100 protein-coding genes (1 of these 100 running past the window's edge) are annotated in these 115343 nt (G+C 69.7%); 38 read left to right on the top strand and 62 right to left on the bottom strand.

The window, feature by feature from the left end; genetic code table 11:
* A protein-coding gene (locus tag JNB62_RS11100) for a sodium/solute symporter (protein WP_220300939.1) crosses the window boundary here: on the top strand, positions 1–789 show its 3' portion. Its footprint begins 681 nt before the window's first position; 789 of the gene's 1470 nt are visible here — the last part of the coding sequence; its start codon lies beyond the left edge, outside the window; it ends in the stop codon at positions 787–789.
* Positions 790–796: 7 nt separating this feature from the next.
* On the opposite strand, the gene JNB62_RS11095 is transcribed toward JNB62_RS11100, so the two are convergent.
* Positions 797–1807: a glycerophosphodiester phosphodiesterase family protein gene (locus tag JNB62_RS11095; RefSeq protein ID WP_220300938.1), complete on the bottom strand. Its 1011-nt coding sequence runs from the start codon at positions 1805–1807 to the stop codon at positions 797–799.
* 256 nt (positions 1808–2063) lie between these two features.
* On the opposite strand from JNB62_RS11095, the gene JNB62_RS11090 reads away from it, so the two are divergent.
* The 8 genes from JNB62_RS11090 to ligD all read left to right on the top strand — a co-directional run bounded on the left by JNB62_RS11090 (position 2064) and on the right by ligD (position 12592).
* Entirely contained in the window at positions 2064–2984 is a 921-nt protein-coding gene (locus JNB62_RS11090) for a Bax inhibitor-1/YccA family protein (RefSeq protein ID WP_220301026.1), read from the top strand.
* A 120-nt stretch (positions 2985–3104) separates the two neighbouring features.
* Positions 3105–4322 (top strand): ROK family transcriptional regulator, encoded by a 1218-nt coding sequence (locus JNB62_RS11085; protein ID WP_374450801.1) that lies wholly within the window; start codon positions 3105–3107, stop codon positions 4320–4322.
* Positions 4323–4429: 107 nt separating this feature from the next.
* On the top strand, positions 4430–5785 hold the full coding sequence (locus JNB62_RS11080) for an extracellular solute-binding protein (protein WP_220300936.1): 1356 nt from the start codon (positions 4430–4432) through the stop codon (positions 5783–5785).
* A 7-nt stretch (positions 5786–5792) separates the two neighbouring features.
* Positions 5793–6728 carry a carbohydrate ABC transporter permease gene (locus JNB62_RS11075; protein ID WP_220300935.1) on the top strand — a complete coding sequence of 312 codons (936 nt, stop codon included), beginning with the start codon at positions 5793–5795 and terminating at the stop codon, positions 6726–6728.
* 1 nt (position 6729) lies between these two features.
* The gene (locus JNB62_RS11070; RefSeq protein WP_220300934.1) at positions 6730–7620 is read left to right on the top strand and encodes a carbohydrate ABC transporter permease; all 891 of its coding nucleotides are present in this window, start codon (positions 6730–6732) and stop codon (positions 7618–7620) included.
* A gap of 25 nt (positions 7621–7645) precedes the next feature.
* Positions 7646–10675: an alpha-mannosidase gene (locus tag JNB62_RS11065; protein WP_220300933.1), complete on the top strand. Its 3030-nt coding sequence runs from the start codon at positions 7646–7648 to the stop codon at positions 10673–10675.
* Between the two features lie 233 nt (positions 10676–10908).
* Positions 10909–11247 carry a helix-turn-helix domain-containing protein gene (locus JNB62_RS11060; RefSeq protein WP_220300932.1) on the top strand — a complete coding sequence of 113 codons (339 nt, stop codon included), beginning with the start codon at positions 10909–10911 and terminating at the stop codon, positions 11245–11247.
* Between the two features lie 100 nt (positions 11248–11347).
* Positions 11348–12592 (top strand): non-homologous end-joining DNA ligase, encoded by a 1245-nt coding sequence (ligD, locus tag JNB62_RS11055; RefSeq protein WP_220300931.1) that lies wholly within the window; start codon positions 11348–11350, stop codon positions 12590–12592.
* Positions 12593–12854: 262 nt separating this feature from the next.
* Here ligD and JNB62_RS11050 read toward each other — a convergent pair whose 3' ends face one another.
* From JNB62_RS11050 to JNB62_RS11005, 10 genes are all read right to left on the bottom strand, one after another.
* Positions 12855–13454, bottom strand: a complete 600-nt coding sequence (locus JNB62_RS11050; RefSeq protein ID WP_220300930.1) for a ClpP family protease — start codon at positions 13452–13454, stop codon at positions 12855–12857.
* The gene (locus tag JNB62_RS11045; protein WP_220300929.1) at positions 13451–14077 is read right to left on the bottom strand and encodes a ClpP family protease; all 627 of its coding nucleotides are present in this window, start codon (positions 14075–14077) and stop codon (positions 13451–13453) included. Before JNB62_RS11045 ends, JNB62_RS11050 begins: the two co-directional genes overlap by 4 nt.
* Before the next feature lie 170 nt (positions 14078–14247).
* Positions 14248–15636 (bottom strand): glycosyltransferase, encoded by a 1389-nt coding sequence (locus tag JNB62_RS11040; RefSeq protein WP_220300928.1) that lies wholly within the window; start codon positions 15634–15636, stop codon positions 14248–14250.
* Positions 15637–15709: 73 nt separating this feature from the next.
* Positions 15710–17293 (bottom strand): glutamine-hydrolyzing GMP synthase, encoded by a 1584-nt coding sequence (gene guaA, locus JNB62_RS11035; RefSeq protein ID WP_220300927.1) that lies wholly within the window; start codon positions 17291–17293, stop codon positions 15710–15712.
* Positions 17290–17790, bottom strand: a complete 501-nt coding sequence (locus JNB62_RS11030) for a DUF3817 domain-containing protein (protein WP_220300926.1) — start codon at positions 17788–17790, stop codon at positions 17290–17292. The genes guaA and JNB62_RS11030 overlap by 4 nt, the downstream gene beginning before the upstream one ends.
* A 9-nt stretch (positions 17791–17799) precedes the next feature.
* Entirely contained in the window at positions 17800–18612 is an 813-nt protein-coding gene (locus JNB62_RS11025) for an SURF1 family protein (RefSeq protein ID WP_220301025.1), read from the bottom strand.
* Positions 18613–18794: 182 nt separating this feature from the next.
* A complete protein-coding gene (locus JNB62_RS11020; RefSeq protein ID WP_220301024.1) occupies positions 18795–19913 on the bottom strand; it encodes a GuaB3 family IMP dehydrogenase-related protein in 1119 nt (372 codons plus the stop codon).
* Positions 19914–20040: 127 nt separating this feature from the next.
* On the bottom strand, positions 20041–21729 hold the full coding sequence (locus JNB62_RS11015) for an ABC-F family ATP-binding cassette domain-containing protein (RefSeq protein ID WP_220300925.1): 1689 nt from the start codon (positions 21727–21729) through the stop codon (positions 20041–20043).
* A 130-nt stretch (positions 21730–21859) separates the two neighbouring features.
* Positions 21860–22144 (bottom strand): DUF2277 domain-containing protein, encoded by a 285-nt coding sequence (locus tag JNB62_RS11010; RefSeq protein ID WP_220300924.1) that lies wholly within the window; start codon positions 22142–22144, stop codon positions 21860–21862.
* 159 nt (positions 22145–22303) lie between these two features.
* Complete coding sequence (locus JNB62_RS11005; protein WP_220300923.1) at positions 22304–22981, bottom strand: TetR/AcrR family transcriptional regulator; 678 nt, start codon at positions 22979–22981, stop codon at positions 22304–22306.
* Between the two features lie 95 nt (positions 22982–23076).
* Between JNB62_RS11005 and JNB62_RS11000 the strand changes: the two genes are divergently transcribed.
* A complete protein-coding gene (locus JNB62_RS11000) occupies positions 23077–24543 on the top strand; it encodes an MFS transporter (protein ID WP_223231081.1) in 1467 nt (488 codons plus the stop codon).
* Between the two features lie 63 nt (positions 24544–24606).
* Here the strand turns inward: JNB62_RS11000 and JNB62_RS10995 are convergent, their stop codons facing one another.
* Positions 24607–25230 carry a TMEM175 family protein gene (locus JNB62_RS10995; protein WP_220300922.1) on the bottom strand — a complete coding sequence of 208 codons (624 nt, stop codon included), beginning with the start codon at positions 25228–25230 and terminating at the stop codon, positions 24607–24609.
* Positions 25231–25365: 135 nt separating this feature from the next.
* On the opposite strand from JNB62_RS10995, the gene JNB62_RS10990 reads away from it, so the two are divergent.
* On the top strand, positions 25366–26550 hold the full coding sequence (locus JNB62_RS10990; protein WP_220300921.1) for an FAD-dependent oxidoreductase: 1185 nt from the start codon (positions 25366–25368) through the stop codon (positions 26548–26550).
* 3 nt (positions 26551–26553) lie between these two features.
* Here the strand turns inward: JNB62_RS10990 and guaB are convergent, their stop codons facing one another.
* Positions 26554–28056, bottom strand: a complete 1503-nt coding sequence (gene guaB, locus JNB62_RS10985) for an IMP dehydrogenase (protein WP_220300920.1) — start codon at positions 28054–28056, stop codon at positions 26554–26556.
* A gap of 368 nt (positions 28057–28424) precedes the next feature.
* On the opposite strand from guaB, the gene JNB62_RS10980 reads away from it, so the two are divergent.
* The 4 genes from JNB62_RS10980 to JNB62_RS10965 are packed head-to-tail and all read left to right on the top strand — an operon-like array spanning position 28425 to position 32406.
* Entirely contained in the window at positions 28425–29669 is a 1245-nt protein-coding gene (locus JNB62_RS10980) for a branched-chain amino acid ABC transporter permease (protein WP_374450794.1), read from the top strand.
* A 7-nt stretch (positions 29670–29676) separates the two neighbouring features.
* Positions 29677–30657 carry a branched-chain amino acid ABC transporter permease gene (locus JNB62_RS10975; RefSeq protein ID WP_220300918.1) on the top strand — a complete coding sequence of 327 codons (981 nt, stop codon included), beginning with the start codon at positions 29677–29679 and terminating at the stop codon, positions 30655–30657.
* A complete protein-coding gene (locus JNB62_RS10970; protein WP_220300917.1) occupies positions 30647–31645 on the top strand; it encodes an ABC transporter ATP-binding protein in 999 nt (332 codons plus the stop codon). The genes JNB62_RS10975 and JNB62_RS10970 overlap by 11 nt, the downstream gene beginning before the upstream one ends.
* Positions 31642–32406, top strand: coding sequence for an ABC transporter ATP-binding protein (locus tag JNB62_RS10965; RefSeq protein ID WP_220300916.1), 765 nt, complete (start codon positions 31642–31644; stop codon positions 32404–32406). The genes JNB62_RS10970 and JNB62_RS10965 overlap by 4 nt, the downstream gene beginning before the upstream one ends.
* 145 nt (positions 32407–32551) lie before the next feature.
* On the opposite strand, the gene JNB62_RS10960 is transcribed toward JNB62_RS10965, so the two are convergent.
* Positions 32552–33904, bottom strand: coding sequence for an ABC transporter substrate-binding protein (locus JNB62_RS10960; RefSeq protein WP_220300915.1), 1353 nt, complete (start codon positions 33902–33904; stop codon positions 32552–32554).
* Between the two features lie 241 nt (positions 33905–34145).
* On the opposite strand from JNB62_RS10960, the gene JNB62_RS10955 reads away from it, so the two are divergent.
* Genes JNB62_RS10955 through JNB62_RS10945 form a run of 3 tightly spaced genes read left to right on the top strand, consistent with a single transcriptional unit; the run spans position 34146 to position 37068 of the window.
* Positions 34146–34355, top strand: coding sequence for a heavy-metal-associated domain-containing protein (locus JNB62_RS10955; protein ID WP_220300914.1), 210 nt, complete (start codon positions 34146–34148; stop codon positions 34353–34355).
* Entirely contained in the window at positions 34352–36730 is a 2379-nt protein-coding gene (locus tag JNB62_RS10950; protein ID WP_220300913.1) for a heavy metal translocating P-type ATPase, read from the top strand. The genes JNB62_RS10955 and JNB62_RS10950 overlap by 4 nt, the downstream gene beginning before the upstream one ends.
* 11 nt (positions 36731–36741) lie before the next feature.
* Positions 36742–37068: a metal-sensitive transcriptional regulator gene (locus JNB62_RS10945; RefSeq protein ID WP_018171561.1), complete on the top strand. Its 327-nt coding sequence runs from the start codon at positions 36742–36744 to the stop codon at positions 37066–37068.
* A gap of 300 nt (positions 37069–37368) precedes the next feature.
* Here JNB62_RS10945 and rarD read toward each other — a convergent pair whose 3' ends face one another.
* Together rarD and groES are read right to left on the bottom strand one after the other, a co-directional pair.
* Complete coding sequence (gene rarD, locus JNB62_RS10940) at positions 37369–38289, bottom strand: EamA family transporter RarD (protein WP_374450824.1); 921 nt, start codon at positions 38287–38289, stop codon at positions 37369–37371.
* A 240-nt stretch (positions 38290–38529) separates the two neighbouring features.
* Entirely contained in the window at positions 38530–38826 is a 297-nt protein-coding gene (gene groES, locus JNB62_RS10935) for a co-chaperone GroES (RefSeq protein ID WP_045275440.1), read from the bottom strand.
* A 154-nt stretch (positions 38827–38980) separates the two neighbouring features.
* Between groES and JNB62_RS10930 the strand changes: the two genes are divergently transcribed.
* Positions 38981–40168, top strand: coding sequence for a class I SAM-dependent methyltransferase (locus JNB62_RS10930; RefSeq protein ID WP_220300911.1), 1188 nt, complete (start codon positions 38981–38983; stop codon positions 40166–40168).
* 10 nt (positions 40169–40178) lie between these two features.
* Here JNB62_RS10930 and JNB62_RS10925 read toward each other — a convergent pair whose 3' ends face one another.
* From JNB62_RS10925 to JNB62_RS10880, 10 genes are all read right to left on the bottom strand, one after another.
* A complete protein-coding gene (locus JNB62_RS10925; RefSeq protein WP_220300910.1) occupies positions 40179–41114 on the bottom strand; it encodes a hypothetical protein in 936 nt (311 codons plus the stop codon).
* On the bottom strand, positions 41111–42178 hold the full coding sequence (gene tsaD / locus JNB62_RS10920; protein WP_220300909.1) for a tRNA (adenosine(37)-N6)-threonylcarbamoyltransferase complex transferase subunit TsaD: 1068 nt from the start codon (positions 42176–42178) through the stop codon (positions 41111–41113). Before tsaD ends, JNB62_RS10925 begins: the two co-directional genes overlap by 4 nt.
* Positions 42175–42660 (bottom strand): ribosomal protein S18-alanine N-acetyltransferase, encoded by a 486-nt coding sequence (gene rimI / locus JNB62_RS10915; protein WP_220300908.1) that lies wholly within the window; start codon positions 42658–42660, stop codon positions 42175–42177. The genes tsaD and rimI overlap by 4 nt, the downstream gene beginning before the upstream one ends.
* Positions 42657–43316 carry a tRNA (adenosine(37)-N6)-threonylcarbamoyltransferase complex dimerization subunit type 1 TsaB gene (gene tsaB, locus JNB62_RS10910; protein WP_220300907.1) on the bottom strand — a complete coding sequence of 220 codons (660 nt, stop codon included), beginning with the start codon at positions 43314–43316 and terminating at the stop codon, positions 42657–42659. The genes rimI and tsaB overlap by 4 nt, the downstream gene beginning before the upstream one ends.
* Positions 43313–43834, bottom strand: a complete 522-nt coding sequence (tsaE, locus tag JNB62_RS10905; RefSeq protein ID WP_220300906.1) for a tRNA (adenosine(37)-N6)-threonylcarbamoyltransferase complex ATPase subunit type 1 TsaE — start codon at positions 43832–43834, stop codon at positions 43313–43315. The genes tsaB and tsaE overlap by 4 nt, the downstream gene beginning before the upstream one ends.
* Entirely contained in the window at positions 43831–44955 is a 1125-nt protein-coding gene (gene alr, locus JNB62_RS10900) for an alanine racemase (protein WP_220300905.1), read from the bottom strand. Before alr ends, tsaE begins: the two co-directional genes overlap by 4 nt.
* The gene (locus tag JNB62_RS10895) at positions 44952–45326 is read right to left on the bottom strand and encodes a holo-ACP synthase (protein ID WP_220300904.1); all 375 of its coding nucleotides are present in this window, start codon (positions 45324–45326) and stop codon (positions 44952–44954) included. Before JNB62_RS10895 ends, alr begins: the two co-directional genes overlap by 4 nt.
* A gap of 235 nt (positions 45327–45561) precedes the next feature.
* Positions 45562–47412: a glutamine--fructose-6-phosphate transaminase (isomerizing) gene (gene glmS, locus JNB62_RS10890; RefSeq protein WP_220300903.1), complete on the bottom strand. Its 1851-nt coding sequence runs from the start codon at positions 47410–47412 to the stop codon at positions 45562–45564.
* Positions 47413–47589: 177 nt separating this feature from the next.
* Entirely contained in the window at positions 47590–48558 is a 969-nt protein-coding gene (gene coaA, locus JNB62_RS10885; RefSeq protein ID WP_220300902.1) for a type I pantothenate kinase, read from the bottom strand.
* A 72-nt stretch (positions 48559–48630) separates the two neighbouring features.
* Positions 48631–50244 (bottom strand): M28 family metallopeptidase, encoded by a 1614-nt coding sequence (locus tag JNB62_RS10880; RefSeq protein ID WP_220300901.1) that lies wholly within the window; start codon positions 50242–50244, stop codon positions 48631–48633.
* Positions 50245–50510: 266 nt separating this feature from the next.
* On the opposite strand from JNB62_RS10880, the gene JNB62_RS10875 reads away from it, so the two are divergent.
* The gene (locus JNB62_RS10875) at positions 50511–51458 is read left to right on the top strand and encodes a Ppx/GppA phosphatase family protein (RefSeq protein ID WP_220300900.1); all 948 of its coding nucleotides are present in this window, start codon (positions 50511–50513) and stop codon (positions 51456–51458) included.
* Here JNB62_RS10875 and JNB62_RS10870 read toward each other — a convergent pair.
* The 10 genes from JNB62_RS10870 to JNB62_RS10825 form a co-directional block, all read right to left on the bottom strand.
* The gene (locus JNB62_RS10870) at positions 51430–52071 is read right to left on the bottom strand and encodes a hypothetical protein (protein ID WP_220300899.1); all 642 of its coding nucleotides are present in this window, start codon (positions 52069–52071) and stop codon (positions 51430–51432) included. The genes JNB62_RS10875 and JNB62_RS10870 overlap by 29 nt on opposite strands.
* 61 nt (positions 52072–52132) lie before the next feature.
* Entirely contained in the window at positions 52133–53818 is a 1686-nt protein-coding gene (locus JNB62_RS10865; RefSeq protein WP_220300898.1) for an alpha/beta hydrolase, read from the bottom strand.
* Complete coding sequence (locus JNB62_RS10860; protein WP_220300897.1) at positions 53815–54096, bottom strand: hypothetical protein; 282 nt, start codon at positions 54094–54096, stop codon at positions 53815–53817. The genes JNB62_RS10865 and JNB62_RS10860 overlap by 4 nt, the downstream gene beginning before the upstream one ends.
* Positions 54097–54218: 122 nt before the next feature.
* The gene (locus JNB62_RS10855) at positions 54219–56207 is read right to left on the bottom strand and encodes a glycoside hydrolase family 32 protein (protein ID WP_220300896.1); all 1989 of its coding nucleotides are present in this window, start codon (positions 56205–56207) and stop codon (positions 54219–54221) included.
* A 102-nt stretch (positions 56208–56309) separates the two neighbouring features.
* Positions 56310–57278: a family 43 glycosylhydrolase gene (locus JNB62_RS10850; protein ID WP_220300895.1), complete on the bottom strand. Its 969-nt coding sequence runs from the start codon at positions 57276–57278 to the stop codon at positions 56310–56312.
* Positions 57279–57364: 86 nt separating this feature from the next.
* Complete coding sequence (locus JNB62_RS10845) at positions 57365–58312, bottom strand: carbohydrate kinase family protein (RefSeq protein ID WP_308291784.1); 948 nt, start codon at positions 58310–58312, stop codon at positions 57365–57367.
* Positions 58309–59262 carry a carbohydrate ABC transporter permease gene (locus JNB62_RS10840; RefSeq protein WP_220300894.1) on the bottom strand — a complete coding sequence of 318 codons (954 nt, stop codon included), beginning with the start codon at positions 59260–59262 and terminating at the stop codon, positions 58309–58311. Before JNB62_RS10840 ends, JNB62_RS10845 begins: the two co-directional genes overlap by 4 nt.
* Positions 59263–59264: 2 nt before the next feature.
* A complete protein-coding gene (locus JNB62_RS10835; protein WP_223231080.1) occupies positions 59265–60206 on the bottom strand; it encodes a carbohydrate ABC transporter permease in 942 nt (313 codons plus the stop codon).
* A 63-nt stretch (positions 60207–60269) separates the two neighbouring features.
* Positions 60270–61559: a sugar ABC transporter substrate-binding protein gene (locus JNB62_RS10830; protein WP_220300893.1), complete on the bottom strand. Its 1290-nt coding sequence runs from the start codon at positions 61557–61559 to the stop codon at positions 60270–60272.
* Positions 61560–61639: 80 nt separating this feature from the next.
* Positions 61640–62698 carry a LacI family DNA-binding transcriptional regulator gene (locus tag JNB62_RS10825; RefSeq protein ID WP_220300892.1) on the bottom strand — a complete coding sequence of 353 codons (1059 nt, stop codon included), beginning with the start codon at positions 62696–62698 and terminating at the stop codon, positions 61640–61642.
* Positions 62699–62892: 194 nt separating this feature from the next.
* Here JNB62_RS10825 and JNB62_RS10820 point away from each other — a divergent pair, with 194 nt between their 5' ends.
* Positions 62893–64509, top strand: coding sequence for a glycoside hydrolase family 68 protein (locus tag JNB62_RS10820; protein WP_220300891.1), 1617 nt, complete (start codon positions 62893–62895; stop codon positions 64507–64509).
* Between the two features lie 80 nt (positions 64510–64589).
* Entirely contained in the window at positions 64590–66221 is a 1632-nt protein-coding gene (locus JNB62_RS10815; RefSeq protein WP_220300890.1) for a glycoside hydrolase family 32 protein, read from the top strand.
* On the opposite strand, the gene JNB62_RS10810 is transcribed toward JNB62_RS10815, so the two are convergent.
* The 19 genes from JNB62_RS10810 to JNB62_RS10720 form a co-directional block, all read right to left on the bottom strand.
* Positions 66215–67258, bottom strand: a complete 1044-nt coding sequence (locus JNB62_RS10810) for a LacI family DNA-binding transcriptional regulator (protein ID WP_220300889.1) — start codon at positions 67256–67258, stop codon at positions 66215–66217. The two genes, JNB62_RS10815 and JNB62_RS10810, sit on opposite strands and share 7 nt — an antisense overlap.
* Before the next feature lie 72 nt (positions 67259–67330).
* Positions 67331–70828, bottom strand: a complete 3498-nt coding sequence (locus JNB62_RS10805) for an alginate lyase family protein (RefSeq protein ID WP_220300888.1) — start codon at positions 70826–70828, stop codon at positions 67331–67333.
* Positions 70829–70942: 114 nt separating this feature from the next.
* Positions 70943–72529, bottom strand: coding sequence for a glycoside hydrolase family 43 protein (locus JNB62_RS19595; RefSeq protein WP_220300887.1), 1587 nt, complete (start codon positions 72527–72529; stop codon positions 70943–70945).
* Between the two features lie 18 nt (positions 72530–72547).
* A complete protein-coding gene (locus JNB62_RS10795; protein WP_220300886.1) occupies positions 72548–73510 on the bottom strand; it encodes a hydroxyacid dehydrogenase in 963 nt (320 codons plus the stop codon).
* Positions 73507–74409 (bottom strand): family 43 glycosylhydrolase, encoded by a 903-nt coding sequence (locus JNB62_RS10790; RefSeq protein WP_308291783.1) that lies wholly within the window; start codon positions 74407–74409, stop codon positions 73507–73509. The genes JNB62_RS10795 and JNB62_RS10790 overlap by 4 nt, the downstream gene beginning before the upstream one ends.
* Positions 74402–76495, bottom strand: coding sequence for a glycoside hydrolase family 36 protein (locus tag JNB62_RS10785; protein ID WP_220300885.1), 2094 nt, complete (start codon positions 76493–76495; stop codon positions 74402–74404). Before JNB62_RS10785 ends, JNB62_RS10790 begins: the two co-directional genes overlap by 8 nt.
* On the bottom strand, positions 76492–77334 hold the full coding sequence (locus tag JNB62_RS10780; protein ID WP_220300884.1) for a hypothetical protein: 843 nt from the start codon (positions 77332–77334) through the stop codon (positions 76492–76494). The genes JNB62_RS10785 and JNB62_RS10780 overlap by 4 nt, the downstream gene beginning before the upstream one ends.
* Entirely contained in the window at positions 77331–78233 is a 903-nt protein-coding gene (locus JNB62_RS10775) for a carbohydrate ABC transporter permease (protein WP_223231079.1), read from the bottom strand. The genes JNB62_RS10780 and JNB62_RS10775 overlap by 4 nt, the downstream gene beginning before the upstream one ends.
* The gene (locus JNB62_RS10770) at positions 78230–79264 is read right to left on the bottom strand and encodes a carbohydrate ABC transporter permease (RefSeq protein WP_220300883.1); all 1035 of its coding nucleotides are present in this window, start codon (positions 79262–79264) and stop codon (positions 78230–78232) included. Before JNB62_RS10770 ends, JNB62_RS10775 begins: the two co-directional genes overlap by 4 nt.
* Positions 79265–79327: 63 nt before the next feature.
* Entirely contained in the window at positions 79328–80707 is a 1380-nt protein-coding gene (locus JNB62_RS10765; RefSeq protein WP_220300882.1) for an ABC transporter substrate-binding protein, read from the bottom strand.
* Between the two features lie 150 nt (positions 80708–80857).
* The gene (locus tag JNB62_RS10760; protein ID WP_308291782.1) at positions 80858–81862 is read right to left on the bottom strand and encodes a LacI family DNA-binding transcriptional regulator; all 1005 of its coding nucleotides are present in this window, start codon (positions 81860–81862) and stop codon (positions 80858–80860) included.
* Positions 81863–82025: 163 nt separating this feature from the next.
* Positions 82026–82787 carry a TetR/AcrR family transcriptional regulator gene (locus JNB62_RS10755; protein WP_223231078.1) on the bottom strand — a complete coding sequence of 254 codons (762 nt, stop codon included), beginning with the start codon at positions 82785–82787 and terminating at the stop codon, positions 82026–82028.
* Between the two features lie 279 nt (positions 82788–83066).
* Positions 83067–83906 (bottom strand): universal stress protein, encoded by an 840-nt coding sequence (locus JNB62_RS10750; protein WP_220300880.1) that lies wholly within the window; start codon positions 83904–83906, stop codon positions 83067–83069.
* A 156-nt stretch (positions 83907–84062) separates the two neighbouring features.
* Positions 84063–85421 carry a phosphoglucosamine mutase gene (glmM, locus tag JNB62_RS10745; protein ID WP_220300879.1) on the bottom strand — a complete coding sequence of 453 codons (1359 nt, stop codon included), beginning with the start codon at positions 85419–85421 and terminating at the stop codon, positions 84063–84065.
* A 16-nt stretch (positions 85422–85437) separates the two neighbouring features.
* The gene (gene rpsI / locus JNB62_RS10740; protein WP_220300878.1) at positions 85438–85914 is read right to left on the bottom strand and encodes a 30S ribosomal protein S9; all 477 of its coding nucleotides are present in this window, start codon (positions 85912–85914) and stop codon (positions 85438–85440) included.
* A gap of 25 nt (positions 85915–85939) precedes the next feature.
* Positions 85940–86386, bottom strand: coding sequence for a 50S ribosomal protein L13 (rplM, locus tag JNB62_RS10735; RefSeq protein WP_220300877.1), 447 nt, complete (start codon positions 86384–86386; stop codon positions 85940–85942).
* A gap of 196 nt (positions 86387–86582) precedes the next feature.
* On the bottom strand, positions 86583–87290 hold the full coding sequence (locus JNB62_RS10730; RefSeq protein ID WP_220300876.1) for a CPBP family intramembrane glutamic endopeptidase: 708 nt from the start codon (positions 87288–87290) through the stop codon (positions 86583–86585).
* Positions 87291–87301: 11 nt separating this feature from the next.
* Positions 87302–87832: an LPXTG cell wall anchor domain-containing protein gene (locus JNB62_RS10725; RefSeq protein WP_220300875.1), complete on the bottom strand. Its 531-nt coding sequence runs from the start codon at positions 87830–87832 to the stop codon at positions 87302–87304.
* Between the two features lie 282 nt (positions 87833–88114).
* Complete coding sequence (locus tag JNB62_RS10720) at positions 88115–88915, bottom strand: CPBP family glutamic-type intramembrane protease (protein WP_220300874.1); 801 nt, start codon at positions 88913–88915, stop codon at positions 88115–88117.
* Positions 88916–88981: 66 nt separating this feature from the next.
* Here JNB62_RS10720 and JNB62_RS10715 point away from each other — a divergent pair, with 66 nt between their 5' ends.
* From JNB62_RS10715 to JNB62_RS10685, 7 genes are all read left to right on the top strand, one after another.
* Positions 88982–89575 (top strand): arsenate reductase/protein-tyrosine-phosphatase family protein, encoded by a 594-nt coding sequence (locus JNB62_RS10715; RefSeq protein ID WP_220300873.1) that lies wholly within the window; start codon positions 88982–88984, stop codon positions 89573–89575.
* A 92-nt stretch (positions 89576–89667) separates the two neighbouring features.
* On the top strand, positions 89668–91251 hold the full coding sequence (locus JNB62_RS10710; protein WP_220300872.1) for a polysaccharide biosynthesis tyrosine autokinase: 1584 nt from the start codon (positions 89668–89670) through the stop codon (positions 91249–91251).
* A 221-nt stretch (positions 91252–91472) separates the two neighbouring features.
* On the top strand, positions 91473–93089 hold the full coding sequence (locus JNB62_RS10705; RefSeq protein ID WP_308291781.1) for a sugar transferase: 1617 nt from the start codon (positions 91473–91475) through the stop codon (positions 93087–93089).
* A 30-nt stretch (positions 93090–93119) separates the two neighbouring features.
* Positions 93120–94226: a glycosyltransferase gene (locus tag JNB62_RS10700; protein ID WP_223231077.1), complete on the top strand. Its 1107-nt coding sequence runs from the start codon at positions 93120–93122 to the stop codon at positions 94224–94226.
* Positions 94223–95986: a glycosyltransferase gene (locus tag JNB62_RS10695; protein WP_220300871.1), complete on the top strand. Its 1764-nt coding sequence runs from the start codon at positions 94223–94225 to the stop codon at positions 95984–95986. Before JNB62_RS10700 ends, JNB62_RS10695 begins: the two co-directional genes overlap by 4 nt.
* Before the next feature lie 11 nt (positions 95987–95997).
* The gene (locus JNB62_RS19590; protein WP_220300870.1) at positions 95998–97053 is read left to right on the top strand and encodes a glycosyltransferase family 4 protein; all 1056 of its coding nucleotides are present in this window, start codon (positions 95998–96000) and stop codon (positions 97051–97053) included.
* Positions 97034–98335, top strand: coding sequence for a hypothetical protein (locus JNB62_RS10685; protein WP_220300869.1), 1302 nt, complete (start codon positions 97034–97036; stop codon positions 98333–98335). The genes JNB62_RS19590 and JNB62_RS10685 overlap by 20 nt, the downstream gene beginning before the upstream one ends.
* Positions 98336–98411: 76 nt before the next feature.
* On the opposite strand, the gene JNB62_RS10680 is transcribed toward JNB62_RS10685, so the two are convergent.
* The 4 genes from JNB62_RS10680 to JNB62_RS10665 form a co-directional block, all read right to left on the bottom strand.
* Positions 98412–99893, bottom strand: a complete 1482-nt coding sequence (locus JNB62_RS10680) for a lipopolysaccharide biosynthesis protein (RefSeq protein WP_220300868.1) — start codon at positions 99891–99893, stop codon at positions 98412–98414.
* 33 nt (positions 99894–99926) lie between these two features.
* Positions 99927–100748, bottom strand: a complete 822-nt coding sequence (locus tag JNB62_RS10675) for a hypothetical protein (RefSeq protein WP_220300867.1) — start codon at positions 100746–100748, stop codon at positions 99927–99929.
* Positions 100749–100804: 56 nt separating this feature from the next.
* Positions 100805–101854: a polysaccharide pyruvyl transferase family protein gene (locus tag JNB62_RS10670; protein WP_220300866.1), complete on the bottom strand. Its 1050-nt coding sequence runs from the start codon at positions 101852–101854 to the stop codon at positions 100805–100807.
* A gap of 259 nt (positions 101855–102113) precedes the next feature.
* Positions 102114–102902 carry a polysaccharide pyruvyl transferase family protein gene (locus JNB62_RS10665; protein ID WP_220300865.1) on the bottom strand — a complete coding sequence of 263 codons (789 nt, stop codon included), beginning with the start codon at positions 102900–102902 and terminating at the stop codon, positions 102114–102116.
* 19 nt (positions 102903–102921) lie between these two features.
* Between JNB62_RS10665 and JNB62_RS10660 the strand changes: the two genes are divergently transcribed.
* The gene (locus JNB62_RS10660) at positions 102922–104061 is read left to right on the top strand and encodes a hypothetical protein (RefSeq protein WP_220300864.1); all 1140 of its coding nucleotides are present in this window, start codon (positions 102922–102924) and stop codon (positions 104059–104061) included.
* A 169-nt stretch (positions 104062–104230) separates the two neighbouring features.
* On the top strand, positions 104231–105541 hold the full coding sequence (locus JNB62_RS10655) for a UDP-glucose dehydrogenase family protein (RefSeq protein WP_220300863.1): 1311 nt from the start codon (positions 104231–104233) through the stop codon (positions 105539–105541).
* Here JNB62_RS10655 and JNB62_RS10650 read toward each other — a convergent pair.
* Positions 105538–106041 carry a VanZ family protein gene (locus JNB62_RS10650; RefSeq protein ID WP_220300862.1) on the bottom strand — a complete coding sequence of 168 codons (504 nt, stop codon included), beginning with the start codon at positions 106039–106041 and terminating at the stop codon, positions 105538–105540. The genes JNB62_RS10655 and JNB62_RS10650 overlap by 4 nt on opposite strands.
* Positions 106042–106181: 140 nt before the next feature.
* Between JNB62_RS10650 and JNB62_RS10645 the strand changes: the two genes are divergently transcribed.
* Genes JNB62_RS10645 through JNB62_RS10635 form a run of 3 tightly spaced genes read left to right on the top strand, consistent with a single transcriptional unit; the run spans position 106182 to position 109422 of the window.
* Complete coding sequence (locus tag JNB62_RS10645; RefSeq protein WP_308291780.1) at positions 106182–107972, top strand: DUF4012 domain-containing protein; 1791 nt, start codon at positions 106182–106184, stop codon at positions 107970–107972.
* A gap of 10 nt (positions 107973–107982) precedes the next feature.
* The gene (locus JNB62_RS10640) at positions 107983–108546 is read left to right on the top strand and encodes an LPXTG cell wall anchor domain-containing protein (protein ID WP_220300861.1); all 564 of its coding nucleotides are present in this window, start codon (positions 107983–107985) and stop codon (positions 108544–108546) included.
* A 24-nt stretch (positions 108547–108570) separates the two neighbouring features.
* Positions 108571–109422, top strand: a complete 852-nt coding sequence (locus tag JNB62_RS10635) for a hypothetical protein (protein WP_220300860.1) — start codon at positions 108571–108573, stop codon at positions 109420–109422.
* An 18-nt stretch (positions 109423–109440) separates the two neighbouring features.
* Here the strand turns inward: JNB62_RS10635 and JNB62_RS10630 are convergent, their stop codons facing one another.
* Positions 109441–110160, bottom strand: coding sequence for an endonuclease/exonuclease/phosphatase family protein (locus tag JNB62_RS10630; protein WP_220300859.1), 720 nt, complete (start codon positions 110158–110160; stop codon positions 109441–109443).
* 89 nt (positions 110161–110249) lie between these two features.
* Between JNB62_RS10630 and JNB62_RS10625 the strand changes: the two genes are divergently transcribed.
* From JNB62_RS10625 to JNB62_RS10615, 3 genes are all read left to right on the top strand, one after another.
* The gene (locus JNB62_RS10625) at positions 110250–110762 is read left to right on the top strand and encodes a hypothetical protein (protein ID WP_220300858.1); all 513 of its coding nucleotides are present in this window, start codon (positions 110250–110252) and stop codon (positions 110760–110762) included.
* 29 nt (positions 110763–110791) lie between these two features.
* Complete coding sequence (locus tag JNB62_RS10620; RefSeq protein ID WP_220300857.1) at positions 110792–111793, top strand: glycoside hydrolase family 6 protein; 1002 nt, start codon at positions 110792–110794, stop codon at positions 111791–111793.
* Between the two features lie 117 nt (positions 111794–111910).
* Positions 111911–112786 (top strand): response regulator transcription factor, encoded by an 876-nt coding sequence (locus JNB62_RS10615; protein ID WP_220300856.1) that lies wholly within the window; start codon positions 111911–111913, stop codon positions 112784–112786.
* 176 nt (positions 112787–112962) lie between these two features.
* Here JNB62_RS10615 and JNB62_RS10610 read toward each other — a convergent pair whose 3' ends face one another.
* Entirely contained in the window at positions 112963–114444 is a 1482-nt protein-coding gene (locus JNB62_RS10610; protein ID WP_220300855.1) for a glycosyltransferase family 2 protein, read from the bottom strand.
* Positions 114445–114631: 187 nt separating this feature from the next.
* Between JNB62_RS10610 and JNB62_RS10605 the strand changes: the two genes are divergently transcribed.
* A partial coding sequence (locus tag JNB62_RS10605; RefSeq protein WP_220300854.1) for a PAS domain-containing protein occupies positions 114632–115343 on the top strand: 712 nt, incomplete at its 3' end.

Raw genomic sequence — 115343 nt, 5'->3', positions numbered from 1 at the left:
GACGTCTACCGCACGGTGTCGCTCATGGTCGCCCTGCTGCTGGGCACGCTCGGGCTGCCGCACGTCCTCGTGCGCTTCTACACGAGTCCCGACGGCGTCGCCGCCAGGCGGACGACGGTGATCGTGCTGGCGCTTTTGACGGCGTTCTACTGCTTCCCGACCGTGATCGGCCTGCTCGGACGCGTGTTCGCCCCCGATCTCGCCGCGAGCGGCCAGGCCGACGCGCTCGTGCTCATGCTGCCCGGCCGGCTGGTCCCCGGGCCGGCGGGCGTGCTGCTGACCGCGCTCGTGATCGCCGGTGCCTTCGCGGCGTTCCTGTCGACCACGTCGGGCCTCGTCGTGTCGCTCGCGGGCGTCATCAGCCAGGACATGCTCGGCGGCAGCGTGCGCGGCTTCCGCATCGCGGCCGTCCTCGCCACGATCGTGCCGCTCGTGGTCGCGCTCGGCACCGAGTCGTCGGGCCTCGCGGGCAGCGTCGGCCTGGTCTTCGCGTTCACCGCGTCGACGCTGTGCCCGGTGCTCATCCTCGGCATCTGGTGGCGCGGCCTGACCGCGCGCGGCGCGATCGCCGGCATGCTCGCGGGCGGCACGCTCTCGGCGCTCGCGATCTTCGGCGGAGGGATGCTGGCGGCCTGGGCGCCCGGCATCCGCCCGTTCCTCGAGCAGCCGGCGGCCTGGACCGTCCCCGTCGCGATCGCGGTGATGATCGTGGTCTCACGTACCGACCGGCGTGGGGTGCCGCGCGGCACCGACACGTTCCTCGCGCGGCTGCACACGCCCGAGGCATGAGCGAGGGTCAGGGGCGGAAGAACGCGACCCCGAGGTCGGGGTGGTCGACGAAGACGCCGTCGACGCCGGCATCCCGGATCACCGACCACTCCCCCTCCCAGTCGCCGAACTCGGACGGGCCCCCGCGCGTGCGGAACTGGCCGATCAAGAAGCGGTTCTCGGGCCGGCACGTCCATGTGAACACCCGCAGGCCGCGCTCGTGCGCGTCGGCCACGATGGGCGACGGCCCGCTCGTGCGGCCGAGGCGATCGGGGGCGAGGATCATGCGCTTGTCGACGCTGATCCCGTCGACCTGACCGACCAGCGCGTCGAGCCCGGCGGGCGACGCGGTGTGCGCGTAGGTGGGCGCCGCCTTGCCGTGCGCGCTCACGAGGTCGAACGGGCGGCCCGCGGCCTCCAGCAGATAGACGTAGACGGCCGGGATGCCTCGTTCCTTGAGCGCCAGCAGCACCGTCGACTCGAACGACTCGACGGTGAGCGGCCACTGCCCCGCGTCCCATCCGGCCTCGCGCAGCTCGGCCTCGACGAGGGACGCGACGTCCCAGCCGAGCGAGGCGAAGTACGTGGCGTGCTTGATCTCGAGCACGACGCCGATCTCGCGCCCCTGCTCCAGCGACGCCGTGCTCGCCGCGTCGAGGACGTCGCGCAGCCGCAGCACCGTCTGCTCGCCGTCGAAGGTCGCGCTCGACGGACGCACGTCGGCGATGCGCTCGCGGCAGTGCAGCGTCGAGAGCTCCTCCCACGTGAAGTCCTCGGTGAACCACCCCGTGAGCGCGTTGCCGTCGACCGTCTTGGTCGTGCGCCGGTCCGCGAACTCCGGGCGCTCTGCGACGTCCGTGGTGCCCGAGATCTCGTTCTCGTGCCGCACGACCAGCACCCCGTCGCGCGAGACCACGACATCCGGCTCGACGGCATCCACCCCCAGCTCGAACGCGAGGGCGTAGGACGAACGGGAATGCTCGGGTCGATACCCGGGCGCTCCACGATGACCGATGACGAGCGGAGTCCGGCGCGGCATCGATCCAGGCTAGCCCGGTCTGTCGTCCACGCGTTTCGTCTCGCTCCGCTCGCTCGACGACCGGGGGTCCCGGTACCGGTCGTTGAGCGAGCGAGGAACGAGCGAGACGAAACGCCTCGACCGCGCGAGAAGCCCCGGCCGCCGGCATCCGCTCATAGTCCACTCACAGGCGGATCCCGACCGCGCGAGCCGCCGTTCGGTTAGTGTGGATCAACAGCACCGTGCTGGGATTCCTTGACATTGGAGTGTGAGAGCAGTGGCCCTCAACAACCCCGCGTTCAACAACCCGGCCTTCCAGGACCCGAAGGCCGTTCAGACCTATCCGGGGGGTGCGCAGGCAGCGAACCTGGGTGCGCAGACCCAGTACTCGACCGCGCAGCACACGGCGACCGACGCCGCCGCGCAGGCTCAGCTCGAGGGCATGTACGCGGCTCCCGCCGCCGGCGCCGTCGAGACCGGCCGGATGTCGTACGAAGACACCATCTGGAAGACGGTCGGCCTGTTCGCGATCCTGCTGGTCGGCGCCGTCGCCGGCTGGATCTGGACGATGGCCGGCGTCACCGCCGCCAACCCCAACCCGAACCTCCTGCCGTGGATGATCGGCGCGCTCGGCGCCTTCGTCCTGTCGATGGTCGTCATCTTCACGTCGCGCAAGAAGATCCGTCCGGGGCTCATCTTCGCGTACGCCGCGCTCGAGGGCCTCTTCATCGGCGGCATCTCGGCGTTCTTCGAGTTCATCTGGCCGGGCATCGTCGTGCAGGCGACGCTCGCGACGCTCGCCGTCGTCGGTGTGACCCTCGCCCTGTTCGCCAGCGGCAAGATCCGTGCGTCCAAGCGCGCCACCAAGGTCTTCCTGATCGCGATGCTGGGCTACCTGCTGTTCTCGCTCGTGAACATCGGGCTCATGATCTTCAACGTGCCGATCGCCGGCGGCCCCTTCGGCATGCTGAGCCAGGAGGGCCCCCTCGGCATCCCATGGGGCGTGCTCATCGGCGTCCTCGTGGTGATCATGGCCGCGTACTCGCTGGTGCTCGACTTCGACAACATCCAGCAGGGCGTGCGCAACGGCGCCCCGCGCCAGTTCGGCTGGCTCGCCGGCTTCGGCCTCATGGTCACGGTCGTCTGGCTGTACGTCGAGATCCTGCGCATCCTCGCGATCGCACGCGGCAACAACTGACGCCGTCGTCACGAAGAGGCCGCCCGGTTCGCCGGGCGGCCTCTTCGCGTTCCGGGCAGCACTGCGGGTAGCCTGCGCAGAGAGACGGCTGCGCAGGCTGACGGCTGTATGGAGGGGACCATGAAGCGCGGATCGAACATGCCCGCGGTCGGCACGTACAACCAGACCCTGGTGCTCGACATGATCCGCCGCTCACCGGTGGGACTCAGCCGCACGGAGCTGGCGGAGCGCACCGGCCTGTCGGCGCAGACGCTCGGCAACGTCGCCCGGCGCCTCGCCGCAGAAGGGTTCGTGGTCGAGGGCGACCGGGTCGTCGCGGGCCCCGGCAAGCCGCGCACGCCGCTGCAGCTCAACCGCACCGCGCGGTACGCCGTCGGCATCCATCTGGATCCCGTCGTCGACACGTTCGTCGTCGTCGATCTGTCGGGCAGCGTCATCGCGCACGCGGAACGTCCGCCCGCCGAGGGCGCGGACGCGCCCGAGCTCATCTCCGCGCTCGCCCGCGACGCCCACGCGCTGCTGCGGTCGGCCGACGTGCCGCTGGACCGGGTGCTGGGGATCGGGGTGGCCGTGCCGGGGCCGATCGACCACGACACCGGCACGCTGCTGACTCCCCCTCTGCTGCCGAGCTGGCACCACACGCGTCTGCGAGAGCGGCTGGCGGAGGCTGCCGGACACCCGGTCGTCGTCGAGAAGGATGTCGTCGCCGCCATGGTCGGCGAGCTGTGGGCCGAGGCCGAGCACGCGCTCGACGACGCTGCGCTCGTGTACTACGGCGCCGGCGTCGGGCTGGGCATGGCCGTCGACGGCGAGGCGGTGCGCGGCCGCACCGGCAACGCCGGCGACATCGGGCACCTGATGGTCGACCCGGGCGGGCAGCAGTGCTCGTGCGGGTCGCGCGGATGCCTCGGAGTCTCGATCGCGCCCGAGCGCCTGCTGTTCGACGCCGGCGTCACACCCTCGCCGATGATCGCGCCGGGGGCCGTGTGGGACGCGATCGACGAGCTGCACCTGCGCATCTCCACCGGCGACCCTCGCGCCGTCGAGGTGCGCGACCGCGCCGCCGGCACGTTCGCCCTCGCGCTCGTGCTGCTGAACAACCTGCTGGATGCCGACACGTTCGTCATCGGCGGTCCGGTGTGGAACCGGCTCGGCCGCGCGCTCAAGCCGGCGCTGGACGCCGCGCTCCCCACCGTGCGGCAGAGCACCGCGACGCGCCCCCTGCTGCTGCGTGAGGCGCGACTCGGAACGGACCTGGCCGCGGCGGGTGCGGCATCCCTCGTCCTGGACGAGGCGTTCACGGCGCGGCCCTCGGATCTCATGATCGGGCTTTCCTGAGGAGGGATGCCTCGCTTCGATGCCGACCCTTGACAGAATTACTCACTATGTTTGAATAAACCGTGCGCGAGGTCTGCGCATCCCCAAGAGTGAGCAAAGGAGCTTTCATGAAGAGATCGGTCATCGGGCTCGGCGTCCTCGCCGTCGGCGGCCTGACCATCGGGCTGACCGGCTGTGCGGGCGGCGGCGGTTCGAGCGCAGACGACGGCACCCTGCGCATCGCGTATCAGAAGACGGCGTCGTTCACCGCGATGGACGACCTGATGAAGAAGGTCAAGGGCGAGTACGAGAAGGAGTACCCCGACCGCAAGGTCGAGCTGGTGCCGATCGAGGCCGAGCAGGACCAGTACTTCACCAAGCTCGCCCTCATGAACGGCTCCGCCGACACCGCTCCGGACGTCATCTACGAAGACACGTTCCAGATCCGCTCCGACGCCGCGGCCGGGTACCTGCAGCCCATCGACGAGTACCTCGACGAGTGGGACGACTGGAGCCTGTACGACGACGGTGCGAAGCAGGCGGGGCTCGGCGACGACGGCAAGACGTACGGCGTCTCACTCGGCACCGACACCCGCGGCATCTACTTCAACAAGGAGCTGCTGCAGGCGGCGGGCCTGCCCGCCGACTGGCAGCCCGAGTCGTGGGACGACATCCTCGACGCCGCGCGCGCCGTCAAGGAGACGAGCCCGGACGTCACGCCGCTGAACATCTACGCGGCGAAGGCCGCCGGCGAGGCGACGTCGATGCAGGGCTTCGAGATGCTGCTGTACGGCACCGAAGACGAGCTGATGGACACCGACTCGAACAAGTGGATCACCGGCTCGCAGGGCTTCCTCGACGCGCTGACGTTCTACCAGACGGCCTTCGACGAGGGCCTCGGACCGGACCCGGCCGACGCCCTCGACGCGGCCTGGGGATCGAAGGTGCAGAACGAGCTGCTCCCCCAGGGCAAGCTCGCCATCGCGATCGACGGCTCGTGGCTGCCGAGCGGCTGGATCTCGGGCGACAACGAGTGGCCGGGGTGGAACGACACCCTGGGCCTGGCCGCCATGCCCACGCAGGACGGCGGCGGTGACGGCTTCACGTCGATGTCGGGCGGCTGGACGCTCGCGGTCGGCGCGCACGCGTCCGACCCGCAGGCCGCCTTCGACTTCATCGCACAGGCGATGACGCCCGAGAACGCCCTCACCTACCACGAGGAGGCCGGGCAGATCGCGGTGCGGTCGGATGTGGCATCCAATCAGGAGTACCTCGACTACAACCCGTCGTTCGAGTTCTTCTCGTCGCTGGTGGAGTACACCCACTTCCGCCCGGCCACGCCGGACTACTCGCAGATCTCGTCCAACATCCCCGTTGCGACCGAGTCGGTGATCACGGGTCAGGCGACGCCGGAGGAGGCGCAGAAGGCGTACGACGAAGCGCTCGTCGGCATCGTCGGCGAAGAGAACACGCAGGCCGGCTGATCCGCACATGACCGCCGTCACCGCCGACGGCCTGGCGGGCCGCGACCGGGGAACAGCTCCCCGGTCGCGGCGCCGCCCCGGCCGCTCGCTCTCACGACTCCTGCCGCTCGTCCCGGCCGTGCTCATGCTGGCCGCGTTCATGCTCGGCCCGATCGTGTACTCGCTGTACGGGTCGCTCACCGACCGCGCCCTGACGGGGCCGCGCGCGGCGAACCCCCAGTTCATCGGGCTGCAGAACTACGCGGAGCTGTTCGGATCGGCCGAGTTCTGGAACTCGCTCGTGCTGACCGTCGTCTTCGTGCTGGCCTCGGCCGTCATCGGCCAGAACGTGCTCGGGATGCTGCTCGCCGTGCTCGTGCGCAGCTCGGTCAAGCCGCTCAAGTCGCTGGTCAGCGGCGTCGTGGTGCTGGCGTGGGTGCTGCCCGAGATCGTGGCCGCCTTCGCGATGTACGCGTTCTTCGCCAAGGACGGCACGCTCAACGCGTTCCTCGGCTGGTTCGGGCTGGAGCACACGACGTGGCTCTTCACCTTCCCGATGCTGTCGGTGATCCTCGCCAACATCTGGCGCGGCACCGCCTTCTCGATGATGGTCTACAACGCCGCGCTGTCGGAGGTGCCGCCCGACCTCATGGAGGCCGCCACGATCGACGGCGCGACCGCGTGGCAGCGCTTCACGCGCGTGACCCTGCCGGTGATCCGCCGCTCGATCTCGACCAACCTGCTGCTGACCACGCTGCAGACGCTCGGCGTGTTCACGCTCATCTGGGTGATGACCGGCGGCGGTCCCGGCTCCTCCTCGGCGACGCTGCCGGTGCTCGCCTACCAGGAGGCGTTCAAGTTCGCGCAGGTCGGCTACGGCACCGCGATCGCGACCGTGACGCTGCTGATCGGCGCGGTGTTCTCCATCATCTACATCCGCGCCCTCAAGCCGGAGGTCGACTGACATGGCCACCCAGACCGCGACCGAGACCCGCACGATCGTCACCGGGCGACGCTCCCTGAGCGTCTCGGCCCCGCGCAAGCGGACGCACACGCTGACGGCATCCCTTCTTCTCGGCCTGATCGGGCTCCTGTTCCTGGTGCCGCTGCTGTGGGTCGTGTTCGCGTCGTTCGACGGCGACGCGACGGTGTCGATGCGGCTGCCCGAGACGTGGACGCTCACCAACTACACCGACGTCATGACGTGGGAGCTCGCGTGGCAGCCGCTGCTGAACTCCATCGTCATCTCGCTCGGCACGGCGCTCATCACCGTCGTGGTGGCGCTGCTGGCGGCCTATCCGCTCTCGCGCTACACCGCCCGCTACCAGAAGCCGTTCATGTACGGCATCCTGTTCGGCACCGGCCTGCCGCTGACCGCGATGATGGTGCCGGTCTACGCGTTGTTCGTGTCGTTCGGGCTGCTCGACTCGACGTGGGGCGTCATCCTCTTCATGGCGGCGACGTCGCTGCCCATGGCGATCTGGATGCTCAAGAACTTCATGGACTCCGTGCCCATCTCGCTCGAAGAGGCGGCGTGGGTCGACGGCGCCAACTCCATGCAGGCGCTCGCCCGCATCGTGGTGCCGCTCATGCGGCCGGGCATCGGCGTGGTGTTCATCTTCGTGTTCACGGGGGCGTGGGGCAACTTCTTCGTGCCGTTCGTACTGCTGTTCACGTCGAGCAAGTTCCCCGCCGCCGTCTCGATCTTCAACTTCTTCGGACAGTACGGCACCATCGCGTACGGGCAGCTCGCCGCGTACTCGGTGCTCTACGCGGCGCCCATGGTGGTGCTGTACGTCATCGTCCAGAAGCTCTCCGGCGCGTCGTTCGCGCTCGCCGGTTCCGTCAAGGGCTGACGCCCCCTCACCTGAAAGCACAGGCATGCACGACCGTTCCTCCCTCGCCCGACTTCGCGTCGACCGCTTCGTCCTCGAGCGGCTCGTGCCGCATGTCTACCGGGCGTCGGCTCCCCTGCAGGCGACCCGATGGGATGCCGCCGACGAGCCCGTCCCGTTCGACACCGCCGCGGCGGGCTCGTACTCGCCCATCGAGCCGGGTGATGCGTGGGGCCGGCCGTGGGGCACGACCTGGTTCCGCGTGCGGGGCGCGGTGCCGGCGGAGTGGCGCGACGCGGACGGGGCCCTCCCGGCGCGGACGCGGCCCGAGGTGGTCGTCGACCTCGGGTTCACGGCCGGCCAGCCCGGCTTCCAGTGCGAGGCCATGGTGTGGAGCACCGACGGCCGCCCCGTGCGCGGCATCGCACCGCTCAACAACGCCGTCGTCGAGGCCGTGGATGCCGCAGGCGAGGTCGACGTCTACATCGAGGCCGCGTCGAACCCCGACGTCGGCAGCCTCTTCGTCTTCGCCCCGACACCCGTGGGCGATCCCGCGACAGCCGGCGACGACCCGATCTACACGCTGCGGCACCTCGATGTGCGGCTGCGCGACCTGGAGGTCGCCGACCTGCTCGCCGACACGCTGGCACTGCGCGGACTCGTCGACGAGCTCGACGAAGGGTCGTCGCGGCGCGCAGACATCCTCGTCGCCCTGGAGCGGATGATCGACGCCGTCGACCCCGACGACGTCGCCGGCACCGCCGCCGACGGTCGTGCCGTGCTCGCGCCGGTGCTCGCCCGGCCCGCGTCCACCTCGGCGCACACGCTGCACGCGGTGGGCCACGCGCACATCGACTCGGCATGGCTGTGGCCGGTGCGCGAGACCGTGCGCAAGGTGTCGCGCACGTTCTCGAACGTGCTGTCGCTCATGGACGAAGACCCCGAATTCGTGTTCGCCGCCTCCAGCGCCCAGCAGTACGCGTGGATCAAGGAGGTCTATCCCGACCTGTTCGAGCGCATCCGCGCCCGCGTGCAGGAGGGCCGGTTCATCCCGGTCGGCAGCATGTGGGTCGAGTCCGACACCAACATGCCGGGCTCCGAGGCGATGGCGCGGCAGTTCGTCGCGGGCAAGTCGTTCTTCCTGCGCGAGTTCGGGCTGGACACCCCCGAGGTCTGGCTGCCCGACTCGTTCGGGTACTCGGGCGCGCTGCCGCAGATCGCGCGGGCGGCCGGGGCGCGATGGTTCCTGACGCAGAAGACCTCGTGGAACGAGACGAACCGGATGCCGCACCACACGTTCCTGTGGGAGGGCATCGACGGCACACGGCTGTTCACGCACTTCCCGCCCGTCGACACGTACAACTCGCGCGTCACGGCGGCCGAGCTCGCCCACGCCGAGCGCAACTTCGCCGACAAGGGCCGCAGCACGGTGTCGCTGCTCCCCTACGGCTATGGCGACGGCGGCGGCGGCCCGACCCGCGAGATGACCGCCGCCATCACCCGCACGGGATCGCTGGAGGGGTCTCCGCGGGTCGTGCACAGCACTCCGCGCCGGTTCTTCGAGACCGCCGAGGCCGAGTACCCGCATCCCGAGGTGTGGTCGGGCGAGCTGTACCTCGAGTTCCACCGCGGCACGTACACGAGCCAGCTGCGCACCAAGCAGGGCAACCGCCGCAGCGAGCACCTGCTGCGTGAGGCCGAGCTGTGGGCGGCGACCGCGAGCGTGCGGTGCGGCATCCCGTATCCGGCCGAGCGGCTGCAGAAGGTGTGGGAGACGGTGCTGCTGCAGCAGTTCCACGACATCCTGCCCGGTTCGTCGATCGCGTGGGTGTACCACGACGCCGAGCGCAACTACGCGTGGGTCGCGCGCGAGCTCGAAGAAATCATCGCCGACAGCCTGCGAGCGCTCGCGGGGTCGGGCGAGCGCACGCTGGAGGCCAATGCTGCACCGCACGAGCGCGCCGGCGTGGCGGCGCTGGGCGCGGGTCCCGCCTCCGACGCCGCTGACGTCGTTCCGGTCGCGGAGGGCACCGGGTGGGTGCTCGACAACGGGATCGTGCGCGCCACGATCGACGAGCGAGGGCTCGTCGTCTCGGCCGTCGACCTCGCGTCGGGCCGAGAGGTCGTGCCGCCCGGCCGGCCCGCGGGCCTGCTGCAGCTGCACCGCGACACCCCGTCGCAGTGGGACGCATGGGACGTCGACGTGCACTACCGCAACACCGTGCGCGACCTCACCGCGGTCGAGGCCATCCGGGTCGAGGGATCCGCGGTCGTCGTCGAGCGCCGGTTCAGCGCGTCGACGGTCGTCGAGCGCATCAGCCTGGCCGAGGGCTCGCGCGTCGTGACGTTCGCGTTCGAGCTCGACTGGCACGAGAAGCAGAAGCTGCTGAAGCTCGCTTTCCCCCTCGACCTGCACGCCGACCGCGCTGCGTCCGAGATCCAGTTCGGCCACATCGAGCGCGCGACCCACACGAACACGTCGTGGGATGCCGCGCGCTTCGAGACGGTCGCACACCGCTGGATCCGCGTCGCCGAGCCGGACTTCGGCGTCGCCGTGGTCAACGACTCCACGTACGGTCACGACATCACGCGCGAGCAGCGCGACGAGCGCGGGGGCACCATCACCATCGCGCGCCTGTCGCTCGTCCGAGCCGCGCTGTTCCCCGATCCGACACAGGACCAGGGCCGCCACGAGCTGCGCGTCGGCCTCGTCATCGGCGCCGACGTGGCCGGGGCGGTCGCCGAGGGCTACCGCTTCAACCTCCCGCGGCGTCGGATCGTGGATGCCGCCGCCGAGGCGATCGAGCCGCTGGTGGCCGTCGACCGCCCGGGTGTGGTGGTCGAGGCGGTCAAGCTCGCCGAGGACGGCAGCGGCGACGTCGTCGTCCGTCTGTACGAGGCGCTCGGCGTGCACGCCCGCGCCGTCGTCACCGCCGGGTTCGACGCTGCGGGCGTGCGGCAGGTGGACCTGCTGGAGCGCGACGTCGATCCCGACGGCGTGACCGCCGGGGACGGCTTCGTGCACCTCGACCTGCGCCCGTTCCAGATCGTGACGCTGAGGTTCGCCCGCGGGTGAGGCGGGTGCGCAGAATCGGATCCGCTCGCGCGGACGGAACAGGCGACACGCCGGGACGAGCGCCGCTCCCCCGGCGTGTCGGCCCCGGGCTCCGCTCGCGCGGATCCGATTCTGCGCATGTCGCGCCGCGCCGGCTGTGAACGGGATGGATGCCGGCGGCCGGGCATGTCGGGCCGTTCTGCTGTGGGCGGAACGGGTCGCCGGGTCGCGGCATCCCGTTCTATCGTGACGCCATGGCCGAGATCATCCCGCTGCAGCGCTCGCCCCGCCCCACCCCGCGCGATGTGGAGCCGCTGTGGCGCGACGCGCTCGGCGACCGCCTGCGACGCCTGCGGCACGAGCGCGGCGAGCGCCTCGCCGACACCGCCGAACGCGCCGGGGTGTCGCCCCAGTACCTGTCCGAGATCGAGCGCGGACTCAAGGAGCCCTCGAGCGAGATGATCGCGGCCGTGGCCGGCGCGCTGGACGTGACGCTCATCGAGCTCACCGCCGCGGTGGTCGACGACCTGCGCGCGCAGGCGAGCGAGCGGGCGGCGGTGGGCTGCCGCGCCGACTTCGCCCTCGCCGCCTGACCCTCCCTCGGCCGGGGCCGCCGGCATCCACTTCCCCGAGGCTGTGGCGCGCGGCAGGAGGTACTGGTCCGCGCCGGACGTCACGGCTAGCGTGGGCCGGGTGACACCCGCAAAGGCTGAGGCAGAGATCCTCGACATCGGCGGGCACGAGGTGCGCATCTCGAGCCCCACGAAGATCGTGTTCCCCGAACCCGGTGTCACCAAGCTCGACATCGTGCGGTACTACCTGTCGGTCGCCGACGGCGCGCTGCGCGGCGCGGGCGGCCGGCCCATGGTGCTCAAGCGCTTTCCGAAGGGCATCGACGCCGAGCCCTTCTTCCAGAAGCGCGTGCCCGAGAACCACCCCGAGTTCATCGACACCGCGACCCTGCACTACGCCCGCGGCACGTCCGCCGAAGAGGCCGTGATCCGGGATGCCGCCGGCCTCGCCTGGATCGTCAACCTCGGCTGCCTCGACCTCAACCCGCATCCCGTGCGCGCCGAGGATCTCGACCACCCCGACGAGCTGCGCATCGACCTCGATCCCATGCCCGGCGTGGACTGGTCGCAGATCGTCGATGTCGCCTTCGTCGCCCGCGATGTGCTCGACGACGTGGGGCTCGTCGGCTGGCCGAAGACCAGCGGGTCTCGCGGCATCCACATCCTCGTCCGCATCGCGCCGCACTGGGACTACAAGCAGGTGCGGCTCGCCGCCGAGACGCTCGCGCGCGAGGTCGCGAACCGCGCACCGGGGCTCGCCACCGCGCAGTGGTGGAAGGAGGAGCGCGGCGAGAGTGTCTTCGTCGACTTCAACCAGAACGCGAAGGACCGGACCGTGGCATCCGCGTACTCCATCCGTCCGCTGCCCGACGCCCGCGTGTCGACGCCGCTCGCCTGGGACGAGGTGCGCGCGCGGCGCCCCGAGGAGTTCACGGTGCTGACGGTGCCCGAGCGGTATGCCGACCTCGGCGATCCGCACGCCGGCATCGACGACGCCGTCGGCACGCTCGACGGGCTGCTGCGCCTGGCCGAGGAGCTCGGACCGGCCGAGAAGCCGCCGCGCGGCGGCAGCGCCGACGGACGGCGCCAGTCCACAATGCCGCTCATCGAGATCGCCCGCACCAAGACCAAGTCCGAATCGCTGGACGCCCTGCAGGAGTGGATCCGGCGCCACCCCGACGCGAACGCCCAGCTGCACCCCGCCGATGTGCTCATCGACGGCATGCGCGGCTCGAGCTCGCTGTGGTACCGCGTGCGCGTCAACCTGCAGCACGTGGCCGAGGCCGACCGCCCGCCGCAGGAGCCCCTCATCGCCGACTACGACCCCTGGGAGGGCAAGGTCTGGCCCGGAGCCCCCGGTCGCTGAGCGAGCGCGCTCCGGCGCACGCCCCGGTCCCGGGTCGTTGAGCGGAGCGCTCCGGCGCACGCCCCCGGCCCCCGGTCGTTGAGCGGAGCGCGCTCTGGCGCGCGCAGACGAAACGGGGTCCGCCACGAGGTCGTTCGTGCGCGCGGGGCGTTTCGTCTTCGCTCGTTCCTCGCTCCGCTCAACGGCCGGGGTCCGGCACGAGGTCGTTCGTGTGCTCGGGGCGTTTCGTCTCGCTCCTTCGTCGCTCGCTCAACGACCGGGGTCAGGCGTGGCTCGGCACCCGCTCCAGGACGTGGTCGGCGAGGCCGTAGGCGACGGCGTCGGCGGCGGTGAAGACGCGGTCACGGTCGGTGTCGGCACGCAGCTGGGCGGCATCCTTTCCCGTGTGGTGCGCGAGGATCTCTTCGACCTCGCCCCGTACCCGCACGAGCTCGTCGGCCTGCAGGATGAGGTCGGGGATCGCGCCCCGCCCCTGCCCGGCAGGCTGATGAAGCACCACGCGTGCGTGGGGAAGCACCGAGCGCTTGCCGGCTGCACCGGCGGCGAGCATGATGGCGCCGACGCCGATGGCCTGCCCCACGACCGTCGTCGCGACATCGGGCCGCACGTGCTGCATGGTGTCGTACACGGCGAGCATGGCCGACGGGTCGCCGCCCTCGCAGTTGATGTAGAGCTGGATGTCGCGCTCGGGGCTGTCGGCGTCGAGGTGCAGCAGCTGCGCGATGAGCGCGTTGGCGACGCCCGCGTCGATGCCGGTGCCGAGGTACACGACGCGTTCGGCCAGCAGGTGGGAGTAGACGTCCATGATGCGGTCGCCGCGCGGATGCTGCGCCACGACGTTGGGGATCGTGTAGCCGCTCACGCCGCGACCTCCGCTCCGACGCCGAGCCCCGCCGGTCGCCGCCGCCGCGGGACGACCTGCGCGAAGTCGTCGACGATCGCGTCGATGAACCCGTACTCGCGGGCCTGCTCGGCGGTGTACCAGCGGTCGTGCAGCGAGTCCTCGAAGATGCGGTCGATCGGCTGTCCGGTGTCGGCCGACACGATGCCCAGCACCGTGTCGCGCGTGTATCGCAGGTCGTCGGCCTGCACCTCGACGTCGACGGCCGAGCCGCCGATGCCCGACGAGCCCTGGTGCATGAGGATGCGCGCGTGCGGCAGCGCGCGCCGCTTGCCCGGTGTTCCCGCCGACAGCAGGAACTGCCCCGCGCTGCACGCGAGGCCGAGGGCGAGGGTGGACACGTCGTTGGGGATGAGCCGCATGATGTCGCGGATCGCGAGCATCGACGGCACCGAGCCGCCGGGCGAGTGGATCCACAGCGCGATATCGGCGGTCTCGTCCTGAGCCGCCAGGGCGAGCAGCTGCGTCGCGAGCAGCGTGCCGTTGTCGTCGTCGAGCGGACCGTCGAGCACGAGCACGCGCTGCTGGAACAGCTCGCGCCGGGCCTCGGCCCCGAACTGGGGGATCTTGCCTTCTTCTGCCATGACCCCAGCCTGCGCGCGCGGCCGGGTGGCGGCATCCCATTCCGCTCCCGGCGGCTCTGCCGACGGCGGATCGCCTCAGCACCCCCGGCCCGGGCTGCCCCACGTTCTTGGCGATTCGCCAAGAACCGCCAGGGTCCCTCACCGTTCGAGGCGACTCGCCGAGATCGACGTCACGAGCGCGCGCGGCGCGACGGATGCTCGACCGCCGCGCGCAGCGCCGCGACGAGCGCCGGGCGCACCGCATCGGGCGTGAAGGCCTCGGCGGCCTCGCGGGCGTGGCCGGCCAGCGCGGCGCGGCGGGCGTCGTCCTGCAGCAGGCCGATCAGCGCGCCCGAGAGCGCCTCGACGTCGCCCGGCGGCACGAGCAGCCCCGCGTCGCCGACGGCCTCACGGGGTCCGTAGCGGGCGTCGGTCGACACGACCGGCAGCCCGCGCGCGAGCGCCTCGGCGATCGACAGCCCCTGCCCCTCGAACGCCGTCGACGTCAGGAACACCGACGAGCGGTCGAACACGACGTCGCGCTCGGCGGTGGCACCGTGCAGCGTCACCGAACCCCCGACGCCGAGCCGGTCGATGAGCGCCTGCAGCTCGTCGCGCAGTGGGCCGTCGCCGTACACGTCGAGGTGCGCGTCCGGGACCGCCGCAACGACGGCGGGCCACGCCTGCACGGCGAGGTCCACGCGCTTCTGCGGCGCGAGGCGGTTGAGCATGACGACGCGGTGCGGATCTCGGGATGCCGTCGGCGCAGGCTCGTCGCCGAGCTCGATGGTGTTGGGCACGGCGTGGAACGTGCCCGGGTCGCCGAACCGCTGCGCGACGTCGTCGCGCTGCGCCGCGGTGGGCCACACCACCGCGTCGTACGCGTCGAGGGTGCGCAGCCAGCGCTCCCACAGCCCGGTCACCGGGGCCTCGGGGTCGTCGTGCGGCGCCGGAAGGTGCGAGTTGTGGACGGTGTGCACGAGCCGCACGCGCGGGTCGTCCCAGTCGACCAGTGCCTCGCCGATCTGCCGCGACTCGCACACCACGACGAAGAGGCGGTCGGGGTCGCCGGCCGCGAGCCGCCGGGAGTCCGCGATGGCCTCCAGCCACGCGATGTACAGCCCGCGGAACCCGCGCAGCACGCGATCTCCGTCCGGGGTGTGCACGATGACGTTCGCATCGCGCAGGTGCCACTCCGGGTCGTTCTCGAACACCGGGAGCGACACGACAGGCCGGTCGGCGGCATCCCGAACCGTCCGGTAGGCGACGCCGGGCGTCGGACCGCCGGGCGTGCCCACGCGCGACAGCCAGTCGCCGCCGGCGAGCAGCTCGTCGACCAGGTTGCGCACGCGCGACGCCTCGGGAACGTGCCCGCCGTCCACGAACGCCTGCCGCTGCGCGGCGTGCACCTCGGGCGGCTGCCCGTCGACGCTCAGCATGAGCGGCTCCCGCGCGCCGGCCGCCTCGAGCAGCCGCAGCCGTGCCGGCACCGCCACCGCGAAGCCGCCGTCGAGGCCGAGGGCGATGCGACTGCCCAGCACCACGTAGTCGGCATCGGGCAGGCGCGTGTCAGAGCTCACCCGTCCATCCTCTCCTGCACACGGGCGCAGACGAGTGGATGCCGCAAGCCAGGGCTTGCGGCATCCACCGGAATCACTCCCACTCGATGGTCCCCGGGGGCTTCGAGGTCACGTCGAGGACGACGCGGTTGATCTCGCGCACCTCGTTGGTGATGCGGTTCGAGATGCGCGACAGCACGTCGTAGGGCAGGCGCGTCCAGTCGGCGGTCATCGCGTCCTCGGACGAGACGGGACGCAGCACGATGGGGTGGCCGTACGTGCGGCCGTCGCCCTGCACACCGACCGAGCGCACGTCGGCCAGCAGCACGACGGGGCACTGCCAGATCTCGTTGTCGAGGCCCGCCTTCGTCAGCTCTTCGCGGGCGATGGCGTCGGCCTCACGCAGAATCTCGAGGCGGTCAGCGGTGACCTCACCCACGATGCGGATGCCGAGGCCGGGGCCCGGAAAGGGCTGGCGCGAGACGATGACCTCGGGAAGACCGAGCTCGCGGCCGATCGCGCGCACCTCGTCCTTGAACAGGGTGCGCAGCGGCTCGACGAGCTCGAACTGCAGGTCTTCGGGAAGGCCCCCGACGTTGTGGTGCGACTTGATGTTCGCGGTGCCGGTGCCGCCGCCGGACTCGACGACGTCGGGATACAGCGTGCCCTGCACGAGGAAGCGGATCGGCTCGCCCTCGGCCGCCGCCTCGGCGACCAGGTCGGCCTGCACCTTCTCGAACGCGCGGATGAACTCGCGGCCGATGATCTTGCGCTTCTGCTCGGGGTCGCTGACGCCGGCGAGGGCGTTCAGGAACTGCTCGCGCGCGTCGACGGTCACCAGGCGCACGCCCGTCGAGGCGACGTAGTCCTGCTCGACCTGCTCGCGCTCGCCCTTGCGCAGCAGGCCGTGGTCCACGAACACCGCGACGAGCTGGTCGCCGACGGCCTTGTGCACGAGTGCGGTCGAGACGGCGGAGTCGACGCCGCCCGAGAGGGCCGACAGCACGTGGCCGGTGCCCACCTGGGCGCGGATCTTCTCGACCTGCTCGGCGATGACGTTGCCGCTGTTCCAGTCGGCGGGCAGACCCGCCGCCTTGTGCAGGAAGTTCTCGATGACGTTCTGGCCGTAGTCCGAGTGCTTGACCTCGGGATGCCACTGCACGCCGTACAACCGGCGCTCGTCGCTCCCGAACGCGGCCACGGGCGTCGCGCCGGTCGACGCGAGCACCTCGAAGCCCTCGGGCGCCTTCGACACCTGGTCGCCGTGGCTCATCCACACGTTCTGCTCGACGGGCTGGCCGCCGAGCAGAACGCCGCCGTCACCCGTGACCGCGGCATCCGTCGCACCGTACTCACGGAGGCCGGTGTGAGCGACCTCGCCGCCGAGGGTCTGCGCCATGACCTGGAAGCCGTAGCAGATGCCGAGCGTCGGCACGCCGAGGTCGAACACGCCGGCGTCGAGCGAAGGGGCGCCCTCCTCATACACCGACGACGGGCCGCCCGACAGGATGATGCCCACGGGGTTCTTCGCCGCGATGTCGGCGGCGGTCGCGGTGTGCGGCACGATCTCGCTGTACACGCCGGCCTCGCGGACGCGGCGGGCGATCAGCTGCGCGTACTGCGCGCCGAAGTCGACGACGAGTACCGGACGCTGGTCGGTCTCATTTTGTTCGGTCAACGCTTGTTCTCCGTAGGGATCGCGTGAGTGAGGGAGGAGTGCTCGGCGCGCGAGTGCAGTTCATCGGCCTCGCGCTGGGCGAGGTAGGACTTCACGTCGCGGGCGACGCGGGCCTCCATGAAGAACGAGAGCAGCGGCACGATGCCGCCGGCAGCGAGCATCGCCAGGCGGCCGAGGTTCCAGCGCATGAGGCTCCACACGCGGAAGCACGAGATGAGGTACACGACATAGAACCAGCCGTGGGCGACCAGGATGCCGAGCGACAGGTTGAACCCGTCGCCGGTGGACTCCAGGCCGGACGCGGTCTCGACGACGGGCGCGAACCACAGGAAGCCGCCCGATCCGCCGAGGAACAGCTCGTAGCCGACGGCGTACTTGACGACCATCTCGGCCACGAGCAGCAGCAGCATGGTGCCCGTGATGATCGAGCAGATCTGGTAGAACTTCAGGGCTCCGCGGATCGCCGGAAAGGAAGCGAGCTTCGGGGCGCGGGGCATGGACCCAGTCTACCCGCGTGTCGCTGCCGCCCCGTCGGGGCCTTCGCCGTCGGCCTCGGCGTCGGTGAGGTCCTCCAGCTCCTTCTCCCACGCGTCCTTCGCGAGGCGGTACCAGAGGTAGAACGCGAAGCCCGCGAACACCGCCCACTCGACCGCGTAGAAGATGTTGAGCCAGTTGACGGTCGAGCCCTCTTCGGGCGCCGGAGACGAGATCGCCTCCAGCCCGCCGAACGGCTCACCGGACGCGAGGTACGGCCGGAACACGCTGAGCTCGTCGACGTCGTGCCAGCGGCCCAGCAGCGCCGCGGGCGACATACGCGTCATGGTCTGAGGATCCGCGCCGTGCGGCGGCGGCACCGGGCCCTCGTCCGCGATCAGGCGTCCCGTCACCTCGACCGGATCATGATCGGATGCCTCGGCCTCGAGCTTCTCGACGGCCGCGCGTGCGGCATCCATCGACGGCGCCCAGCCGACGGCCACCGCGACCGACACGGGGCCCGCGACCTCGGTCTCGCCCTCGTCGAGGCGCAGCTGCCCGGTCACCCAGTAGCCCTTGACGCCGTCGTTGTAGCGCGACTCGACGATCAGGAAGTCGCCCGGGACGAACGTGCCGCTCGCCTCGACGCGCTGGCCGACGAGCGGGTCGTTGAGGTACTCGCCGGGCTGCACGACATCGCCGATCGGACGCACCTGCTCAGTCGCACCGGGAGCGGTGGGATTCACCTGCACCGCGCGTGCGAGCTGCCACTGCCCGAGCCACGCGAACACGCCGGCGACGACGAGGCACAGCAGCAGCATGCCGATCCAGCGCGGCCGCAGCATGACCTCGCGCAGGGTCGGCGGAAACACCTCCGGCGGGCCGGCAAGGTCGTCCGCGGGGTCGGGGCGTTTCGTCTCGCTCGTTCCTCGCTCGCTCAACGACCGGGGGTCGGCGTCGGGATCGCTCAACGACCGGGGGTCGGCGTCGGGATCGCTCAACGACCGGGGGTCGGCGTCGGGATCGCTCATCTCTCGGCGTAGGGAGCGACGACGACCTCGACGCGCTGGAACTCCTTGAGGTCGGAGTACCCGGTCGTGGCCATCGACTTGCGCAGCGCCCCGATGAGGTTCGCGGTGCCGTCGGCGACCGGCGCGGGGCCGTAGAGGACCTCTTCGAGCGACGCGACCTGGTCGACCTTCACGCGCCGGCCGCGCGGCAGCTTGGCGTGGTGCGCCTCGGGACCCCAGTGGAAGCCGCGCCCCGGGGCATCCGTGGCGCGGGCCAGCGCGACGCCCAGCATGACGGCATCCGCCCCCATCGCGATCGCCTTGACGATGTCGCCGGAGGTGCCCACACCGCCGTCGGCGATGACGTGCACGTAGCGTCCGCCCGACTCGTCGAGGTAGTCACGGCGCGCGCCGGCGACATCGGCGACGGCGGTGGCCATCGGCGCGTGCAGGCCCAGCGTGGCGCGTGTCGTGGACGCCGCTCCTCCGCCGAAGCCGACGAGCACGCCGGCCGCTCCGGTCCGCATGAGGTGCAGGGCGGCGGTGTAGGTCGAGGCGCCGCCGACGATCACCGGGACGTCGAGGTCGTAGATGAACTTCTTGAGGTTGAGCGGCTGGTCGACGCTCGACACGTGCTCGGCCGACACCGTGGTGCCGCGGATCACGAACAGGTCGACGCCGGCGGCGACGACGGTCTCGTACAGCTCCTGCGTACGCTGCGGCGTCAGCGAACCGGCGACGGTGACGCCGGCCGCACGGATCTCGGCGAGCCGCTCGCGCACGAGCTCGGGCTTGATCGGCTCTGAGTAGAGCTCCTGCATGCGGCGGGTGGCGGCGCCCTTGTCGAGGCCGGCGATCTCGGCGAGCAGCGGCTCGGGGTCGTCGTAGCGCGTCCACAGCCCCTCGAGGTCGAGCACGCCGAGGCCGCCGAGCTGACCGAGCATGATGGCCGTGCGCGGGCTGACCACAGAGTCCATCGGGGCACCCAGCACCGGGATGTCGAAACTGAACGCGTCGATCGTCCAGGCCGTCGAGACGTCCTCGGGGTTGCGCGTGCGCCGCGACGGCACCACCGCGATGTCGTCGAACGTGTAGGCGCGTCGCGCCCGCTTGGCCCGGCCGAGTTCGATGTCCATGCTCACCCGTCCAGCCTACCCGCCCCCCTCCGCGCCGCCCGATTCGGGGCGTCTTGCGGGTTTGGGGCGCCTGGAACGGAGAGTCGGGGATGCCGGCGGCCCCGGCCGCCGGCATCCACCCATCCCATCAGCGGGCGCGCACCACGCGGGTCTCGTCCCACACCGGAGCGTCGGACTCGAAGACGCGCCCGTCGGAGCCGAAGACGAGGAACCGGTCGAACGACTTCGCGAGCCACCGGTCGTGCGTGACCGCGAGGACCGTGCCCTCGAACCTCGCGAGCGCGTCCTGCAGCGCCTCGGCCGAGACGAGATCGAGGTTGTCTGTGGGCTCGTCGAGCAGCAGCAGGGTCGCGCCCGACAGCTCCAGCAGCAGGATCTGGAACCGCGCCTGCTGCCCGCCCGACAGGCTGTCGAACGTCTGCTCGGCCTGCGCGACGAGGCCGTAGCGGTCCAGTGCGCTCGACGCGGCATCGCGAGGAAGGCCGGCGCGGGCGTCCTCGCCGCGATGCAGGATGTCCAGCAGCGTGCGCCCGTCGAACTCGGGGTGCCGGTGGGTCTGCGCGAACCAGCCGGGCACCACGCGCGCACCGAGGATGGCGCGGCCGTCGTGCGCGACGGGCTCGAGTGCCGAGCCCGTGGTCGTCACGTGGCCGAGCCGTCCGTCGGGGTCGGTTCCGCCGCGGGCGAGGAGTCGCAGGAAGTGCGACTTGCCCGATCCGTTCGACCCCAGCACCGCGACCCGGTCGCCGAACCACACCTCGAGGTCGAACGGCTTCATGAGCCCGGTGAGCTCCAGCTGCTCGGCGACGACCGCGCGGCGGCCGGTGCGCGCACCGCGCAGGCGCACCTCGAGGTCCTGCTCCCTGGGACGCTCCTGCGGGGGTCCCGCCTCCTCGAACTTGCGGAGCCGGGTCTGCGCGGCGCGGTACCGGGAGGTGAACGTGTCGTTCGCCGTGGCCTTCACCTTGAGCGTCGCCACCAGCTCCTTGAGTTTGACGTGCTGCTCGTCCCAGCGCCGCCGCAGCTCGTCGAGCCGCGCCATGCGGTCCTCGCGTGCCTGATGGTACGTGGCGAACCCTCCGCCGTGGACCCACGCGGTGCTCCCCGCACCGCCCGCTTCGAGCGTCACGATGCGGTCGGCAGCGCGCGCCAGCAGCTCGCGGTCGTGCGACACCAGCAGCACCGTCTTCGGCGTCTCACGCAGGCGCTCTTCGAGCCAGCGCTTGCCGGGCACGTCGAGATAGTTGTCGGGCTCGTCCAGCAGCAGCACCTGATCGGGGCCGCGAAGCAGCGCCTCCAGTGCGAGCCTCTTCTGCTCGCCGCCCGACAGCGTCGTGAGTTCGCGGTACCGCGCGCGAGAGAACGGGATGCCGAGGGCCGCTGTCGTGCAGGTGTCCCACACGGTCTCGTACTCGTAGCCGCCGGCCTCGGCGTAGTCGGCGAGCGCGCCGGCGTAGCGCATCTGTGTGTCGAGGTCGTCGCGCTCGATGATCGCGGCCTCGGAGTCCTCGAGCTCCCGCGCGGCACGGCGCACCCGATCGGGCGCGACCGAGATGAGCAGGTCGTGCACCGTCTGGCCCGCCGCGCCGTGGCCGACGAACTGGTCCATGACGCCGAGACCGCCGTCGATCGTGACGACGCCCGAGAGCGCGGGCGTCTCGTCGCGGATGATCTTCAGCAGCGTCGTCTTGCCCGCGCCGTTCTGGCCGATGAGCGCTGTCGTCGACCCTTCGCCCACGCGGAACGAGACCTCGTCGAGCAGCGGCCGGCCGTCCGGCAGCGCGTACGAGACGGCGGCGATGTCGATGTGACCCACGGGGTTCCCCTCTGCTCCGGTGCGGCACCTGTCGCCGAAGGGGAGCCGACCAGACTACTCAGCCGCGTCTGACGCCCGCAACCGCGCGGTCGCTGAGCGAGGGCCGGCCAGACGAAGCGCGGCGGACCCGTCAGGCGGCGGGGGCGGCGTAGCGGCCGGACTTGATGGCCCGCTCGCGTGCCTTCGCCGCCTCGACCTCGCGGTTCTTGGGCGGCGCGACCGCGACGAGGTCGTCGAGCAGATGCTGCGTGATGTGCGCGATCTCGTGGACGGCGTGGTCGAACGCCTCCTGGTTCGCCTTCGAGGGCTTCGTGGTGCCCGCGATCTTGCGCACGTACTGGAGCGCGGCGGCGTGGACCTCTTCTGAGGTCGCGGCGGGCTCGAAGTTGTGGAGCGTGTGGATGTTCCGGCACATGTGCCCGACGATACGCCGGGCCGCCGACGCAGGCCAGGGCGCGGCATCCCGTCGAGAACGTGCGTCGTCGCCGAAGCCGCACGTTATCCGCGTCGACAGCATGCGTCCTCGGCGAGGACGTGCGTCGTCGACAGAAAGAGAGACAGACAGGGGTGCGGCCTACCAGCGCTCGCCGCCGCGCGGCAACACCTCTAGCACGTGCGGCAGCTCGGTCGGGAAGCACGAGCGGAAGAGCTCGGTGATCTGGGGATCGGAGCCGTAGTCGTCGACGATGCGCAGGCCGATCATCGTGCTGATGAGCATGCCTTCGGCCATGAAGGCACGAGCGCCGTCGGCGTCGAGCCCCATCTCGTCGCGGAAGAACCGCCACACCTGTGCGAATCCGCGGCGGGAGGCGGGACCGATGACGGGGTGGCTGCCGAGCAGATACCCGTGCGCGAGCGTCTGGTGGAGCCCGCGCACCTCGATGAGGTCGACGAACGCCTGCCCGATGCGCTTGCCCGCGGCCTTCGCCTCGCTCAGCTCGGGGTCGCGATCCGGGTCGGGGTCGGCGAGCGCCGCGCGGAATGCCGCCAGCGTCCGAGTGAGCGCGTCGTCGAGGGCGGCGAGGAACAGGTTCTCTTTCGAGCCGAACAGCCGCACGACGTACGGCTGGCTGACACCGGCAGCGCGTGCGACCTCGTCGGTGGTGGCGCCTTCGTATCCGCGCGCGCCGAACACCGCGAGCGCGGCCTGCAGGATCTGCCGGCGCCGTTCGTCCGATGACAGTCGCCGACCGCTCTCGGGGGCGTCGTCGACGGCGACGGCTCCGTCGCCGTGCGGTGCTGCAGAAGTCATGGCGACAGGTTATCAGCGGATGACTTGACTTTGTAATCAGTGGATTACTACATTGACGTCCAGCAAGTAATCATCCAATAACAACCGGAGTCCTCATGTCGGCAGCAGCCTCGGCCACCGCCACCCGGCGGTCGCGCCCGTTCGCCCTCGTCCTCGCCGCGGCATCCCTGCCGATGTTCATGGCGACACTCGACAACCTCGTCATGACCAACGCGCTCCCGGTGCTGCACCGCGATATGGGAGCGAGCGTCGAAGAGCTGCAGTGGTTCGTCAACGCCTACACGCTCGCCTTCGCGGGCACGATCCTCATCGCCTCCGCCCTGGGCGACCGGTTCGGCCGCCGGACGGTGTTCGCGATCGGCATCGCGGTGTTCGGCGCCGGGTCGGTGCTCGCCGCGCTCAGCACCGACCCGGGGCAGCTGATCGCCGCACGCGCCGTGCAGGGGTTCGGGGCCGCGGGCGTGATGCCGCTTTCGCTGGCGCTGCTCAGCGGAGCGGTCCCTGCGCAGCGACGCCCGCTCGCCATCGGCATCTGGGGCGGTGTCGCCGGGCTCGGCGTCGCGGTCGGCCCGCTGGTCGGCGGCGCGATCATGGAGGGCTGGAACTGGCAGGCGATCTTCTGGATCAACGTGCCCGTGGCGCTCGTCGCGATCCCCCTCGCCCTCGCGGTGCTCAACAACGACTTCGGCGCGCGCGCCCGTATCGACGTGCCGGGTGCGGTGCTCGCGGCGGCCGGCGTCCTCGCGCTCGTCCACGCGATCGTCCGCGGCAACGACGACGGGTGGGACTCGTTCGGCGTCATCGCCGAGATCGTCGTCGGCTCGGTGCTGGTCGTCGCGTTCCTCGTCTGGCAGCTGCGCGCGAAGGCCCCGCTGGTTCCCCTCCGCCTGTTCCGCGACCGCTCGTTCTCGATCACCAACATCATCGGATTCGCCTTCAGCTTCGGCACGTTCGGCGCCGTGTTCCTCCTGATCCAGTACCTGCAGGTCGTGCAGGGGTCCTCGCCGCTCGAGGCGGCCGTGCAGACCACGCCGTGGACGCTGGCGCCGATGTTCATCGCCCCGATCGCCGGCATCCTGGCTCCGCGCGTCGGCACTCGGCTCCTTCTCGTCGTCGGCCTCACGCTCCAAGGCATCGCACTCACGTGGATCGCGGCCGTCATGGCGACCGACCTCGACTACCCGACCCTCATCGCGCCGTTCGTGATGGCGGGCGTCGGCATGGCGCTCGTGTTCGCCCCGTCGGCCACCGCGCTGCTGGCCACGCTCGGGCTCGTCGACCACGCCAAGGCGTCGGGGGTCAACTCGACGGTGCGCGAGCTCGGCGTCGCCCTGGGCACCGCGGTCATGACGGCGATCTTCGTCGGCGCCGGCGGCGAGCTCCTGCCCGACATGTATGTCGACGCCGCACGGCCCGCCGTGTACACCGGTGCCGCGGTGCTCTTCGTCGCGGCGATCGTCGCGCTGTGGCTTCCCTCGGGAAAGTCGCCGAAAGCGGATGCCGCCGCCCTGGCGACCGCCGACACAGAGGCACCCGAGCCCGAGCTCGCCCCCACGGCGTAGCGCGGACGTGTGTGCGCATCGCCCTCGCCGGCCGGCGTGGGCGATGCGGCGTTCGCCGGCCGGTCAGTCCCCCTTGCCCCGCAGCAGGCGGGTGAACAGGCCGTCGAACAGGAACAGCAGGAACGCCGCCGAGCCGATCCATGGGGCCAGCACGACCACGACGGCCGCGATGAGGAGCGCGCTGAGCGCGCCTCGGCCGTAGGCGGCGGCATCCCCTTCGCTCATCCCCGGGAGCATCGTCTCGCGCCGCCTCATGGCCCAGCGCCACTGCAGCCAGCTGCACAGGATCGCGGACAGGAACACGACCGGCATCGCCAGCCGGCCGGCGAGGTAGTCCTCGTACTCGGTCGTCAGTCCGGTCGCGAACGGCACCAGCACGATGAACAGCAGCCGGGCGTTGTTGAGCCAGATCAGCATGCCGTCGACGTCGGCGATGTGCTCGAACTGGCGGACGTGCTCCACCCACAGGAGGCAGAGCAGCCCGAAGCTCAGCGCGAAGTTGAAGAACAGCGGCCACATGCCGCCGAGGGCGGCCCACATGTCGGCGTCGGAGCGGACCCGACCGAGCGGATGCGTCGTGAGATCGAGCACGAGGAGCGTCGCCGCGATCGCGAACACGCCGTCGGTGAACGCCTCCAGCCGCACGGTGCGCTGTGTCGCCTCCGCGTGGGATCGCTGTCTGATCATGGCGCCAGGTTAGCGATACGGCCCGCGCCGCCCGCCATCACACTCCGTCACGCGACCGGAGGGGCGCAACAGCCGCGCGAGGATGGAAAGACGCCCCGTGCCGCAGTCGGCGGCCGCGGCACTGAGGGAGGACCCGTGACCGAGCATGTTCCGTTCGTCGTGATCGGCGCCGGCGCGATGGGCCTGGCCACGACGTGGCAGCTCGCCCGGCGAGGGCACCGCGTGCTGACGCTGGAGCGCTTCGCGCGCGGGCACACGCGCGGCGCGTCGCACGGCGCGACCCGCAACTTCAACAATGCGTACGGCACGGCCCACTACCTCGACCTGCTCACCCTCGCCCGCCGAGAATGGGACGAGCTGTCGCGCACGACCGGCGAGCCGCTGCTCCGCCTGCACGGATTGGCGTCGCATGGCGACCAGCGGCTCCTCGAGGGCGTGCACGCGGCACTGGTCGCGCGCGGCGAGCGCGCGGAGGTGATGACGGCGGCCGAGGCCGCCCGCCGCTGGAGCGGCATGCGCTTCGACGGGGATGTGCTGTTCACGCCGGACGCGGGGACCGTGCGCGCAGCGGCCGCGCTGGAGGCGCTCGAGCGGGCTGCCGCGTCGCGCGGTGCCGACATCCGCTTCGAGCACACGGTCACCGCACTCGCGGAAGGGCCGGACGGCGTGGAACTGATCGTCGAGGCGGGTGGTGAGCGTCACACGGTCGTGGCCGAGACGGTCGTCGTCACGGCCGGCGCCTGGACCGCCGGCATCCTTCCCGACGCGTTCCCGCTCCCCCGCCTGACCGTCACCGAAGAGAGCCCGGCCCACTTCGCGCCACGGTCGGACGACCTCCTGTGGCCGTCGTTCAACCACTTCGTGGATCCGCACCGCGGTCCCATCGGCAACGTCTACGGCATGCCCACCCCGGGCGAAGGCGTCAAGGTCGGCTTCCACATGGTGGGGCCGGTCGTCGACCCCGACGCGCGGACCTTCCGTCCGGTTCCTGAGCAGGCCGCACAGCTCCGGCAGTACGTGGCCGAGTGGTTCCCCGGTCTCGACCCCGACACCGCCGCGCCCATCAGCTGCACGTACACGTCGACCGACACCGAGGACTTCGTGCTCGACCGCCGCGGTCGCGTCGTCGTCGGCGCGGGCTTCTCAGGACACGGCTTCAAGTTCACTCCCGCCGTCGGCTCGGTGCTCGCCGATCTCGCGACGGACGACTCCGCGCGCGCCGCGGCCGCGTTCCGGCTCCCCTTATCGCCCCGACCCCGACGAGAAGAGCGGATGCCGTCACGCCCAGGTGGGCGTGACGGCATCCGCTCTTCGTCCTGAGGACTACTTCTTGTAGTTCGGGGCCTCGACGACGATCTGCACGTCGTGGGGGTGCGACTCCTTGAGACCGGCGGCCGTGATGCGGACGAACTTGCCCTTGGCCTTCAGCTCGTCGATCGTGCGGGCGCCGACGTAGAACATCGACTGACGCAGTCCGCCGACGAGCTGGTAGGCGACGGCCGAGACCGGACCGCGGTAGGCGACCTGCCCCTCGATTCCCTCGGGGATGAGCTTGTCGTCGCTCGGGACGTCGGCCTGGAAGTAGCGGTCCTTCGAGTACGACGTCTTCTTGCCGCGCGTCTGCAGTGCGCCCAGCGACCCCATGCCGCGGTACTGCTTGAACTGCTTGCCGCCCTGGAAGACGATCTCACCCGGTGACTCGTCGGTGCCCGCCAGGAGCGAGCCGAGCATGACCGTATCGGCGCCGGCGACGAGCGCCTTCGCGATGTCGCCCGAGTACTGCAGGCCGCCGTCGGCGATGACGGGCACGCCCGCCTCGCGCGCGGCGAGCGACGCCTCGTAGATCGCGGTGACCTGGGGCACGCCGACACCGGCGACCACGCGGGTGGTGCAGATCGAGCCCGGGCCGACGCCCACCTTCACGGCGTCGACGCCCGCATCGATAAGCGCCTGGGCGCCCTCGCGCGTCGCGACGTTGCCGCCGATGATGTCGATGTGGGCGAACGACTCGTCGGCCTTGAGGCGGCGGACCATGTCGATGACGCCGGCGGACTGTCCGTTCGCCGTGTCGACGACGATGACGTCGACGCCCGCGTCGCGCAGCGCCTCGGCGCGCTGCCATGCGTCGCCGAAGAAGCCGATGGCGGCACCGACGCGCAGGCGGCCCTGCTCGTCCTTGGTGGCGAGCGGGTACTTCTCGCTCTTGTCGAAGTCCTTGATGGTGATGAGGCCGGCGAGCGTGCCGTCCTCGTCGATGAGGGGCAGCTTCTCGACGCGGTGCTGGGCGAAGAGGGCGATGACCTCGCCGGCGCTGATGCCCACGCGGCCGGTGACGAGGTTCTCGGTCGTCATGACGTCGCGGACCCTGGTGGTCTGGCGCTCGAAGCCCGACACGAAGCGCATGTCGCGGTTGGTCACGATGCCGACGAGGTGGTTGTCGGCGTCGACGACCGGCAGGCCCGAGATGCGGTACTGGGCGCACAGCGAGTCGACCTCTTCGATCGTCGCGTCGGGGGTGGTCGTGATGGGGTCGGTGATCATGCCAGACTCGCTGCGCTTGACGCGGTCGACCATCGACGCCTGGTCCTCGATCGAGAGGTTGCGGTGGATGATCCCGATGCCGCCCTCACGCGCGATCGCGATCGCGAGACGGGCCTCGGTGACCGTGTCCATCGCGGCGGAGGCCAGCGGCGTGGCCACGGTGATGCGGCGCGTGAGCCGCGACGAGGTGTCGGCCTCGCTCGGGATCACGTCGGTGTGGCCGGGCAGCAGCAGCACATCGTCGTAGGTCAGTCCGACGAAGCCGAAGGGGTCGTTGTGCTCCATGGGGTCTCCTCGCGCGCGGCGCGTTCGATTGAGGGTGGACGGCGACGGCCGGCGCGCTTGTGACGCTCCGTACTCGATTCTAAGCGCGCTCGGGGGCCGATTTGTTCCCGCAGAAACGGCACGCGCGGGGGCGCGCGCGTGGGGCTGTCCGGTCCGATTTCGATCGGATCACGTATCCACAGGTGACCGTAGGCGAAACAGCGACGACACATTACAGTCGTAGCGTCGCCATCACGGCCGATGCGACCCGAGCTTCGGTGTCCGCGTGGTGGCGAACTGGAGGTCCTGTGGGCAATACGACCGCACTAGCGCGGCGGCGACACCGAACCGCGCGACCACTCGCGCTCGCGGCCCTTTTCACCTTGCTGGTGACGGCCCTGCTCGTGAGCCTCGCTCCGCCCGCCCTCGCGGCGGACGACGATCCCGCCGACTACCCCTACGCGATCGCCGGCAACGTGCGCTCCGCGGGCGAACCGGTCGAGGGCGCCACGATCACCGTCACGGGCGAGGACTTCGAGGGCGAGGCGACGACCGCCGAGAACGGCAGCTGGCGCGTGCCGGTGCCGTCGAAGGACGTCACCTACACGGTCGAGCTCGACGAGGACAGCCTGCCCGACGCGGTCGCGGTGCCCGATGACTTCGAGTTCACGCAAGAGGTCACCTTCGGCCCGTCGAACACCGTCACCCGCAACTTCACGCTCGGCGCGGCGGAGCGCACCACGGTGAGCTTCTGGGACCAGTTCCTCTCGCGGGCGGTCAACGGCCTGAACTTCGGCCTCATGCTCGCCCTCGCCGCGATCGGCCTCTCGCTCGTGTACGGCACGACCGGGCTGTCGAACTTCGCACACGGTGAGATGGTGACCTTCGGCGCGCTCGGCGCCCTCCTGTTCACGACCGGCTTCGGACTGTCGATCTGGCTCGCGATCCCCCTGGCGGTCGGGGTGTCCGCACTGTTCGGATGGGGAATGGATGCCGGCATCTGGCGTCCGCTGCGACGCAAAGGCCTCGGCACCGTCCAGCTCATGATCGTCTCGATCGGCCTGTCGCTGGCTCTGCGCTACACGTACCAGATCTTCATCGGCGGCGGCACGGAGCAGCTGCCCGGTGCCGTGGCCGCCTCGATCCCCGGCCTCGGCCCGATCCGCCTGACGGTCACCGACGTCATCAGCATGGGGCTGTCGATCGTCGTGATCGGCATCTTCGCGTGGTGGCTCATGCGCACCCGCATCGGCCGCGCGACCCGAGCCGTGTCCGACAACCCGTCGCTCGCGTCGGCCAGCGGCATCGACGTCGACGCCGTGGTGCGGGTGGTGTGGATCGTGGCCGCGGCGCTCGCGGGCCTGTCCGGCATCCTGTGGGCCTACTTCCGCCCCGGCATCAAGTGGGACATGGGCACCAGCATCCTGCTGCTCATCTTCGCGGCGGTGACGCTCGGCGGACTCGGCACCGCCTTCGGGGCTCTCATCGGGTCGCTGATCGTGGGTCTTCTCGTCGAGCTGTCGACGCTGTGGATCCCCTCCGACCTCAAGTACGTCGGCGCGCTGGTCGTGCTGATCGTGATCCTGCTGTTCCGCCCACAGGGCATCCTCGGTCGCCGAGAGCGAATCGGATAGGCGCGCTATGAACTGGCTCCAGATCATCAACAACACGCTCGCGCAGATCCTCGCGCCGGCGACCCTCGGCTACGTGCTCGCGGCCATCGGACTGTCGGTGCACTTCGGATTCGCGGGACTGCTCAACATGGGCGTCGCCGGCTTCATGGCCATCGGCGCCTACGGCTTCGCGATCTCGATCCTCTCGTTCGGGATCCCCTGGCCGCTGGCCGCGCTCATCGGGCTCGCGGGATCGGTCATCTTCGCGATCATCCTGGGCGTCCCGACCCTGCGCCTGCGCGGGGACTACCTCGCCATCGTGACGATCGCCGCCGCCGAGGTGCTGCGCCTGCTGTTCCTGACCTCGGCGTTCCGCGGAGTCACCGGATCGGCGGACGGCCTCTCCGGCTTCCAGGCGGGATTCCGCGCGAGCAACCCGCTCCCTCCCGGCAAGTGGGGCTTCGGGCCCTGGACCTACCAGTCCGACCAGTGGTGGGTCATCATCGTCGGGACCATCGTCATCGCGATCACGGTGCTGTTCGTGTGGCTCCTGATGAGCAGCCCGTGGGGACGCGTGCTGCGAGGCATCCGCGAAGACGAGGACGCGGTCCGCTCGCTCGGCAAGAACGTCTTCGCCTTCAAGATGCAGGCGCTGATCGTCGGCGGCATCATCATCGCGGCGGGCGGCATCGTCACCGCGATGGGCACCAACGTCAACCCCAACGTGTACGTGACATCGCAGACGTTCTACGTGTGGACGGCGCTCCTGCTGGGCGGCGCGGCCACGATCTTCGGTCCGGTGCTGGGCGCCGTGCTGTTCTGGATGGTGCGCGCGTTCCTCTCGAACCTGCTGCCGGCCCTTGTGCAGATCGGCTGGCTGCCGTTCCTCACCGCCGAGCAGAGCCAGATGCTCGTGTTCGTGCTGGTCGGTGTGGCGCTGATGCTCCTGGTGATCTTCCGACCGCAGGGCATCCTCGGAAGCAAGAAGGAGCTGACCTTTGTCCGCTGAGGTAGTCCCCCCGACCCGCCGGCCGAAGTCGACGGGTCTGCACAAGGGCGAGCCCCGCCCCGGCGTCGAGAAGGTCGATCCGATCATCGTCGCCGACGGCGTCACGCGCGTCTTCGGCGGTCTGACCGCCGTCGACGTCGAGCATCTCGAGATCCCGCGCAACGCCATCACGGCGCTCATCGGCCCGAACGGCGCCGGCAAGACCACGCTGTTCAACCTGCTGACCGGCTTCGACAAGCCCAACGCCGGATCGTGGTCGTTCGATGGCACCAATCTGGCCGGCATCCCCGCCTTCAAGGCCGCCCGCATGGGGCAGGTGCGCACGTTCCAGCTCACGAAGTCGCTCGGCCTGCTCACGGTGCTCGAGAACATGAAGCTCGGCGCCACCCGCCAGTCCGGTGAGCGGATCTGGGCGAGCATCCTGCCCTTCCTGTGGCGCAAGCAGGAGAACGAGATCGAAGACAAGGCGCGCGACCTGCTCGTGCGCTTCAAGCTCGACGCGAAAGAGAAGGACTACGCGGCCTCGCTCTCGGGCGGGCAGCGCAAGCTGCTCGAGATGGCGCGCGCGCTCATGAGCGATCCGACCCTCGTGATGCTCGACGAGCCCATGGCCGGCGTCAACCCGGCCCTCACCGAGTCGCTGCTCGACCACATCCTCGACCTCAAGGACCTCGGCATGACCGTGCTCTTCGTCGAGCACGACATGCACATGGTGCGTCACATCGCGGACTGGGTCGTCGTGATGGCCGAGGGCAGGATCGTCGCCGAGGGACCGCCCGAGACTGTCATGAAGGATCAGGCCGTCATCGACGCCTACCTCGGAGCCCACCAGGACGTCGATCTCGGTGTCGTGACCGGCCGCATCGAGGGGCAGCTCACCGACGAGGCACAGGAGCTGGTCGAGACCGCACGCGAGATCGACCAGGCGATCGAGGTCGAGAGCGCGGCGGCCGACGCGCGCGACGACGAAGCGGAGGAGCAGAAGTGAGCGACACGGCACAGGCCCCCGCGCCCGCCCCCACCCCGGCCGCGCAGAACGTGATCGAGGTGCGAGACGTCACGGCCGGCTACCTGCCGGGCGTGAACATCCTCAACGGAGCGAGCCTGACCGCTGCAAAGGGCGAGCTCATCGGCATCATCGGGCCCAACGGCGCCGGCAAGTCGACGATGCTCAAGGCGATCTTCGGCCAGGTCAAGATCCGCGGGGGCTCGGTCGTCCTCAACGGCGAAGACATCACCGGGCTCCGGGCGAACAAGCTGGTGGCGAAGGGTGTCGGCTTCGTCCCCCAGACCAACAACGTGTTCCCGAGCCTCACGATCGCCGAGAACCTGCAGATGGGCGCCTACCAGCGGCCGAAGATCTACGCCGAGCGGGTCGACTTCATCACGTCCGTCTTCCCCGACCTCGGCAAGCGGCTGCAGCAGCGCGCCGGGTCGCTGTCGGGCGGCGAGCGCCAGATGGTCGCGATGGGCCGTGCCCTCATGATGGACCCGCACGTGCTGCTGCTCGACGAGCCCTCGGCCGGTCTGTCGCCCTCGCGTCAGGACGAGGCGTTCCTGCGGGTCTCCGAGATCAACAAGGCCGGGGTCACGACGGTCATGGTCGAGCAGAACGCGCGGCGCTGCCTGCAGATCTGCGACCGCGGGTACGTCCTCGACCAGGGACGCGACGCGTACACCGGCACCGGCCGTGAGCTGCTCAACGACCCGAACGTGATCGGACTGTACCTGGGCACGCTGGGCGCCTGAGACGTCGGCTCGCGCAGCCGATACAGACGAAGAGAGTGGATGCCGCGGCATCCACTCTCTTCGTCTGTCTGCGGTGCCGCGTCCACGCGCGGGAACGAGAGCGGGGCCCCGGTCCGAAGACCGGGGCCCCGCGGGTCTGCTCGTCTCAGCCGATGTTGACGAACGAGTAGTTGTTGTCCTCGCCGTACTCGAAGACGCCGATCGTCGCCTCGGTCGGGTCGCCGACCTCGTTGAACGTGATCGGACCCGACACACCGTCATAGTCGGCGGTCTCGCCGCTGATGATGATGTCGGCGCACTCCGCGAACGTCGTGCACTTCGTGCCACCGTCGGTGCCCGAGACGTTCTGCAGGTGCGCAGCCACGTCAGGACCGGCCGACGAACCCGCCTCGAGGGCGGCCAGGGCCAGCAGGATCACCGCGTCGTACGACTCCGGGCCGTAGGTGAAGTCCTTCAGCTCGGGGTTGCCCTGGCCGGTGTAGAAGGCGTTCAGATCGGTGCGGAACTGCTCGATCGAGGCCGGGTCGACCGCCGGGTAGGTGCCCTTGGCGCCGGTGAGCGTGCCCTCGTCGAACTCGTCGCCGAAGTTCGAGAGGTTGCCGTCGACGAAGTACAGCTTGTCCTTCGGGTAGTCGGCGCCCACGAGCTCGGGGATGATCGTCTTGACCTCTTCGAACGTGATCAGGGCGATCGCGTCGGGGTCGGCGGCAAGGACGTCCTCGACCTGAGCCGAGAAGTTCGTGTCACCCGTGTTGTAGAGCGACGCCGCGACGACGTTGCCGCCGGCGGCCTCGAACGACTTCTTGGTGAAGCACGCGAGGCCGGTGCCGTACGAGTCGTTCAGCACGATCATGCCGAGCGTCTCGTTGCCGTCGCCGGCGATCAGGTTGCCGAGCACCTCGCCCTGCAGCACGTCCGACGGAGCGGTGCGCCAGTACAGGCCGTTGTCTTCGTAGCCCGTGAACGCGGCCGACGTGTTGGCCGGCGAGAACTGGATCGCGTTCGCGGCGATCACCTGGTCGATGAACTGCAGCGACGTCCCCGACGACGCGGCGCCGATGATCGCGGTCGCGCCTTCGCCGAGCACACGCGGGATCTCGGTCTCGTACGCCTTGTTGTCGGTGTCGCCCGAGTCGCCCTGCACGAGGTTGATCGTGACGCCCTTGGCGGCCGCGTTGACATCCGACGCTGCGAACTCGGTGCCCGCGATCTCGGGCGGGCCGAGGAAGGCGAGGTTGCCGGTGACGGGCAGGGCCGTGCCGATCGTGTACGTGAGGTCGGTCGCCGGACCCGTCGACGTTGACGTGTATTCCGGGGAGTACGCAGCGGGCTCCGCCGCGTCGCAATCGATCGGGAACTCGAAGTCGCTGGCCTTGGCATCGTCGGTCGAGTCCGGCGTCGAACTGCCCGAGCATCCGGCCAGAACGAGCGCGCTCACGCCGACCAGGGCGAGGCCGCCGAGGATCGTCGTGGCGCGCGAGCGGGTGAAGACGCTCATAATGCTCCTTGCTTGTATGGACAAGGGACGGCATCGGGGTGCCGTCCCGGTGACCCAAACCTAACCGTGACAAGGGTTCGCGAATGTTGCCGTTCGTTAACGATGTGTAACGGGCGCGACCGGGGGATTTCGTTCCGATATCGCCGTCCGGAGCCCTTATACCCCCGACGGGTATAAGCTCGGTGGAGCGGTACCCCTCAGGGGTATCCTTGACCGGGAACTCCACGAGAAAGGCGGCGACATGGCCGAGGTCGATTACAAGGTGACGGGGATGAGCTGCGGGCACTGCGAGGCATCTGTGCGCGGTGAGGTGTCGAAGCTCGCGGGCGTCGAGGACGTGCAGGTCAGCGCCGCCGACGGCACGCTGCACATCGTCTCGACGACGGCGCTCGCGGACGAGGCCGTCATCGCGGCCGTCGACGAGGCCGGCTACACCGCGGTCCGCGCATGACCGGCGCCTCGGCCCCTGCCGCCCGGATCGAGCTCGAGATCGGCGGGATGACGTGCGCCTCGTGCGCCGCGCGGATCGAGAAGCGGCTGAACCGGATGGACGGGGTCGAGGCATCCGTCAACTACGCCACCGAGAAGGCGGTCGTGAGCGCACCGGCAGGCACCGACCCGCAGGCGCTCATCGACGAGGTCGTGAAGACCGGCTATACGGCGGTGCTGCCCGCTCCCCCTGCCCCGGCCGAGACGGAGGCGGCGGGCGACTCTGAGCTCACGAGCCTGCGCCAGCGCCTCATCGGCTCGATCGTGCTGTCGACGCCCGTGATCCTGCTGGCGATGATCCCCGCGCTGCAGTTCACCTACTGGCAGTGGGCGTCGCTCGCCCTCGCGGCGCCTGTCGTCGTGTGGGGCGCGTGGCCGTTCCACCGGGCGGCGTGGATCAACCTGCGCCACGGCGCTGCGACGATGGACACGCTCATCTCGCTCGGGGTCTCGGCGGCATTCCTGTGGTCGCTGTACGCGCTGTTCTTCGGACACGCCGGCATGCCCGGCATGACCCACGCCTTCGAGTGGTCGGTGACCCCGAGCGACGGCGCCGGCGACATCTACCTCGAGGTCGCCGCGGGAGTCACGACGTTCGTGCTCGCCGGCCGGTACTTCGAGCAGCGGTCCAAGCGCCGCGCGGGCGCCGCACTGCGCGCCCTGCTCGAGATCGGTGCGAAGGACGTCGCGGTGCTGCGGCCCGGGGCCGACGGCGGCGTCGCCGAGGTGCGCGTGCCGATCGCCGACCTGCGCGTCGGCGAGGAGTTCGTCGTGCGCCCGGGCGAGAAGATCGCGACGGACGGCGTCGTCGCCTCGGGCACGTCGGCCGTCGACGCCTCCATGGTGACGGGCGAGTCCGTGCCCGTCGAGGTCGCGCCCGGCGATGCCGTCGTCGGGGCGACGGTCAACGCGGGCGGCCGCCTCGTCGTGCGCGCCACGCGCGTCGGCGACGACACCCAGCTCGCCCAGATGGCGCGCCTTGTCGAAGACGCGCAGTCCGGCAAGGCCAAGGTGCAGCGCCTCGCCGACCGCATCTCGGGCGTCTTCGTGCCCATCGTGCTGCTGATCGCGCTGGGCACGCTGGCCGGCTGGCTGCTGACGGGCGCATCGGCGTCGATGGCGTTCACCGCCGCCGTCGCGGTGCTGATCATCGCGTGCCCCTGCGCCCTCGGACTCGCCACGCCGACCGCCCTGCTCGTCGGGACCGGCCGCGGCGCACAGCTCGGCATCCTCATCAAGGGTCCCGAGGTGCTCGAGTCCACGCGCACCGTCGACACCGTCGTGCTCGACAAGACCGGCACCGTCACGACGGGCCGCATGTCGCTCGTCGACGTCGTGGTGGCCGAGCCCGCACGCACCCCCGTCGCCGATCCGAACAACGGAGAATCCGCGGCTTTCCGGAGCGAGGGACGCGACGGCTCCGAAAAGCACGCGGAAGTCCGAATTCCGGATGCCGAGTCCTCCGCCCGCGCGCAGCTGCTGCGCCTCGCCGGGGCGCTGGAGCACGCGTCCGAACACCCGATCGCGCAGGCCGTCGCGCGTGCCGCGGCCGACGAGACGGGCGCCCTGCCCGAGGTGGAGTCGTTCCAGAACGTCCCCGGCAAGGGTGTGTCGGGCATCGTCGACGGGCACGCCGTGCTGGTCGGCCGCGAGGCGCTGCTCGCCGACTGGGCGCTCACGCCGGACGCCGGCATCCAGGACGCCAAGGCACACGCCGAAGCGCTCGGCCGCACCGCCGTGCTCGTGGCGTGGGACGGCGAGGTGCGCGGCCTCCTCGTCGTGGCCGACCAGGTCAAGCCGACGAGCGCCGAGGCCGTCGCGCAGCTGACGTCCCTCGGGCTCACCCCGGTGCTGCTCACGGGCGACAACGCCGCCGCCGCGCGTGCGATCGCCGACGAGGTCGGCATCGAGCGCGTGATCGCCGAGGTGCTCCCCCACGACAAGGTCGCCGTCGTGAAAGACCTGCAGGCCGAGGGCCGCGTGGTCGCGATGGTCGGCGACGGCGTGAACGACGCCGCGGCTCTCGCCCAGGCCGACCTCGGCCTCGCCATGGGAACGGGGACGGATGCCGCCATCGAGGCCTCCGACATCACCCTGGTGCGCGGCGACCTGCGCAGCGCCGCCGACGCCATCCGGCTGTCGCGGGCGACGCTCGGCACGATCCGCGTGAACCTGTTCTGGGCGTTCGCCTACAACGTGGCCGCCCTGCCGCTGGCCGCGCTCGGCCTGTTGAACCCTATGATCGCGGGAGCGGCCATGGCGTTCTCGAGCGTGTTCGTGGTCGGCAACAGCCTCCGCCTGCGGCGTTTCCGCAGCCTCTCGAACTCACGTCGCTGAAGGAGTCAGACATGACCGACACCGCACTGGACCCGACGCCCCTGGACCACGAGCACGGCCACCACGGGTACATCACCGACAAGGACAAGTACCTCAACCGCCTCAAGCGGATCGAGGGTCAGGCCCGCGGCATCCACAAGATGGTCGAGGACGAGAAGTACTGCATCGACATCCTCACCCAGATCAGCGCTCTGACGTCGGCCCTCGAAGCCGTTGCGGTGGGGCTGCTCGACGACCACCTGCGCCACTGCGTGGTGGATGCCGCCCGCCTCGGCGGCGCCGAGGCCGACGCCAAGATCACCGAGGCCACGCAGGCCATCGCGCGCCTCGTGCGCTGAGCCGCGGCATCCACCCCGCGGTTCTCCCGCCCGCGGGTCGGCCCCGCCTGATTACTTCGCGCTGTCGAAATCGGCATGCGCGCATGCTTCTTTCTGGCGCGGATGCCGATTTCGACAGCGCGGGCTGAAAGAGGCCGCGGGAAGGTGCAGCGGATGCCGGTTACTGCAGCGCGAAGCCAGGCCCTCGGCGGGGCGCGCACGACGTTGCGGGCGGATCGCGTGGCGGCCGCGGGCAGAGAGTCCGCGCGCAGTGCGCGTCCGGAGCGTCCGGGCGATCGGCCCGCGGCCGCGGGCAGAGCGTCAGCGCGCGGCGCGCACGCGTCGGGCGTGCAGCACCGAGTCGACCGTCAGCACGATGAGCGCGATCCAGACCAGGCCGAAGCCGATCCATCGCTCCAGCGGCATGGGCTCGCCCAGCACCAGCCACCCGATGAGGAACTGCAGGATGGGCGCCGCGAACTGCAGCAGGCCGATCGTCGTGAGCGACACGCGCCGCGCGCCGGCGGCGAACAGCAGCAACGGCACGGCCGTGATGACACCGGTGAGGCTGAGCAGCACGGTGTGCTCCCAGCCGTAGGCGCCCATCGTGAGGCCCTGCGTCGCGGCCACGACGACCAGCACGACCGCGGCGATCGGGGTCAGCCACAGCGTCTCGAGCGTGAGTCCGCTCACGGCGTCGACCGACGGCCCGACCTGCTTCTTGACGAGCCCGTAGACCCCGAAGGATGCCGCAAGCGTGAGCGCGATCCACGGGAAGGCGCCGTAGCCCACGATGATGACGACCACGGCCGCGACGGCGATGCCGATCGCGACCCACTGCGTGATCCGCAGCCGCTCGTGCAGCACGAGCACGCCGAGCATGACCGTCACGATCGGGTTGATGAAGTAGCCGAGGCTCGTCTCGATCACGTGGCCGCTGAGAGCCCCGAGGATGAAGACCTGCCAGTTGATGTAGATCAGCACGCCCGCCAGCGCCGTGAGCCACAGCAGTCGCCGCTGCCGCATGATCGCGGCGAGCCGCCCCCACGTGCGCGTCACCGTGAGCAGCAGCGCGCAGAACACCAGCGACAGCAGGATGCGCCAGGCGACGAGCTCGAACGGGCCGGTCGGCGCCAGCAGCAGGAAGTACAGCGGGAGGAAGCCCCACAGCAGGTAGGCGGTGAGTCCGTAGACCGTGCCGAGCGTGCGTTCGCGGCCCGGCTCGCCCGACGCCGGCGGCAGGGTGATGCCCGCGGTGGAGGCCGCGGATTCCGCCAGATCCTCGATGCCGGCGTCGGTGGGGCGGGACGCCGGTTCGGAACTCACCGTTCCAGCCTAGGACGGCGGGCGCGGGTGGGACGCCGCGCAGGGGTTGCCGGCATCCTCTCGTCTGCCGATGTTCGTACGATCACTGCCACCGGGAACGACGAGAGGGCCGGATGCCGAAGCATCCGACCCTCTCGGTTCGCTTGTGCGCTGGACTCAGCGGACCACGACCGCGAGCACGTCGCGAGCCGACAGGACGAGGAACTCGTCACCGCCGAACTTGACCTCGGTGCCGCCGTACTTGCTGTAGATCACGCGGTCGCCGACGGCGACGTCGAGCGGGATGCGGTTGCCGTTGTCGTCGATGCGGCCGGGGCCCACGGCCACGACCTCGCCCTCCTGGGGCTTCTCCTTGGCGGTGTCGGGGATGACCAGACCGCTGGACGTGGTCTGCTCGGCCTCGACCTGCTTGATGACGATGCGGTCTTCGAGCGGCTTGATGGAAACCGACACGGTCTACCTCTTCTTTCTTGAGACTAAGACTCGTTAGCACTCTGACGTTGAGAGTGCTGACGCCAGTCTAGGCAACGCATTGGCACTCACGCAACGTGAGTGCCAATGCGTCCGTCATGGGGAGTAGTGGATGCCGGCGGCATAGGCTTGCCCGGTGCAGATCGCCGAGCTGACCGCCCTCCTGACGCCCGAGGGACTGCGTCTGCTCGACGCCCTGCCGCGCGTGGAGTCGTCCGACGATGTCGCCCGCGCCGTGACCCGGCTGCGGCGGGACGGGCACTCCCCCGACCTCGTGTCGGCCGTCGTCGGGCAGGCACGTCTGCGCACGCGCGCGCACGCCAAGTTCGGCGACCTGGCGGAGCGCATGCTGTTCACGCGCGCAGGCCTCGAGCAGGCCACGCGGCTGCCGATCGCGGCGAGGCATGCGGCGCGGTTCCGCGATGCGGGCCTGTCGCGGGTCGCCGACCTGGGCTGCGGCATCGGCGGCGACGCCCTGGGTCTGGCCGCGCTCGGGCTCCAGGTGCTCGCCGTCGACGCCGACGAGGTGACGGCCGCCATCGCCGCCTACAACCTCGCGCCGTTCGGGGGCGACGTCGAGGTGCGCCACGGAACTGCCGAGGCGACCGATCTCGAGGGCGTCGACGCGGTGTGGCTCGACCCGGCCCGCCGCACCGCGGGACACAGCGAGACGACCCGCACGCGACCTGAGGACTGGTCGCCGTCGCTGGACTGGACGTTCGACCTCGCCCGGCGCGTGCCGGCCGGCATCAAGCTCGGCCCCGGTCTCGATCGCAGCCTCATCCCCGACGACGTCGAGGCGCAGTGGGTGAGCGCCGACGGCTCCACCGTCGAGCTCGTGCTGTGGTCGCGCGTGCTCGCACGCCCCGACGTGCGCAGGGCCGCGCTCGTCATCCGAGGCGATGCCGCGCACGAGCTGACGGCCGAGCGGGATGCCGCCGACGAACCCGCCCGCGAGCTCGGCGCCTATCTGCACGAGCCCGACGGCGCGGTCATCCGGGCGCGCCTGATCGGCGAGGTCGCGCGGTCGCTGCACGCGGGGATGCTCGACGAGCACATCGCGTATCTCACGTCGGACGAGGCGCTGACGTCGCCGTTCGTCTCGACGTTCCGCGTGCGCGAAGTGCTCCCCGCCGACCCGAAGGCCCTGTCCAAGGCGCTCCGCGACCGCGGCATCGGCCGGCTCGAGATCAAGAAGCGCGGGGTCGACCTCGATCCTGCCGCCTTCCGCACGAAGCTGAAGCTGCGGGGCGCGGAGTCGGCGACCCTGTTCGTCACCCGCATCGGCACGCGACGCACCGCGATCCTCGCCGACCGGGTCTGACCCGACCGGGTCAGCCGATGATGTTCGCGCGCATGGCGGCGTACAGCAGCCAGCCGGCGCTGTAGAGGATCGACACCGCGCCGATCACGAGCGCCCACACGGCGACCGCCCGGCTCTCCAGCGGCCGACGCAGCGCGAACACGGCCGACACGACGGCGACCAGGCCGATGGGGAACCCCCACCCGACGAACAGCGACACCACGAGCCCGATGATCGCGAACGCGAGCGCCCAGCCCGCGAGACCCTTGTGGATCTGGGGTTCGTCCGACGCCAGCCACTGCGCTGACGCGGGCGTCAGGTCGTTCTCGGGCTCACCCGGCGCCGACTGCGTCGTGACCGCGACGGGCGCCGTCGGCAGCCGGAAGAACCCACCCCGGTGCTCACCCGGCAGGATCGACGTCGCCGCCACGACGTCGATGTCGGGCGACGCCGGCTCGACCTTCGGCGCCGTCGGCTGGGGAGTCCCGGGGCCGGCCGACTCGCCCGGCCCGGTCGCTGAGCGCGCGCTCGGAGCCTCGGCGGCCACGCGCCCGGGGTCGTCCGTCCGCTCGGAGCGTTTCGTCTCGCTCGTTCCTCGCTCGCTCAACGACCGCGCGTCTGCGGGCTCGGTCGCTGAGCGAGCGCCAGCGAGACGAAGCGCGTCTTCCGGAACCTCGGCCGACGCGGACCCGAGGTCGTCCGTGCCGTCGGTGCGTTTCGTCTCGCTCGTTCCTCGCTCGCTCAACGACCGCGCGTCTGCGGACTCCTCTGTTCCGGTCGCTGAGCGAGCGCCAGCGAGACGAAGCGTGTCTTCCGGAGCCTCGGCGGTCACCGGCCCGGGCTCGCCCGTCCGCTCGGTGCGTTTCGTCTCGCTCGTTCCTCGCTCGCTCAACGACCGGGGGTCAGCGGGCGCCGACGGGTCGGGGCTGTCGGCGTCTTCGGGGGGCGGCATCCGCTCGTCGGTCATGACGACTCCGCGACCTGGATCTCGGTGACGGGCAGGGTCGAGTCGGCGCCGAAGTCGAGAGTCGACGGCTGCCGGCCCGACATGATGAGTTCCGAGGCCAGCGCCGCGATCATCGCGCCGTTGTCGGTGCACAGCGACAGCGGGGGGATGCGCACTGTCACGCCCTCGGCCGCCCCGCGCTCGAGGGCCGTGTCGCGCAGCCGGCGGTTGGCGATCACGCCGCCGCCCAGCAGCAGGCGCGGCACACCGTGGTCGCGGCACGCGGCGAGCGCCTTCGTCACGAGCACGTCCACGACGGCCTCGCGGAAGCTCGCGGCGACGTCGGCCACCGGCACGGGCTCGCCGGCAGCCTGGCGCTGCTCGACCCAGCGGGCGACCGCGGTCTTGAGTCCCGAGAACGAGAAGTCGTAGCGGTGCTTGTCCATGTCGCTCGCGCGCGAGAGGCCACGGGGGAAGGCGATCGCGTTCGGATCCCCGGATGCCGCGGCCCGGTCGATCTCAGGACCGCCCGGGTACGGCAGCCCGAGCAGGCGCGCGACCTTGTCGAACGCCTCGCCGGCGGCGTCGTCCATCGTCTCGCCGAGGAGCTCCACGTCGGTGGTCAGGTCGCGCACGAGCAGCAGCGACGTGTGGCCGCCGCTCACGAGGAGCGCAACCGTGGGGTACTCGAGGGGTTCCGCGCCGTCGTCGAGGATGTCGGCCGCGATGTGGCCGACGAGGTGGTTGACGGCGTACAGGGGCTTCTCCAGCGACACCGCGAGCGCCTTCGCCGCGCCGACGCCCACCATGAGCGCGCCCGCGAGCCCGGGGCCGGACGTCACCGCGACGGCATCGACGTCGGCCAGCGCCACGCCCGATTCGGCGAGCGCGGCCTCGATCGACGGCTGCAGCGCCTCCAGGTGCGCCCGAGCGGCGACCTCGGGCACGACCCCGCCGTAGCGCGCGTGCTCGTCCATCGAGCTGGCGATCGTGTTCGACAGCAGCGTGCGGCCGCGCACGATGCCGATGCCGGTCTCGTCGCAGCTCGTCTCGATGCCCAGCACGAGGGGCTCCGCACGGTTCACGAACACACCCCTCCGTCGGCGTCCTGCCGGTTCCAGCCGCGCAGGTCGAGCTTCATCACGACCGCGTCCACGTCGTCGGGCTGGTAGTAGCGCGGCTTTCGGCCGATCTCCAGAAAGCCCTCCGAGACGTACAGCGCCTGCGCCACCGGGTTGTCGGCGCGCACTTCGAGGAACACGTCCGCCACGCCCCGCCGCACCGCCTCCTCGAGCAGAGCTCGCAGCATCGCCCTGCCGCGACCGCGGCCCCGTGAGGCCTCGGCGATCGTGATGGTCTGGACGTCGGCATCCTTCGCATTCTTCACGGCGCGCAGCCCCGCGTACCCGACGAGACGGCCGGCCTCCTCGTCGACGACGTACCACCCGTGGGGCGACGCGAGCTCTTCGCGCATCATGGCCTCGGACCACGCATCGGTCGGGAATGACGCCCTCTCGAGCGCCATGATCGCGTCGAGGTCGTCGCCGGTGGCCGGGCGCAGCGTCACAGGCCCACCCGCTTCGGCGCGTGCGGCAGCGTCACGTCGGGCGAGCGCAGGTACAGCGCATCGGCCGGCCCGATCGTGCGGCCCGCCGCGAGGGCTCGGGATGCCGCCAGCGCGAGCATCGCGGCGGGAATGCGCTCGGCATCCCGGCGTGCCGCACCGGCGTCCGCGAGCGCGGCGTCCAGGTCGTCCCGGGGTGCGAGGGTCGGCTCGGCGAGCCGGATCGGGAGGCCGTCGGCGTCGAGACCCCGGTACAGCGTGTACGCGAACTCGCGGCGCCGCGCGTCGGTGACGACGGCGAAAGGGTCGTCGGTGGCATCCTCATACCCGCCCGTGAGTGCGTCGTGGAGCAGCAGCTCCAGCGCGACGGCGTCGTGACTGACCACCGGGACGACAGGGATGCCGCGCCCGAGAGCGAACGTGCGGGCCGCGGCGATCCCGACCCGCAGTCCGGTGAAGGGCCCGGGACCCATTCCGGCCGCGACGTGCGTCACGTCGGACGGACCGATGGATGCCTCGGCCAGCGCCCGTTCGATCAGTGTGCCGATGACCTCGGCGTGGCCGCGGGGGTCGGCGCTGACGGTCTGCGAGCGGATGACGCCGTCGGGCTCGACGACCGCCACCGCGGAGCCGAGCGACGTGTCGATGCCGAGGATCACCCTTCCAGGGTAGTCGGGGTCCCGTGCCGGGTGACTCTCACGCGTCGCGGGGCGTCGGCGTCGAGCTCGGCCTCGTGCTGCACGCCGTAGCACGCGTCGTCCTGGCCGTGGCCGTGCCACTCGCGTTCGATCTCGAGCTCCCACCACACGTCGCGGATGCCGTCGACCATGCCCCGGCCCCATTCGACGACGACGACCGAGCCGTCGAAGTCGATGTCGAGGTCGTCGAGCTCTGCGGCAGACCCGAGCCGATAGGCGTCGACGTGCACCAGCGGTGCGCCGTCGTCGAGCGACGGATGCGTGCGCGCGAGCACGAAGGTCGGGCTCTGGATCGGGCCGCGCACGTGCAGACCCTCGCCGATGCCGCGGGTGAGCGTCGTCTTGCCGGCGCCGAGCGGCCCCGTGAGCACGACGAGGTCGCCGGGTCGCAGCATCCCGCCGATCCGTCGGCCCAGCGCCTCCATGTCGTCCGGCGACGCGATCTCGTGCGTGCCGAGGATGGGGTCGAGGCCGCTCATTCGGCCACCTGCCGACGCGGGACCCGAGGACCGATGCGCGTCACGATCTCGTAGTTGATGGTGCCGGCGGCGTCCGCCCACTCGGTCGCCGAGGGTGCCCCCAGCGTCGGGTCGCCGAACAGCACGGCCTCGTCGCCGACCGTGACGGGTGTGTCGCCGACGTCGACCACGAACTGGTCCATCGCGATGCGGCCTGCCACCGTGAACCGCTGCCCGCGGATGACGACGGGACCGGCGCCGGAGGCCTGCCGCGGCACGCCGTCGGCGTAGCCGACGGGCACGAGCACGAGGGTCGTGTCGCGGTCGGTGCGGTAGTCGTAGCCGTACGAGACGCCCTTGCCGGCGGGTACGCGGCGGACGGCGGCGACCGCGCCGCGCAGGGTCATGGCGGGGCGAAGGCCGAGGTCCGCCGACGACCGGTCGGTGAACGGCGACAGCCCGTACAGGCCGATGCCGATGCGCACGCAGCCGAGCCTCGATTCGGGCAGGTCGATGGCGGCGTGGGTGGCGGCGATGTGGCGCAGCGGCGGCGCCAGGCCGAACGAGGCGGCGACGGCGACGCCCTCTTCGAACACACGCAGCGCAGCGCGGTCGTCGTCGTCCGACGCGTTGGAGAGGTGGCTGAACAGCGCGACGACGCGCACCCGCCCGATGCGCTCGAGCCGGGCCGCCTCGGCGAACACCACGCGGTAGTCGTCGGGCGCGATGCCGTTGCGCGACAGCCCCGTCTCGAGCTTCAGGTGCAGCGCCACGGGCCGATCCGCGGATGCCCCAGCCGCCGCCTTCTGCAGCTGGTCGAGGCTCGAGATCCCGAGCTCGATGCCGTGGGCGGCGGCCTCGGCGAAGTCGGCGCCGGGAGCGTGCAGCCACGCCACGACCGGAGCGTCGATGCCCGCGCGGCGCAGCGCCAGCGCCTCGGTGATGTCGCTCACGCCGAGACGGCTCGCGCCGCCGGCGAGGGCCGCCAGGGCCGAGCGCACGGCGCCGTGCCCGTAGCCGTCGGCCTTGACGACCGCGATGATCTCGGAGTCGGTCAGCCGGCGCAGATGACGCACGTTGTCTTCGATGGCGCCGACGTCGACGGTCGCCTCGCGCAGTGCTCCGGCGGGCAGGCGGCTCATGCGGACTCCTCCGGGGTCGGGGCGGACTCGGCCACGACGTACGCGGTCGCCAGGCCCGCGTCGTGCGACATCGAGAGATGCAGCGTCGTGATGCCGCGCGCGGCGACCACGGCGGCGGTCGAGCCGGTGAGCGAGAACAGGGGGCGCCCCGAGGGCTCCGATGCGATCTCGATCTCTGTCCAGTGCAGCCCGTCCGATCCGCCGAGGGCCTTGATCAGCGCTTCCTTGGCGGCATACCGGGCGGCCAGCGAGTGCGGCTTGAGCAGCCGCTCCTTCGGCGAGAACAGCCGTTCGAGCAGCCGCGGCGTGCGCGAGATCGTGCGCTCGAACCGCGGGATGTCGACGAGGTCGACGCCGATTCCGACGATCACGTGCACCTCCTGCCGCGCCGGTGCGCGGCATCCGCCACCCTATCGCGGGGCGCACCCCACGCCGCTCTCCCCTCCCCCGTGCTCCGGCTCCCGCTCCATGATGACTTGGCGTATATGTACGCGACACGCTGGCGTGTCGCGTACATATACGCCAAGTCACGGAAGATGCGTGAGGAGGGGGGGCCGGGACAGGGCGGGAGGAGGGATGCCGGCGGCCGCGGCCGCCGGCATCCACTCACTCGACCGTGACGGACTTCGCGAGGTTGCGGGGCTGGTCGACGTCGAGGCCCTTGGCGGTCGCCAGGCCCATCGCGAAGATGTGGAGGGGCACCACGGCCAGGAGCGGCTCGAAGAACGGACCGGCCAGCGGGATGCGCAGCACCTCGTCGGCCTTGGGCAGCACCGCCGCGTCGCCCTCTTCGGCGATCGCGATGACACGGGCGCCGCGGGCGCGGATCTCTTCGATCGACGAGATGACCTTCTTGTGCATCTCGGCGGACTGACGAGGCGACGGCACGACGACGAACACCGGCTGGCCGGGCTCGATGAGCGCGATGGGCCCGTGCTTGAGCTCGCCGGCGGCGAAGCCCTCCGCGTGGATGTAGGCGAGCTCCTTGAGCTTGAGAGCGCCCTCCAGGGCGATGGGGTACCCGACGTGGCGCCCCAGGAACAGCACCGAGCGGGTGTCGGCCATCCAGTGCGCGAACTGCTCGATGCGGGGCTGCTCGTTGTCGAGGATGCGCTGGATCTTGGCGGGCACCGCCTCCAGCTCGCGGACGTGCTCGGCGGCGACGGCGGCCGACACGGCGCCGCGCACGCGCCCGATGTGCAGTCCCATGAGGTACAGGGCCGTGATCTGCGCGACGAACGCCTTCGTCGACGCGACGGCCACCTCGGGGCCGGCGTGGGTGTAGACGATCGCGTCGGACTCGCGCGGGATCGTCGCGCCCTGCGTGTTGCACACCGACAGCGTCTTGGCGCCGCGCTCGCGTGCGTACTTGACAGCCATGAGCGTGTCCATGGTCTCGCCGGACTGACTGATCGAGACGACGAGGGTGTCGGGGCCGATCACCGGGTCGCGGTAGCGGAACTCGTGCGCGAGCTCCACGTCGACGGGGATGCGGGTCCACTGCTCGATGGCGTACTTGCCGACCTGGCCGGCGTACGCGGCGGTGCCGCACGCGATGACGATGATGCGCGAGATGCCGGTGAACAGCTCGTCGAGCCCGTCGAGCTCGGGGATCACGACCTCGCCGTCGCGGATGCGGCCGCGCAGGGTGTTCGCGACGGCCTCGGGCTCCTCCGACACCTCCTTGGCCATGAACGACGACCAGCCGCCCTTCTCGGCGGCGGCGGCATCCCACGTCACCTCGAACGGCTCGACCTCGACCGGCTCGCCGGCGAAGTCCGTCACCGTGACGGCGTCGGGCGTGATCGCGACGATCTGGTCCTGGCCGATGGCCAGGGCGTTGCGGGTGTACTCGACGAAGGCCGCGACGTCCGACCCGAGGAAGTTCTCGCCCTCGCCGAGGCCGATCACCAGCGGCGAGTTGCGGCGCGCGCCGACGACGAGGCCGGGCTGGTCCTGGTGCGTGGCGAGCAGCGTGAAGGCGCCCTCGAGGCGCGGCGCGACGGCGCGGAACGCGGCGACCAGATCGCCTGTGCGCCGGTATTCGCGGCCGAGCAGCACGGCGGCGACCTCGGTGTCGGTCTCGCTGCGGAACGTGAATCCCTCCGACAGCAGCTCGTCCTTGAGCTCGGCGAAGTTCTCGATGATGCCGTTGTGGATGACGGCGAGCTTGTCGTCGTCGGCGAGGTGCGGGTGCGCGTTGCCGTCGGTGGGACCGCCGTGCGTGGCCCACCGCGTGTGGCCGATGCCGGTCGTGCCGTCGGCCAGCGGTCGCGCGGCGAGGTCGTCGCGCAGCACCTGCAGCTTGCCGGCGCGCTTGCGCAGGCCGAGCCCGCCGTCGGCGTCGATCACGGCGATCCCCGCGGAGTCGTAGCCGCGGTATTCGAGTCGCGACAGCCCCGAGATCAGCACGTCCTGGCTCTGGCGGGGGCCCACGTATCCGACGATTCCACACATGCGGTCCATGCTAGGCGCGGCGTTTTGCGCGGCACCCTTACGAATAGGGGATGCCGGCGGCCGCGGTCGTCTCCGGTCCGCTCGTTGAGCGAGCGAAGCGAGACGAAACGCCTCAAGCCGCCCGTCGGCCGGGTTTCGACTCGCTCGTTCCTCGCTCGCTCGACCTTGACCCGCGCGTCAGAGCTTGCGCAGCAGGACCGTCTCGACCTTGTGGTCGGCGGCCTTCTGCAGCACGAGGTTCGCGCGGTGGCGTGTGGGGAGCACGTTCTCTTCGAGGTTGGGGAGGTTGATGCTGTTCCAGAAGCCGAGCGCCCGCTCCACGGCCTCGTCGTCAGACAGCTGTGCGAAGACGTTGAAGAACGAGCTCGGGTTGCTGAAGGCCGCCCGGCGCAGGGCGAGGAAGCGGTCGACGTACCACTGGGCGATGTGCGCGGCATCCGCGTCGACATAGATCGAGAAGTCGAACAGGTCGCTCACCGCGACGTCGTTCGGGGTGGGCGGCGGCTGCAGCACGTTCAGCCCCTCGACGATGACGATGTCGGGGCGGCGGACCGTGACGACGGCGTCGGGCACGATGTCGTACCGCATGTGCGAGTAGAACGGCGCCCGCACCTCGGGGGCGCCGCTCTTCACCTCGGTGAGGAACGACACCAGGGCGCGGCGGTCGTACGACTCGGGGAAGCCCTTGCGGTCCATGAGGCCGCGGCGCTCGAGCTCGGCATTGGGATAGAGGAACCCGTCGGTCGTGACGAGCTCGACGCGGGGCGTTCCGGGCCACCGCGACGTCAGCTCTCGCAGCAGGCGCGCGATCGTGGACTTGCCGACGGCGACCGAGCCCGCGACGCCGACGATGAACGGGGTCGTGGAGTCGTGCTCACCGAGGAAGGCCGATTCCTCGGCGCCGAGACGCTTGGTCGACTCCGCGTACAGCGACAGCAGTCGCGACAGCGGCACGTACACCTGCGCCACCTCGTCCATGTCGAGCCGGTCGCCGAGGCCCCGGATCTGGACGATCTCGGTCTCGCTGAGCGGCTGGGTCAGACCGGCCGCGAGGCGGGCCCAGTCCGCGCGATCGATCTCGCGATACAGCGACAGGGCGGGCGCGTAAGGGCTCGCGTCTTGCACGGTGGCTTCGTCGGCGGACATCGCGCCCATCGTAGCCGCTGGCACGGGAGGAGGACCCGTCTCTGGGGATGGGCCCTCCTCGTGTGCGGCGGTTCAGCTCATCAGAGCGTCGTGCTCGTGGCCGCCGTGGAGGCCGCCACCGCCACCGGCGAAGGTGCCCTCGGGGCCGGCGGGCTCGGGAAGCAGCAGCCCTCCCGGGACGTCGACGCCCGGCACGCCGTTGACCAGCTCGGTCGAGTAGGCGTACGCCAGGACGGCGAGCGCGATGGCGTCGGAGTTGACCTCCAGCGCCTGCATGCTGAGGTTGTCGATGTCATCGCACGCCTGGTGGTAGCACGGGTCGAGCCATTCGCCCGCGGTGCCGCCCCAGATCGCCGCCTGCTCGGGCGTCTTCTTCTCTTCCGCTCCGGTGAACAGGCCGCCCGCGGGGATGCCGGCGAGGATGAACGCCTCGTAGTCGCTGCGGCCGCTGAACTCGGCGTCGTCGTACGGCTGCCCGATGCTCGTGTAGTAGCGCTCGAACAGGTCCTCGATCTCGACCGACCCCGGCGGCACCACCACCGGCGCCTCGAAGCTGCTCTCGTCGCCGTCGTACACCATGAAGACGTAGTTGGGCGACGCGATCATGTCGAAGTTGAGGTACAGCGCGATCCGGTCGCGCTCGGCGTCGCTGAGGCCTGCGACGTACCCGGCCGATCCGACGAGACCCACCTCTTCGGCGCCCCACCAGGCCAGCCGCACGGTGTTCTGCGGCTTGAGCTTCGACATGTTCTGCGCGATCTCGAGCAGCGCGGCCGAGCCCGACCCGTTGTCGTTGATGCCGGGGCCCTCGGGGACGGAGTCGAGGTGCGCGCCCGCCATGACGACGTTGTCGGGGTTGACGCCGGGAAGCTCCGCGATGACGTTCTTCTGCGGGTGGTTCTCGACGATCTGCGTCACGGTCGCGGTCGACCCGGGCTGTGCGAGGGCCGCACCCGCGTCGAACGAGGTCGAGACCACGGGGATGTCGAGGGCTTCGGTGTTCTCGCCGATCAGCGTGACGTTGGTGATGACGTCCATGCGATCGGGCGCATTGCCCTGGTTCATGATGACGACGGCCTCGGCGCCCGCCTCCTGCGCGTTGCGCGCCTTGACGCCGAACTCGCACGTGCCCCGCTGGATGAGCGCGATGTCGGCGCTGCCCGAGAAGTCGAGGCCGTCGAAGTCGGAGTCCTCGCAGCCGCTGGTCACGGGAGCGCGCGGCGGCGCGAGCACGAGGTCGACCGGGATGATCGTGCCCGTCACCGAACCGGACCCCGACCCCTCCGAGAAGCTGCCCGCCGGGTGGACGACATCCTGGGGCGTCAGCTGGTGAAGCTCCGGCGTGAGGGGCAGCAGATAGTCGAACTCGTCGATCGACACCTGCCAGCCGGCGGCCTCCAGCGTCTCGACGACGTAGTCGACGCTCGCCTCGTATCCGGCGGTGTCGACGGCGCGGTTGCCGTCGTGGGCGTCGGCGATGTCCTGCAAGGCGTTCAGGTGCTCCATCGCTCCCGTCGCGCTCACGCAGTCGAGCAGCTTCGCGACCGTGTTGTTGTTGCGCTTGTCGCATGCGGTGCCGGGCGCGGCATCGGCCGCGGCGGCGGGCAGGACGGCCAGGGCCAGGGCTGTCGCCCCGGCGGCCGTGAGCGCCAGCGCGCGGTGCGCGGAGGTGCGTGATCGGTTCATGTCTTCTCCTCGGTCTCGGGCGGTCTTCGTCGGCCGCCGTGTGCGCGGGTGCCGTCGTCGGCGCCCGCCCTCAGGAACCGGTGCCAGGTCGGCACCTTGACGCCGACGCTAGGCTCACCGGCGGCGTGGCGATAGCCCCGGCATCCCCTTCTCATCTGCCGCTCATCTGCGGTTCTTTCCAGCGGGCGCCGGCGCCGCGTCGATGTGCACCCGGACCACGCGAAACGTGGCGCCGCCGAGCGAGCCGCCCCCGCTAACCTGAACGCGTGCGCTTGGGAGTTCTCGACATCGGCTCGAACACGGTCCACCTGCTGGTCGCCGATGTGCGTCCGGGCGGACGCCCGCTGGCGACCACGAGCCAGCGCACGGTGCTGCGGCTGATGCGCTACCTCGCCGACGACGGCTCCATCAGCGAAGAAGGCGTCACCGCTCTGGTGGCGGCCGTCACTGAGGCCCGCGAGGTCGCTGCCGCCGAACGCGTGGACGAGCTGCTCGCGACGGCGACCAGCGCCGTCCGCGAGGCTGCGAACGGGCCCGAGGTCATCGCCCTCGTCGAGGCCGCCCTCGGCCAGCCGCTCCAGGTGCTCGGCGGAGAGACCGAGGCGCGCTACACGTTCCTCGCCGTCCGCCGCTGGTTCGGCTGGGCCGCGGGTCAGATCCTGCTGTTCGACATCGGCGGCGGCTCGCTCGAACTCGCCGCGGGAGCCGACGAACTTCCCGAGGCTGCGGCATCCGTCCCGCTCGGCGCGGGCCGCATGACGGTCCAGTTCCTGCCCGACGACCCGCCCGGCGAAGAGGCGGTCGACCGGCTGCGGCGGCACGCGCGCGCGACGCTCGCGCCGGTCGCCGAGTCCTTCGCGTCGCTGCCCCGGCCCGACCATGTGGTCGGCTCGTCGAAGGCGATCCGCTCGCTGGCGAAGCTCGTGGGCTACCCGGTTCCCGGATGGTCGGGCATCGAGCGGATGCTGCTGCCCCGCGCCGCGCTCGGCTCGTGGATCCCGCGCCTGGCCCGGATCCCGGCATCCGCTCGTCAGGAGCTGCCGGGGATCACTCCGGACCGGACCTTCCAGATCGTCGCGGGCGCGGTCGTGCTGCACGAGGCGATGCGCGCGCTCGACGTCGACGAGCTCGAGGTGTCGCCGTGGGCGCTGCGCGAGGGCGTGCTGCTGCGCTACATCGAGTCGCTCAGCTGGAGCGCCGCGGCGGATCGGTGATCACCGGCTGCGGCTCGACGGGGGTGCCGTCCTCGTTCCAGAACAGCGGACCATCCGCCGGGAAGTAGAACATCGGCACCGAGTCCGGACCCTCGGTGGCCGGCGTGCGGCGCCAGAGATCCTCGGCCGTGCCGTCGGGGTCGTCGAAGACCATCGCGTCCAGGGCCGTCCAGTCGCCCGGCGTACAGGCCGCGTCGGCCGACACGAGGATCTTCTGCTGATCGACCTCGACCGACACGACGGCGCGACCGACCGGGTCGCCCTCCGCGATCACGTTCCACTGCGCCCGGTCGTCCGCGCCGAAGACAGTCGTCTCGGGTTCCAGGCCGAGCGCCTTGAAGGCCGCCACCGCGTCGTCGCTCACCTGCTGCGGGTCGCGCCCGTCTAGCGGCAGGCTGCGCCGGTATTCAGAGAGCACGTAGCCGTCGCCAGAGCCGTTCTTGCCGGGACAGGGCCCGGCGCCCGCCCCGTAGCCGCCCATGGTGACGTCCCACTCGCCGTCCTCGACCGCCATCAGCACCGAGTGCATCGCGTCGAACCTCGCAGTGAACCGCTGCTCGCCGTCCTGATACAGCGCGTTGCCCTCGGGGGCGGCCGCAGCACAACCCGTCATCGTCAACACCGTTCCGACGACCATCGCCGCCATAGCACGCCATGCGACCCGCGGTCGCCGTTCAGTAGTAGTAGCCATAGCTGCCTGTCTGCGCCTGGATCTCGAGCACCTTCGTCCAGAAGGGGATGTCCGTTCCTTCGCCACCCGGCTCGGTGCCGGGCTCGCCGGTCGCGATGATGCTCGACACGTTGTAGAACGACTCACTGCCCTTCTGCAGGTAGCCGCCCGGGGAACTCTCCCACGGGAAGTTCGCGCCGCCGTGGGCGCTGTGCCCCGGCGTGGGCAGCAGGGTGCCGCCGTCGGCGTCGACCCCGCCGTTGCTGTCGAACTCGGTGACGCCGTCGAGCGATGTCGGCGAGGTGCCGTGCCCGAATCCCGTGCCCTGCCCGACGGGGGCCCAGAAGTCACGCTCCGACATCGTGGCGTAGATGCGCGGCGCGTCTGCCGACTGCAGATTGGCGCGTACGTCCTCGTCGTCGGGCAGACCTGCGGACCCGACGGTGATGAACTTGTCGACGCCCAGTCCGTCGGACGCCGAGCCGATCGCGAGGGCGGCGGTCGTGCTCCCGTACGAATGGGCGACGACGTCGATCTCACTGTCGGGAAGGATCGCGTCCAGCCCCTGCAGCAGCGATCGCAGCGCCGGCGCGCCGTTCTGCGCGCGGCTCATCGCCGGTTCCTCGGCGAAGTTCGGGGAGTCGTAGCCGAACCACGCGATGGTGGCCGAACCGGAACCGACGAACTGATTCAGATCGCGGGCCGACACGCCCCACTCCGCCATCTCGGACACCTGCGACATCATGCCCGGCACCAGCGTCGAAACGGTCGTGGCGTCGAAAGGTCCGTACCACAACGCTGCGGTGGTCTGCTCGGCGCCGTGGGGGTCGAACGAGATCAGTCGGCCGCCGTGCTTCTGCATCTCGTTCCACAGGACGTCCAGCTCGGTCGCCAGGGTCGCGTCGAGATCCTTCCGCGAGCGCAGATCGCGCACTCGCGCCTCGTTGACCTCGGCGCGGACGTCGAACGGGATGCCGTCGAGATTGCCGATGATCTCGGGATGCTTCTGGGCGAGCTCGTCGCGCAGTTCGGGGTGCGCGCGCCACAGCGCAAGCACCGCCGCCGGATCGTCGGCGGCCAGGAGCTGATCGAGCAGGTCGCGAGCGTCGTGGGTCAGGGTGACTTCCGTGCCGCCGGCCAGTGCCGACATGGCGGCGTCGTAGGCGGCATCCCATTGCGAATAGTGGGACTCCCACGTCGCCCACAGGTCATCGAGGGCGCTCTGTGCGGCGGCCTTGTCGGCCGCCGCATCGCCGGCCACCCGATCGGCAGCGGCGATCTCTTCCGGCGTGCCCGAATACGACGTCCACAGGGCGTTCTGGCCGGCATGCTGGAACGCGGCGTCGGCGCTGCGGGCGCGGGCGTGCGCGTCTTCGATCTCGTCGACCATGCGATTGGCCGGCTCGGCGTGGGCGGTGAACGCGTCGGAGTATCGTGCCAGCACCGTCGACAAGTGCTCGGCCTCGACGATGTCCGCGGTCAACGCGGTCGAGGTCTCGAGCGCGTCGTCGCGCGACGCGGTGATCGACTGGCCTTTGCCGGGGAGACCGCGCACCTCGTGCATGCGCGCGCGCAGATCGCCGACCCGGTCGCCGATGTTGTCGAACCGGCTGACCCACCACGACATCGAGCCGGTGTCGCCCTCGATCCGCTCGAGCGGATAGCCGCGGTTCGGAGAGATCAGACTCATCCGTTCAACTCGGCATCGAGTTCGGAGTACTTGTCGGCGATCGCCTGCACGTCGCCGCCGACGCCCGACGCCGCCACGGCGTGATCGCGCACGGCGGTGCGCAGGGCCGTGAAGCGCCGGTGCATCTCCAGCCGCAGGCCGGGTCGGTGTGCCGGGTTCGCGATGCCGACGTCGTCGCCGCTGAGGTCGGCCGCGGCCTCGATGGCGCGCTGCGACGCCGTCTGGACGGCGGACGCCGCGGACGTCAGCTCGTGGTAGTACACCTCGACATCCGGCACACGTCCCCCTCTCGTCCGTTCGATCTTAGGGAACTCCGCCGGCCGCACGATGGGGATAATCCCCCGCTCGTCCGGCGGATTGCTTCCGCGGGACGTGCGAAGGGTGGACGCGGACCGGCGCATCAGTCGCTGAGCATGATCTGGTCCACCATGAGATGCCCCCACGGCCCCGTGGCATCATCGAGGATCTGGAACTGCGCCGTCCGCCCGGCCAGGTCGCGGACGTCCCACTCGACGGGACGCAGGTCCGGCGAGTCGTCTCCCGTGGCCGTGCGCACCGGCTGACCATCGACGAGCAGCTGCACGGACGTCGCCGGCTCCACGCCGAGCGCGTGATCCCCGCCGCCGATCAAGAAGTGCACGAAGTTGCGGTCGATCGTGAACGGCGGCGACGTGACCGTGCCGGTCGAGGCATCCCCTCCGCCGGCGAAGGTGTCGGCGACCTTGCCGCCGACCTGGCCACGCAGGTCGGCGGCCGTCGGCCCGGCGACGGCGAAGCTGCCTGTGGCCGTCCAGCCGGTCCCCCACGTCGTCCCCTCGAAATCCGCGATCACCCGGGCGGGCCGCTGGACGACGCTGCCGAACTCGGTGATCGTCAGGTCGTGGAACGTGGCCGGGCCGCCTGACGAGTACAGAGCGATGCCGTCGTCACCCGGGGGCGCGAAGACCTGGCTCGACTGCACGTATCGCCCGTCGTCCACGAAGACCTCGACCGTGGTGCGGTCGACGAGCACGCGCAGATGCACGGTGCCGGCCGCACCGTCGAAGGGCGTGCGACTCTCGGTCTTCCAGGTGCCCGCCGGGTACCCGGTCTGTCCGCGGTTGAGATAGGCGTAGTCCGTCGTGACGCCGACGTCGGCGTGGCGCGTGCCGTCACCGGACCGGCGCAGCTGCAGGCCGATGTTGGTGGCCGTCTGCCACGTCACCTCCGCCTCGACCTGATACGCATCGCCGCGGTAGTCCAGCGGGAGGAAGCCGTCCACCGTCACGTCGCCGAGCGCAGTGCGCGACGTGGCGATGTCGGCGAGCGCGGCGGCCGGCTGCGAGACGAGGCTGTACGAGTCGCCGAAGCGCTTGAGGCGCACTTCGCGTGTGATCGAGTCGGTGCCGTTGAACCCGTCGGCCGCCCAGGTGGGTGTCGAGTGGGCGTAATCCCAGTTGTTCATCCAGGCCACGGCGTACCGCCGGTCCAGCGGCGCGGTCGGGTCCTCCCACGTGACCGCCCCGTACCAGTCGAAGCCGTGGTCGAGCCACTGCGGCGCCGAGCGGTCGAACGCGAACGACGTGCCGTCGAACTCACCGGTCCAGTAGGCGAAGGTCGCCGGCTCGTTCGTCGCGTAGCCGTTCGCGCTGACGCCGAACACCCACTTCACCGTCCCGTCATCGGCCCGGATGCGGAACAGGTCGGGGCACTCGATCGTGCCGATCCCGGCGTTCACGTACTCCCACGCGCGCACCCAGTGGCGCAGATCGCTCGACGTGTAGAAGCTCACCCGGTCGCGTTCGGCGATGAGGGCGACCCAGCGGCCGCGCTCGGCATCCCACACCACCTTCGGGTCGCGGAAGTCGGCCCGCCCGCCGTTGGGGATGACGGGGTCCTCACCCGAGGGCCGGAAGGTGCGACCGCCGTCGACGGAGTACCAGAGGAACTGCGCCTGCGGCCCCGAGGCGTTGGCCTGCTGCGCGGGCGTCGGGTGATCCATCTGCGTCACCAGCATCACGACGGCGCCCGCGCCGAACCCTGCCGTGTTCGCCGTGTCGACGACCGCCGACCCCGACCAGAGGTCGTAGTTCGCGTTCGTCCTCTTGGGCGCCGCCACGCCCTGATCGGCGAAGACCACACCGTCGTACGACGTCGCCAGGCGCCAGGCGGTGCCGAAGTTCGCCGTCGGGTCCGCGTCGTAGTCGCTGTTGTACAGGTAGTAGTAGTGGAACTTCCCGTCCACGAAGACGGGGCGCTGCGGGTCGTTCTTCCAGTGGTCGGGCACCGTGAAGTGGTACTGCGCGCGGTACTCGTCGTCGGTCGTGGCCGCGGCCGGGGCGGGCGCACCCGCCGCCCAGCCGGCGAGTCCGACCCCCGAGACCGCGAGCGCAGCGACGACCGCGCGCACGCGTCGTCGTCCTGAAGCTGACACCATCGTCATCCCTTCTGCTGCGGACGCCATGGGTCCGGCCGGCCGGGGCGCGTCCGCGAGCCCCGGCCGGCCGGTCTGTCAGGCGATCGGCAGGCGGGCGGCATCCACCCGCACGAGCCGTCCGCCCTTCCAGGCGACGGGCATCGGATCGGTGATGCCACCGACGAAGGCGCCGGCCTCGTCGGTGTTGCGGAAGGCGAACAGCAGCCACTGGCCGTCGTCACGGCGGCGCAGCAGTCGCCCGACGTAGAGGCTCTCGTCGGTGAGCGGGTAGGCGCCGGCCACGTCGTACGGTCCGAGGAGGCTGTCGGCCGGCAGCACCCAGGTTCCGCCGCGGCTGTCGCGACGGGACGGCATCGCGTGCTCGCCCAGGCACGAGAAGATCACGACCGGGCGCCCGTCGACCACCTCGGCCTGCAGCACCTCGAGCTGCCCGAAGCCCTCGGCGCTGGGCGCGCTCAACGGCTCGCGCAGCTGCCACGTCCGAAGATCGGCCGACCAGGCGTGACCGATCACGCCGCGACCGAAGACCGGTCCTTCCGGCGCCCGCGCGGTGACAAGCATGTGCCAGCCGTTCCCGTCCGGATCGGCCAACACCCACGGGTCGCGGAAGGCCTCGTCGTGCCAGTCCCCGCTCGACAGCTTCTCGTACCAGGGCCCCCGAGCCTCCAGCACGGGCCCCGGGGCCTTCGTCCAGACGTCCAGGTCGGGCGATGTCGCGTATCCGATGCGCTGGACGTTCTTGCCGTCAGGCGCGAGGGACGAGCCCGTGTAGAAGAGGAACCAGGTGCCGTCGGGATGCCGCACCACCGACCCCGTCCAGGTCGCCAGGTCGTCGAAGGCGGGTCCGTCGCTGCGCACGAGCGCGTCGGCGACCTGCGTCCACTCGACGAGGTCCGTCGACACCGCGTGCCCGATCGAGGCGCGGTAGTGGCGCGCGTCAGGGTCGTGCAGCGCACGCGACGCGTACAGGAAGAAGAGGTGGTAGCGGTCGCCGTCATCGGCGAACCAGTAGTCCCAGACCCAGGAACCAGGAAGATCGAACACAGGAAGTCCTTCGAGATCATGCGCAGCGCGCAAAGGTGTGCAGAGTGCAGTCGCGACGGGGCGGCGCAGGGTGATCGGTGCCGGCGTCAGGCGGCGGGGGCGGTGAGCTCTGTGCGCCACGGCGGGTTCGCCCCGGCACGCGCGACGGTGATCGCCGCCGCCCGTGCGCCGTGCCGCAGCAGCGCCTCCAGCTCGGAAGACGGGATGCCGCCGCCCGCGGCCGCCCGCAACCCGGGCGCTGTGGCCCCGGCCGCGAGCAGCCCGTCGATCAGCGCGCCCATGAAGGTGTCGCCCGCTCCGACGGTGTCGACGACCTCCGTCGCGACACCGGGCACCGAGACGACGTCGCCTCCGGCCGTGACCGCCAGCGCCCCGTCGGCACCGAGCGTGACGACGACGAACGCGGGTCCGCGTGCGGCCCACCGGCGGGCGACCTCGACGATCTCTTCTCCGGGGTGCAGCCAGCGCAGGTCCTCGTCGCTGGCCTTGACGACGTCGGCGAGCGCCACGAGCTCCCCCACCCGGCCGCGCACCGCGGCGGGATCGTCCACGAGCGACGGTCGGATGTTCGGGTCGTACGTCACGAGTGCGCGCGGCGGAGCGCCGCCCACCAGCGCGGCGACCTGACGCGCGCCCGGCTCGAGCACCGCGGCCACCGAGCCGACGTGCAGCACGTCGGCGGCACCCACGAACTCGCGCAGCCCCGGCAGCTCGTCGCCGAGCGACCATTCGAGGTCGAACTCGTACCTCGCGGCCCCGGATGCGTCGAGGTGAGCCGTCGCGGTCGCGGTGCGTGCGGCATCCACTCCCCTCACCTCGACGCCGGAGTCCTCGAGCCACCGCCGCAGCCGGGCGCCGCGTTCGTCGCGGCCGAGCCGCGTGACCAGGACGGGCGCGCGGCCGAGCCGCCCGAGCGTGAGCGCGACGTTCGCGGGACTGCCGCCGGGAGCCTCGTCGACGATTCCCGGTGTGCGGTGCACGATGTCGACGAGCGCCTCGCCGACGACGACGATCCGTGCGCCCTCGCCGGTCACCCCTTCACCCCGCTCGCCGCGATGCTGCTCACGAACGCGCGCTGGAACACCAGGAACACGATCAGCACGGGGATCGTGATGAGCGACGTGTACGCCATCACCTCGCCCCACGCGGTGTTGAGCTGGAAGAAGTACTGCATGCCGACCATGACCGGACGCAGCTCCTCCTTCTGCACGACCATGAGGGGCCACAGGTACTGGTTCCATGCGGGGAGGAACGTGAGGATCGCGACCGTGGCGAACGCCGGTCCCGACAGCGGCACCAGGATGCGCCGGTAGATCGTGAACCAGCTCGCGCCGTCGATGCGGGCAGCCTCGTCGAGCGATTTGGGGATCGTGGAGAAGTACTGCGTGAACAGGAAGATCGAGAACGCGTTCGCGATGAACGGCACGATCTGGACCTCGTAGGTGTTGAGCCAGCCGAAGTCGTACTTCAGCACGCCGCCCTCGATCACGAGCGTCGGCAGCTGCGCGACCCAGTAGACCATCGGCACCGCGATCGTCTCGAACGGCACGATCAGCGTCGCGATGACCAGGGCGAGGACGACGACGCGTCCCTTCCACTGCAGACGCGAGAGGGCGAAGCCCGCCATCGAGTTCACGATGAGCCCGAGGCCCACCGTCAGCACCGTCACGAGCACCGAGTTGAACAGGAACTGCGCCACCGGCACGCGGTCGAAGACGCCGAAGTAGTTGTCGAGGCTGATGTCGCCCACCGGCAGGAAGGCCGCCGGCGAGTCGATGTCCTGCAGGATCTGGCTGTCGGGCTTGAGGCTCGACACGAACATGAACACGAGGGGGAACAGGAAGAAGAGCGCGAGCACGCTCATCGCGACATAGGTGAAGACCTTGCCGCGGATGCGATGCGACTTCACGCTGCGAGGGGATGCCGCGGGCCGGGGCGCACGACGATCGTCGCGGGCCGTGGTCAGGGTTCTGGTTGCGGTCACGGTCAGTCCTTGTCTCGCGTGAGCCGGCGCTGCACGAGCGCGATCACGAGCACCGCCACGAAGAAGATCAGCGAGATTGCGGCGGCGTACCCGATCTCCTGCTGCTCGTAGCCCTTCCGCACGGCGTGGTACACGATCGTCGAGGTCGAGCCGGTCGGCCCGCCCTGCGTCATGACGTCGACCTGCACGAACAGCCCGAGGGCGGCGATCGTGATCGTGACGAGCACGAAGATCATGGTCGGGCGCAGTCCCGGCCACGTCACGTTCGTGAACTGGCGCCACGGTCCGGCGCCGTCCATGCGGGCGGCCTCATAGAGCTCTTCGGGGATCGTCTGCAGCCCCGACAGCCAGATGATCATGTGGAAGCCGACGGCCTGCCAGATCGACAGCACGATGATGGCGCCCAGCGCGGTGCTGGGGTTGTTCAGCCAGTCGACCCCCGTCCACGCCCCGAACGTGATCGTGTCGATCATCGAGTTGATCAGGCCGTCCTTCTGGTACATGAACTTCCACAGGATCGAGACGACGACGATCGAGGTCACGACGGGGATGAAGAAGATCACGCGGAAGAGGGTGGTGCCGCGCATGCGGCGGTTCACCAGCACCGCCAGCACCAGGCCGAGGCCCGCCTGCACCGGCACGACGACGAGCGCGAACAGGAACGTGTTCCACGCCGACTGCAGGAAGACGGGGTCGGCGGTGAACGCGCGGACGAAGTTGTCGAGGCCGACGAAGCGCGGCGGGTTCGGCGAGATGAGCCGGGCGTTGGTGAACGACAGGGTGAACGCCAGGATCACCGGGATGATGAGGAACAGGACGAGGAGGACCAGGGCCGGGGCGATCATGCCCAGGCCCGCCCACGTCTCCCTGCCCTTCGAGGAGCGGAAGCGACGGAACGAGCGACGAGGCGTCTCGGCCGCGACCGTCGGAGGTGTGACTGTCATCGGTCTGCTTTCGGAGAATGGCTTTCAGGGGCGGCGGGGGCCCGAGCCCCCGCCGCCGATGGATCACTGGAAGCCGTAGCCGTCGTTGGACTCGATGTTGGTGTCGATCTCGGTGACCGCGGTGTCGAGCGTCTTCTTGACGTCGGCGCCGTTCATGATGTCTTTGGCCGCCGTCTCGAACGTCGACGAGATCACCGCATAGGCCGGCGTCTCCGGACGCAGCACCGCGAACTTCTGCGAGAAGTCCACGAACGGGCGGAGCACGCCGTCGTCGCCGAAGTACTTCGACGCCTGTGCCGCCGCGTCCGTCGCGGGGATCACGATCTGCTTGTCGGCGAACTCGGTGATGTACTTGTCCTGGAACGAGAACTCGAGGTACTCGCGGGCGCCCTCGGCGTCGTTGCACGACGACGAGATGGCCCACTGCCACGAACCGCCGCCGATCTTCGGGCCCTCGCCGAGGTCGACCGACGGCAGGATGAGCAGGTCGTCGCCGACCGCGTCCACCGAGGCGAGCGCGTTCCAGACGCCGGTGTAGCTGAGCGCGACATCGCCGTCGACGAACTCCTGATTGCCGACCGTGCCGCTGGTGTTCGCGTAGCCGTCCGCGAAGAGGCTCTGGAACCACTCGCCCCACGCGACGGCCTCGGGCCCGTTCAGGGCGCCGTCGGCGCTGAGCATCGTGTCGCGGTCGATGAGGTCGCCGCCGAAGCTCTGCAGGAGCGGGGAGTAGGCGTACGGCCACCATTCGCCGGTGTCTTCGGCGCCGATGTCGATGGGGGTGTCGTAGCCGGCGGCCTTGAGGGTCGCGAGGATGCCGGAGAACTCGTCCTTCGTCCACGGCTCATCGATCGTGGGGATGCGGATGCCGTTCTGCTCGAGTACGGACTTGCGCGCGAAGATCCCGAGCGCGGCGTCCCAGTACCCGGCCGAGTAGATCTCGCCGTCCCACTTGCCCACCGCGGTCGGCAGCAGCGAGTCGGTGATGTCGGTCGAGATCCCGAGCGGCTGCAGGTACCCGGCCCACGCCCAGTTGGGCATGATCGGGCCGTCGAGGTCGAGCAGGCAGGGAAGATCATCGGATGCCGCCGCCGCGACGATCGCGTCGTTGTAGGCGCCCTGCGGGAAGGACTCGTGCACGACCTCGTACTCGTCCTGCGACGCGTTGAAGTCGTCGATGATCTGCTCGTACACCTCGAGCTCTGCCTGGTTGCCGGCGGAGTGGGTCCACATCGTGAGCTTGGTGCGGCCGTCCTCGGTGGTGGCGTCGCCCTGGCCGGCCTGACCGCAGCCGGTGAGGACCACCGCGGTGACGAGCCCGGCCGAGACGGCGAGCGGGATACTCCTGCGCATTGTTGTGGTTTCCTTTTCTTTGTGACCCACGCCCGCGTGGGTCATCGATCGGGGGCCGCCTGTGGCGGCCGCTCGGTGTGTCAAGCCCGTCGCCGGTTCGGTTTGGCGACTTGCGCCGGCGGCGGGCCCACGGAGTCTCGTCGGATGACGGGACACTCCATCAGGTGGGTGGCGTCCTCATCCCCCTCTGCGCGGACGCCGAGCGCGACCTCCATCGCCCAGCGCCCCATGGCGTAGTGGGGCAGGGCGACGGTGGTGAGCGGAGGATCCTGTTCCGCGGCGATGAGCTGCTGGTCGTCGTAGCCGACGACGGACAGATCGCGCGGGATGTCGAGGCCGCGGCGGTGCGCGGCGATGTACACGCCGGCCGCCATGCGGTCGTTGAAGCAGAAGACGGCGGTCGGCCGCTGCTCGTCCGGCAGATCGAGCAGCACGTCGGCGGCGGCGCGCCCGCCGTGTGCGGACGTCTCGGCGCGCACGTGGAGCGCAGGGTCCGCGGGGATGCCGGCGGCGGCGAGCACTTCGAGATAGCCCTCGTGCCGCAGGCTCGAGGCGATGGGGCCGTCGACGCCCCTGTCGTCGGTGTCGATGTACGCGATGCGCCGGTGGCCGGCGTCCACGAGCTGACGCACCGCCGCCGCGCCCCCCGCGCGGTCGTCGGGCACCACGCTGCGGAACCCGCCCGCTGCGGGCCGGCAGTCCAGGAAGACCGTCTGGGGCAGCAGGCCCTGGGGCGCGTCGACGACCCGGTGCCACATGCACGCGTAGATCATCGCGTCGACCTGCTGGGCCGACAGGGCGCGGATGGCCTCGCTCTCGATCTCGGTGTCGCCGCCGGTGTCGAGCAGGTAGACAAGATGCCCGTTCTCACGGGCCGCGTCCTGTGCGCCGGCGAGCATCCGGCCCGCGAAGGGCGTCGTGGCGATCTGATCCGAGATGAGCCCGACGGTCCGCGTCTGCTGCGTGCGCAGGCCTCGTGCGACCGAGCTCGGCGCGTAGCCCACGGCCCGCGCGGCGTCACGCACGCGCCGCCGCGTCTCTTCAGAGATGCGCGCCTCGACGTCGTTCATGACGAGCGACACGGTGGTCACCGAGACGCCGGCGGCCGCCGCCACGTCGGAGATGCGCGCCCTCGCCATCTGTGACACTCCCTTGTGCTAAATCGATTTATCGTGCCGCGACGATTATGAACTGCGGAACGCGGGTCCGTCAAGTGCGATTTCTTTCCTCCCCCACCGGCGGAACCCGGGGCGGCGCCGGGGGCTACTCCATGCGACTATGGACGAGCTGTGCAAATCGATTTGCACAGCTTCCGATCCCAAGGAGCACAGAAATGAACACTCCCCCGAAGCGCCTCCGGCGGCTGCTGACCGGCGGCGTGACGGTCGCCGCCGTCGCGGCATCCGTCCTCGTCGGTCTGCCCGCCGCAGCCGCACCCGGCACCCCCACTGCCGGCGCGCTGCCGGATCTGCAGGACGGTCCCCGGCCGACCGTGCACACGCAGCAGGCGTACGCCCCCGAAGACGACTTCACCGCGAAGTGGACCCGTGCCGACGCCCGCCAGCTCAAGCGGCTGTCGGACCCGTCAGCGGGCTCGCGCGAGAACTCGATGCCGGCATCCCTCACGATGCCCGAGGTGCCGCAGGACTTCCCCGACATGTCGAACGACCAGGTCTGGGTGTGGGACACGTGGCCCCTGACCGACGAGCACGGCAACCAGTACTCGATCAACGGTCAGGAGGTCATCTTCTCGCTCGTCGCGGACCGCAGCCTCGGCTTCGACGACCGCCACGTCTACGCGAAGATCGGGTACTTCTTCCGCCCCGCCGGTGTTCCCGCCGATCAGCGTCCCGAGAACGGCGGCTGGACGTACGGCGGCCTCGTCTTCCCCGAGGGGGTAACCGGCAAGATCTTCGACGACCAGTCGTACAGCCACCAGACCCAGTGGTCGGGCTCCGCGCGCGTGTTCAAGGGCGGCGAGATCAAGCTCTTCTTCACCGACGTCGCGTTCTACCGCGACGCCCAGGGGCACGACGTCAAGCCGTACGATCCGCGCATCGCGCTCAGTGTCGGCAAGATCCACGCGACCGGCAACGGCGTGAAGCTCACCGGCTTCACCGAGGTGCAGGACCTGCTGCAGGCCGACGGCACGTACTACCAGACCGGGGCGCAGAATCCGTACTTCAACTTCCGCGACCCGTTCACGTTCGAGGATCCCGCCCACCCGGGCGAGACCTACATGGTGTTCGAGGGCAACAGCGCCATGACGCGCGGCGCCGCCACCTGCAACGAGGCCGACCTCGGCTACCAGGAGGGCGACCCGTACGCCGAGACGGTGGACCAGGTGAACGCCTCGGGTGCCACCTACCAGATCGCGAACATCGGCCTGGCCAAGGCGAAGAACGACGACCTCACCTCGTGGGAGTTCCTGCCGCCGATCCTCTCGGCCAACTGCGTCACCGACCAGACCGAGCGCCCGCAGTTCATCTTCAAGGACGGCAAGGCGTACCTCTTCACGATCACCCACCGCAGCACGTTCGGCGCCGGCATCGACGGCCCCGAGGGCGTCTACGGCTTCGTCGGCGACGGCATCCGCTCGGACTTCCAGCCGCTCAACGGCGGTTCGGGGCTCGCGCTGGGCAACCCGACGAACCTGAACTACCTGCAGGGCCAGCCGTTCGCGCCGGACTACAACCAGCACCCGGGCGCTTTCCAGGCCTACTCGCACTACGTGATGCCCGGCGGGCTCGTGCAGTCGTTCATCGACACGATCGGCACGTCCGACGACTTCGTCCGCGGCGGCACCCTCGCCCCGACGGTGAAGGTCGACATCGACGGCGCCACCACCAGCGTCGACTACACCTACGGCGACGGCGGACTGGGCGGCTGGGCCGACGTCCCGGCGAACGTCAACGTCACCCCCGGCGGACACGTCAAGCCGCTGCGCTGACCTGCCCGCTGACGAGAAGTGGATGCCTCGGCCGGCCCTGGCCGAGGCATCCACCTCACCGTTCCGACCGGAAGGACCCGATGACCAACCCCGCACCGCGACCGAGGACCCGTCGCCGCGGCCTGATCGTCGCCGCCGTCGTGATCGTCGCCGCCCTCGTGGCGACGGCGTGCGCCGTGGTGCTGTGGCCGCGCTCGGGCGAGCCGGCGCCGCAGGCCTCGCCGTCCGCCGACGCGTTCCAGCGCCCCGAGGACTGGTCCGCAGACCGTCCCGCCGTACACCTCACGCCGGAGCGGGCCTGGATGAACGACCCGCAGAAGCCGTTCTTCCTCGACGGGCTGTGGCACTTCTACTACCTGTACAACGCCGATCACCCCGACGGGAACGGCACGGCGTGGTACCACGCCACCTCGCCCGACCTCGTGCACTGGACCGACCAGGGCGTCGCCATCGACAAGTACGCGAACGGACTGGGTGACATCTGGACCGGAACGGCCGTCGTCGACGAGCGCGGCACGGCCGGATTCGGCGCCGGGGCCGTCATCGCCATCGTCACGCAGCAGACCGACGGCGTGCAGCGGCAGTCGCTGTTCGTCTCGCGCGACGGCGGCTACCGATTCTCGTCGTACGACGGCAATCCGGTCATGGACAACCCCGGCGTGGCCGACTGGCGCGACCCGCGCGTCTTCTGGGACGACACCGCCGGGCACTGGGTCATGGCCCTCGCCGAGCACGACCGCATTGGCTTCTACACCTCGCCGAACCTGCGCGAGTGGACGTACGCCTCCGACTTCGTGACGGCCGGTCTCGGCGTGCTCGAGTGCCCCGACCTGTTCCCCATGGCGGTCGACGGCGACCCCGACGACGTGCGGTGGGTGCTCGCCGCCGGCGCGAACGGCGCCGCCGAGGGCATGACGACGGGCACCGTCTACTGGACAGGTGCATGGGACGGCCGGCGCTTCATCGCGGACGCCGGTGGGCACCGGTGGCTCGACCACGGCCCGGACTACTACGCGTCCGTGACGTGGGACGACCCGCGGCTGAGCGCCGACGAGCGCATGACCGCGCGCTACGGCATCGGCTGGATGAACAACTGGTCGTATGCCGGTCGGCTTCCGGGCGACGACTGGCAGGGCGGTTCGGACTCGATCGTGCGACAGATCACCCTCCGCGCGGACGCCGACGGCCGGGCGACGCTGCATTCGACGCCCGCCCGCGAACTGTCCGGGCTCGAGGGCCCTCCGGTCCTCCTCGACGATGTCGTGCTCGAGGCCGGCCGGCGCACGCCCTCGACGACGGCCCCGCGCTCGGGCGCGTATCGGCTCCGACTGTCGGCGTCGGGCGACACCGGCGAACTGCGCGTGCGGATCGCGTCGGGCGACGGGAGCTTCGCAACCGTCGGGTACGACTTCGACGCGGGCACCGTCTTCGTCGCCCGCGACGCCGATGCGATCGCCGCCGACATGCCGGAGGACTACCGCGCCGTGCGGACGGCACCCGTCGCCGTGGCCGGCGGGCGGATCACGCTCGACATCGTGGTGGACACCACCTCCGTCGAGGTGTTCGCGGACGACGGGACCGCGGCGCTGACGATGGCGACGTACGGGGGTCCGGGCGCGCGCGGGGTGCAGTTGGAGGCGGCGCGCCACACCGTCAGGGTGGAGGACGCCAGCCTCGCGCCGCTGCGCGTGGCGCCGATCGCGCGTCAGTGAGCGGCGGGCGGCGCGACGGATCCGCGCTCGACCAGGGCGCCACGCAGCAGGTGCAGCCCGGTGGAGGGGGGAGCGGTGCCCTCGATGCGGTCGAGCAGCCGTGTCATCCCCCACCGGCCCAGCTCGTCGTGCGGGAGCGCAACCGTCGTCAGTCCCGGATCCAGCGCGTCCGCCACCGGGTGCAGATCGTCGATGCCGACCACCGAGAGCCTTTCGGGCACGGGGATGCCGCGCCTCGCGGCGGCCTGCATGACGCCCATCGCGATCTGATCGTTGAAGCAGATGATGCCCGTGGGCGGTGCGGAGCGATCCAGCAGGCGGCCGCCGGCCTCCCGCCCGCCGGAGGCATCGGATGTGCAGAACTCGACGCGATCGTCCCCCAGTGTCACGCCGGCGTCGCCGAGGGCCGAGCGGACCCCGATGAGACGGCCGCGCGCCGCGCGTGAGGCATCGGTCGTGCCCACGTACGCGATGTCGCGGTGGCCCTCACGGGTGAGCCGCTCGCACGCGAGCGTCGCGATCTGGGTCTCGTCCGGAACGACCGCGTCGACCTCCCACCCCGGCCCAGGGGCGGCATCCACCAGGACGATCGGCACGTCGTCGCCGACGGGCGGGCGATCGACGCGCTGGTGGTACATGCGGGCGATGAGCAAGCCGTCCACCCGCTGCGCGAGGAACCGCGCGATCAGATCGCGCTCCGCTTCGGCGTCCCCACCGCTCTCGCCCACCATCAGCAGGACGTCGCGCTCCAGGCCCGCCCGCCGGGCGCCCTCGATGATGCGTCCGGCGAAGGGCGTGGCCGCGAGGTCGTCGCCGATGAGGCCCACCACACCGGTCCGACGGCGCCGCAGCCCGCTCGCGACCCGATCGGGCATGTAGCCCAGTTCGCGCGCCACGGCCAGGATCCGCTCGCGGGTCTGGGCGTTCACCGCCCGCGCTCCGCTCAGGGCGTGCGAGACGGTCGTCGGCGAAACCCCCGCCGCGGCGGCGACATCGCTCACGCGTGCGCGTCCGCCCGAGGACCCGGGTGTCTGCATGAGCCCAGCCTATGGCTCAGGTATCGCGGTGGGCGGGTGGGGAGGACGACTCGAGCGCCCTCCCCACCACGATCACCGCGTCGCCGTGCTGCTGCCGAACAGGTGCAGCTCCGCGACGTTCAGGATCTGTCCGTTCACCAGCCGGACGTAGCGGTACGCGGTGTCGTCGGCGACGGTCCACCGCTGCCACGCGAGCGTCTTGGCCGGTGCCGCAGGCGTGAGCCGGGTCCAGGTCTGGAAGTCGTTCGAGCCTTCCAGCCGCATGTCGGCGATGCGGGAGGTGCCGTAGCCGTCCTGGCGGACGAGCAGCTCGGCGCCCGTGAGCGACACCGTCGCGCCCTCGCCGAAGTCCCACACGTTTCCGTACAGCCCGGAGTTGAGACGCGTGTCGGAGTGCGACGCCGGATCGCCGTCGAACATCTTCACCGTGTAGTTCGTCCACGCGGTGTCGACCACGCCGTCGGGACGCAGCACCCGCGCCGCGCGGAACGCGTCGTCGACCAGACCCGCGTCGGTCGAGACGAACAGGGTCGACCCGTCGGTCGTCGCCTGCACCGGGTCGGCGGTCCGGCCGTCGGGCGTCGTGAACCCGATCCGGAAGGAGACCGTCGCGCCGGCCTCGACGCTCTCGGGGACGACGGCGGACGCCACCCACTCGCCGGCCGCGGGTGAGGTCACCTGTGCCGTCTGGCCGAACACGGTGGCGGTGACGCCCGTGTTGCCGGCAGGTCCGGTCAGGTGCAGCTCGACGTGGTCGCCGGCGAGCACGCGGCCCGCGACACCATCGGGCGACGACAGCGTGACGGTGTCCATCGACCCGACGGCCTCGCTGCGCACGCCGTCGATCCGGATGTCGGCGATGCTCCAGATGCCGGGATACGCCGGGTCGGAGGGCACGCCCGGCTCGTCGACCTGGAACTTCAGGAACCGGAACCGCTGGTCGCGCACCTCAGCGCGCACCGGGATCCATTCGACGGCGGCATCCTGCCCCGCGTTCGGATGCTCGGTCAGCAGTGTCCACGTCGCGCCGTCGTCGGAGCCGTACACGTTCGTGCCCTCTGCGCGGTTGGGGAAGGTGTCGCGCGCCTGGAACCCGAACGCACTTGAGGCGACGCGGAAGCCCGGTCCGAAGTCGAACACGATGGCGGGCACGCGCTGGTCGCCCCACGACGTCTGGTTGTCACCGTCGGCGAGTGCGCGCAGCTGCGACGACGTGAGCGCCGGTGCGGTCACGATCCCCGTGTAGTCGAGCGTCCCGTCGGGCAGTGTCGGGTTGAGGAGCCGCAGGCCGGCGATCGCCTCGCCCAGCTGAGCCAGGAGGCCGGCGAACGTCGACGCGTCCGCAGTCTTGACGGCGTCCTTCGCCTGCTGGCGGAGCTCGGCCACCCGCTGCCAATCGGCGGAGACGTAGTCCTCGGCGGCGCCTTCGATGCGCTCCATGAGCTTGCCGATCGCCGACGGACGGGTCGGCGCGACCGTCACGTCCACCGGCAGTCCCGTCACCGTCGTGCCGTCCGAGGCGACGACGAGCAGCTCGCTGTCGCCGGCACGCGCGGGCGTCCACGAGACCGTGTCCCCCGAGAGAGTCGCCCCCTCGGGTGCGTGCTGCAGCGAGAGCGCGGGGGCGCCACCGCCGGCATCCGTCGCCGCGAAGGCGCGCGACCACGTCTCGCCGCGCACCGCCATGACCTCGACGGCCGGCGCGTCGGCGAACACCGGCGGCGTCAGCACGCCGTTCGCCTGAGCCAGCACGCCAGCGACGTCGACCGACGCGTCCGAGCCGGTCGCGGTGAGGAACACGATGTTGTCGCCGACGGCTCCGGGCGTCTTGTCGACGTTGAGGTCGAGCCACACGTAGCGCCATTGGCCGCCGGTGTCGGGGACGACGACCTCGGCGAACGGCTGCTCCCCCGACGTGCGCGCGACATCGAGTCGCGCCACCCCGTCGCTGCGCACCTTGACGCCCACGAGCGCGGTCTTGGTGCGGTCCGACCAGACGGCGCGGCGAACGGCGACCTGGGCATCGTCGGCGGCCGCATCGAGCCGCACGTACGCGGTGCCGTCGGCGTCCGCAGCCGCCCGGGCGCCCGCGCCGAGCGCCTTGCCGAATGTGCCGACCGACAGCTCAGCCGACGGCGCCGTCGGCGCCACCGTGCCTTCGACGTCGGCGAGCTGTTCGGGGAACGCGACCCAGTACTCGGCGCCGGTATAGTCCGAGCCGCGGTCGTTCCAGAAGTTCTGGATGCCGGTGCCGTAGTAGTACAGCGGCCCGTCCCGGTGGGCGTAGAGCTCGGCGACGTGCGGCGCCTCGGCCTCGACGTCGACCCCGGCGACGTACCGGTACTGCAGGTACGCCTCGCTGAGCGGATCCTGCAGCCGGCCGCGGTAGGCCTGCGAGATCGCGCCGCCCTCGTTCGCGGGGATGTACGGCACCTCCTCGCCCATCATGAACGCGTAGAAGGTGTCGGCGCCGGCGAGGATGCGGTCGTCCAGGAACCGGTACGGCGAGACCGCATCGGCGGCCGTGGAGACGGTGCCGGCCACCGGGTCGACCTTGGTGCCCTGGTTGTCGACGAGACGCGCGAGCGCGACGAGGATGTCCACGTCGCCCTGGCCGTGGGCCTGGTCGCGCAGCATCTCCATGTGCTGCACGAACGGCGCACCGGTGGTGTTGCCGGGTGCGTCGGCGGGGATCTCGCGGAAGATCGAGGCGAGCGCGCCGTTGACGTCGCCGCCGTACAGGTCGTGCTCGCTCTCGTACGTCGAGTTCACGGTGAACCACTCGACATACTTCGCGTAGAGGTCGGCGTCGTCGAGGAAGATCGCGGCGGCCACCATGCCGATGACCCCGTACAGGTGCTGGTTCCACAGCCGGTTCTGCGAGGCCAGGAACGTGCTGAGCACGGGTCGCACCAGGTTGTCTTCGATGCGCTGCTGGTCGGTGGCCGTCCAGCGCAGGTCGTAGCCGTCGAGCGAAGCGTTCGCGGGCTCGGTGCCGCGCACCACCTCGGCGGCGATCAACATGTAGTACAGCGGCACACCGGTGTGGATGTGCGCATCCGCGAAGTACGCGTACTTCGCCGGGTCGAGGCTGCTCCACGTCCGCAGGATGTGCAGGGTGTTGGCGCGGTACTGCTCATCGCCGGTGACGACGTACTCGAGTGCCTGCGCCATCGCTCCGAGGCTGTCGCGCAGTGCGCTGGAGCGCATGCCGGCGTTGTCGTACGCGTCGTTCTTGGGGGAGTCTGTGCCCGGCTGCGCGATCTCGGCCACGAACGTGCGGGCCGCGTACTTCGTCTGCGACATCGCCGCGTAGTAGCTCGCCCACGGGTCGACGCCCGCGAGCACTTGCGTGCGCATGTTCTCGAGGTGGTCGGCGGTGAAGCCGACGCCGGGGTGCGCGAAGCCCGCGTCGCTGGTGGTGCGGACGATGGCGGGAGGGGATGCCGTCGTCGCGGGCTCGACGGCGGCTGCCGGCTGCAGCGCCGTGAGGCCGCCGGCCAGCGCGATGGCGGTGGCCGTGACGGTCGCGATCAGTCGCCGCACGGGGCGTCTGCGGGTGATCCTCATCGATCTCTCTTCCTGTCGCCGCGGTCGGCACCGACCGCGGGTGTGGGGTTCCAGGTTGGATAACGTTTGCCAGTTAACGATGGCGGCTCAGCCGCCCCACGTCAAGACCCGATCTCAGCCGTCGACGTCGGGATCGAAGCGCACCGCGACGCGGCCGATGTCCGCCGTCCAGCCGCGACCGTCGAGGTCGTCCGCGCGCACGCCGAAGAAGAGGCCGGTGAAGCGCAACCGCGGACCGTGGTCGTCCGACAGCGTCCAGGCCGGGTGCACGCCGGGGACCGGCATCCACTCTTCCGAATCGGCGCGCGCCCACGCGAAGCGCAGGCCGGGGCCGTCGAGCGACAAGCGCAGCCGCAGCGGACCGTCAGGCGCGGCGATCGGCCCTGACCTCGTGGTTGTGCTGCCGTCGCGGCGCACCACGCGCAGGTGCCGGCCGTTCTCGTCGTCGTGCGTCAGCTGCAGCTGGATCCAGCCCGAACGGTCGTACCAGGCGATCGGACCCGCCGCCTCGCGCGGCGTGCGTGGTTCGGCGTCGAGCAGCACGTCGAACGACGCACGGTGCTCCTCGACGCGCGTGAGGATCATGGACTGATCGAACACGGATGCTGCGGAGTGTCCGCCGCGCAGCCGCAGCCACCCCGGCCGGGCGTCGAGGTCGGCGGTCGACGCGGGCAGGGCTGCGCGGAGCGTCGACCAGCGCGTGCGGTCGAGGGCGCCGGCGCTGAAGTCGTCGGTCCAGCCGCGCGGGCCCGACGCAGCATCCTCGCCCTCGCCGCCGATCACGACGTCGACGGACGCGTGGTGACCGCCGTCGGCGAGGCGCAGCCAGCCGTCGTCGTCGAACACCACCCGCTGCAGGCACGTCTCGCGGCCGAGCGTGCTGTACCGCTCCCCCAGGTGCAGCGTCGGCCGGCTGGCGAGATGCACGAGCCACCACTGCCCGTCGGGCGCCTGCACGAGCTCGCCGTGCCCCGCCTTCTGCAGGGGATGCCCGGGGTCATCGCGTGTCGTGAGCACCGCCTCGCGCGCGTCGCGTTCGTAGGGGCCGAGCAGGTTCCGCGAGCGGGCGATCGTGATGCCGTGGTTCCAGCCGGTGCCGCCAGCTGCGATGAGCAGGTGGTACCACTCGCCGACGCGGTAGAGGTTCGGGCCTTCGACGAGGCCCTCTTCGCGGTAGACCCTGATCGCGTCGCCGGTCGTCCGCTGCCCGTCGGCAAGGTACTGCTCCACGACCAGCCCCGAGAACGAGGGATGCTCGGGGCGCTGGTCCCACTGCACCCCGACGATCCAGTGCGTGCCGTCGGGATCGTGGAAGAACGAGAAGTCGAAGCCGCGCGAGCCGAGGTGCACGGGCGCGCTCCATGGCCCGTGGATGGACGGCGCGGTGACGAGGTAGTTGTCGATGTCCTTGTCGTCACCGTCCATCGTCCGCACGACCGAGTACGCCAGCCAGAACCGGCCGTCGGCGTACGACAGGCTCGGCGCCCACACTCCGCCCGAGTCGGGGATGCCGCGCAGATCGAACCCCGCGTCGAGGGCGTGACCGATCGTCGTCCAGTGCACGAGGTCGCGGGAGTGGTGCAGCCGCACCGCCGGGTGGAACTCGAACGTGCTCGTGGCGATGTAGTAGTCGTCGCCGACGCGCAGTATCGACGGATCGGGGTTGAATCCGCGCAGGATCGGATTATGGATGACGGGCACGAGGTGTCTCCGGGGTCGTCAGGGCGCGGGGTGGGCGAACGGCTCGCCGGCGACGACCCGCTCGATCTCGGCGAGCGTCGCCGCACCGAGCCGGCGCAGCTCGACGCCCATCGAGCCCGCCAGGTGCGGCGTGAGGAACACGTTGGGCAGTGTGTACAGCGGGTGCCCGGCGGGAAGCGGATCCGGGTCGGTCACGTCGAGGATCGCGCGCAGGCGGCCGCGCTGCAGTTCCGCCACGAGGGCGTCCTGGTCGATGAGCGGGCCGCGGGCGGTGTTGATGACGGTCGCTCCGTCGCGCAGCGCGGCAAGCACCGCAGCCGACACCATGCCCACGGTCGACGGCATCTCGGGGGCGTGGATCGACAGCACGTCGCAGCGGGCCGCGAGGCCGACCAGGTCGTCGACGAGCTCTGCGCCGAGCGCCGCGGCATCCTCGGCCGACGCGTACGGGTCGTACAGCAGCACCTGCACCTCGTTGTCGCGCAGCTTGCGCATGACGAGCGTGCCGATCGCCGAGGCGCCCACGATCCCGATGGTCGTGCCGTACAGACCGGCGCGCGGCGCGGCCGCCTCGCGGGCGATGAAGCGCTGCTCGGCGATGTACTGCCGCGACAGCCAGAACGCGTCCTTCGCGGCCAGCGTGATCAACGCATGGGTGAACTCGGCGACGGGGATCGCGTTGGCGGCCTTCGCGGTGGAGATCGGGATGCCGCGCCCCGCGGCCTGCTCGTCGAGCCAGCCGATCCCGCCGCCCCAGTGGACCACGGCACGCAGCCGTGTGAAGGCGGCGAGCTCGTCCGGCCCGGCCGGCGTCGCGCCCCAGCCCGCGATCAGCAGCTCGACACCCGACGGATCGGGGATGCCGGCGGCCGAGGTCGCGGCATCCCACGGGATCTCGAGCAGCTCGGTCAGCCGCGACCGCGCGCCGGCGTCGAAGACGAACGGGACGAGGCCCGGGTCCATCAAGAGCGCGGCCCTCATTCGCCGAGCTCCTGGATGCTCCACTCGTCGTGCCACTCGAGCGCGACCCGGCCGTCGCGGATGCGCAGCGGCAGCCACACCGCCTCGGACTCGGCGAGCGCCTCCGGCTTCCAGCGGTCGCCGATGTACACGTAGCCGTCGCCCACCGGCACCACGACGCTCACCTGGGAGTCGAACGTGCGCGTGCCGACGGGTGCGATGGGCCGCCACTCGTCCCAGGGGCCTTCGAGCGCCGGCGCGCTCGCGTACATGTTGTCGTTGAGGTCCCAGCCGGTCAGGTCCGAGCCGAACACGTAGTAGCGCCCGTCGTCATCGCGCACGAGCGTCGGCGACTCGTAGCCGATCTCGGGTCGCGCCTGCTGGCGCAGCGTGGCGACGACCGTCTCGACGCCCAGGTAGTCGTCGCGCAGCCGGTAGAGGTGCAGGCCGTGGTCGCGGTCCTCCGACAGCAGGTAGCCGACGCCGTCCTCTTGGAACACGCCGATGTCGCGACTGATGTTGCCCAGCGGCCGCTCGCTGCCGACGTACTCGTAGGGTCCCTCCGGCCGGTCGGCGATCGCGTACCCGACGCGCGCGTACGCGTAGTCGTCGGTATCGACATGCAGCAGCATGACCCAGCGCCCATCGGGGCGCTGCAGCACCTTGGGGCGCTCGATCACGCGGTCGGCGCCGAGGTCGCCCTCGCCTGCGACGAGCGCGTCGCCCTCGTACGTCCACGTCGCGAGGTCGGGCGAGGAGTAGCACGCGACGGCGGTGAACAGTCCTCCCGCCGCCTTGTCCTCGCCCCACGCGAGCCAGCGGTCGCCGATGCGCTGCAGGCCGATGCCGTGCAGCTGCGCGGTGCGACCGCGGTCGTCGACGAACACGCGGCCGGGCCGGATCACGCCGCGCTCAGCCACGGGTCACCCGCAGCACGCGCGCGCCGATGCCGGCGGGGGTCGTCACGTGCAGGCCCTCCGCTCCCGCCTGCAATCCCCAGGTCGCGTCCGCCGGGGGAAACACCACCTCGGCACCGGGAACCCCGGGGATCGTGAAGCCGGTGGATGCGGCATCCCGATCCCAGACGAACAGCAGGTCTCGGTCCGCCGTATGCAGACCGAGGCATACCACCGCGGCATCCCATGCCGGCAGCCCGAGGGGCCAGAACGGCGTGGCCCCGCGCAGTCCGTCGCGCAGTCCCTTGTGCAGCGCGACGGCTTCCGCGACCCGTGCGCGCTGCTCGGGCCGCAGCGCGTCGAGGAAGCCCGAAAGGTACAGCCGCCCGCTGAGGCCCGTGACGAGCGTGAACACCGTCTCTTCGTCGCTCATGTCGCGCGCCGGGTAGGCCCAGTTGCCGCACTGCTCGGGGAGGATCGACGCCGGCGCCGATGCCGCGATCGGCGGATAGAGACGGAAATCCTGCTGGTCGCTCGTGGACTGCAGGTGCGTGACGGCGAGCAGCGCGTAGTCGGCGCGCATCGCTCCCGAGCTGCAGTTCTCGATCCGCAGCGACGTGTGACGCCGCTGCACGCTCACGAGCCAGTCCCGGAACGCCCGCGTGTGGCCGAGCAGGCCGTCCCCCGGCGCCGTCGCGAGGTGCTCGGTGCCGGCACCCGGGTTGATGTTGTAGTCGAGCTTGAGGTACCGCACGCCGTACTCCTCGACCAGATGATCGACGGTGGCGTCGAGGTGCGCTCGGGCGGCGGGGTGGCGGAAGTCGAGGTGGTAGCGACGGTCCTCCTGCACGCGCCGGCCGAACCGCGTGAAGAACGCCTCATCGGGCAGTGTCGCCGCCGCCGGACTGTCGATGCCGACAACCTCGGGCTCGAGCCACAGGCCCGGCGCCATGCCGGCGCCGCGGATCGCGTCGATCACGCGGCGCAGTCCGCCGTCCGGGAACCGGGCGGGCGCCTCGCGCCATTCTCCGACGCTCGACCACCAGTCCCCCACCTCGGGATCGGCGAACCACCCGGCGTCGATGCAGAACACCTCGGCACCCGCCTGGGCCGCGCGCTCGACGAGGGGCAGCAGCTTCTCGGTCGTGGGCTGCCCCATGAGCGTGTTCATGAAGTCGTTGTACACCACGGGCAGCTGCTGCCCGCCGGCTGCGCCGCGCAGCCAGCGCCGGTAGCGGGTGAGCTCAGCGATCGCCCCGTCGCGTGAGAGAGGGGATGCCGCCAGCGCGACGGGCACGGCGGTGAAGGTCTCGCCCGGCAGCAGTTCGCGGGCGAACTGGTGCTCGAGGTCGGTCGGGCCGAGCAGCGACAGCACCCCGCCGTCGCGGGTCTGGCTCAGGTCGGCGTGCCAGCCGGCGCTCGTCTCGATCTGCCACGCGAGCGCCTCGCCGCCCGCGCTCAGCAGGTAGCCGGACGGCACGTGCTCGCCGCTCGACCAGGCGCCGTGGCTCGTCAGGCCGGCGTGACCGCGACCGTCCTGCCCGTGCAGGGGGAGGTCGACCTCGGGCAGCAGTCGCCGCACCGGCACCTCGCTCCAGCGGTCCTCGGCCAGCCACTCGCTGGACGCCGTGCCCCAGACCGCGGCGTCGAGGTCGCTCTGGCCGTGCCCGAACCCGATCGTGGCCGACGACACCGCCGTCACCACCACCGCCTCGCGACCCGCGTTGCGCACCTCGTTCTCGACCCGTACGGCGCGAGCGCCCACCGGCGCCGTCACCGTCGTACGCACCTCGATGCCCGTGCGCGAGTCGCCCTGCACGATGACGGCGCGCGTCGCGTCGGCGTCCGTGGTCACCTGCGAGCCCTGCACGCGCAGGCGCTCCCCCACCGCCGACCGCCAGTACGCCTGGCTCGTGCGGGCGCGCTGCTCCGTCGACGTGAACACCTCGACGAGCGCGACCGAGGCGCGACCCGCGAAGCCGGACGACGGGACGACGAGGGATGCCGGCGCATCGGGGCTCCAGCGCAGCTCGAACTCTCCAACGCGCGCGCGGGCGGTCGGGGGTGCGGCCTCGGCGGGGGCGTCGCGGGTGATGGCGGTGTCGGTCACGATGTCGAGCTCGTCTCGTCGGGGATCAGACGCAGGGCGTCGTTGCAGATGTGGATGCCGGCGCCCAGGAGCGCCGGGAGGAACAGGGCCAGAGCGGGCCCGAGCAGCGGGATCGCGGTGGCGGCGAGGCCCACCCCGATCAGCAGCAGCCAGCTCAGCGCGATGTGCGGGCGTCGAGCGATCGCCGTCGCCGCGGCCGTCAGCGTCTCCACCGCGCCGGCGCTGCTCGCCTGGTGCCCCGGTCGTTGAGCGGACGGCGCTCCCTCACCCTCCGGTCGTTGAGCGGACGGCGCTCCCTCACCCTCCGGTCGTTGAGCGGAGGGCGCTCTGGCGCCCGAAGACGAAACGCGCTCGTCCACGGTCGGCGCCGAGCCGCTGACGACGCACACGCCGACCAGCAGCACCGCGGCGAGCGCCGCTCCCGTGCCGACGAGCAGCAGCACGGCGTCCGACCCCTCGAAGAGCGCCAGGTCGTACTGCAGCAGCACGACCAGCAGCGACAGCGACGCCGCCGCCCACCACAGCCGGCGGCATCCTTCCGCGAACGCGGCCCAGAACGCGCGGACCGCCCGCGCCTCGCCGCGCTCGGCGAGCAGCAGCCGCGACGCGCGCAGCAGCGCGAAGGTGGCCGGCGCGACCGGCAGCAGCGACGCCGCGCTCAGCCACACCGCGAGGTGCGTCGCCTGCCACCCGACGAGGCCCGTGAAGGCGAACAGCGGCACGAGGCACGCCAGGTACGACACCGACACCGTGAAGTACGCGAACACGGCGACCACCGTGGTCGCGAGCGGCCCGTCGAGCGCGACCAGTGCCCTTGCGCGGGCGACGAGCGCGCTCATCCCTTCACCGCCCCGACCGACATGCCCTTGATGAAGTACCGCTGGAAGGCCGCGAAGATCGCGACGGACGGGATGATCGCAAGGATCGCGCCCGTGTAGATGAGCTGCCACTGCGACGTGAGCAGCCCGACCATGCGGTTGATCGCCACGTTGATGGTTCCCGCCGACGACGAGTCGAGGAACACCAGCGGGATGAAGAAGTCGTTCCACAGGCCGAGCGCCTGGATGATCACGAACGCCGACGTCACGGGCAGCAGCATCGGGAAGACGATCGACCAGAACGTGCGCAGCCGCCCGGCGCCGTCGATGGACGCCGCCTCTTCGACGTCGATCGGAACGCTCTTGAGAAAGCTGCAGTACAGCAGGATGCCGAAGCTCGCCGCTCCGCCCAGGTGCACGAGGATGACGCTCGTCAGCGTGCTGTACAGCCCGACCTCGTTGAAGCCCTTGACGAGCGGGATCATGCGCACCTGGAACGGGATCATGAGCCCCGCGATGAACAGGATGTACATGAACCGGGACGTGCGTCCGCCGACGCGCTCGATGCCGTACGCGGCCATCGGCACGATCGCGACGAGCAGCACGACGGTCGCGACCGTGATGATGAGGGTGTTCACGAGCGCTTCGCCGTAGTCGGTCTGCTGGAAAAGCTGCACGTAATTGTCGAGGGTGAACTGCGTCGGCAGCCCCATCGGGTCCTTCGTGATCTCAGCGTACGACCGGAACGAGTTCAGCAGTGCGTAGAGCACGGGACTCGCCACGATCAGCACCAGCACCGCGAGCACGATCATGACGACGACCTGTCCGGGCGTGAGCCTCTTACGAGGGGATGCCGCCTTCCGGCGTCCGCTGCCGGTCGCGGGCTGCGGGGCGACGAGCGTGTGCGTCTCGGTGCTCATGCCTGGATCTCCCTCTTGCGCATGTAGGCGTTCGCCGCGACGGTGCTGACGATCACCACGAGGAACAGCACGATCGCCGCCGCGCTGCCGAAGCCGGCGCGGTACTCGCCGAAGCCGACCTTGTAGATGAAGAACGCCATGGTCTCGCTGACGAACCCGGGCCCGCCCGAGGTCAGCACCATGACCTGATCGAAGATGGTCCAGCCCGCGATCATCGCGAGCGTCATGTTGACCGTGACGGCGCCGGCCAGCATCGGCCACGTGACGTGGCGGAACACCTGACGGCTGTTCGCGCCGTCGATGCGGGCGGCCTCGAGGAGCTCCTGCGGCACCGACTGCAGGTTGGCGAGGTAGATGAGCGTCGTGTTGCCGCCGAGCGTGAAGCACGTGATGAACAGGATGACGCCGACGACGATCGAGCTGTCGCCCAGCCAGTCGCGCGCCCAGTCCGGGAAGCCGGCGTCGCGCAGAAACGTGTTCACCGCGCCGAAGTTGTAGTTGAGCAGGTACTTCCACACCGTCGCGAGGATGAAGGCGCTCACGAGGGACGGCAGGTAGACGGCCGTGCGGAACAGGCCCTGCCAGCGTCCGACCTTGTCGAGCATGAGGGCGACGCCGAGCGAGATGGCGTTGACGATGACGGCCGAGCCGAGGCCCAGGATCAGCGTGTTCTTGACGGCGTTCCAGAAGCGGCCGCTCGTGACGATCTCTTCGTAGTTGCGCACGCCCACGTAGTCGTAGTCGGGGCTGATGCCGTCCCAGTTCGTGAAGCTCAGCTGCAGGGACTGGAGCGACGGCACGATCACCATGAGCAGGTAGATCACCAGCGCCGGTGCGATGAAGGCCAGCATCACCCACCGCGCCGACCGGAAGCGGCGGGTCCGGCGCTTCTCGGCCTCGGGCCCGGCCGGCACGAACGGCACGTCGTCGGGCGCACCCTCCGGAGCGCCGTCGAGCGGCCCCTCCCCGCTCAGGCGCACGGCGGCGCCGACCACCTGCGTCTGCCCCTGCAGGGCACTCTGATCTGTCATGGAGACCTCCTCGCCTCCGCGGCGCGGTGCCCGGGATCGCGCCCGGGCACCGCGTCACGCGTGTCAGCCTGCGGCGACCGTCTTGTCGAACTCGGCCTGCACCTTGGCGATCGTGTCGTCGATCGACGACTGACCGTCCTGCATCTCGATGCGCGCCTGGCGGAAGAAGGTGTTGAACGCACTGAACGTCGACAGATCCGACACGTTCTCGTACCACCGCAGGTTCGGGTTCTCAAGCAGCGCGAAGTAGTCCTTCGAGCCCGGGATCGACGTGTTGCGCTCGATCTCGTCCGACGCCACGATGTTGGGCGCGAGCCAGCCCTGCGACTCCATCAGGTTCGCCGTGTCGACCTGGTAGAAGTACTCCAGGAACTCCGTGGCCGACGCGTACTCGTCGTCGTCTTCGGCGGCCTGCGCCGAGATCGCGAGGCCGCCGGCCGTATCGCCGTTGACCGCGTTCTTCAGCACGTTGATGGTGCCGTCCTCGGCGGGGATGATGAACAGGCCCGCGTTGAAGTCCGGGTCGACCTTGTGGATGTCGTTGAGCCGCCCGATGCCGGCCGACGACGTCGCCATGACCGCCATGTCGTTCACGAGGAGCGTCGTGGTCTGGGCGTCGGCGGTGGACTGCCACCCCTCGAGCACGTAGTCGTTCGTGATGTCGAGCAGCTCCTGCAGGGGCTCGCGCAGGTCTTCGATCGTGGCCTCGCCGTTCTGTGCGGCGGTCCAGAATCCGCCCTCGTCGCCGTACTCCGCGAAGTAGGGCGCCGCCAGCGGCTTCCACAGCTGGTCGCTCGGCCACACCTCGGCGGCGGCGGTCGCCAGCGGCGCGTCGCCGTTCGCCTTGATGTCGGCGAGCAGGTCGAGGAAGTCGTCGTACGTCTCGGGCACCTCGAGGTCGTTCTCTTCGAAGTAGTCCTTGTTGTAGACGATGTTGAGGCCGACCTCGCCGTTGAGCGCGCTGTACGGGACGGTGTAGACGTTGCCGTCCTCGGCCGTGCCGAACGCCTCGGGCTGGATGAGCTCGGTCACCGACTCGGGGATCGGGGCCAGCTTGCCGGCGTTGACGTACGTGAGGGTGTCGCGCATGTCGACGACGGCCGGCCAGTTGCCGGTGGCGTCCATCGTCTTGAGCGCTGTGGCGTAGTCGCTGCCCGCGGGAAGCGGGTCGAGCTGCACGGTCGTCGTGTCGCTCTGCTCGTTGAACGCCTTGACGACGGCGTCGACGACCGAGTTCCAGGTCTCGTCGCCGGTCGCGTAGAGGAAGCGGATCGTCGTCTTCTCCTGGGCGGCGGAGTCGCCGTCGGAGCCCGAGCCGCTGCCGCTGCAGCCCGTCAGTGCCAGTGCCAGTGCCGCGACAGCGATCCCCGCTGCCCCGGCGATCCAGGGTGAGCGGCGGCCCAGCCGGGCGCGCACTCCTGCCCGCGTCGTTGCGTCGTGCATGTGATCTCCCTTGATTCGTGCCGGAACGTTTCCGTCTCCGAGAGGTTACCTCAAAGTGGACAACGTTTGCCACTTCTTTTCGTGAAGCGCTTTCCGCCCTGTGCGCACAAGGGCAGAGCAGGACGGATGCCGCCGCCTGCGCCCTTCCCGTCAGCGCGGTTCGAGCGCCAGGCCGTGCAGGATCGGGGTCGCCGTGAGCGCCACCGCGGCCTCGGGATCGGCGTCGTCGTCGAGCACCAGCTCGAGCGCCGCCCCACCGAACCGCTCCAGCGGCACTTCGACGGTGCTGAAGCCCGGTAGCACGTCGCCCAGCATCGGGACGTGGTCGAAGCCGGTCACCTCGATGTCGTCCGGCGTCGAGACACCAAGCTCCCGCAGCCGCGCGATGACGCCCACCGCCATGGCGTCGCTCATCGCGGCGATCACGTCGAACTCCCCCAGCCGGTCCTGCAGCAGGTCAGCCGCACGGTAGCCGCCGTCACGCGAGAACTCGGTGTGCACGACGTCCCGGTCGTCGACGGTGATCCCGCGGTCCTGCAGGCCCTCGATGAATCCGCCGACGCGCTCGAGCGCCGTCACCTCGATCGCGGGACCCGAGACGATCGCGAAGCGCCGGTTTCCGGCATCCGCGAGCCCCTCCGCCAGCAGCCGGGCAGCGTGGCGGTTGTCGACCGTCACGGTGGGGAACCCCAGGTCGTTGTCGCCGATGACGACGATGCGGGCACCGTGGTCGTTGAGGACGCGCAGCTGCTCGCGCACCGCGGCCTCGCGTGCGACGTCCGTCGTGCGCGAGGTGGCCATGACGACGGCGAGATGACGTTCCCCGCGCAGCTGGATGAGCAGCTCGATCTCGCGGGCCGAGTCGTCGCGCGTCGTGCGCACCGCGACCGACACCCCGCGCTCCTCGGCCGCGTGCATGACGCCCGAGATCATCGTCGCCGAGCCGAAGTCGTCGATGTCGCCGACGATGAAGGCGACGGTGTTGGCGCGGCCTCCCTTGATGGTCTGCGCGGCAGGGCTCACCGAGTAGCCGAGCGTGCGTGCGGCCTCCTCGACCCGGCTGCGCAGCTCGGGCGAGCCGCTCTGCTTGCCGCGCACGCCACCGTTGAGCGCGCGCGATGCCGCCGGCACCGAGACGCCGGCGAGGCGGGCCACGTCCGCGAGAGTGGCAGGCTTGGCGCTCTTCGACATTCGTCTCCCCGGGGCGTGCGCGTGCTGATAACGCTATCCAGTATCCCGGATGCCGGCGGCCGGGCTGTGCCGCCGCTGCGAAGGCACCTACTCGTCTTGAGCGTGGGCCGGGTCCCCGTCAACCGCGCTACGGGTCGACGGGCTCGGTGAACATCGTGTACACGCCGTAGACAGCGAGCGCGGCCACGTGCCATTCCTCGGCATCATCCCGACCGATCGCCACGGACAGTGGCGTGTCCATCTGCGTCGGGTCGATGCGGCGGTGGTCGGACATGCCGTCGATCGTCGCCATGACTGCGACGGCGAGGTTGCGTGCGTCCAGTCCCGGCCGCATCCGCAGCCCGAGCGCGTCGTTGAGTGCGCGGTACGCTGCGGCCATCCGCTCGAGGTACCGGCTTTCGATCTCGACGAGCAGCGCACGGACCTCTTCGCCGCCCGGCACGCTGTCTCCGCTCATGAGCGCAGCCGACATCGTCCGGTACGCCCGGTATGCCAGAGATCTCTCGACCGCGACGATGTTGTGCGTCACCGCAAGCCGCACCGCCTGCCGCAGCACGGCGTCTCGGTCTCGGCCGCCGCCGGCCGTTTCGTCACCCTGCGCGATGGCGGCCTGGAGCACCTGCAGCGTCTCGCCGTCGAACCCGGCGTCGAAGCCCGGATCCGCCTCGAAAAGCGCTCGGACGACATCCGAGACGAACGCCACGCGGTCCGGCCAGATGCGGAACACCGTCGAGCGGGGAACGCCCGCGACCCGGATGAGGTCTTCCATCCCGAGGTTGGCGTAGTCCAGCAGCAGCCCCTCGGCCTGCACGCGCTCGACAGCGGCTGCGAGCATCCTCGTGCGGGTCTCGCCTGCCGGGCGCCGGGATCTCGGGCTGGAAGCAGGCATGCATCGATTATCGCCCGGGAGCTGCGACGACCGCGGGACGTGGCCCGCACCCGGCGGGGAGCCGCGGTGCCGGGTCCCCAGAACCCGGCACCGACCTGACCCTCACGGCATGGGGCCGCGGAGATCGCGCGCGAATCCCCAACTTTCGCGCTCTGCCACCTTAGAGACTGGGAGTCTCATGTCTCAAATCGGCCGCAGAAGGGCATCGGCCCCGTTCAGCATCGGTCCGTTGACGCAGCTCGGGGAACTCTTCGGAGTGCTCGTCGCGGTGCGACGCGGTCACCGCACGACGGCGGTCACCGTCGCGAGGCGCGCCAGCACCTCCTGGCTGATCGACCCGAGCAGGAATCGCGCGAGGGCGCCGCGGCCGTGCGAGCCGACGACGGCCATCCGCGCGTCGGCGGCGAGCTCGTTCAGGACCTGCGACGGATAGCCCCGCTCCACACGCGGCACGATCTGCAGATCGGGGTACTGCGAGCGCAGGCCCGCGAGCGAGATCGCGAGGGACTCCTCGGTCAGCTTCGCGAGGTTCTCGAGATACTCGACCGGGTACACGCCCATGTTGCGGGGCACCTCCAGCGGCGTCCACACCGACACGGCGACGAGCGGCTCGCGCAGCCGATCCGCTTCCGCGGCCGCGAACGCCACGGCCTTCTCGCCGACGGCCGATCCGTCGACGCCCACCACGACGCCGGATCGCCCTTCGATGTCGAAGTCCGGCACGACGACCACGGGGCAGTGCGCGCCGGCCGCGATCCGCAGCCCGTGTGCTCCGCGCGCGGCCTTCGAGCCGGGGCCGCGGTAGTCGCTGCCGATGACGAGCAGCGCCGCGTCCTTCGACGCGTCGAGAAGCTGCGACACCGGGTTGCCGCGCTCGACCCGCGTGCGCACTTCGGGTCCGCCTGCGGCGATGCGGGATGCCTCGGCCTCCGCCCGCGCCTGCGCCTCGGCCAGCGCGGCCTCGACGATCGAGCCCTCGCCCACCGCGCCCGTGGCTCCGCCCACCACCGCGAGCAGCTCGAGGGGCTGACGCCGCTCCACCGCCCGCTGCGCGGCCCAGTCCACCGCGCGGCGCGAGGCCGCAGCATCCGTGACTCCGACGACGATCGCTCCACTCACGATGACTCCTCTCGGTCGCCTTCAGGCTAGCCCGACCGACCCGCCGCGCGCAGGGGCCTGGGCCGTGATTAATGCCTTCCGATCAGGCCAGGAACGGCGAAAGGATGTGTCTCCGCTTCTCGGCGGGAACACATCCTTTCGCGATGCTCGTGAGGGCTACAGCGCGAGCCGCTCCTGCACGACGGCGGCGAGGGTCTCGGCGTGATGCCGGGCCTCGTCCTCCGAGGCCGCCTCGACCATCACGCGCACGAGCTGCTCGGTGCCGGACGGGCGCAGCAGCACACGGCCCGAGACCCCGAGCGCCGCGGTGGCGCGGGCGACGGCATCCTGAACCACCTCGTCGGTGGCGGCGAGCGTGCGGTCCACGCCCTTCACGTTGACGAGCACCTGCGGGTACACCGTCATGATCGATGCGAGCTCGGCGAGCGTCTTGCCCGTGCGCGCCATCTCGGCCACGAGGTGCAGGCCCGTGAGCAGGCCGTCGCCGGTCGTGGCGAAGTCGCTCATGATGACATGGCCGGACTGCTCGCCGCCGAGCGAGAAGCCGCCCTCGTTCATGCGCTCGAGCACGTACCGGTCGCCGACGGCGGTCGTCTCGACGTGGATGCCGTGCTCGGCCATCGCGCGGTGCAGGCCCAGGTTGCTCATCACGGTGGCGACGAGCGTGTCGTCCTTCAGGCGTCCGCGCGACTTCATCGACACGGCGAGGATCGCCATGATCTGGTCGCCGTCGACGACGTTGCCGTCGGCGTCGATCGCGAGGCAGCGGTCGGCGTCACCGTCGTGCGCGATGCCGACGTCGGCTCCGGCATCCACCACCGCCTTCGCGAGCACCTCCAGGTGCGTCGAGCCCACGCCGTCGTTGATGTTGAGCCCGTCGGGGTCGGCGCCGATGACGGTGACGCGGGCGCCGGCGTCGCGGAACGTCTCGGGAGAGACTCCGGATGCCGCACCGTGCGCGCAGTCGAGGACCACGTGCAGCCCATCCAGTCGGTGGGGCAGCGAGCCGAGCAGGTGCACGACGTAGCGGTCCTCGGCGTCGGCGAAGCGACGGATGCGGCCGACCGCGGCTCCCGTCGGCAGCAGCTTCTCGCCGGCCATGGCCGACTCGATGCGCTCCTCGACGACGTCGGGCAGCTTCACTCCGCCGCGGGCGAAGATCTTGATGCCGTTGTCGGGCGCCGGGTTGTGCGACGCCGACACCATGACGCCGAAGTCGGCGTCGATGTCGGCGATGAGGAACGCCGCAGCGGGGGTCGGCAGCACGCCGGCGTCGAAGACGTCGACGCCCGAGGACGCGAGGCCCGCCTCGACCGCAGCGGACAGGAACTCGCCCGACACGCGCGGATCGCGCGCGACCACGGCGGTGAGACGCTTGCCGGCAGCGCGACGCGCCTCGGCGGAACGGCCCTGGCCCAGGACGACGGCGGTCGCCTGGGCCAGGGACAGTGCGAGATCGGCGGTGAGGGGGCCGTTGGCCAGCCCCCTCACGCCATCCGTGCCAAAGATCGGCATGCGGAGATGAAGCCGATCAGCGCTTCGAGTACTGCGGAGCCTTGCGGGCCTTCTTGAGACCGGCCTTCTTGCGCTCGATGACGCGGGCGTCGCGCGAGAGGAAGCCGGCCTTCTTGAGGGTCGGGCGGTTGTTCTCGGCGTCGATCTCGTTCAGCGCACGGGCGATGCCGAGGCGCAGCGCGCCGGCCTGACCCGAGGGGCCACCGCCCGAGATGCGCACGATCACGTCGTACGCGCCGTTGAGGTTGAGCACCGTGAACGGGTCGGTGATGAGCTGCTGGTGCAGCTTGTTCGGGAAGTAGTCCTCGAACGCACGGCCGTTGACGGTGATGGTGCCCGAGCCGGGGATGACGCGCACGCGGGCGATGGCCTGCTTGCGGCGACCGACTGCGGCGCCCGAGACCGAGAGCACGGGGCGCTCGGCGGCGACGACGGTCTCGTCGACCTGGGACTCGGTGGAGTAGCTGGTGGGGGTTTCTTCGATGTTCGCCATCAGTGTGTCCTGTTCTGTGCGGCGCTTACTGGGCGACCTGGTCGAAAACGTACGCGGTGGGCTTCTGCGCGGCGTGCGGGTGCTCAGCACCGCGGTACACCTTCAGCTTCGACAGCTGAGCGGCACCGAGCGAGTTCTTCGGGAGCATGCCGCGGACGGCCTTCTCGACGGCGCGCACGGGGTTCTTCTCGAGGAGCTCCGAGTAGGTGACAGCCTTGAGGCCGCCCGGGTAGCCCGAGTGGCGGTAGGCCTTCTTCTGCTCGAGCTTCTGGCCGGTGAGGGCAACCTTGTCGGCGTTGATGATGATGACGAAGTCGCCCTGGTCCATGTGGGGGGCGAACGTCGGCTTGTGCTTGCCCCGCAGGAGTGCGGCGGCGTGCGAGGCGAGACGGCCGAGGACGACGTCAGTCGCGTCGATGACCAGCCACTCGCGCTGGGCTTCGCCAGCCTTGGGGGTGTAAGTGCGCGTCACAGTAGTGCTGCTTTCTTGATTCGAACGGAGAGGTTCGTGAATCCCACTCCGGGGTGGTTCCCCGGCCGATGGCCGGTCGAACACGCCAGTGGAGGGCTCACGTTCGCGGTGCCGGGTCAGCAGAGCCGAACACCAAACGTCAATACTACGTCAGAAGGATGCCGCATCCAAAACGGCACCGTTACATCAGGCGGCGTCACCAGATCAGCAGCACCACGCCGATCGCGTTGAAGACGATGTGGAAGAGGAGCGACGACAGAAGCCGTCGAGTGACGACGAAGACGATGCCGCAACCCACTCCGACGAACAGCGGCGCGAGCAGTTGACCCCAGGTGACCACACCGCCCGCGAGGAAGACGTGCATCACGACGAACGCGCACGTCGAGAGGGCGACAGAGACGATGCCGGCGACGGCTCGACCGAGCGTCCTGCAGAGGTCGAGCAGGGCAGCAACGGCGAGACCCCGGAAGAAGAACTCCTCCACAACAGGGCTCACGAAGGCGGCTCCGACAGCCGTGACGACGATCGCTGTATAAGAGATGAATCCGAAGCCGGCGAGGAGCGAGCCGGTGGTCGGAGCTACGACCTCGACGAGTGCCCGCGCCACCAGCCCGAGGCTGAGCCCCAGGACGACGTCCATCCAGGTGCCGGAGAAGACCACGCGGCGCATGAACCCGGGTTTGGCGCAGACGGCGATGGCGATCGCGGCCGCCACGATCATCGGCGCCGACAAGAGTACGAGGTACGCGAGCTGAGCTGTGCCCGGTCCGAGCACCGCCGATGCTCCGCGCCAGAGCGCCGCAGCAGCACCGGTGCCGACCAATCCTGCGAGGACCCAGAGCAGTGCCGCCCAGGGGCGCCGATAGAACGACGATGACCCCGGGTTCTCACCCGGAGTCATCATCAGAGGATTGGTCAGTGCTTCGCGGCGGCCCGGCGGCGAGCCGCGGCTGCAGCCACAGCGATGCCACCGAGGCCGAGAGCGCCGATACCGACCCAGATTGCGGCGGCGGGGACTGTGCCACCCGTTGCGGGCAGCTCGGAGCTGCTGCCACCGGCACCGCCAGCGCCCGAACCGGCGGCGGTGACTGTCACGGTGGTCGATCCGAGAACCTCGCCGTCGGCAAGCACCGAGATCGTGTAGTTACCGGGTGCCGTCGCGGTGAAGGTCGCGCTGGCGCTTCCTTCCACCACGGCCTTGTCGACGGAAGCTCCGCCGCTCGAGGCGAGCACGATCGATGCCAGCGTGCCACCCGTGCTGCTGAAGGTCACCGTCTCGTAGGCCTCGAGCCCATTCGCGGTGATGACGACCGGTTCGCCCGGGGCGACGGTGGAGTCCTCGGCCACAACCTCGACTTGAGGCGTGTACGAGGCGATTGCTGCGGCAGATGTGCCGAGCGTGATGGCCGCGGCAATGCCGACGACACTCAGAATCTTCTTGAACATGTGATGACTCCCGACAGTCATGTAATTGATTGCGGCGCGGAGTATTTCTGTCCGATGTGGGGGCTGGAAAAGTCTGGCCGACCTGGGCAACTCTAGCCAGGCTCACAGCGCATATCCACTTCCCCGGGTTACGACCGAGTAAAACATTCCTCGCCGCTCATGTCCCCTTTTTGGGGGACAAATTGTGCAGAACGCTCAACTCGATTGCCCATTGTCGCCCCTGAGTGGCCACTCGACGGAGCGGTGCCAGTCAGAATGCCGCACCGTTCGCATCACAATTTGTTACGCGGAAACTCCGAGAACGCTGCCCGCGAGCGCGAGCACGACGAAGGTCGCGTTGTACGTCGCGTGGACGAGGATTGCGCCCCAGATCCGTCCGCTGAGCATCACGAGCAGCCCGCAGACGAGCCCAAGCAGGCAAACCGATATCGCGTCCGGGACACCGACGCCGACGCCGACGCCGTGCACCATCACGAAGAGGGCACACGAGACGAGTACGGCTACGGTTCCCGCCGCCGCCTTTCCGACCGGTCGCCGCAGGACGGTGTAGAGCGAGATCAGCACGACGCCGCGGAAGAAGAACTCCTCGATGGTGGGCGCTACGAACATCGGGGCGATGACGTCGAAGACCAGCGTCGTCGGCGCGATGGCTCCGTCGATCGACGTGAGCGTCGGGAAGAGAGGGGGCGACCCAGCGAATCCCTCGAAGACACCCTGCGTCGTTCGCAGCGCTCCTCCGAGCGCCAGCCCGTAGAGCACGTCGATCGCTCGAAACCGCAGCAGCCCTACGGGGCGTGAGCGACCGAATGCCCAAACGATCGGCACAAGCATCCCGACCCAGAGAAGCAGAGTCGCCCAGGCCGCTGCCCAAGGAGAATCCCAGCGCCCGTCGAGCAAGGCGCCGCCGAGTACGGCCGCCCCCAGGGAGAGCAGCGCGACGGCGAGCGTGGTCTCCCGCCAACGAAGGACCGTGCGCCCGCCGAGGCGCCAGTCGGTGCGCGCAGTGCGATGCCGGCGCGGAGGCGGCGCGCCGTCGGTGGGGACGGAGTCGGGCTCGGGCGGCTGGATCGCCCAGACATCCACACCCGGTGTGAGGTCGTTAGGCTGATCAGGCACGCGCCCACGTTACTCTGCCCGCCGGAGCCAGCCTTGTTCGAGATCCTGACGGTCTGCACAGGCAACATCTGCCGGTCGCCGCTTGCCGAAATCCTGCTCCGCGCCCGGCTCGCCGATCTCGCACCGCGCGTGGCGAGCGCCGGGACCCGCGGCTTGGCGTCCGCGCCGATGACTCCGGAGGCCGCGCACCTCGCGCTCGCCCTCGGCGCCCCAGAGGCTGAGACCCTTGCGCACCGCTCGCGATTCCTCACCGAGCAGCACCTGGAATCGCCGGATCTGATCCTTGCCATGACGCGCGATCACCGCCGGGCGATCGTCGGACTCGCCCCGTCCCGCTTGCGCTCGACATTCACGGTACGCGAGTTCGCTCGGCTCGCGAGCGCGGTGTCGGCCGACGAGCTGCGCCGCGCAGCTGATGCCGCCGGCCCCGAGCCCGCTGCTCGCATCCGCGCCGCATCTCAATTCCTCGCCGCCTCTCGCGGCCTGGTACCCACCCCGCAGGATCCTGCCGACGACGACGTCGTCGACCCGTACGGTCAGCCGTGGGAGACCTACCTCGTCTCGACCTCCCAGCTGGAACCGGCCGTCTCGACCACCGCGAGCACCTTGCGGCTCGTGCTTTCGTGAACGTCGCGACACTGCTTCCGGACGCGCTCAATCCGTGTGGAACAATGTCCCCAGGCATACCCGGCACCTGACTGAGGCGACCGAGAGGCGACATGGAGCTCACCGACTACATACGGATCCTGCGCAAGAACTGGGTGATCATCCTCGTCGCGACCCTCGTTGGACTCGGCATCGCGGGCGCCTGGTCCGCGACACGAACTCCGGAATACGAAGCGCAGAGCACGGTGTTCGTCTCGACGCAAGCCGGCTCGACGATCGGCGAGCTTCAGCAGGGTTCGAACTTCACTCAGTCGCGTGTGCAGACCTACACGAACCTTGTGTCGACGCCCATCGTGATGAACCCGGTCATCGCCGAGCTGGGCTTGGGCACCACGGCGGGTGAGCTCGCGGGTCGCGTCGAAACGTCGGCCGCGCTCAACACCACCCTGATCACGATCACTGTGACCGATACTGACCCGGTACGTGCGGCGGATCTTGCGAACGCTCTTGGCGCCTCTCTCACCTCAGTAGTAGAGCGGCTGGAAACCCCGAACGGCACTGACACCAGCCCGGTGCGACTCGAACGCGTCAAAGACGCCCTGCCGCCGCTGCGTCCGTCGAGTCCGAATGTGCCTCTGAACCTCGCGCTCGGCGCTCTCATCGGCCTCGCCCTCGGTATCGGCATCGCCGTGCTGCGCACCGTCCTCGACACGCGCATACGCACGCCGCGGGATGTGGAGCTGGTGACCGACCGGCCGATCATCGGCGCCATCGCGTTCGATCCGAAGGCGAAGGAACGGCCGCTGATCGTCCATGCCGATCCGCTCAGCGCACGCGCGGAGTCGTTTCGAGCCCTCCGCACCAACCTGCAGTTCATCGATCCGGATGGGCGCGCGTCGTACGTCATCACCTCCAGCGTTCCCAGCGAGGGCAAGTCGACCACAACCATCAATCTGGCCATCGCGCTGGCCGATGCGGGCAAGCGCGTCGCGCTCCTCGACACCGACCTGCGTAAGCCGAAGGTCGCCGAGTACCTCGGCATCGAGGGCGGCGCCGGCCTCACGGACGTGCTGATCGGACGCGCGCGCCTGAGCGACGTGATGCTGCCGTGGGGCAACCGCAGCCTGTACGTGCTGCCGGCCGGAAAGATCCCGCCGAACCCCAGCGAACTGCTCGGTTCCCACAGCATGCAGCAGCTTCTCGAGATCCTCGAGCGGGACGTCGACGTTGTGCTGTGCGACGCTCCCCCGCTCCTTCCGGTCACGGATGCCGCGATCCTGGCGAAGGCGACCAGTGGGGCGATCCTGGTGGTGTCGGCTGGCCGCACCAACCGGCATCAACTGTCCGGCGCGATCGATGCGCTCCAGACCGTCGGCGCGCACATCGCAGGCCTGGCCCTCACCATGGTGCCGACACGAGGGCCCGACTCGTACGCCTACGGCTATGGCTACGGGTCGTACGGGTACGGCTACCGCCAGCAAGCACCGACGAAGCGGTGGCGCGGCAAGGCGTCCAACAACGCTGCGCCGCCGGCGCCACAGGAGTCGACACCGCCCCAGCAGCCCGCGTCGTCTGCGCCGTCGCAGACATCGGCGGCATCGGGAAGCACCACCGCCTCGCCGGTGACGCTGGACGACATCGTTCGCCAAGCGTCCGACCGTGCGACGGCGCCGGATCGCGGCGACTCTCTTCCCTGACGAGGTGCGATTGCCCGCCCGGCGCGGGGCGCATTTGCGCGCGCCGGCGCTGGCCGGGCTTCCCGCGCCATCAATTGCCGTTGATAGGTAACCTCCGTGACACGGGGGTCTCTGATAATGAATTGTGGCGGCCGCATCCGGCGTCATCGAAGAACGTAATTGCAACGGCGAACTGCTACTCTGCCGAATTGGGTGGAGGACCCTAACCAAGCGAGAAGACCGTGACGTCGAATTCTGAAATCGACGCGCCGACGATGACGCCCCTCTCAGCTGCAGCTGAGGAGACCGCCGATTTTTCGCGCCCTCAACACGAACAAGACAACTCGATAATCGCCCCGGCCCGCCTGGTACCCGTCGCCTCCCCGGACGATGATCGCGCCCCTCACCGGCACGGGCCAGGGCAGTCGTGGCGGCGGGCTTACGCGGCACGTTTGTGGGGCAGCGACCTGTTCGTCCTCGCATGGGTCGCATTCGGAACCCAGCTGCTGTGGTTCGGTTTCGGAAATGCTCAGGTAGCGATCCGCGAAGACGCCCGTCTGAGCGAGTTCTCGTACTGGGCGTTCTCGGCAGGGCTGATCGTGGCCTGGATGTGGGCGCTCAGCCTCATCGACTCGCGTGACTACCGAGTCATCGGAACGGGGACGACGGAGTACATCCGTGTCGTCCGCGCCAGCTTCAGCCTCTTCGGCGCGATCGCCATCCTCGCCTTCCTTCTTCGCGTGGATGTGGCGCGTGGCTACCTTCTCATCGCATTGCCACTCGGCGTGGTGGTCCTGGTGATCGAGCGATGGCTGTGGCGACAGTGGCTGATCGCGCATCGCTGGCTCGGCGAGTACTCGGCACGGGTGCTTCTGGTGGGTTCGGAGGAGTCCGTCGCGTCCATCGCCCGGGATCTGCATAGGCTTCCGAGCGCCGGCTACCGGGTGGTCGGAGCGTGCGTCCCGTCCGGCAGGATCGCCGCGACCATCCCGGGCACGGATGTGCCCGTCATGGGCAGCATCGACAATGTCGAGCGCGCGATGGCAGCTACCCACGCCGACACCGTCGCGGTCACCAGCACCGACGACCTGCCGCCGTCCAAGGTGAAGCAGATCTCGTGGTCGCTCGAGACCGGCCACCAGCATCTCGTTCTCGCGCCCAGCATCATCGACATTGCAGGGCCGCGGATCCAGACCCGGCCGGTCGCCGGCCTTCCCTTGATTCACGTCGAGACTCCGAAGTTCAGCCGTGGTCAGCGTTTTCTGAAGCGAACACTCGACCTCGCGGCCAGCCTCGCCGGCGTCGTGATCCTCAGTCCTGTGCTGATCTTCCTGGCGATGACCGTGCGACTTACGAGCCAGGGGCCCGTGCTCTTCCGGCAGACGCGAATCGGACTCCGCGGTGAGGAGTTCACGATGCTCAAGTTCCGCTCGATGGTGGAGAACGCCGAGGACCTGCTCGAGCAGTTGGCCAGGCAGGAGCGCGACTCTGGCAACGAGGTGATGTTCAAGATGAAGAACGACCCGCGGGTCACACCCGTCGGTCGAGTCATGAGGAAGTTCAGCCTCGACGAACTGCCCCAGCTCTTCAACGTGATCGGAGGCTCGATGTCGCTGGTGGGGCCGCGTCCCCCGCTTCCTTCCGAGGTGGCTCAGTATGCGGATCACGTCCACCGGCGCTTTCTCGCCAAGCCCGGGATCACAGGTCTGTGGCAGGTGAGCGGTCGTTCCTCCCTGTCCTGGGAGGACACCGTCCGCCTCGACCTCTCTTATGTGGAGAATTGGTCCCTCGTGAGCGACTTCGTGATTCTCGCGAAGACCGCCCGCGCCGCCTTGAGCCCGGGCGACTCCGCCCACTGACCACCTGACGAACCAAGGAGAAAGCTGCACTTGCCCTCAATCGCGATCATCGGCACACGCGGATACCCCAGCTACTACGGCGGATTCGAAACGGCGGTGCGCAAACTCGCCCCCTATCTGGTCGGCCAAGGATGGGACGTGACTGTATACAGTCGTCCGGGAGCGACCCGACCAGACGATCCTCACCGAGATCATCGCGTGCACGTGATCGAGACCCGAGGATTCGAGAAGAAGTCGCTCAGCACCTTGACCTATGGTTACTCCGCCGCGAAGCACTGCATCAAGCAACGCCCAGACGTCGCGCTAGTGATGAACGTGGCCAACGGCTACTGGCTGCCGCTTCTCAAGCGAGCGGGCATACCCACGCTCGTCAACGTCGACGGCATTGAGTGGGACCGCGCGAAGTGGGGGCGGGTTGCGAAGTGGGTGTTCCACACCGGCGCCAGGTGGACTGCGCGACACGGAACCCGAATGGTGTACGACTCACGGGAGATCGCACGGAGATGGAAGGATGAGTTCGGTCTGGAGGGAGACTTCATCCCCTACGGCGGCGATCCGGTCGACGGCGATCTCCCCGTTGAACCCGGCCTCGAGCGCCGCCGGTACGCGCTGGTCGTGGCTCGCTTTGTTCCCGAGAACTCCATCCCGGAGTTCTTCGATGCGGCCCCGGAGATCGCGAAGGAGAGCGACGTCGTCGTCGTCGGTTCCGGAGGCTACGGCGGAGAGCTCGACCGGCGCGCGCAAGAACTCACGCAGTTTTCACCGCGCATCCGATGGCTCGGACACGTCAGCGACGATCAGCGTCTGTTAAGCCTCTGGAAGCACGCGGGCGCATACTTCCACGGACACAGCGTCGGTGGAACCAACCCTGCACTGGTCCAGGCTATGGCTGCGGGGGCTCCGATCGTGGCACGAGACACTGTGTACAACCGAGAGGTCCTGGGTCCCACCGGGAGGTTCACCAGCCCTCAGCCCGTCGAGATCGCGCGGAGCGTACGAGAGCTTCTCAGGAGCACGGAGGCTCAGGAGGCGGCGGCGCGTGACAACGCCGCCCGCGCGTTGAACGATTACTCCTGGGCAGCAGTGTGCGGCCGTTATGAGTCGTCGCTACGTGCACGGATCGGCGCCCTCGCATGACCTCCGGCCTGCGAATTCTCTTCGACGGGTACTGGCTGAGCGACGGTCCCCCGTCCGGGCGAAACGTAACCTCGGGACTCATTGTGGCCTGGGCACGAGTCTTTCCTGACGACGAGATCACGGTGCGTTCGACGACCGCGTTGAACGCAGCGGAGCTTCCTCCAACGATCCGACGCGAAGTACGGGGGACGAGGGTCGGCGTGCACGGTCTGTGGGCGATGACCAGCTTGACGCAGAGATCTGATCAGTTCGATGCAGTCGTCTCGCAGAACTTCGTCCCGCTGGGGCGGCGGAAATTCACGGCAGTCACCTTCTTCCACGACGCTCTCTATCTCGATCACCCAACCTGGTTCACCCTTCCTGAGCGGATCTATCTCGGTGTTGCGGGGCGCACTCTGCCGCTCGCTGATGTCGTACTGACTTCCTCGCGCGCGGAAGGCGCGCGGATCGAGCGGCTCATGCCTCGGCTTCGCAACAAAGTCCGCCCCATCGGCCTTGGCGTTCCCAATGGTCTGGCGGACGCCGACCCTCGACGCCCCAGTCGTCTGGACGACGCTCCGTACATTCTTGCGGTCGGGCGGTTGAACGTCCGAAAGAACTTGCAGCGGCTGATCGATGCCTTCGCGTCATCGACGGCGTTGACGGGATACCGTCTTCTCATCGTCGGTGCCGCCGACGGCCGTTCCGGAGCGACCGAAGCTTCGCACGACCGCGTTACCTTCCTCGGATCGGTGGATGACGACGAACTCGCGTACCTGTATCAGCACTGCTCGTTGTTCGTCTTCCCCTCCCTCGATGAAGGATTCGGGCTCCCGCTCATCGAAGCCGAACATTTCGGGGCACTCGCGGTGGCGAGCCGTATCCCCCCATTTCTCGAGATCGGGACCGCACGACGGTATTTCGACCCGGAGGATCCCGCGGCCATTGCTGAGGCGATGGAGGAAGCCCTGGCCTCAGGGTCGATCGAACGGACCGCACATGCTGACCCGGACACACGCTGGGACGATGCGGTCCGAGCGATCCGAAGCGAGATAGTCGACCATGTCGGGCCCACGCGGGAGCGCTCTAGGCTGCGTCGATTGTTGGACAAGCGATATGCAACGGCACGGGGTTTGGATTCCGGGTTCGATCGGGATGTTCCACTGACGACGATCCTTGGCTTCGTCTCAGAGAAGGCGGCCAACCGCGCCGTCGCCGTTCTGCGGCGATTCCCACGGGCTTTCATTGCCCCCTCGGCTCGGGTACGCGGGCGGTCGCATTTGAAGATCGGGGCCGCGGCATCAATCGCTCGTGATGTCCTGATAGATGCGCGTGGGCGGGACGGGATTGTGCTCGGGGACGGCGTGACCATCGACGAGAGGGCGACGCTGAGAGCTTCCGGGGTCTTGCGCAATCTGGGCGAGGGCATCGTCATCGGGCACCGTACAGCCATCGGTCTCGGCAACTTCATCCATGGCGGCGGCGGAGTGAGCATCGGGAGCGACTGTCTGCTCGGCCCCTACGTCTCTGTTTTCTCGGAGAATCACATCGCAGACGACCCCGCACGACCGATACGCGACCAGGGCGAGCGGCGCCGGCCGGTCATCATCGGCGATGATGTGTGGATCGGGGCAGGAGCGACTGTGCTGAGTGGCGTGAGTATCGGCCGAGGGGCCATCGTCGCGGCCGGCGCGGTGGTCACATCAGACGTGGCTCCGATGACGATCGTCGGTGGTGTCCCCGCGCAGCTCATCAAGCACCGAGAGGGAACGACTCCATGACCCTGCGATCAGTGACCTTCGTGACGGGGAGTCGAGTCATCTGGGGCGCCGAGTTGAGCCTGTTGTCGCTCGCGCAGAACTTCCCCGAGCCTCCGGACCTGATCACATCCAATCCCGCCTTGGCGACTGCGTGGCTGTCATCCGTTCAACGTCCCGCCACGCTGCTCTCAGCACGTGCCGGACGCCTCACACGCAATGCTGGCTTCTTCTGGCCGATCATGAGGGCCGCCAAGACGGCCGACGTCATCGTCGTCTTCGACTTCTACCTGCTGCCGACCGTGCTGCTGCTGAAGCCGTTCCTGCGCGCCAGATCGACACGCGTCGTCGTGGACGTCCATGATGCGCAGAATCGAAACCATCGACGGCGCGTGTACTTCGAGATGATGCGAGTGTGCGACTTGGCGATCGCGGTCAGCGATTTCGTTCTCCGCCAACTGCCCCATGGCCCCGCGGCCCGCAGGCGAATCTATCGACCCGTGACGCTCGCGTCCCGCGGCGAGACCTCCCCAGCTTCGTCACGGGATGCCCCCGACGGCGCTCCTCGCGTGGGCCTCGTCGGGCAGATCTCGCCTGACAAGAACCTGGAGGCAGCCCTCCGGGCAATCGCGCAGGCGGGTGCTCCGGCTCAAGTCGTCATGAGAGGCGGGACCACGGAAGGAAACCGGGGTTACCATGCGGAGATCGTCAATCTCGCCAGAGAGCTCTTCGGCGACGACTTCTCTGACGAGGGGCGCGTGCCACAGAACGCCGCGATGAAGGGCCTCGACATTCTGGTACTCACCAACGACAACGAACCGTTCGGCCGCGTCGCAGCTGAAGCCCAGTTGGCCGGTGTCCTCGCAGTCGGGCCCGACGCAGGCGGCATCGGTGAGATCCTCACCGATGGCGAGACGGGATTCACCTACCGAGTCGACGAACGAGGCTCGCTTGCGGACGCAATTCGACGTGCGATTCGCGAGTGTTCCTCCGGAACCGGCGTCGTAGAGCGCGCCAGGCAGAATGCTCTTGATTTGTTCGATCCCGCCCGTCAATCCAGAGAGTACTTCGATGCGCTCCAGCGCGCGTGATCCGGGCGAGCCACTCACGCGGACCGCGAGATTCTGGTTCATCTGCGCGTTCGTTCTGATGATGATCCCATCGGTGCGAATCAGTGTCGGCCCGTTCACTCTCCTGCCCGAGCACCTCGCGATCCCCATCCTGCTCCTGATTTGGCTGGGGAATCGCCCTCACCCGAACGTGCGGCCGCGGGCTGCACCGTGGACTGCCGCATGGCTGGCCACCACGATCCTCTGGTGGTTGTTCACGCTCGTTGCGAGCGCGTTCGTCGCGCCCAGCGCCATGGAGAGCCTTCGGCTACTTGTCTGGATCTGCGCCAACGTGCTGGCGTGCACCATCGTGTTTGCCCTGAGATCCGTGGTCGGGGCGGTCATTCGCCCTTTGGTCGCCGCTGTCACGATCGCCATGCTGGTGTCCCTCTTCGGTTGGGTCGCAGCCCAGATCAGCGGCTCCGCCAATGACTTCGTCGAGTCTGACTACGCAACCGCACTCTTCCGGTTGGAGGGGCTGTTCGATGAACCGAATCTGTATGCGGCGTTCCTCACGCTCACCGCATGCACAATCTACGTGTGGCGTTCCGCGATATCCACCGGCCTGCTGTGGGCATTCCTTTTCGTAGGAGGCCTCTCCGTCTACCTGACCTTTACTCGAGTCGCATGGGTTCTCTGGGCGGCGGTAGCGGCCGCATTCGCCGTTCGCCGACTCCGGCGAAGCATGGGCGTACTCATCGCCATCCCACTGATGGCAGCGCTGGTTGTATTCATCTTTGGGGCAGCCCCTTCCACCCGCACCGCAGAAAGTGACCCTCTTCTCAGCGCAACGTTGGGGCGGTTGTCAGCCCTCTTCGATCTGGACCGAGGCACGGGGTTGACCAGGTCCTTGACCATCGACAGTGCTCTCCAGGACCTAACCACCCACGGGGCTTGGCTCACCGGGTTCGGTTTCAACGGCTACTCGCAGATGCACGACGCAGGAGTCACGTCGTATGCAGCGGCATATCTGCCGACCCTGTGGGTTGCCATCTTCTACGACGGCGGCATTCTGGCGGGCGTCTTCTTCATCCTCTCGGTGGCGATCTTCTGGTTCGCCACTGCGAGAGTCGGCTCATCTCTGTTCGTCATCTCGTTCGCCCTGCTGGCAGCTGCTACCAACAACATCTGGTTCGCGTTTCCGTGGGTTCTAGGGGCCATCATCGCCAGCCGAGCGTCCATATCGCAACGAACCGCGGCGCCAGTCAACACGGAGCGGCGGGGTCGAGCTCCACACTCGACTGCCCGCGCGGCAGCATCCTAGGTAGCGCGGGCGATGATCGGCTGCGTCGCGGAAGCACCACCCTGTACTCACGCAGGCGAGCCGACGGCGGCAGTTCCTACTCAGCAGTACCGCCTCGGCGGCGCATGTCCGCAAAGACACGACGGATCAACGCCCGGCTTTCCGTTCCGGCAATCAGCCACAAGACGCCCGCATAGCCGACGAGCGACAAGCCAGCGAGCGGGAGGGCGAAGGTCCAGAGCCCGTGGTCGAAGCTCGCCCATGCCGTCAGCTGCAGCAGGGCGCACACGACGATGAACGGCGACATCGCTGCGACGGCCCTCCCGATTTGCAGCAGGTACTTACCGATCGAGATTCCGGCCAGACGATGGAGAACGACGAGGCGCGCTGGCCAAGTGACGAACCGGGCAAGTCGCGAGAACGCGACGCCGAGAACGCCAAAGGGGATGAAGACGAAGACGAGCACGATGGAAACGGCGTTCTGGACGACAGCGAGTATCAGCGCTGCTCGAGTGTGTTCCGTCGCGATGAGGACGTTGCGGTCGAAATACATGACCGCGCCGAGCGCCCAGCCGGGAGCCAATACCCACAGGATCGGAACGGCCTCCTCCCACCCGGGGCCGAACACTCCATTGACAATCTGCTGCGCGAACACTGCGACCAGCCCGAAGACCGGCACGCTGACGGCTGAAGCGGCGAACGTCAGCTGACGAAAGATGCGATCGACACGCTGACGATCGTCCTGAACCCGTGAGAACGTGGTCAACGACACTCTCGACATGACAGAGGTGACGAGTTCGATGAGGATCGTCCCCACGCGCTGCGCAAGAAAGTAGTAGCCAAGCGTGGTCGGGTCGAAGAAGGCACCCACGACCAGCTTGTCAACATTTGCCTGGACGGCATCCAGCAGGTCGATGCCTAGGATGGCGCCGCCGACAGCCCACAGTCCCCTGAGCGAAGCCCACGAAAACTCGCGATGGGGACGCCATGAGGTCGATGCCCAGAGTGCAATCGCCGCGCAGAGAGCGCCGACGACCGTCTGCGCCACCAACGCCCACACGCCGAAGCCGAGGAGAGCCAGGGGAATTGCCACCAATGCCCCACCGACGGTCCCGATGAGCTGACGGATAGACAGCGGCTTGAAGTCGAGGTCGCGCTCAAGCATCGCCGCCGGCGTCTGGGAGACAGCGAGCAACGGCAGAGAGATGCTGAGCGCCTGTATCACGGGCGACAACTGCGGCTCGCCGAGCAAGGCCGCGATGAACGGCGCACACAGGGCTAGTCCACCCGCGAGAACCACCGACATGGCCATTGAGGCCCAGAAGGCGGTGGACACATCCAGACGCACCAGAGACCTGCGTTGCACCAGTGCCTTGCTGAACCCACTGTCGACAAAGACCTGGACGAGCGCGACGACAGCTGTCGCCATCGAGATGAGACCGAAATCGGTGGGACCCAGCACCCGCGACAGGATCGTGAGGACGCCCAGCGAGAGGAGCCGCGACGCCCATCGTTCGGCGACAACCCAGCTGATCGAGGCCGTCGCCCGGCGGCGGAGGCCGTCGTCATCGACGGACATGAGGTGTCTCCACGAACAAGCGGAACGCTCCGCTCATCGACTCGGCCTCGCGAACGGTTTGGACAGCCGGGCAGCCACTGACACAGCCTTGGCTCGCATCGTTTCCATGAGGGCGATCGGACCGAATGCCGACAACGCGGTCCAGACGCGCCCTCGCACGCGGGGCACGCCGAATTCCTCACGGAACCTTCTCGACGACGGGAACGCGACACCCCGCAAGGACTTGCCGGAGTGGTTCTCACCTGTATCGACGTGGTAGACCGCACCCCTGAAGGGAAGGATCTCCAGCTCGCGGCCTCGAGCACGGTGCCACTCGACCGCTCCACGGTGAGCACCCATGATGTTGGTGAGAACGTCGCCAAACGCCGCGATCAGCTCGTCCTGTGACGCATCCACCCTGATGTCAGCGCTCACCCGATACGCCTCGTATGGGACGATGAAGGATGTGCCGCACGTGCGATTGAAGTCGCTGACCGGGCGATAGACGTTACGCGCCCGCGAGTACATCCACCCCTCGCTGATCACCCATCCGGGAGACGACGCATGGGTTTTCACGTGCTCAGCGAGTCGCCTGCTTACGAAGTCGTCGGCATCGAAGATCATCACCTGATCGGGCTGAAAACGACGCGCCGCGATCAACCCTGCCGCGATCTTCGTGCCCTTATCGCGCACGAATGCATCGCGGGGTGCGTGAACCTCTCCAGACGTGATCGGTGGGGGGAATTCGACCGGAACGAAATGGACCTGGGAGGGAAGCGCGAAGCTCGGTCGCTGATTCCCGACGACTACAACGACGTAGTCCTGGTCAGTCTGCGAGCAGACGGACCGAAGCGTTTGCTCCAGCAGCAACTCCACGCGTGAATAATCCGCCGAATTAGCAGGGTGTCGCAGCGACGTGACGAACGCAAGCATCAGTCGACCAATGACGCGGCGAGGGTCCGTGCTGTATCGAGGTCAGCGGCATAGCTTGCAGTGGAGAACTGACCCGTGTACTGCTCGAAGATGCCGCTCACCTTCCCGTAGCTGTTGTCGAGTACCACGTGCGGCTTACCGAGCAGCGCCGCCAGCACATGGGCATGGAGCCGATCGGTGACAATCACGCGAGCACGGGAGTAGAGGTCGATAGCACCGGAGACATTGGCGGAATTCGTACGGGCGAGCGCCCACGTGCCGAACTTGTCCGGCACGTTCAGGGGAAGATACGGGAGTTTGCGACGCGCGCGGGCGTAGAAGCGATGCACCCTGGTCAAGCTCCGCGCGCCATGCCAGGTCAGACTTGACATGCCACGCGGTCCCCAATCCGTGACGGTCAAATGCTGACCCAGGATCCAACCTTGGTCGACTGCGTCGAGAGAGCTCGACGCTTCCCTGTCCGCGCGAGCGATCGCCAGCAACCCACGTTCATCTCGATCGGGAATTCGCGACGGCGTCCACCCGAGGGCCATGTCGTAACAGAACTCCACCGAGACGTTCGGGAGGTATTGCTCAGCCCGCTCGTGGGACTGAGACTCGCGAACCAAGACCGTAAGGTCCGGATGATTTCCGAGCACGTCATCGGCGAGCATTGCCCGCCTCGTGTCCTCGAAATGGATCGACTGCGGCAATTGCACGATCTTGTAGTCGGGGAAATCAGTAGCCACGATCTCCCTCAGGATCTGGTGTCCGATCCACAGATCACCGAAGTTGCCGCCACCGTGAAGGAGGATGACACCCTTTGGCATCGCCTTGCGCAAAGCCCTCGCGTCATATGACCACAAATCCGCGACGTATTCGATCTTCAGCCCGAGGGATCGCAGGTAGTCGAGCTCGCCGAGCCAGATCAAGGCATCCCCGACGTTACGCTGATTCGGCGCGTCCACGATCGCAACCGCGGTGGCATCGCCGATCACCCTGCGCAACACCTCGCGCGTGGCGTCCTGAATGCCACCGAGGTAGCTGCGATCAGCGTCATTCAAGGTCACTTGTTCTCCTAGCGATTCGGAGCAGTTCGCATCAGCGATCCGCTTTGCGGATCACCGAGCCCGCGCCATCGTCGCCACAAGAGGCCCGCAAACACTCTAGGGGTAATTCCGTCGCGGCGACATCTTGAGCTGCCGGACATTTTGACGACAGGTCTGGTTCCTTTTCCGATACGACCAGGAGACGACACGAGGACATCAGCCGCCTCTCTCAGCCGGTCGCCGGGGTCGCGGCGTTGGACTGACTCAGGTCCCGAGTCATCTATGACGGCGGAACCCATAAGTCTCGCGGGAAGGCGGCAACGAGCGGCTCCGAGTCCCACTGCAGCGGCTCCAACCGGTGTCGTAGCGCCTCTCCGACATCGGCACTGACGTGTCCAAGGCGCCGTCCAGTGCCCTCGAGATAGTCCTGGTACTTGAAGAGGCTCTCCTTCATGGGCCGCACGAGCGACACGGGCACGCCGAGGGCGTCGGCGATCACCACACCATGCAGTGAGGACGATACGACGAGCCGGCTCTGCCCGATCCTCTCGAAGACACGACGGGGGTCGGTCGTCGGACTCAGAAAGCCCGGGAGTCTTCTCCACTCACGAGCATCATGCAGGTTCGGCAGATGCGTCACCGCGATACGAGGGGCGTCGGATCGGCTCACGCCGAGGAGCGCGGGCGCGAGGAGTCCCGGATCACCGAAGACCTCGGGAACATCGATGCCGCGGGCCTGCAGAAATTCCGCTGTCAACGGTCCTCGGACTGCGCGCACGTCTAGTCGCTTCGCGCGGAAATCCGTTGTCGGGACCTTCCCGTTCACGCCTGATCCCCAGACGACATCGCTGTCTGCGGCGAAGTGGACGATGGACCCCACCGTCAGCAACCGCGGCGACCCGGATGGCGCCAACGAGTCGGGTGCCAGGCGATCCACCACCTCCGGGCCGAGCAGGTCCCCGAAGTTGCCGACCGGACGGCGAAGCGGCACGAGCCTCCCCACGCGACCGCGAATGACGGGCCGCTTCGGGTTCCAGTGAAACACTTCAACTCCACGAACAGCGGTCAATGTCGTCCTTTGCGTCAGGGTGACTGCGGCCGATTCGAAGTATATGTGCGACGGTTGGATCGTTCGGCAACGGCGTCATGCCGGAACGGGTTTGCAATCTCGTGGCAGCACAACCACGCTGGACCTGAATCGCGCCGCGGATGATGAGGAGAAGCTTTTGACGAGAGTGGCGGTCCTCCAGAGCGTCGTGAAGCCAAACTCACGGACTAATCCGTTCGCGGAACTCCTCGTGTCCAATCTCCCTACGTACATCGAATCCGAGTGGTTCAGTTGGCGCACGGCGCTGTTCGGAAAGTTCGACGTTCTGCACTTCCAGTGGCCGGAGAATCTCGTCCGAGCGCCGCACCCCGCGAAGGCCGCGCTGAAGAGAGCCGCTCTCCGACACGTTCTTCGCCGTGCCCGCCGAATGCATGCAAAGACGATCGTCACGATCCACAATCTCTCTCCGCATGAGTCGATGTCGCGGGCGGAATGCAGCACCCTCGACCGGGTCTACGACTCCGCGGCCGCCTTTGTTGCGTTGAATGACACCGATTCCCTGACGGGCTATCCCGTCAAGCCCATCTACGTCATACCTCACGGCGACTACCGGCAGAAGTACGCGCGGCGTGCCGAGACCGCGCGTGTCGATGGGCGGCTGGTCTACTTCGGCGCGATTCGTGACTACAAGAACGTGCCCGGCTTGGTCGCTGCCTTCAGGGAGGCTTCAGTCACTGACTCATCCTTATCGCTCGTGGTCGCAGGTAAGCCGTGGAACGAATCGACGCACCGCGCGATCGAGGAATCCGCAGCGACGGCCCCCGTGAGCCTGATGTTGAGCGAACTCGAGGAGGAGGACCTGGTCAATGTCATCTGCACCGCACAGGTCGTGGTGCTGCCGTATGGCCAGCTCTACAATTCCGGGTCGATCTTCCTCGCACTGACGCTGGGGGTTCCGGTGCTGGTACCGCGGACGCCGTCGACCGAGAGCCTTCGGCGCGAGCTGGGAGACCGGTGGGTCATGCTCTTCGACGGCCCGTTGACTGCAGCGCACCTCAGCCGTGCGATTGCACTGACTGAGTCCGCACCGCCGGTCGACTCGTTGGATCTGTCGATGCGTGACTGGACGCATATCGGGGCCGATTACGGCCGGCTTTATCGCTCAGTCGCCGGGAACTGAGCGAGAATCGTCGTACACCATTCTCCCCGGGCTGTTCCGGCGCGGAATCGCAACGCCATCCTCACCGATGAGAACTGCGGACTTCCTTGCAAAAGCGTTCCGAAATCAATAGGACACAACCGTCTGATAGGAATGACCGGTTCCCTATCGCCCCACGAAACGGAGAACCATGCGACTGTCTGTCATCGGCTGCGGATACCTCGGAGCCGTTCACGCGGCCGCAATGGCCTCCATCGGCCACGACGTGGTCGGCATCGACGTCGATCGGCGGAAGGTCGAGGCTCTCTCGCGAGGTGAAGCGCCCTTCTTCGAGCCCGACCTGCAGGAACTGCTCACAGCTGGTGTCGAGTCGGGCCGCCTGAAGTTCACGACGGAGATGTCCGCGGCAGCCGGCGCGAAGGTGCATTTCATCGGCGTCGGAACGCCGCAGCAGAGGGACGGCTACGCCGCCGACCTCACCTACGTGAACGCCGCGGTCGACGGCCTGGTGCCCTATCTGTCGGCCGGTGACGTCGTCGCAGGCAAGTCGACGGTGCCTGTGGGCACGGCGGCCGACCTCGCGCCGCGAATCGAGGCGACCGGTGCAACCCTCGTATGGAATCCGGAGTTCCTGCGCGAAGGGTGGGCCGTCAAAGACACGATCGATCCGGATCGCCTGGTGGTTGGCGTCGGCGCCGGCGCCGAGGGCGAACGGGCCGCCGACATTCTGCGAGAGGTCTACCATCCGGCTGTCGCCAAGGAGACGCCGTTCATCGTCACCGACCGCGCTACCGCCGAGCTGGTCAAGGTCGCGGCCAACGCGTTCCTCGCGACGAAGATCTCGTTCATCAACGCGATGGCCGAGATCGCCGAGGTCACCGGCGCCGACGTCACGCAGCTCGCCAACGCCATCGGACACGACGTGCGCATCGGCCGCCGCTTCCTCGGTGCGGGCATCGGATTCGGCGGCGGGTGCCTCCCGAAAGACATCCGCGCGTTCTCGGCGCGCGCCGAAGAGCTCGGTCGCGGTGAGTCCGTGGCCTTCCTCCGCGAAGTCGACGCCATCAACCTCCGTCGGCGCGATCGCGCGGTCGACCTCGTCATCAACGCGCTCGGCGGATCGGTGTTCAAGAAGAACGTCACCCTGCTCGGCGCCGCCTTCAAGCCCTACAGCGACGACATCCGCGACTCCCCCGCCCTCGACGTCGCCATCCGCCTGCACGGCCTCGGCGCCTGGGTCACGATCACCGACCCTGCCGCCATCGAAAACGCGCAGCGTCTGCACCCGCAGCTGAACTACGTCGCCGACCGCGACGAAGCACTCCGCGAGGCCGACGCCATCGTGCTCGTCACTGAATGGGACGAGTACCGCCGCGACCTCACCCCTGAACACGCCTCCACTCTCACCTCGGGCCGAGTCGTCATCGACGGACGCAATGGATGGGATGCCGCGGCCTGGCGCTCCGCGGGGTGGACGTACTACGGCATGGGGCGGCCCTAGCCGTGCGAGCCGCGCGGCGCGGACGGTCTCTCACGGGAGGGGGACAGATGGGCTCGCCTTTCGACGACGCGGACGATCGCGAGGCCGATCCTCGCGCCGGCCACATTCGCGACGACGTCACGCAGACTCGGAGTGCGCTCGGCCAGGAACAGCGCCTGCCCGGACTCGATCGTCAGTGTCGTGAGCAGCGCGAGCGGCACCACCAGTCCGCGATCCAGCGGCAGAGCGAGTGCCAGCAACACGCCGAACGGCACGAACAGCGCGACGTTCGCGGTCGTCTCGATGACGTCGTAGGTCAGCCAGGGCACGACCTGCGAGATCGCGCGCAGCAGTCCCGATGCTCCACGATCCACCGGCATCGGCCAGAACGCGATCAGCGCCAGGATCAGACCGTAGACGGCGAGCAGACCGATGGCGCTTCGCTGATCGCGTCGCCGGGCCACGGTAGCTACGACGGCCGTAGGCGCGGTGACATGCGCGACGGCGGGCGTACCGGTCATGACGGGCTCCCCTCGATCGGGCGCCGCGACGCTGCCGCGCAGTGGGGCGAGTTTACTCGCGCGAGGAATCGGGGAGCCGGGAGCGTCCGCGGACGCCGCTGCGGGGTCCGACGCTCGGAGGCGCATCGTAGGCTGGGCGCGTGACCGACTCGCCCCTGCCACGCGGTGCGCGCCTCGCGGGCGGCGTGTTCGCCGCCGCCCTCGGCGTGGTGCTTCTGCTGGTCGTGCTCGGCGCCGCGTGGATCGGCATCCGCGGAGCCCTCGCCTACGGTCATCTGAGCGCTGCGCAGCAGACCGCGAGCACGGTGCGCGCCAGCCTCGCCGACCCCGCCGCCGCCGGCGACGCCATTGCCTCGCTCGCCGCCGACACCAGCGCGGCGCACGCCCTCACATCAGACCCGGTGTGGCAGCTCGCCGAAGGGCTCCCCTGGGTCGGACCCCAGCTGGCGGCGGTCGGCTCAGTCGCCGAAACCCTCGACGCCGTCGCCAACACCGCCCTGCGCCCGCTCTCCGACGTCGCGGCCTCCTTCCAGCTCGATGCTCTGCGCCCGCAGGGCGGACGCCTCGACCTCGCACCGCTGGAAGAGATCAGCGGTCCTGCCACGACGGCGGCCGACGCGCTGTCGGCGGCTGCGGCATCCGTATCGGCGATCGATCGCACCGCCCTTGTCCCGCCCGTGGGCGAGGCGGTCGACCAGGTCGACGAGCTGCTCGACGAGGCCGCCGTCGCCACCGACGCCCTCGCGCGGGCGACGCAGCTGATCCCTTCCATGCTCGGCGCCGACGGGCCGCGCAACTACCTGGTTCTGTTCCAGAACAACGCGGAGTGGCGGTCGCTGGGCGGAATTCCCGGAGCGATGGCCCTCATCCACACGGAAGGCGGCGCGCTGAGCCTCACCGCGCAGGAGTCGTCGAGCGATTACCCGCGCTACGACGAGTCGGTGCTGCCCCTCGACGACGAGATCCTCACCATCTACGGCGATCGCCCCGGCCGCTGGATCCAGAACGTCACGCAGGTACCCGACTTCGCGGTCAGCGCGGCGCTCGCCCGCGAGATGTGGGCGCGCGAGCACGGTGGACAGCAGGTGGACGGCGTCATCGCCCTCGACCCGGTCGCGCTCTCGTACCTGCTCGAGGCGACCGGCCCCATCACCCTGCGCACGGGCGACGTACTCACTGACGAGACCGCGGTGCCGCTGCTGCTCAACGACGTCTACGCGCGCTACACCCGGCCCGCCGACCAGGACGCCTTCTTCGCCATGGCGGCCGCGGAGGTCTTCGCGAAGCTGTCGGGTGGTGAGGTCGACCCGACGACGTTCGTCGCCGCTCTGACGCGGTCGGGTGACGAAGACCGCCTGCTGCTGTGGAGCGCGCATGAGGACGAGCAACGCCTCCTCACCGACACGACGCTCTCCGCCGGCCTGCCCCTGTCGAACGACGAGACCTCCCGGTTCGGGGTCTACGTCAACGACGGCACCGGCTCCAAGATGGACTTCTACCAGAACGTCGTGACCAGCCTGACGTGGGACAGCTGCACCGCCGATGCCTCCGGAGCCGCTACCGGTGACGCCGTGCTCACCGTCACGATCGTCAACACCGCCCCCGCGGATGCCGCGAACCTGCCCGGCTACGTCACCGGCGACGGCGCATTCGGCGTACCTGCCGGGATCACCCGCACCGTGGGCTACCTCTACCTGCCGGAAGGCTTCGATCTCGTCGACGCGACCATGTCGGACGGCTCGGGATTCGGCGGCGGCACGCACGACGGCAGGCGCGTCGTGAGCTTCACGACTGACCTCGCACCAGGTGCGAGCGCGACCGTCACCATCACCGCCCATGCGAGCAATCCGGTCGGTCCGACGCTGGAAGCCGTCACGACCCCGACGCTCACCCCGCCCACCGTGGTTGCCGCGGTCTGTGGTGATTCGTAGACTGCGTTCAATGGCTGCCACCGCACCGACCTCCCCCGTCCTCCTGCGCGCCGCGCTCATCGCTACGCTCGCGTTGGGAGCGGTCGTCGCGTCACCGGCAGCGGCGAGCGCGTCGACGATCTATCCGCCCTCCGGTTCGTGCACCACCACACCGGCGACAGCGCAGGCCGGCGACACCGTCGTCTTCGCGTGCGCGGCCGAGACCTTCTCGGCGGACGAGACCGTCACGATCACGGTCACGGGCGAGAACGGCGCCGACGCGAGCATCGGCATGGTGAGGTTCGCGATCACGACGGCCAGCAGCACGACGAAGTCGGCCGCGGACGGGTCGCTCGCCCCCATCGACATCACACTCCCGTCCAACGCGACGGGCACCTACAACATCGCTGCCGTCTCGGCCACGTCCGCCGGCGGCACGGCAGCCGTCAGCATCACGGGTGCAGATGGGCTGCCCTCGACGGGTCTCGATCAGGGCCAGACCGTCGGCCTCTGGATCGGCGGCGGCGTGTTGCTGCTCGCGGGTGCGGCGCTCGCCATCGTGGCGGCGGTCCGTCGCCGGCGCGATATGCGCTGACCGGCCGATCGCTAGGGTGGCGTCATGGCTACCGCCGTCTCGACGTCGCTGGAACGCACCTACCGGTACCTGCGCATCGGCGTCGCCGGCACGGTCGTCGCGATCCTCCTCGCCGTCGCACAGGCGGCGACGACGTACGGCTGGCTGACGTCGATCAGCGACTACTTCTACACGCCGGCGCGCGACGTCTTCGTGGGTGCGCTGGTGGCGGCATCCCTCGCCCTCCTCGCGCTGTCGGGACGCGGCGTCGAACGCGCACTCTTCGACGCCGCTGCGCTCTTCGCCCCGCTCATCGCGTTGGTCCCGACAACGCTCGCTCCCGACGCGGTGCCGGGAGTGCCCGTGGCGTGCCCCGGGACGACGCGCTGCTTCCCGCCTCAGTACGAAGGGGATGCCGCGAACGGCGTCTTCGTGTACCTCGTGGTCGGCGGGCTCGTGGTGCTGGTCGCGCTGCTGCTGGCGGCGCTGCGTCAGGTCACGCTCGCGGCGGCGTGGCCGTCGCTGCTCATCGCGGTCGTGGTGCTGGCCGTCGTGGCGCTGACGTGGGGCTTCGCGCGCGAGGCGTTCCTGCAGTACGCGCACGTCGCCGCGACGACGGCGTTCTTCGGGCTGTTCGCCGCGGCCGCCGTGAGCAACGCCTCTCCTCGACGCGGCCCGAAGCCCTCGCCGGTCTTCCGCGTCCTGTACCTCGCGATCGCCGTAGGGCTCATCGTGCTGCTCGTGGCCTACGCCATCCTGCTTCCGCAGACCGGGGCCGCCGGCATCCCGATCGTCCTCATCGTCGAGACCGCCGCGCTCGCGCTGTTCTTCGCGTTCTGGGTCGTGCAGGGCGTCGAGAAGTGGCCCGACCCCGACCCGTCGATCATCGCGGCCTGAGGTGTCGACGACCGTGCGCTACGCGGCGCCGGTCTCGGCCTCGGCGACCTCGACCGTCCGCCGGACACCCGCGACGGGGCGCGCCGTCACGAGGATCGGCAGATGGTCGCTCAGGCCCTGCGGCAGCGTGCGGACGCGGTCGATCTCGAATCCGACCGACGTCGCGAAGTCGTAGTGTCCGCGGAAGAAGCGGTACCGCGTGTAGGTGCGCGAGTCCGAGAGGTTCAGCTCGTAGCCCTGGTCGCGCACGTGCTGGCCGAGACGCTCCTTGAACACGGGATAGTTGTAGTCGCCCACCATGATCGCCGGCACGCCCTCGCCCAGCTGCTGCAGCTCGGCGAGCGCGGTGCGGATCTGGTGCCGTCGCAGGGAGTTGAGGGCCGTGAGCGGCGCAGCGTGGAACGACGCGACGATCACGTCGTGGTTCTCGTCGATGTCATGCAGCCGCGCGCCGAGCAGCCGCTCCTCCGCCGGCTTCAGCACGCGGTCGTGCAGCGACTTCTTGAGCGCGAGCGCTCGCACGTCGACGGCGCGGTAGGTGTTCTCGCGGTAGTAGACGGCGAGCCCGAGACGGTTGCGCTGCGTGGAATCGGCCAGCCGCAGCCCGGCGATCTCCTCGGGGAGGTCGCTGGTGTCGGCCTCCTGCAGACACAGGGCGTCCGCCCCGTGGCGTTCCACGAGGTGGACGAGCTCCCCCGCCGCACGGTGCTTGCGCAGGTTGTACGAGATGACCTTCATGTCGTGGCCAGCCTATGCCGACGGGCTGTCCGGCGGGTGTCCTCTCGGCGTCTGCGTGCTGACCTCACAGCGGAATGTACGAAAAGTGGATGCCGCCGCTCCTGGTATTCGTCAACCCGAACCTGGAGGACCTCATGTCGGCAGCATCCACTTCCGTGCCCGCGACCGCGAACGCCGTCCGCACCGACCTCGCCGAGGCGGTCGGCGCGAGTCGCACGTCGCGCGAAGAGGCCGAGCGCGCTCTGCGTCTCGCCGTCGCTGTGCGTTCGCGTGCCGCAGAGGCGCTGGAGCGCACCGCCCGCCGCGCCGGCGTCGACGAGGACGAGCGCGCCCGCCTGCGCGGCGAGTACGCCGCTGCGGCCCGTGTGGTCGCCGAGCGCCAGGCCGCCCTCGACGCCGCGCGGGAGTTCGAGCGCGCCGCGACCGTGGTCGCCGACGCGTTCGAGGCCGAGGCGTCGGCCGCGAGCCCGCTGGCCGCCGCGCTGCTGGAGCTGATCGGCTCTCAGGCGGGCCGCGCCGGTGCGCGCGGGCGCACCCCGCGCACCTCGACCCGCCGCACGGCGCCTGCCCGTCTCGGCGCCACGCGTCCGCGCACAGCCTGAGGCCGAACCGCTCTCGTAGAGTCGGCTGCGTGGCCCTCTCGCGACGAACGGCGGTGCTCCTGGCCGTGGCCGGGCTCGCCGTGGTGGCGGCCGTCGTGCTCGCCGTCGTGCTCGTGAGCAGCGCACAGACGACCCGGCCGCCGGGACCCGGCACGGTCGTGGTGGCGTCCGACGGATCGAAGGCGAGCGACGCAGCCCGCCATGCCCCCGCCGGCAGCGCCGAGCTCGCGGCAGCGGAGTACCTCAGCGAGCAGCCGACCGCAGTGTGGCTCACCCCCGAGGGCGACCCGATCGACGTGGTCGACGAGCGCATCGCGCGACTGGCCGCCGAGGCGCGCGCACAATCCGCACGCGTGGCGGTCGTGGTCTACGGGCTGCCGGGACGCGATTGCGGCGGGCACTCGGCCGGCGGCCTCGATCCCGATTCCTATGCCGACTGGACCCGCGCGATCGGCGACGCGCTGCGGGATGCCGCAGACACCTCGCCGATCGTGGTCCTCGAGCCCGACAGCCTGGCGCTCGCCCCCGAATGCGGGAACGAGGCGGAGCGCGTCGAGCAGCTCGCCGGGGCGGTCCAGTCGCTCGCAGCGGAGCGCACGTGGATCTACGTCGACGGCGGGCATTCGGATTGGCTGCCCGCCGACCGGATGGCCGCGCTGATCGAGCAGGTCGACCGGGCGTCACGAGCGGACGGAGGTGGCGGCATCCGCGGATTCGTCACCAACGTGTCGAACTTCATGGCGACCGCCGACGAGGTCGCGTACGCCCACGACGTCGCCGCCCGGCTCGACGGCCTGCACGCGATCATCGACACCTCGCGCAACGGCGCCGGGTCGAACGGCGAGTGGTGCAATCCGCCTGGCCGCCGCGTCGGTGAGCCCGGCGGCACCCTCGGCGATGACGTCGTCGACACCAATCTGTGGATCAAACCACCCGGCGAGAGCGACGGCGAGTGCAACGGCGGTCCGCCCGCCGGGCAGTGGTGGCCGGAGGCCGCCGTGGAGCTGACGCAGGACGTGCCGGACGAGTGAGGCCGCCCCGCCCCCCGGCTCCTGTGTAGCATCGGGAGTACTTTGCATGCGTCGGGGGCCGCGGCTGGGGTCGGTCATCGGGGCAGCTGCGGCAACCGTCCGGAAGAGAACGCACGCATGAGCACCCCTGCTGACGAGCTGAAGACGGCGGTCATCATCGAGGACGACCCCGAGATCCGGCACATCCTCTCGGAGGTGCTCGAATCCTCCGGGTTCTCGACCGTGTCGGTCGGCAACGGCATCGACGGCGTGCGGGCCGTGCTCACGTACAAGCCTCTGCTCACGACCATCGACGTCACGATGCCCGGCATCGACGGCATCGAGGCCGCCAAGCGCATCCGCGCCCAGTCCGACACGTTCATCATCATGCTGACCGGCCTGAGCGACGAGGCCGATGTCATCGCGGGACTCGGCGCAGGCGCCGACGACTATCTGCTGAAGCCGTTCCGCCCGCGCGAGCTGCGGGCACGCGTCGAGGCGCTGCTGCGCCGATCGCGAAGCGCACCGGCGACACCCCCCGCGGCCCCGCAGGGCAGCGTCGGACCGTCGTTCCCCGTTGCGCGCGCGGCCATCTCGGCCGACGCGGTGGTCTCGGCGGTCGGTCCCGACGTGCCGGCTGCGCCGGACGCTCCTGCGGTCTCCGCCCCGGCGCCCGCCGACGGCGAATGGCTCGTCCACCGCGATCTGCGCCTGCACCCCGAGAATCGCGTGGTGCTCGTCGGCGGCGACGAGCTCGATCTCACGCGCACCGAGTTCGACCTGCTGGCGACCCTGCTGGAATCCAAACGCCGCGTGCGCAGCAAGGCCGATCTGACCCTGGTGCTGCGCGGCGAGTCGTACGTCACGAGCTACTACGTCGGGGATGCCGACAAGCGCGCCGTCGAGGCGCACATGACGAATCTGCGCCGCAAGCTGGGCGAGAGCGCCGCGAACCCGCGCTACATCGAGACGGTGCGCGGGGTGGGATACCGTCTCACGGCCGAATCGGCCTGATCCCGCTGATCGCCGCGGCGGGGGCATCCGCGCGTCCCACACTCGCGAATGCCCCCGCGGCGCTCGGCGAAGAGTTCCCGCCGCCTCCCCGCGGCGGGCTCTCTCGCCTCCTCCCCCGGCGCCGCGCCCCAGGCGCGGCGCCCCTTTCCCCAGTGCTGACCCGTTTCGGGTACGGGTCAGACCTTGTATCCGTGCTGTCGACGGATGAGCTTGAAGAACATGGACAGTGTCTGCAGCACCGTCACGACCCCCACGATCGGCCAGCCGATCCAGAGGATCGTGGACTGGACCATCGGGCCGAGCATCGACCAGATGACGGCCGTCGCGATGAGCACCGCGATCACCACGAGCAGCGGCGTCCAGTGCCCGATCCCCGCACCGCGCTCGGCCTTGGCCTGCATCGCCCAGTTGTCGACCTTCTTGCGCGAGAGGAACCGGGTCCACGACCGTGCGAAATAGCTCAGGCGCAGCCACATGTAGATCTCGGCCGGCACCAGCGTCACCGCGAACAGGATGTCGCGCGCGTTGCGGTTGCGCATGGTCAGCGCCATGCGGGTGTTCAGGGCGATCGCGACGGCGGGCGCCAGCAGCCACCACGGCGAGAACACGAAGGCGCCGATCGAGAGCGACCCGGCCAGCAGCACCACGAACGCCACTCGCACGAACAGGTTGGTGAGCATGCCGAAGTTCTCCAGCCAGCGCACGCGCAGGTTGGGGTGGAACGGCTGCCCCCTTGTGTCGCCACGCTGGCCCGGCCACATGAGCTCGATGGCGCCATACGTCCACTTCACCTGCTGGGCGTCCAGCGCGCGCAGCGTCGTCATCCCGCCGACGTCGGCGCGGGCGAACGGGCTGATCTTGGTGAGGTAGCCCGCGCTCTTGATCTGCAGCGACAGCAGCGAGTCCTCGACCTCGGAGTCCTTCACCCACGGCGTGGACTGACGGTTGGCTGCCATGACGTCGCGCAGAGCCTGCGTCGAGAAGATCGAGAACTGCCCGCCGAGCACGGCCATGTTGCGGCCGCGCAGCAGGTTGTGCAGATTGAACGCGGCGAACTGCGAGCGCTGTCCTGTGGTGAGGAACTTCGCCACGGTGCCCTTGATCGGCCGGTCGTCGATCGAGTAGATCGCCGAGATCCCGCCGATGCGGGTGTCGGAGATCGCCTCGGCCTCGAGGTATTCGACCGCCCGCACGTCGGCGACGGTGTCGCCGTCGACGCCGAGCAGGTAGTCGTACCCCTCGACGAGCGCGTAGCCGTAGTTCAGCGCGCCGACCTTCTTGTCGGGGTTCTTGCCGATGTCATGCACGAAGACCTCGGTGAACTGCTCGCCGAGGTCGGTCGCGAGCTCGTGAGGGCCGGCGTACTGCGATGCGAGGCGCACGGTCGCGTCCGAGGTGTTGTTCACGACCACGTGGATGACATCGGGCACGCGGGTCTGTGCGAGCAGTCCCTCGATCACCTGCGCGATCGACTCCTCCTCGTTGTACGCGGGGATGATGCAGCCGATCGTCGACCGGCGCGTCGGCCCGTCGTCGAGGACGGCCTCGAAGTCGTCCGCGAATCCGTTCGACGGGTCGACGACGACGTCCAGCTCGCTCGCCGCCGGCAGCGGTCGCGCGGTCCGCGCGCTGCGGGTGAGGGGCATCAAGTCGGTCACTGTCGTCGCTCTCGTCTCATCGTCCCGAGGTCTTCGGGCTGCGTCCAGACTCGTACGTCGAGCGCAATGCGCGGCCGAGAGCGGGCCAGAGCCACCGCAAGGTTTGCGCAAGGCATCCGCAAGGGAGGTCCGCACTTCTCGGGGAGCCGCCCGAAAGCCCGGATGAACGCCGAAATAGAATCGATCCATGCGGATCGGGGCGGCAGAGGCGACGTTCGTCGTCGGCACGCCCGATGGCCGCACGCGATCGATCTGGCTGACCCAGCTCGTTCTCGCGGCCAGTGTCCTCATCACGGCGATCCTCGTGATGGTGCTGCAGCCTGCCACGTTCGGGCGGTGGAACTTCCTCGTGGGGACGCTCGCCGTCGTGGTGCTGACCCTCGCGACGCTCGCCGTCCCGTGGTCCCGGCTGCCGGCGCCCGCTGTGCTCGCAGTGCCCTTCGCCGACGCCCTGGCGATCGGTCTCGTCTCCAGCGGGACGGATCTGCGCCTCGGCTACCTCTGGGTGTTCCCGGTCATGTGGGTGGCCATGCATTTTCGCGCCACCGCGCTCGCAGTCATGCTGGCGCTGATCGGGCTCATCCTCCTCGTCGACTCGACGATCACGCCTGGCAGCATCGGGGCGCTGCGGGTGTTCGTCGTGCTGATCTCGCTCACGTTCATCGGGATCACCGCGCACCTCGCGCTGCGCCGGACCCGTTCGCTCCGGCGTCTGCTGCGACGGCAGGCGGGTCGCCTGACGGCCAGCCTCGGCCGGCGCTCCGATCAGGAGCGGCGAACGATGGAGATCCTCAACGGGATCGACACCGGCATCGTGCGACTGTCGGAGGCGGGCACCGTCCTCGCCGTCAACGACGCCTACTCGCGGCTGTACGGCCTCGACCCGCTCGATCCCACCC

It is taken from the genome of Microbacterium jejuense, assembly GCF_019511665.1.
GTDB classification, from domain to species: domain Bacteria; phylum Actinomycetota; class Actinomycetes; order Actinomycetales; family Microbacteriaceae; genus Microbacterium; species Microbacterium jejuense_A.
The sequence above is the reverse complement of the archived record's forward strand: the minus strand, read 5'-3'. Positions and strand labels throughout refer to the sequence as shown.

Bases quoted from the DNA above. Each gene is read 5' to 3' on its own strand.
- JNB62_RS10835 (WP_223231080.1), bottom strand. From the start codon at position 60,206: ATGACAGTCACACCTCCGACGGTCGCGGCCGAGACGCCTCGTCGCTCG.
- JNB62_RS10955 (WP_220300914.1), top strand. From the start codon at position 34,146: ATGGCCGAGGTCGATTACAAGGTGACGGGGATGAGCTGCGGGCACTGC.
- coaA (WP_220300902.1), bottom strand. From the start codon at position 48,558: ATGTCCGCCGACGAAGCCACCGTGCAAGACGCGAGCCCTTACGCGCCC.
- JNB62_RS10795 (WP_220300886.1), bottom strand. From the start codon at position 73,510: ATGAGGGCCGCGCTCTTGATGGACCCGGGCCTCGTCCCGTTCGTCTTC.
- JNB62_RS10775 (WP_223231079.1), bottom strand. From the start codon at position 78,233: ATGAGCACCGAGACGCACACGCTCGTCGCCCCGCAGCCCGCGACCGGC.
- guaB (WP_220300920.1), bottom strand. From the start codon at position 28,056: ATGGAGCACAACGACCCCTTCGGCTTCGTCGGACTGACCTACGACGAT.
- JNB62_RS10805 (WP_220300888.1), bottom strand. From the start codon at position 70,828: ATGAGGATCACCCGCAGACGCCCCGTGCGGCGACTGATCGCGACCGTC.
- JNB62_RS10975 (WP_220300918.1), top strand. From the start codon at position 29,677: ATGAACTGGCTCCAGATCATCAACAACACGCTCGCGCAGATCCTCGCG.
- JNB62_RS10820 (WP_220300891.1), top strand. From the start codon at position 62,893: ATGAACACTCCCCCGAAGCGCCTCCGGCGGCTGCTGACCGGCGGCGTG.
- JNB62_RS11020 (WP_220301024.1), bottom strand. From the start codon at position 19,913: ATGGACATCGAACTCGGCCGGGCCAAGCGGGCGCGACGCGCCTACACG.
- glmS (WP_220300903.1), bottom strand. From the start codon at position 47,412: ATGTGTGGAATCGTCGGATACGTGGGCCCCCGCCAGAGCCAGGACGTG.
- JNB62_RS10635 (WP_220300860.1), top strand. From the start codon at position 108,571: ATGGCTACCGCCGTCTCGACGTCGCTGGAACGCACCTACCGGTACCTG.
- JNB62_RS11005 (WP_220300923.1), bottom strand. From the start codon at position 22,981: ATGACTTCTGCAGCACCGCACGGCGACGGAGCCGTCGCCGTCGACGAC.
- JNB62_RS10925 (WP_220300910.1), bottom strand. From the start codon at position 41,114: ATGACCGACGAGCGGATGCCGCCCCCCGAAGACGCCGACAGCCCCGAC.
- glmM (WP_220300879.1), bottom strand. From the start codon at position 85,421: ATGCCGATCTTTGGCACGGATGGCGTGAGGGGGCTGGCCAACGGCCCC.
- JNB62_RS10880 (WP_220300901.1), bottom strand. From the start codon at position 50,244: ATGAACCGATCACGCACCTCCGCGCACCGCGCGCTGGCGCTCACGGCC.
- JNB62_RS10780 (WP_220300884.1), bottom strand. From the start codon at position 77,334: ATGAGCGCGCTCGTCGCCCGCGCAAGGGCACTGGTCGCGCTCGACGGG.
- JNB62_RS10630 (WP_220300859.1), bottom strand. From the start codon at position 110,160: ATGAAGGTCATCTCGTACAACCTGCGCAAGCACCGTGCGGCGGGGGAG.
- JNB62_RS10995 (WP_220300922.1), bottom strand. From the start codon at position 25,230: ATGATCAGACAGCGATCCCACGCGGAGGCGACACAGCGCACCGTGCGG.
- JNB62_RS10755 (WP_223231078.1), bottom strand. From the start codon at position 82,787: ATGCCTGCTTCCAGCCCGAGATCCCGGCGCCCGGCAGGCGAGACCCGC.
- JNB62_RS10960 (WP_220300915.1), bottom strand. From the start codon at position 33,904: ATGAGCGTCTTCACCCGCTCGCGCGCCACGACGATCCTCGGCGGCCTC.
- JNB62_RS10650 (WP_220300862.1), bottom strand. From the start codon at position 106,041: ATGACCGGTACGCCCGCCGTCGCGCATGTCACCGCGCCTACGGCCGTC.
- JNB62_RS10770 (WP_220300883.1), bottom strand. From the start codon at position 79,264: ATGACAGATCAGAGTGCCCTGCAGGGGCAGACGCAGGTGGTCGGCGCC.
- JNB62_RS10810 (WP_220300889.1), bottom strand. From the start codon at position 67,258: ATGCAGACACCCGGGTCCTCGGGCGGACGCGCACGCGTGAGCGATGTC.
- JNB62_RS10870 (WP_220300899.1), bottom strand. From the start codon at position 52,071: ATGACGGGTTGTGCTGCGGCCGCCCCCGAGGGCAACGCGCTGTATCAG.
- JNB62_RS10680 (WP_220300868.1), bottom strand. From the start codon at position 99,893: ATGTCCGTCGATGACGACGGCCTCCGCCGCCGGGCGACGGCCTCGATC.
- JNB62_RS11095 (WP_220300938.1), bottom strand. From the start codon at position 1,807: ATGCCGCGCCGGACTCCGCTCGTCATCGGTCATCGTGGAGCGCCCGGG.
- JNB62_RS10865 (WP_220300898.1), bottom strand. From the start codon at position 53,818: ATGAGTCTGATCTCTCCGAACCGCGGCTATCCGCTCGAGCGGATCGAG.
- JNB62_RS11080 (WP_220300936.1), top strand. From the start codon at position 4,430: ATGAAGAGATCGGTCATCGGGCTCGGCGTCCTCGCCGTCGGCGGCCTG.
- JNB62_RS10830 (WP_220300893.1), bottom strand. From the start codon at position 61,559: ATGCGCAGGAGTATCCCGCTCGCCGTCTCGGCCGGGCTCGTCACCGCG.
- JNB62_RS10730 (WP_220300876.1), bottom strand. From the start codon at position 87,290: ATGATGACTCCGGGTGAGAACCCGGGGTCATCGTCGTTCTATCGGCGC.
- JNB62_RS11065 (WP_220300933.1), top strand. From the start codon at position 7,646: ATGCACGACCGTTCCTCCCTCGCCCGACTTCGCGTCGACCGCTTCGTC.
- JNB62_RS10765 (WP_220300882.1), bottom strand. From the start codon at position 80,707: ATGCACGACGCAACGACGCGGGCAGGAGTGCGCGCCCGGCTGGGCCGC.
- JNB62_RS10950 (WP_220300913.1), top strand. From the start codon at position 34,352: ATGACCGGCGCCTCGGCCCCTGCCGCCCGGATCGAGCTCGAGATCGGC.
- tsaE (WP_220300906.1), bottom strand. From the start codon at position 43,834: ATGAGCGGCCTCGACCCCATCCTCGGCACGCACGAGATCGCGTCGCCG.
- JNB62_RS10710 (WP_220300872.1), top strand. From the start codon at position 89,668: ATGGAGCTCACCGACTACATACGGATCCTGCGCAAGAACTGGGTGATC.
- rpsI (WP_220300878.1), bottom strand. From the start codon at position 85,914: ATGGCGAACATCGAAGAAACCCCCACCAGCTACTCCACCGAGTCCCAG.
- JNB62_RS10615 (WP_220300856.1), top strand. From the start codon at position 111,911: ATGAGCACCCCTGCTGACGAGCTGAAGACGGCGGTCATCATCGAGGAC.
- JNB62_RS11010 (WP_220300924.1), bottom strand. From the start codon at position 22,144: ATGTGCCGGAACATCCACACGCTCCACAACTTCGAGCCCGCCGCGACC.
- JNB62_RS10945 (WP_018171561.1), top strand. From the start codon at position 36,742: ATGACCGACACCGCACTGGACCCGACGCCCCTGGACCACGAGCACGGC.
- alr (WP_220300905.1), bottom strand. From the start codon at position 44,955: ATGAGCCGCCTGCCCGCCGGAGCACTGCGCGAGGCGACCGTCGACGTC.
- JNB62_RS11060 (WP_220300932.1), top strand. From the start codon at position 10,909: ATGGCCGAGATCATCCCGCTGCAGCGCTCGCCCCGCCCCACCCCGCGC.
- JNB62_RS11000 (WP_223231081.1), top strand. From the start codon at position 23,077: ATGTCGGCAGCAGCCTCGGCCACCGCCACCCGGCGGTCGCGCCCGTTC.
- JNB62_RS10695 (WP_220300871.1), top strand. From the start codon at position 94,223: ATGACCTCCGGCCTGCGAATTCTCTTCGACGGGTACTGGCTGAGCGAC.
- JNB62_RS10815 (WP_220300890.1), top strand. From the start codon at position 64,590: ATGACCAACCCCGCACCGCGACCGAGGACCCGTCGCCGCGGCCTGATC.
- JNB62_RS11025 (WP_220301025.1), bottom strand. From the start codon at position 18,612: ATGCTGCGGCCGCGCTGGATCGGCATGCTGCTGCTGTGCCTCGTCGTC.
- JNB62_RS10685 (WP_220300869.1), top strand. From the start codon at position 97,034: ATGCGCTCCAGCGCGCGTGATCCGGGCGAGCCACTCACGCGGACCGCG.
- JNB62_RS11075 (WP_220300935.1), top strand. From the start codon at position 5,793: ATGACCGCCGTCACCGCCGACGGCCTGGCGGGCCGCGACCGGGGAACA.
- JNB62_RS10625 (WP_220300858.1), top strand. From the start codon at position 110,250: ATGCCGCCGCTCCTGGTATTCGTCAACCCGAACCTGGAGGACCTCATG.
- JNB62_RS10725 (WP_220300875.1), bottom strand. From the start codon at position 87,832: ATGTTCAAGAAGATTCTGAGTGTCGTCGGCATTGCCGCGGCCATCACG.
- JNB62_RS10640 (WP_220300861.1), top strand. From the start codon at position 107,983: ATGGCTGCCACCGCACCGACCTCCCCCGTCCTCCTGCGCGCCGCGCTC.
- JNB62_RS11030 (WP_220300926.1), bottom strand. From the start codon at position 17,790: ATGCCCCGCGCCCCGAAGCTCGCTTCCTTTCCGGCGATCCGCGGAGCC.
- JNB62_RS10655 (WP_220300863.1), top strand. From the start codon at position 104,231: ATGCGACTGTCTGTCATCGGCTGCGGATACCTCGGAGCCGTTCACGCG.
- JNB62_RS11085 (WP_374450801.1), top strand. From the start codon at position 3,105: ATGAAGCGCGGATCGAACATGCCCGCGGTCGGCACGTACAACCAGACC.
- JNB62_RS10825 (WP_220300892.1), bottom strand. From the start codon at position 62,698: ATGGCGAGGGCGCGCATCTCCGACGTGGCGGCGGCCGCCGGCGTCTCG.
- JNB62_RS11070 (WP_220300934.1), top strand. From the start codon at position 6,730: ATGGCCACCCAGACCGCGACCGAGACCCGCACGATCGTCACCGGGCGA.
- JNB62_RS11045 (WP_220300929.1), bottom strand. From the start codon at position 14,077: ATGGCAGAAGAAGGCAAGATCCCCCAGTTCGGGGCCGAGGCCCGGCGC.